Annotated in this window: 100 protein-coding genes, 1 tRNA gene and 2 pseudogenes (1 of these 103 only partly in view); 56 read left to right on the top strand and 47 right to left on the bottom strand. The window is 73.3% G+C overall.

Translation table 11 applies throughout. The annotated features are described in order from the left end of the window. A protein-coding gene (locus tag OH807_RS01875; RefSeq protein WP_406192964.1) for a DeoR/GlpR family DNA-binding transcription regulator crosses the window boundary here: on the bottom strand, positions 1-595 show its 5' portion. Its footprint begins 164 nt before the window's first position; 595 of the gene's 759 nt are visible here — the first part of the coding sequence; its start codon is at positions 593-595; the stop codon falls past the left edge of the window. Between the two features lie 49 nt (positions 596-644). Between OH807_RS01875 and OH807_RS01870 the strand changes: the two genes are divergently transcribed. Both OH807_RS01870 and OH807_RS01865 read left to right on the top strand, forming a co-directional pair. Further along, on the top strand, positions 645-1,028 hold the full coding sequence (locus OH807_RS01870; RefSeq protein WP_406192961.1) for a DUF4406 domain-containing protein: 384 nt from the start codon (positions 645-647) through the stop codon (positions 1,026-1,028). Next, entirely contained in the window at positions 1,025-1,702 is a 678-nt protein-coding gene (locus OH807_RS01865; RefSeq protein WP_406192958.1) for an NUDIX domain-containing protein, read from the top strand. Before OH807_RS01870 ends, OH807_RS01865 begins: the two co-directional genes overlap by 4 nt. A gap of 394 nt (positions 1,703-2,096) precedes the next feature. Here OH807_RS01865 and OH807_RS01860 read toward each other — a convergent pair whose 3' ends face one another. Next, the gene (locus OH807_RS01860; RefSeq protein WP_406192955.1) at positions 2,097-3,113 is read right to left on the bottom strand and encodes a helix-turn-helix domain-containing protein; all 1,017 of its coding nucleotides are present in this window, start codon (positions 3,111-3,113) and stop codon (positions 2,097-2,099) included. A gap of 267 nt (positions 3,114-3,380) precedes the next feature. Here OH807_RS01860 and OH807_RS01855 point away from each other — a divergent pair, with 267 nt between their 5' ends. Both OH807_RS01855 and OH807_RS01850 read left to right on the top strand, forming a co-directional pair. Beyond that, positions 3,381-3,602, top strand: coding sequence for a hypothetical protein (locus tag OH807_RS01855; RefSeq protein ID WP_406192952.1), 222 nt, complete (start codon positions 3,381-3,383; stop codon positions 3,600-3,602). A gap of 276 nt (positions 3,603-3,878) precedes the next feature. Then, on the top strand, positions 3,879-5,420 hold the full coding sequence (locus OH807_RS01850) for a TolB family protein (RefSeq protein WP_406192949.1): 1,542 nt from the start codon (positions 3,879-3,881) through the stop codon (positions 5,418-5,420). Positions 5,421-5,548: 128 nt separating this feature from the next. Here OH807_RS01850 and OH807_RS01845 read toward each other — a convergent pair whose 3' ends face one another. Continuing rightward, positions 5,549-5,953 carry a nuclear transport factor 2 family protein gene (locus OH807_RS01845; RefSeq protein ID WP_406192946.1) on the bottom strand — a complete coding sequence of 135 codons (405 nt, stop codon included), beginning with the start codon at positions 5,951-5,953 and terminating at the stop codon, positions 5,549-5,551. 120 nt (positions 5,954-6,073) lie between these two features. Here OH807_RS01845 and OH807_RS01840 point away from each other — a divergent pair, with 120 nt between their 5' ends. After that, entirely contained in the window at positions 6,074-6,529 is a 456-nt protein-coding gene (locus OH807_RS01840; RefSeq protein ID WP_406192943.1) for a MarR family winged helix-turn-helix transcriptional regulator, read from the top strand. 84 nt (positions 6,530-6,613) lie between these two features. Here OH807_RS01840 and OH807_RS01835 read toward each other — a convergent pair whose 3' ends face one another. From OH807_RS01835 to OH807_RS01825, 3 genes are all read right to left on the bottom strand, one after another. Next, positions 6,614-7,210 carry a choice-of-anchor C family protein gene (locus tag OH807_RS01835; protein WP_406192940.1) on the bottom strand — a complete coding sequence of 199 codons (597 nt, stop codon included), beginning with the start codon at positions 7,208-7,210 and terminating at the stop codon, positions 6,614-6,616. Between the two features lie 334 nt (positions 7,211-7,544). Further along, positions 7,545-8,150 (bottom strand): hypothetical protein, encoded by a 606-nt coding sequence (locus tag OH807_RS01830; RefSeq protein ID WP_406192937.1) that lies wholly within the window; start codon positions 8,148-8,150, stop codon positions 7,545-7,547. A gap of 227 nt (positions 8,151-8,377) precedes the next feature. Then, positions 8,378-8,998 carry an L-threonylcarbamoyladenylate synthase gene (locus OH807_RS01825; protein WP_406192934.1) on the bottom strand — a complete coding sequence of 207 codons (621 nt, stop codon included), beginning with the start codon at positions 8,996-8,998 and terminating at the stop codon, positions 8,378-8,380. Between the two features lie 279 nt (positions 8,999-9,277). Here OH807_RS01825 and OH807_RS01820 point away from each other — a divergent pair, with 279 nt between their 5' ends. From OH807_RS01820 to OH807_RS01785, 8 genes are all read left to right on the top strand, one after another. Further along, positions 9,278-9,562, top strand: a complete 285-nt coding sequence (locus OH807_RS01820) for a pyrimidine/purine nucleoside phosphorylase (RefSeq protein WP_406192931.1) — start codon at positions 9,278-9,280, stop codon at positions 9,560-9,562. A 160-nt stretch (positions 9,563-9,722) separates the two neighbouring features. Further along, positions 9,723-10,418 carry an alpha/beta fold hydrolase gene (locus OH807_RS01815; protein WP_406192928.1) on the top strand — a complete coding sequence of 232 codons (696 nt, stop codon included), beginning with the start codon at positions 9,723-9,725 and terminating at the stop codon, positions 10,416-10,418. 185 nt (positions 10,419-10,603) lie between these two features. Beyond that, on the top strand, positions 10,604-11,305 hold the full coding sequence (locus tag OH807_RS01810; RefSeq protein WP_406192925.1) for a 2-phosphosulfolactate phosphatase: 702 nt from the start codon (positions 10,604-10,606) through the stop codon (positions 11,303-11,305). Between the two features lie 211 nt (positions 11,306-11,516). Further along, positions 11,517-13,007 carry an APC family permease gene (locus OH807_RS01805; protein WP_406192922.1) on the top strand — a complete coding sequence of 497 codons (1,491 nt, stop codon included), beginning with the start codon at positions 11,517-11,519 and terminating at the stop codon, positions 13,005-13,007. Then, the gene (locus tag OH807_RS01800; RefSeq protein WP_406192919.1) at positions 13,004-13,441 is read left to right on the top strand and encodes a hypothetical protein; all 438 of its coding nucleotides are present in this window, start codon (positions 13,004-13,006) and stop codon (positions 13,439-13,441) included. The genes OH807_RS01805 and OH807_RS01800 overlap by 4 nt, the downstream gene beginning before the upstream one ends. Further along, positions 13,369-14,094: an MFS transporter gene (locus OH807_RS01795; RefSeq protein ID WP_406210630.1), complete on the top strand. Its 726-nt coding sequence runs from the start codon at positions 13,369-13,371 to the stop codon at positions 14,092-14,094. The genes OH807_RS01800 and OH807_RS01795 overlap by 73 nt, the downstream gene beginning before the upstream one ends. Before the next feature lie 408 nt (positions 14,095-14,502). Then, entirely contained in the window at positions 14,503-15,222 is a 720-nt protein-coding gene (locus OH807_RS01790) for a hypothetical protein (RefSeq protein ID WP_406192916.1), read from the top strand. 159 nt (positions 15,223-15,381) lie between these two features. Then, the gene (locus tag OH807_RS01785) at positions 15,382-15,837 is read left to right on the top strand and encodes a hypothetical protein (RefSeq protein WP_406192913.1); all 456 of its coding nucleotides are present in this window, start codon (positions 15,382-15,384) and stop codon (positions 15,835-15,837) included. A gap of 421 nt (positions 15,838-16,258) precedes the next feature. Here OH807_RS01785 and OH807_RS01780 read toward each other — a convergent pair whose 3' ends face one another. The 4 genes from OH807_RS01780 to OH807_RS01765 all read right to left on the bottom strand — a co-directional run bounded on the left by OH807_RS01780 (position 16,259) and on the right by OH807_RS01765 (position 26,747). Beyond that, a complete protein-coding gene (locus OH807_RS01780; RefSeq protein ID WP_406192910.1) occupies positions 16,259-16,672 on the bottom strand; it encodes a hypothetical protein in 414 nt (137 codons plus the stop codon). Between the two features lie 237 nt (positions 16,673-16,909). Beyond that, positions 16,910-19,711, bottom strand: coding sequence for an AAA family ATPase (locus tag OH807_RS01775; RefSeq protein ID WP_406192907.1), 2,802 nt, complete (start codon positions 19,709-19,711; stop codon positions 16,910-16,912). A 365-nt stretch (positions 19,712-20,076) separates the two neighbouring features. Then, positions 20,077-21,546 (bottom strand): hypothetical protein, encoded by a 1,470-nt coding sequence (locus OH807_RS01770; protein ID WP_406192904.1) that lies wholly within the window; start codon positions 21,544-21,546, stop codon positions 20,077-20,079. Next, entirely contained in the window at positions 21,543-26,747 is a 5,205-nt protein-coding gene (locus tag OH807_RS01765) for a hypothetical protein (protein ID WP_406192901.1), read from the bottom strand. The genes OH807_RS01770 and OH807_RS01765 overlap by 4 nt, the downstream gene beginning before the upstream one ends. A 331-nt stretch (positions 26,748-27,078) precedes the next feature. Between OH807_RS01765 and OH807_RS01760 the strand changes: the two genes are divergently transcribed. After that, complete coding sequence (locus tag OH807_RS01760) at positions 27,079-27,624, top strand: YciI family protein (RefSeq protein ID WP_406192898.1); 546 nt, start codon at positions 27,079-27,081, stop codon at positions 27,622-27,624. Positions 27,625-27,902: 278 nt separating this feature from the next. Then, positions 27,903-28,535 carry an RNA 2',3'-cyclic phosphodiesterase gene (gene thpR / locus OH807_RS01755; protein WP_406192895.1) on the top strand — a complete coding sequence of 211 codons (633 nt, stop codon included), beginning with the start codon at positions 27,903-27,905 and terminating at the stop codon, positions 28,533-28,535. A 123-nt stretch (positions 28,536-28,658) separates the two neighbouring features. Here the strand turns inward: thpR and OH807_RS01750 are convergent, their stop codons facing one another. Continuing rightward, positions 28,659-29,456 carry a hypothetical protein gene (locus tag OH807_RS01750; RefSeq protein WP_406192892.1) on the bottom strand — a complete coding sequence of 266 codons (798 nt, stop codon included), beginning with the start codon at positions 29,454-29,456 and terminating at the stop codon, positions 28,659-28,661. 43 nt (positions 29,457-29,499) lie between these two features. Then, complete coding sequence (locus OH807_RS01745) at positions 29,500-29,871, bottom strand: winged helix-turn-helix transcriptional regulator (RefSeq protein WP_406192889.1); 372 nt, start codon at positions 29,869-29,871, stop codon at positions 29,500-29,502. Positions 29,872-29,962: 91 nt separating this feature from the next. Between OH807_RS01745 and OH807_RS01740 the strand changes: the two genes are divergently transcribed. The 3 genes from OH807_RS01740 to OH807_RS01730 all read left to right on the top strand — a co-directional run bounded on the left by OH807_RS01740 (position 29,963) and on the right by OH807_RS01730 (position 32,920). Then, positions 29,963-30,802 carry an SDR family oxidoreductase gene (locus tag OH807_RS01740; RefSeq protein ID WP_406210628.1) on the top strand — a complete coding sequence of 280 codons (840 nt, stop codon included), beginning with the start codon at positions 29,963-29,965 and terminating at the stop codon, positions 30,800-30,802. 141 nt (positions 30,803-30,943) lie between these two features. Further along, entirely contained in the window at positions 30,944-31,909 is a 966-nt protein-coding gene (locus OH807_RS01735) for an SDR family NAD(P)-dependent oxidoreductase (protein WP_406192886.1), read from the top strand. Between the two features lie 384 nt (positions 31,910-32,293). Further along, complete coding sequence (locus OH807_RS01730; protein ID WP_406192883.1) at positions 32,294-32,920, top strand: hypothetical protein; 627 nt, start codon at positions 32,294-32,296, stop codon at positions 32,918-32,920. Positions 32,921-33,187: 267 nt separating this feature from the next. Here OH807_RS01730 and OH807_RS01725 read toward each other — a convergent pair whose 3' ends face one another. Then, positions 33,188-34,276 carry a HEAT repeat domain-containing protein gene (locus OH807_RS01725; RefSeq protein ID WP_406192880.1) on the bottom strand — a complete coding sequence of 363 codons (1,089 nt, stop codon included), beginning with the start codon at positions 34,274-34,276 and terminating at the stop codon, positions 33,188-33,190. A 290-nt stretch (positions 34,277-34,566) separates the two neighbouring features. Next, complete coding sequence (locus tag OH807_RS01720; RefSeq protein WP_406192877.1) at positions 34,567-35,418, bottom strand: class I SAM-dependent methyltransferase; 852 nt, start codon at positions 35,416-35,418, stop codon at positions 34,567-34,569. A gap of 259 nt (positions 35,419-35,677) precedes the next feature. Here OH807_RS01720 and OH807_RS01715 point away from each other — a divergent pair, with 259 nt between their 5' ends. Further along, positions 35,678-36,118 (top strand): ester cyclase, encoded by a 441-nt coding sequence (locus tag OH807_RS01715; RefSeq protein ID WP_406192874.1) that lies wholly within the window; start codon positions 35,678-35,680, stop codon positions 36,116-36,118. Positions 36,119-36,141: 23 nt separating this feature from the next. Next, positions 36,142-37,176: a LuxR C-terminal-related transcriptional regulator gene (locus tag OH807_RS01710; RefSeq protein ID WP_406192871.1), complete on the top strand. Its 1,035-nt coding sequence runs from the start codon at positions 36,142-36,144 to the stop codon at positions 37,174-37,176. 108 nt (positions 37,177-37,284) lie between these two features. Here the strand turns inward: OH807_RS01710 and OH807_RS01705 are convergent, their stop codons facing one another. Further along, the gene (locus tag OH807_RS01705; RefSeq protein ID WP_406192868.1) at positions 37,285-37,773 is read right to left on the bottom strand and encodes a hypothetical protein; all 489 of its coding nucleotides are present in this window, start codon (positions 37,771-37,773) and stop codon (positions 37,285-37,287) included. Positions 37,774-38,020: 247 nt separating this feature from the next. Between OH807_RS01705 and OH807_RS01700 the strand changes: the two genes are divergently transcribed. Then, positions 38,021-38,332 (top strand): hypothetical protein, encoded by a 312-nt coding sequence (locus OH807_RS01700; RefSeq protein ID WP_406192865.1) that lies wholly within the window; start codon positions 38,021-38,023, stop codon positions 38,330-38,332. 424 nt (positions 38,333-38,756) lie between these two features. After that, on the top strand, positions 38,757-40,079 hold the full coding sequence (locus OH807_RS01695) for a family 16 glycosylhydrolase (protein ID WP_406192862.1): 1,323 nt from the start codon (positions 38,757-38,759) through the stop codon (positions 40,077-40,079). Between the two features lie 293 nt (positions 40,080-40,372). Here the strand turns inward: OH807_RS01695 and OH807_RS01690 are convergent, their stop codons facing one another. Then, entirely contained in the window at positions 40,373-40,660 is a 288-nt protein-coding gene (locus OH807_RS01690) for a hypothetical protein (RefSeq protein WP_406192859.1), read from the bottom strand. Positions 40,661-40,881: 221 nt separating this feature from the next. On the opposite strand from OH807_RS01690, the gene OH807_RS01685 reads away from it, so the two are divergent. After that, positions 40,882-41,535, top strand: a complete 654-nt coding sequence (locus OH807_RS01685; RefSeq protein WP_406192856.1) for a PIG-L deacetylase family protein — start codon at positions 40,882-40,884, stop codon at positions 41,533-41,535. 147 nt (positions 41,536-41,682) lie between these two features. Beyond that, the gene (locus tag OH807_RS01680; protein WP_406192853.1) at positions 41,683-42,123 is read left to right on the top strand and encodes a VOC family protein; all 441 of its coding nucleotides are present in this window, start codon (positions 41,683-41,685) and stop codon (positions 42,121-42,123) included. Between the two features lie 184 nt (positions 42,124-42,307). On the opposite strand, the gene OH807_RS01675 is transcribed toward OH807_RS01680, so the two are convergent. The 11 genes from OH807_RS01675 to OH807_RS01625 all read right to left on the bottom strand — a co-directional run bounded on the left by OH807_RS01675 (position 42,308) and on the right by OH807_RS01625 (position 52,796). Beyond that, positions 42,308-42,664, bottom strand: a complete 357-nt coding sequence (locus OH807_RS01675) for a hypothetical protein (RefSeq protein ID WP_406192850.1) — start codon at positions 42,662-42,664, stop codon at positions 42,308-42,310. Between the two features lie 24 nt (positions 42,665-42,688). Next, positions 42,689-43,264, bottom strand: a complete 576-nt coding sequence (locus tag OH807_RS01670; RefSeq protein ID WP_406192847.1) for a hypothetical protein — start codon at positions 43,262-43,264, stop codon at positions 42,689-42,691. A 216-nt stretch (positions 43,265-43,480) separates the two neighbouring features. Beyond that, positions 43,481-43,981 carry an FUSC family protein gene (locus OH807_RS01665; RefSeq protein WP_406192844.1) on the bottom strand — a complete coding sequence of 167 codons (501 nt, stop codon included), beginning with the start codon at positions 43,979-43,981 and terminating at the stop codon, positions 43,481-43,483. A 220-nt stretch (positions 43,982-44,201) separates the two neighbouring features. After that, positions 44,202-45,242: an SDR family oxidoreductase gene (locus OH807_RS01660; protein WP_406192841.1), complete on the bottom strand. Its 1,041-nt coding sequence runs from the start codon at positions 45,240-45,242 to the stop codon at positions 44,202-44,204. 59 nt (positions 45,243-45,301) lie between these two features. Then, a complete protein-coding gene (locus OH807_RS01655) occupies positions 45,302-46,591 on the bottom strand; it encodes a beta-ketoacyl-[acyl-carrier-protein] synthase family protein (RefSeq protein WP_406192838.1) in 1,290 nt (429 codons plus the stop codon). Next, positions 46,588-46,842: an acyl carrier protein gene (locus tag OH807_RS01650; protein ID WP_406192835.1), complete on the bottom strand. Its 255-nt coding sequence runs from the start codon at positions 46,840-46,842 to the stop codon at positions 46,588-46,590. The genes OH807_RS01655 and OH807_RS01650 overlap by 4 nt, the downstream gene beginning before the upstream one ends. 110 nt (positions 46,843-46,952) lie before the next feature. Further along, a complete protein-coding gene (locus tag OH807_RS01645; RefSeq protein ID WP_406192832.1) occupies positions 46,953-48,299 on the bottom strand; it encodes an aspartate aminotransferase family protein in 1,347 nt (448 codons plus the stop codon). Beyond that, entirely contained in the window at positions 48,296-48,844 is a 549-nt protein-coding gene (locus OH807_RS01640; protein WP_406192829.1) for a type II toxin-antitoxin system RatA family toxin, read from the bottom strand. The genes OH807_RS01645 and OH807_RS01640 overlap by 4 nt, the downstream gene beginning before the upstream one ends. Positions 48,845-48,870: 26 nt before the next feature. Continuing rightward, positions 48,871-50,202, bottom strand: a complete 1,332-nt coding sequence (locus tag OH807_RS01635) for a GNAT family N-acetyltransferase (RefSeq protein WP_406192826.1) — start codon at positions 50,200-50,202, stop codon at positions 48,871-48,873. A gap of 92 nt (positions 50,203-50,294) precedes the next feature. After that, on the bottom strand, positions 50,295-51,425 hold the full coding sequence (locus OH807_RS01630; protein WP_406192823.1) for an acyl-CoA dehydrogenase family protein: 1,131 nt from the start codon (positions 51,423-51,425) through the stop codon (positions 50,295-50,297). 150 nt (positions 51,426-51,575) lie between these two features. Beyond that, positions 51,576-52,796 (bottom strand): cytochrome P450, encoded by a 1,221-nt coding sequence (locus OH807_RS01625; RefSeq protein ID WP_406192820.1) that lies wholly within the window; start codon positions 52,794-52,796, stop codon positions 51,576-51,578. 624 nt (positions 52,797-53,420) lie between these two features. Between OH807_RS01625 and OH807_RS01620 the strand changes: the two genes are divergently transcribed. Then, positions 53,421-54,824: a nucleobase:cation symporter-2 family protein gene (locus tag OH807_RS01620; protein ID WP_406192817.1), complete on the top strand. Its 1,404-nt coding sequence runs from the start codon at positions 53,421-53,423 to the stop codon at positions 54,822-54,824. A gap of 63 nt (positions 54,825-54,887) precedes the next feature. Here OH807_RS01620 and OH807_RS01615 read toward each other — a convergent pair whose 3' ends face one another. Both OH807_RS01615 and OH807_RS01610 read right to left on the bottom strand, forming a co-directional pair. Then, positions 54,888-55,853: an alpha/beta fold hydrolase gene (locus tag OH807_RS01615; protein WP_406192814.1), complete on the bottom strand. Its 966-nt coding sequence runs from the start codon at positions 55,851-55,853 to the stop codon at positions 54,888-54,890. 4 nt (positions 55,854-55,857) lie between these two features. Next, positions 55,858-56,502, bottom strand: a complete 645-nt coding sequence (locus tag OH807_RS01610) for a dihydrofolate reductase family protein (RefSeq protein WP_406192811.1) — start codon at positions 56,500-56,502, stop codon at positions 55,858-55,860. Positions 56,503-57,149: 647 nt separating this feature from the next. Between OH807_RS01610 and OH807_RS01605 the strand changes: the two genes are divergently transcribed. Next, positions 57,150-57,626, top strand: coding sequence for a hypothetical protein (locus OH807_RS01605; protein WP_406192808.1), 477 nt, complete (start codon positions 57,150-57,152; stop codon positions 57,624-57,626). A gap of 68 nt (positions 57,627-57,694) precedes the next feature. Here OH807_RS01605 and OH807_RS01600 read toward each other — a convergent pair whose 3' ends face one another. The 4 genes from OH807_RS01600 to OH807_RS01585 form a co-directional block, all read right to left on the bottom strand. After that, complete coding sequence (locus OH807_RS01600; RefSeq protein ID WP_406192804.1) at positions 57,695-58,027, bottom strand: hypothetical protein; 333 nt, start codon at positions 58,025-58,027, stop codon at positions 57,695-57,697. Positions 58,028-58,106: 79 nt separating this feature from the next. After that, positions 58,107-58,652 (bottom strand): hypothetical protein, encoded by a 546-nt coding sequence (locus tag OH807_RS01595; protein WP_406192801.1) that lies wholly within the window; start codon positions 58,650-58,652, stop codon positions 58,107-58,109. A gap of 255 nt (positions 58,653-58,907) precedes the next feature. Continuing rightward, entirely contained in the window at positions 58,908-60,302 is a 1,395-nt protein-coding gene (locus OH807_RS01590) for an amidase (RefSeq protein ID WP_406192798.1), read from the bottom strand. Positions 60,303-60,311: 9 nt separating this feature from the next. Continuing rightward, a complete protein-coding gene (locus OH807_RS01585) occupies positions 60,312-60,563 on the bottom strand; it encodes a hypothetical protein (RefSeq protein WP_406192795.1) in 252 nt (83 codons plus the stop codon). A gap of 249 nt (positions 60,564-60,812) precedes the next feature. Here OH807_RS01585 and OH807_RS01580 point away from each other — a divergent pair, with 249 nt between their 5' ends. Next, a complete protein-coding gene (locus OH807_RS01580; RefSeq protein WP_406192792.1) occupies positions 60,813-62,027 on the top strand; it encodes a saccharopine dehydrogenase family protein in 1,215 nt (404 codons plus the stop codon). A gap of 357 nt (positions 62,028-62,384) precedes the next feature. Beyond that, the gene (locus tag OH807_RS01575; protein ID WP_406192789.1) at positions 62,385-62,684 is read left to right on the top strand and encodes a hypothetical protein; all 300 of its coding nucleotides are present in this window, start codon (positions 62,385-62,387) and stop codon (positions 62,682-62,684) included. A 184-nt stretch (positions 62,685-62,868) separates the two neighbouring features. Here the strand turns inward: OH807_RS01575 and OH807_RS01570 are convergent. Next, positions 62,869-63,337: pseudogene (locus OH807_RS01570) on the bottom strand (ArsI/CadI family heavy metal resistance metalloenzyme). Positions 63,338-63,425: 88 nt separating this feature from the next. Here OH807_RS01570 and OH807_RS01565 point away from each other — a divergent pair. From OH807_RS01565 to OH807_RS01555, 3 genes are read left to right on the top strand one after another with little or no spacing between them, the layout of a single operon-like run. Then, positions 63,426-63,797: an ArsR/SmtB family transcription factor gene (locus tag OH807_RS01565; protein ID WP_406192786.1), complete on the top strand. Its 372-nt coding sequence runs from the start codon at positions 63,426-63,428 to the stop codon at positions 63,795-63,797. After that, the gene (locus OH807_RS01560) at positions 63,794-64,537 is read left to right on the top strand and encodes an aquaporin (RefSeq protein WP_406192783.1); all 744 of its coding nucleotides are present in this window, start codon (positions 63,794-63,796) and stop codon (positions 64,535-64,537) included. The genes OH807_RS01565 and OH807_RS01560 overlap by 4 nt, the downstream gene beginning before the upstream one ends. Before the next feature lie 45 nt (positions 64,538-64,582). Next, the gene (locus OH807_RS01555; protein WP_406192780.1) at positions 64,583-65,002 is read left to right on the top strand and encodes an arsenate reductase ArsC; all 420 of its coding nucleotides are present in this window, start codon (positions 64,583-64,585) and stop codon (positions 65,000-65,002) included. 152 nt (positions 65,003-65,154) lie between these two features. Here OH807_RS01555 and OH807_RS01550 read toward each other — a convergent pair whose 3' ends face one another. Beyond that, positions 65,155-66,018 carry a hypothetical protein gene (locus OH807_RS01550; RefSeq protein ID WP_406192777.1) on the bottom strand — a complete coding sequence of 288 codons (864 nt, stop codon included), beginning with the start codon at positions 66,016-66,018 and terminating at the stop codon, positions 65,155-65,157. A 318-nt stretch (positions 66,019-66,336) separates the two neighbouring features. On the opposite strand from OH807_RS01550, the gene OH807_RS01545 reads away from it, so the two are divergent. Beyond that, positions 66,337-67,518, top strand: a complete 1,182-nt coding sequence (locus OH807_RS01545) for a serine hydrolase domain-containing protein (protein WP_406192774.1) — start codon at positions 66,337-66,339, stop codon at positions 67,516-67,518. Between the two features lie 228 nt (positions 67,519-67,746). Further along, the gene (locus tag OH807_RS01540; RefSeq protein WP_406192771.1) at positions 67,747-68,907 is read left to right on the top strand and encodes a serine hydrolase domain-containing protein; all 1,161 of its coding nucleotides are present in this window, start codon (positions 67,747-67,749) and stop codon (positions 68,905-68,907) included. A 30-nt stretch (positions 68,908-68,937) separates the two neighbouring features. On the opposite strand, the gene OH807_RS01535 is transcribed toward OH807_RS01540, so the two are convergent. Beyond that, entirely contained in the window at positions 68,938-69,477 is a 540-nt protein-coding gene (locus OH807_RS01535; protein ID WP_406192768.1) for a GNAT family N-acetyltransferase, read from the bottom strand. A gap of 241 nt (positions 69,478-69,718) precedes the next feature. Between OH807_RS01535 and OH807_RS01530 the strand changes: the two genes are divergently transcribed. Together OH807_RS01530 and OH807_RS01525 are read left to right on the top strand one after the other, a co-directional pair. Next, on the top strand, positions 69,719-70,066 hold the full coding sequence (locus OH807_RS01530; RefSeq protein ID WP_406192765.1) for a DUF6191 domain-containing protein: 348 nt from the start codon (positions 69,719-69,721) through the stop codon (positions 70,064-70,066). A 107-nt stretch (positions 70,067-70,173) separates the two neighbouring features. Next, the gene (locus OH807_RS01525; protein WP_406192762.1) at positions 70,174-70,947 is read left to right on the top strand and encodes a class I SAM-dependent methyltransferase; all 774 of its coding nucleotides are present in this window, start codon (positions 70,174-70,176) and stop codon (positions 70,945-70,947) included. 112 nt (positions 70,948-71,059) lie between these two features. Here OH807_RS01525 and OH807_RS01520 read toward each other — a convergent pair whose 3' ends face one another. Beyond that, entirely contained in the window at positions 71,060-71,629 is a 570-nt protein-coding gene (locus OH807_RS01520) for an amidohydrolase family protein (RefSeq protein WP_406192759.1), read from the bottom strand. Positions 71,630-71,973: 344 nt separating this feature from the next. Beyond that, on the bottom strand, positions 71,974-72,972 hold the full coding sequence (locus OH807_RS01515) for an NADP-dependent oxidoreductase (protein WP_406192756.1): 999 nt from the start codon (positions 72,970-72,972) through the stop codon (positions 71,974-71,976). A 122-nt stretch (positions 72,973-73,094) separates the two neighbouring features. On the opposite strand from OH807_RS01515, the gene OH807_RS01510 reads away from it, so the two are divergent. Further along, positions 73,095-73,970, top strand: coding sequence for a LysR family transcriptional regulator (locus OH807_RS01510; protein ID WP_406192753.1), 876 nt, complete (start codon positions 73,095-73,097; stop codon positions 73,968-73,970). Between the two features lie 211 nt (positions 73,971-74,181). Here OH807_RS01510 and OH807_RS01505 read toward each other — a convergent pair whose 3' ends face one another. The 3 genes from OH807_RS01505 to OH807_RS01495 all read right to left on the bottom strand — a co-directional run bounded on the left by OH807_RS01505 (position 74,182) and on the right by OH807_RS01495 (position 76,754). Continuing rightward, the gene (locus OH807_RS01505) at positions 74,182-75,138 is read right to left on the bottom strand and encodes a hypothetical protein (protein WP_406192751.1); all 957 of its coding nucleotides are present in this window, start codon (positions 75,136-75,138) and stop codon (positions 74,182-74,184) included. Then, on the bottom strand, positions 75,135-75,467 hold the full coding sequence (locus OH807_RS01500) for a PadR family transcriptional regulator (protein WP_406192748.1): 333 nt from the start codon (positions 75,465-75,467) through the stop codon (positions 75,135-75,137). The genes OH807_RS01505 and OH807_RS01500 overlap by 4 nt, the downstream gene beginning before the upstream one ends. Positions 75,468-75,647: 180 nt before the next feature. Next, the gene (locus OH807_RS01495; protein WP_406192745.1) at positions 75,648-76,754 is read right to left on the bottom strand and encodes a mechanosensitive ion channel family protein; all 1,107 of its coding nucleotides are present in this window, start codon (positions 76,752-76,754) and stop codon (positions 75,648-75,650) included. 347 nt (positions 76,755-77,101) lie between these two features. Here OH807_RS01495 and OH807_RS01490 point away from each other — a divergent pair. From OH807_RS01490 to gndA, 3 genes are all read left to right on the top strand, one after another. Next, a tRNA-Met gene (locus tag OH807_RS01490) sits at positions 77,102-77,175 on the top strand. 242 nt (positions 77,176-77,417) lie between these two features. After that, positions 77,418-77,678 carry a co-chaperone GroES gene (locus OH807_RS01485; protein ID WP_406192742.1) on the top strand — a complete coding sequence of 87 codons (261 nt, stop codon included), beginning with the start codon at positions 77,418-77,420 and terminating at the stop codon, positions 77,676-77,678. Positions 77,679-77,687: 9 nt separating this feature from the next. Continuing rightward, positions 77,688-79,133: an NADP-dependent phosphogluconate dehydrogenase gene (gndA, locus tag OH807_RS01480; protein WP_406192739.1), complete on the top strand. Its 1,446-nt coding sequence runs from the start codon at positions 77,688-77,690 to the stop codon at positions 79,131-79,133. A gap of 75 nt (positions 79,134-79,208) precedes the next feature. Here gndA and OH807_RS01475 read toward each other — a convergent pair whose 3' ends face one another. Beyond that, a complete protein-coding gene (locus OH807_RS01475) occupies positions 79,209-80,231 on the bottom strand; it encodes an alcohol dehydrogenase (RefSeq protein ID WP_406192736.1) in 1,023 nt (340 codons plus the stop codon). Between the two features lie 317 nt (positions 80,232-80,548). On the opposite strand from OH807_RS01475, the pseudogene OH807_RS01470 reads away from it, so the two are divergent. The 3 genes and pseudogenes from OH807_RS01470 to OH807_RS01460 all read left to right on the top strand — a co-directional run. Continuing rightward, positions 80,549-80,924: pseudogene (locus OH807_RS01470) on the top strand (chlorophyllase); the annotation flags it as partial. 295 nt (positions 80,925-81,219) lie between these two features. Next, complete coding sequence (locus OH807_RS01465; RefSeq protein ID WP_406192733.1) at positions 81,220-82,404, top strand: polysaccharide lyase; 1,185 nt, start codon at positions 81,220-81,222, stop codon at positions 82,402-82,404. A gap of 2,042 nt (positions 82,405-84,446) precedes the next feature. Beyond that, the gene (locus OH807_RS01460) at positions 84,447-86,255 is read left to right on the top strand and encodes a sigma-70 family RNA polymerase sigma factor (RefSeq protein ID WP_406192730.1); all 1,809 of its coding nucleotides are present in this window, start codon (positions 84,447-84,449) and stop codon (positions 86,253-86,255) included. A 92-nt stretch (positions 86,256-86,347) separates the two neighbouring features. Here OH807_RS01460 and OH807_RS01455 read toward each other — a convergent pair whose 3' ends face one another. Together OH807_RS01455 and OH807_RS01450 are read right to left on the bottom strand one after the other, a co-directional pair. Next, positions 86,348-86,668, bottom strand: a complete 321-nt coding sequence (locus OH807_RS01455) for an NIPSNAP family protein (protein ID WP_406192727.1) — start codon at positions 86,666-86,668, stop codon at positions 86,348-86,350. Positions 86,669-86,742: 74 nt separating this feature from the next. Further along, positions 86,743-87,711 (bottom strand): NADP-dependent oxidoreductase, encoded by a 969-nt coding sequence (locus tag OH807_RS01450; RefSeq protein ID WP_406192724.1) that lies wholly within the window; start codon positions 87,709-87,711, stop codon positions 86,743-86,745. Positions 87,712-87,852: 141 nt separating this feature from the next. On the opposite strand from OH807_RS01450, the gene OH807_RS01445 reads away from it, so the two are divergent. Then, complete coding sequence (locus OH807_RS01445; protein ID WP_406192721.1) at positions 87,853-88,233, top strand: winged helix-turn-helix transcriptional regulator; 381 nt, start codon at positions 87,853-87,855, stop codon at positions 88,231-88,233. Positions 88,234-88,370: 137 nt separating this feature from the next. Then, positions 88,371-89,624 carry a hypothetical protein gene (locus OH807_RS01440; protein ID WP_406192718.1) on the top strand — a complete coding sequence of 418 codons (1,254 nt, stop codon included), beginning with the start codon at positions 88,371-88,373 and terminating at the stop codon, positions 89,622-89,624. A 134-nt stretch (positions 89,625-89,758) separates the two neighbouring features. On the opposite strand, the gene OH807_RS01435 is transcribed toward OH807_RS01440, so the two are convergent. Next, positions 89,759-92,632, bottom strand: coding sequence for a SpoIIE family protein phosphatase (locus tag OH807_RS01435; RefSeq protein WP_406192715.1), 2,874 nt, complete (start codon positions 92,630-92,632; stop codon positions 89,759-89,761). 382 nt (positions 92,633-93,014) lie between these two features. On the opposite strand from OH807_RS01435, the gene OH807_RS01430 reads away from it, so the two are divergent. The 5 genes from OH807_RS01430 to OH807_RS01410 all read left to right on the top strand — a co-directional run bounded on the left by OH807_RS01430 (position 93,015) and on the right by OH807_RS01410 (position 100,189). Beyond that, a complete protein-coding gene (locus OH807_RS01430) occupies positions 93,015-94,967 on the top strand; it encodes an RICIN domain-containing protein (RefSeq protein WP_406192712.1) in 1,953 nt (650 codons plus the stop codon). A gap of 62 nt (positions 94,968-95,029) precedes the next feature. After that, a complete protein-coding gene (locus OH807_RS01425; protein ID WP_406192709.1) occupies positions 95,030-96,019 on the top strand; it encodes a DUF916 domain-containing protein in 990 nt (329 codons plus the stop codon). 226 nt (positions 96,020-96,245) lie between these two features. After that, entirely contained in the window at positions 96,246-96,626 is a 381-nt protein-coding gene (locus tag OH807_RS01420) for a hypothetical protein (RefSeq protein WP_406192706.1), read from the top strand. Between the two features lie 74 nt (positions 96,627-96,700). Further along, positions 96,701-97,300: a DUF1349 domain-containing protein gene (locus OH807_RS01415; RefSeq protein ID WP_406192703.1), complete on the top strand. Its 600-nt coding sequence runs from the start codon at positions 96,701-96,703 to the stop codon at positions 97,298-97,300. A gap of 549 nt (positions 97,301-97,849) precedes the next feature. Next, positions 97,850-100,189 (top strand): M4 family metallopeptidase, encoded by a 2,340-nt coding sequence (locus tag OH807_RS01410; protein WP_406192700.1) that lies wholly within the window; start codon positions 97,850-97,852, stop codon positions 100,187-100,189. Positions 100,190-100,404: 215 nt separating this feature from the next. On the opposite strand, the gene OH807_RS01405 is transcribed toward OH807_RS01410, so the two are convergent. Continuing rightward, positions 100,405-101,250, bottom strand: coding sequence for an RNA polymerase sigma factor (locus tag OH807_RS01405; protein ID WP_406192697.1), 846 nt, complete (start codon positions 101,248-101,250; stop codon positions 100,405-100,407). Positions 101,251-103,326: 2,076 nt separating this feature from the next. After that, positions 103,327-104,031, bottom strand: a complete 705-nt coding sequence (locus OH807_RS01400) for a glycoside hydrolase family 20 zincin-like fold domain-containing protein (RefSeq protein ID WP_406192694.1) — start codon at positions 104,029-104,031, stop codon at positions 103,327-103,329. A gap of 269 nt (positions 104,032-104,300) precedes the next feature. Between OH807_RS01400 and OH807_RS01395 the strand changes: the two genes are divergently transcribed. From OH807_RS01395 to OH807_RS01365, 7 genes are all read left to right on the top strand, one after another. Next, positions 104,301-105,290, top strand: a complete 990-nt coding sequence (locus OH807_RS01395; protein WP_406192691.1) for an aldo/keto reductase — start codon at positions 104,301-104,303, stop codon at positions 105,288-105,290. Between the two features lie 562 nt (positions 105,291-105,852). Next, positions 105,853-106,827 (top strand): glycosyltransferase family 2 protein, encoded by a 975-nt coding sequence (locus OH807_RS01390; protein ID WP_406192688.1) that lies wholly within the window; start codon positions 105,853-105,855, stop codon positions 106,825-106,827. Then, complete coding sequence (locus tag OH807_RS01385; RefSeq protein WP_406192685.1) at positions 106,824-108,287, top strand: NAD(P)/FAD-dependent oxidoreductase; 1,464 nt, start codon at positions 106,824-106,826, stop codon at positions 108,285-108,287. The genes OH807_RS01390 and OH807_RS01385 overlap by 4 nt, the downstream gene beginning before the upstream one ends. Further along, positions 108,280-109,698 carry an aspartate aminotransferase family protein gene (locus OH807_RS01380; RefSeq protein WP_406192682.1) on the top strand — a complete coding sequence of 473 codons (1,419 nt, stop codon included), beginning with the start codon at positions 108,280-108,282 and terminating at the stop codon, positions 109,696-109,698. Before OH807_RS01385 ends, OH807_RS01380 begins: the two co-directional genes overlap by 8 nt. Then, complete coding sequence (locus OH807_RS01375; protein ID WP_406192679.1) at positions 109,698-110,129, top strand: hypothetical protein; 432 nt, start codon at positions 109,698-109,700, stop codon at positions 110,127-110,129. Before OH807_RS01380 ends, OH807_RS01375 begins: the two co-directional genes overlap by 1 nt. Next, positions 110,126-111,610: an FAD-dependent oxidoreductase gene (locus OH807_RS01370; RefSeq protein WP_406192677.1), complete on the top strand. Its 1,485-nt coding sequence runs from the start codon at positions 110,126-110,128 to the stop codon at positions 111,608-111,610. The genes OH807_RS01375 and OH807_RS01370 overlap by 4 nt, the downstream gene beginning before the upstream one ends. A 122-nt stretch (positions 111,611-111,732) precedes the next feature. After that, positions 111,733-112,956 (top strand): MFS transporter, encoded by a 1,224-nt coding sequence (locus OH807_RS01365; protein WP_406192674.1) that lies wholly within the window; start codon positions 111,733-111,735, stop codon positions 112,954-112,956. Positions 112,957-113,111 lie beyond the last annotated feature (155 nt).

Below are 113,111 nucleotides of genomic sequence, written 5' to 3'. Positions count from 1 at the left end.
CGGCCCGCGCGGCCAGGGCGCGCTTCATCGCGGCCTCCTCCGCGTCGCCGGTGGTGAGGCCCGCCTCGGGGTGCACGCCGGTGACGCCGATGAGGCAGAGGTCGGCGGAGACGTTCTGCGCGGCCTCGACCGCGGCCGCGCCGCAGGCGACCGCGGAGTGCTTGAAGACGCGGCCACCGAGCAGGAAGAGCTCGGCCTGCGGGTGGTCGAGCAGGGCGACGGCGACCGTCGGGCTGTGGGTGATCACGGTGCAGGCCAGATCCTGCGGGAGCGCGCGGGCGACGGCCAGGGCCGTGGTGCCGCCGTCGAGGATCACTGTGCCGCCCGGCCGCACCAGCGCGGCGGCCGCCGAGGCGACCTTCTGCTTGCCGTCGGGGGCGACGGCCTGCCGGGCGGCGTAGTCCGCCACGGCGGGGGAGGCGGGCAGTGCCCCGCCGTAGACCCGCTGGCACAGTCCCTCGGCCGCCAGGTCGCGCAGGTCGCGCCGCACGCTGTCCTCGGAGATCCCCAGTCCGGTGGCGACATCCTTGGCGACGATCTTGCCCTCGCGGGCGAGCAGATTCAGCAGGTGGTCGCGACGTTCAGCAGCCAGCATCCGTATTCTCTCCTGTTCTTGCACGTTTCTGCATGTATCGTAGCGCCCCATGACCGACAAGCCCATGCTCATCCTGATCGCCGGGCCCTACCGCTCCGGCACCGACGGCGACCCCCGGGCCATGGCCGCCAACCTCGCCCGTCTGGAAGCCGCGGCCTGGCCCGTCTTCGCCGCCGGCCACCTCCCCGTGATCGGGGAGTGGATCGCCCTGCCCGTCCTCCGGTCGGCCGGCGCGGGCCCCACCGACCCGCTCGCCGACCAGGTGCTCTACCCGACCGCCGACCGCCTCCTCGCCCACTGCGACGCCGTGTTGCGACTGCCCGGCGACTCCGCCGGAGCCGACCAGGACGTCGCGACCGCCCGCAGCCGCGGCCTGCCCGTCTACCACGACCCGGCAGAGGTCCCCCGCCGCACCCCGCAGGCGAGCGCGTGACGAACCGCCCCGGCATCGACACGCCCGACCATCGTGGCCGCACCGCCCTCGACCGGGCCGGACGCGACCTGGACCGCAACCCCGCCGTAGTGGTCCGCGACGTCGAACTCACCTCCCAGGGCTGGCACGTCCTGCGCCGCACCACCTTCGACTACCGCCGCCGCGACGGCCGCTGGGAGTCCCAGCAGCGCGAGACGTACGACCGCGGCAACGGCGCCGTCGTCCTGCCCTACGACACCGGACGCGGCACTGTCCTGCTCACCCGTCAGTTCCGCTACCCGGCCTACGTCAACGACCACCCCGACGGCATGCTCGTCGAAGCGGCCGCCGGACTGCTCGACGCGGACGACCCGCCGACCGCCGTCCGGCGCGAGAGCGCCGAGGAGCTCGGCGTCACCCTCGGTCCGCTCATCCACGTCCTCGACGCCTACATGAGCCCCGGCTCCGTCACCGAGCGCCTCCACTTCTTCGCCGCCCCGTACACCGCGGCCGACCGGACCGGGGCGGGCGGCGGACTGGAGGAGGACGGCGAGGACATCGAGGTCCTCGAACTGCCCTTCGCGGACGCCCTCGCCATGACCCGCGACGGGCGCATCGCCGACGGCAAGACCGTCCTGCTCCTCCAATGGGCAGCCCTGGACGGGCCCTTCGCCCGGGCAAGGGACGGCCGCTGACGGGCCTTCGTGGTTCGCCGCCCGGTCCGTGACCGGGTGGCTGCCGGTGCCGGCCGCGGTCTCCCGCGGGGCGGCCGGGGGCGGCCCGGCGTGCGGGGGGAGCAGCCCGCCGGGCGGTCCGGCACGCTCCCCCGTGGCGTGCCGGACCGCCCGGCCCGTCGCGACCCTCCGCGCCCGGCCGACCGGGTCGGCGCAAGGTGGGGGAGGCGTGGCGTTCGCGGCGGCGGCTCCCTGCCGAGAATGCCAGGACGACGTCCGGCCGTGTTGGCCCGGAGTCCACGGTTGCCCGGCTTTGCGTCCACTCGCCTGCTCGCCTGCTCGCCCGCGCGTCCACTCGCCTGCTCGCCTGCTCGCCCGCGCGTCCACTCGCCTGCTCGCCTGCTCGGCGGTTCGTCTACTCGCCCGTGCGTCCGGCCAGCGCCCGGTGCCGGTGCTCGACGGGGGAGAGGCCGTACGCCGTCCGGAAGGCGCGGCTGAAGCCGTCGGCGCGGGGGATGCCGCAGCGGGCCGCGACGGTGTGGATCGGCAGGGTGCGCAGCCGGGGGTCGGCCAGGTCACGGCGGGCCTTCGCCAGCCGGCGGCCGCGGATCGAGGCGGCGACCGTCTCGCCCTGCATCTGCTGGGTGTAGACGCGGTGCAGGTAGCTGACGGAGATGTGGTGCGCGGCGGCGACCACGGACGGCGAGAGCTCCGGATCGTGGAGGTTCCGGTCGATGAACGTCCGGATGCTCTCCACCAGGGCCCGCTGCCGGGCGTCCTCCGGCAGGGCGGCCTCGGCATCGAGCTCCCGGGCCAGCCAGGCGGCCACCAGGTCGACCACGATCGCACCCAGCCGGGGTGCCTCGGCGGGCCCCAGGGCTCCGGCCTGCCGGTCCAGGCCGAGGAGGAACTCCGCGAGCAGGGCGCACGAGCCCTCCCGCCCGGGGAAGCCCCGGCCCAGCAGAGTGCGCACCCGGTGGGGCGGGAGCGGCAGCAAGGACGTCGGGAAGTCCACGCCCACGGCCTGGACCTGACCCTCCTGCGGGCCCTCGGTGCGGGCGCCGAAGGCCCGCAGGTCGAACACGCGCGAGCTGTCGACCACATGCAGGTCGCCCGGTACGAACGTCCGCGTCGGGTCGGTGTCGTGCGTCAGCGCCAGGCCGCCGTCGAGGAGCAGCGTCAGGTGGTACACCCCCGGGTCCGAGCGCCGCACCATGTCCGCGGTCCGCCGGAACCGCGCGGACGGGAACGACGTCCGGAGGAAGGTTACCGGGCCCAGTTCCATCCGCCGCATCTCCGCCGTGAAGTCACCGGTCCGGGCGCAGGTCACCTCGCTGGCCCGCGACAGGGCGACCAACTCCCGCCAGTGGTCGAATCGTTCCTCCACCGGCAGGTCCTCGCTCCGGAACACACTTCCCGGTCCCGTGTCCACTCTCGTCGTCCCTTCTTCGCGTCCCGCGGGATCCCCCTCGACGGTCGGCCGAGGCGAGGCCGGCGGGGCCTGTCCCGTCCGACATCATCGGCCCTCGGGCAAACGACGGAAGCGGCGCCCCGGGGCGGCCGGCGCCGGGCGCCGTCGTCCGGATCCGCGCCTGATTCTCCCGGGCGGGGGAAGAAGGAGCGGGTCAGCTGTCGCTCCGGTCGGACGTTCCGGTGGGTCGTGTCCGGTCCGGTCCGGGAGCTGCGGCAGAGCGGTGGGATGAACGCGGAGGTGGCGACGATGGTCGGTCTGGTGCTGGTCGGCGTCCTGGTGCTGGTCGTCGCCGGGGGTGCGTGCGTGGTGTGGGCCGACCGCGGCGGGCCCCGTTGGGTCCGCGGTGTGGCGGCCGTGACGCTCGCCGCCGGTGAGCTGGTGCGCGGCTCGGAGAAGCGCCGCCGCCGGCGCCTGGACCGGAACCGGAACAGCGGCGACAGCGACTGACGTCCTGTGCCGTGGCCCGGGGAGGTGGAAGGGTGCGGAAGAAGGCGGGCTGGTTCGTCCCCGGCGGAGCCGTCTACGAGCGGACCGTCCCGCGCGTGCTCGGGTGACGGCACGGCCCTCCGCGCAGGTGACCTCCGCACGGGATACGTCTGTTGACGTATCTTCCGCCGGGATCACCCACGATGGTTGACCGTGGCGCGTCAGGGCGATTGGCTCTCCTGAGGCCCGTCGCCGGGAGGGAGCCCGGCCGGGCGATCTCTGGGGAGGACGGATTCCATGGCACGCACCACCCGTACCACCGGCGGCCGGTGGCCGGCCGGCGCCGGCAGCATTCTCGCGGTGGCCGCCGTGCTCGCGGCGACCGCGGGCCCCGCCCACGCGGGGCCCGCCCAGGCCGGCCCCGCACCGCGCGGCACCGTCCAGATCAGTGTCGGAGTGAACGGCGCGGTGCCGGACAGCCAGTCGTGGAGCAAGGGGATCAGCGCCGACGGACGCTACGCCCTGTTCACCTCCTGGGCCACGAACCTGGTGTCCCAGCCCGCGAAGAGCGCGCGCGACGCCTACGTCCGCGACCTGAGGAGCGGCCGCACCGAGCGGGTCAACCTGGCCGACGACGGCAGCGCGCTGGACGGCTTCACCGACTACGTCGCGATCAACGCCGACGGCCGTTACGTCGCCTTCGACAGCAACGCCGTGGGCGTGGTGCCCGGCGTGCAGGTCCAGGGGCGTGACGAGGTGTACGTCCGCGACCGGCGGACCGGCCGCACCGAGCTGGTCAGCGGCGCGGCGGCCAGTACCGACGCCGACCGGTTCCATTCCTCGTACGCCCCCTCGATCAGTGCGAACGGCCGCTACGTGGCCTTCGTGTCCAGCCGGACCGACCTCGTCCCGGGCCCCGAGGGTGATGAGCCCTCGCTGGCCAGGCCGTACACCTGGGACTACAACATCTACGTCACCGACCGGTGGACGGGGAAGACCCGCCTGGTGACCCGCGGGGTGGACGGCAAGCCGGGCGACAGCATGTCCCTCAATCCGACGATCAGTGCCGACGGCCGCACCGTCGGCTTCACCTCCTTCGCCGGCAACCTGCTGCCGGCCGAGCAGACCCCCGCGCCTGCCGCCAAGACTGCCGCGGGCGCCGATGTGGAGCCGGCCCCGGGTGCCGCCGCCGCCCTGCCGCGCAGCGCGCGGGAGAGTCTGTCCAGGCCGACGACCGGCGCGTACTACACGTACGACGTGGAGTCCGGCCGGATCTCCGCGGCGAGCCTGGACCTCGCCGGCAGTCTCGGCTACGCGAGCTTCGACGCGACGATCAGTCCGGACGGGCGGCGCGCGATCTACGCCCTGCCCGAGCCCGGCGGGTCGACGAACGGCCACCGCTACCACACCGTGCTGTACGTCCGGGACCTCAGGAAGGGCACCGTGACGAAGGTCAGCGGGGGCCTGCCCGGCACCGAATCGGTCGGCTCCTCCGACCACGGCCGGATCACCGCCGACAACCGCTGGGTCTACTTCTCCTCCGAGGCCGACAACCTGGTGGCGGGGCCGCAGCACCCGGGCTGGGACGTCTACCGCCACGACCTGCGCACCGGCCGCACGGAGCGGGTCGCCACCGCGCCGGACGGCTCGCTCGGCAACGGGTCCTCGATCGAGCCGGTCGTGGACGCCGACGGTGACACGGTGGTGTTCGGCTCGACCAGCGGCAACCTGGTCACCGGCGCCGGGACGGGCGGCCCGGCGGGCACCGACTACCAGGTCTTCGCCCGGACGGCCGGGCACCACGGTGACGGCAACGGCCGGGGCCACCACGACGACTGACGGGTGATGGGCCCGCCGGCCCCGGCCCCCTCCCGACCTCGGCCCCCTCCCGACCTCGGCCCCCTCCCGCCCCGGCCCTGCTGCCGCGCGGGCGGGGTGCGGGGCGGGGTCGGGCACGGGGCCGGTGTTCAGCGGGCGCTGCCGAGGTTGCGGTCGGCGGGGGTGCCTTCGAGCATGAGGGTGGTCTCCTCGATGCGGCGGAAGCGGCCGTCGGGGGCGTACTCGGCGAAGACGTAGACCTCGATGCGGACGGTGGAGCCGTCGGTCTTGACGATCTCCATGGTGTGGCGGTCGGCGTAGCGGTCGCCGTCGGTGAGTTCGTCGTGGACGTCGACGGAGCCGGTGGCGACGACGGTGCGCAGGTGGGCGATGTGGGCGAGGAACTCTGTGCGGTCGGCCCACTCGCCGTCGGTGCGCTGGCGGTAGTCGGGGGCGAAGTGCCGGTCGGCGGCCTCGGTGAGGTCGAGCCCGGGGGTGAGGAGCAGGTCGGTCAGGGCGGTGCGGATGTCGCTGCGAACGGCGTTGCGGTTCATGGGATGTCCTCCGGTTGCGTGCGGGAGTGACCCGCTGCGGACCCTGCTGTAGATGCGTGCCTTGAGCACGCTTCTGACGATAGCAGAGGAAGCGTGCGCCGCGCACGCTAATCTGGAGGGGTGAACGACTCGACAGGACACGACATCGCCTACGCCCTCGGACTGCTCCTGCGTCGGAGCACCCGCGAACGCCTCTACACCCGGCTGACCGAGGGGCTGGGCGAGGCGGTCGACGACCTCACCTACCCCGTCCTCAGCGGCCTGGCCCGGACCGGCCCGTGCAGCGCCGCCGACCTGGGGCGGGAGATCGGACTCGACCGCACCACCGTCACCCGCCGCGCCGACCGCCTGGAGACGGCGGGCCTCCTGCGGCGCCAGCCCGACCCGGCCGACGGCCGCGCCACCCTGCTCGCCCTCACCGGCGACGGCCAGGACATGGTGGCCCTCTCCCGGGAGCGGCTCGCCGCCGGCATCGAGGACTCGCTCAGCGGCTGGCCGCAGGCCGACGCCCAGGCCTTCGCGCGCCTGCTGCGCCGCTTCGTCGAGGAGGGCCCCTTCGGCGCCGACCGGGACTGACCCGGTCGGCGCCGGACCGCGCGGCCGCCGGGTGGCCCGGCCGGGCGGCGCTTTCCCGCGCGCCCGGCCGGCTCGGCGTGCCCGTCAGCCGTTGCCGCAGGGCGGGCACGGTGCGCAGGCCTGGATCCGGACGTCGTCGACGACCGGACCGTACGCGCTGTTGGGCGTCGTGCTGGTGAAGCCGATGGTGGTGGCCGTACCGGTGGCCCGGAAGGTGAACTGCCGGCCGACGTATCCCATGTTCGTGAACGTCTTGCCGGTGGTGTTGAAGGAGAAGTCCTGGAAGTCCTGACCGTCGATGAGGGCGCTGCCGGTCTTCAGGGCCGGGCCGCCGGGGTTTCCGGCCAGGGCGTAGCTGACGGTGTACGTCGTGCCGGGGACGGTGGTGAAGGTCTGGGCCACCGCGCCGGCGTTGGAGCCGTTGAGATCGACGGACTGGTCCCCCTCGGCCGCCTGCCAGAATCCGGCGCCGATCAGGTCGACGCTCCCCGCCGTCACCCGCCACGGCCCGATGGTCTGACCTGCGGGCAGGTCGATGAAGCTGTTGACCGTCGCCCTCGGGTTCTCGAAGCTCCCGTCGTCGAAGCGGCTGACGGTCTGCGCCGAGGCCGTGGCACCGGCGCCGATTCCGGTGAGCAGGGCAGAGGTGGCGGCGATGACACAGATGCGCTTGGCAAACATGGTTTCCCCTCCGGATTGGTGGCGTCGCACCGGAATGGTGCGGCCACGAATAAGATAGGGGGATTCGAGAGTCGGAAAAAGGCCTCGAAAGAAAGACATCTCATCGCATCTATTGCACTGCTCGTGCTCGCCCGGAATTCCCAACCTCCGTGCGGGCCACGGCCGAACGAGCTGCACGCGCCGACCGTTCCGGCCGGAGTCCCGGCCCGAGCTCCGAGACCGGTCCGACCGTCGCGCGAGGCGCCGGGCCCGTGAAGTCCGGGCCCGTGAAGTCCGGGCCTGTGAAGTCCGGGCCTGTGAAGTCGGGGCCGACGGTGCCGGCCCGCGACCGGGCTCAGTGGCCGCCCTTGGGTTCGGCGCAGCCGCCGTCCAGGTAGTAGCCGTGCGCCGCCACCGACAGCTGCCCGTTGCCGGGCCGGCCCTCGATGCACGGGCCGGCGCCGGGGACCTCCAGCACGAAACCGGCCGCCGGGCTGCCGTTCGCGGTCACCCGGAACGCCTCCTTCGCATAGCCGAGGGACTCCAGGGTCGTCTGCAGGTCGGTCGCAGCCCCGGCCTTCCGGGCGCCCAGGGCGGCGCGGATCCGGGCGGCGTGGGCGTCACCCCGGCACCGGGCGGGCGCGGTCAGCGGTACGGTCTGCTTGTAGGCGTGATTCTCGGCGTACTTGCCGGAGTCCGGGTCCGGCGGGACGGAGGCGGACGCGGACGGGCTCGGCGTCCCGGTGGCGGTGGCGCACCCCTTCCCGACCTCCGGGTAGCGCCGGTCGTGCTCCGCGAGGGCCTGCCGTGCCGACTCCTCGGCGGCCTGCCGGGCCTGATCCGCCTGCGAGGACCGGCTCGCCTCCGTGCTCGGGCCGGGGTCGGCGGTGTGCACGCTGCCGCAGCCGGCCGCGGTGGCCAGCAGGAGGGTGGCGGTAGCCGTAAGAAGGCCGCGCTTCATGGGGGGCTCCAGTGCTGTCGATGACTGATCGTCAGCAATCATCGCCCGCCGGATCCGGCCCTGTCCCGACGATCCGTACTCGCATACGAATTACCGGGCGGTGGTACCCGGCCGGACCGGCCCCCGGCCCCTGCGCGTGGCCACCGGACGACTCACGGGGAGACCGGGCGGACCGGTCACCCGGTCCGCCGTGGGCACTGCCCGGAGCCGGGCGGTGGGCCGAGTGGTCACTCGAAACGCGACGGGTCACCGGCCCCGCGTCGGACGATCTCCGCCGTGCCGCTGGAGAAGTCGACGACCGTCGTCGGCTCCGTCCCGCAGTCGCCGGAATCCACCACGGCGTCCAGCACGTGGTCGAGCCGCTCCTTGATCTCCCACCCCTGGGTCATCGGTTCGTCCTCGCCGGGGAGGAGCAGGGTGCTGGAGACGAGGGGCTCGCCGAGTTCGGCGAGCAGGGCCTGCGTCACGACGTGGTCGGGGATCCTGACCCCCACCGTCTTCTTCTTCGGGTGCATCAGACGCCGCGGCACCTCCTTGGTGGCGGGGAGGATGAAGGTGTAGTTGCCCGGCGTCGCCGCCTTGACGGCGCGGAAGACGGCGTTGTCGATGTGGACGAACTGCCCCAACTGGGAGAAGTTCTCGCACATCAGGGTGAAGTGGTGGCGGTCGTCGAGCCGCCGGATCGACCGGATCCGTTCGAGGCCCTCGTGGTTGCCGATCTGGCAGCCGAGGGCGAAACAGGAGTCGGTCGGGTACGCGATGAGGGCCCCGGAACGGAGGCTGTCCGCCACGGTGCCGATGGTGCGGGCCTGGGGGGTCTGCGGGTGCACGTCGAAGTACTTCGCCATTGGCCGACCCTACGGGATCCGCCCGGCCGACCGGGACCCGACCTGCGGGGGAGTCCGGCCTCCCCCGGAGGGGCCGGTCGGCCCGCCATGTGGACGAAGGCGCGCGCGTCGCGGGTGGCTGACTAGGGTGCCGTCCGGCTTCGAGGCCGAGGGAAGGCGCTCGACCGCCACGATCGGCCTGCCGGAAACGGCGGCCGTCACCGGCCGGCCTTCCCGCACTCGGGACCGGCCCGCGACCGGCGGGCCGCCCGTCCCTGCTCATCTCCCGGGAGGACGCCCATGTTCAAGGTCAACGAGTACTTCGACGGCACGGTCAAGTCGATTGCCTTCACCGCGGAGGACGGACCGGCGACGGTCGGCGTCATGGCACCGGGCGAGTACGAGTTCGGCACCGCCGAGCGGGAGATCATGCACGTGGTCTCCGGCGCCCTGACGGTCAGGCTGCCCGGCGCCGAGCAGTGGGAGACCTTCCGGGCCGGCGAGCGGTTCGACGTCCCCGCCGAGAGCAAGTTCCAGGTCAGGGCCACGGTCGAGACCGCCTACCTCTGCGAGTACCGGGGCTGATCCGGGGCGCCGGTCGTCGTCGGTGAGCCCGCACACGTCCTGACCTTGCCGCCTCGATTCTCCCGCGCGCGGTGTCGGTCGGCCGCGCCCGGCCCGGTGGGCGGGGAGAGGTCCTACTGTGCAAGGGCAAGGGGCGGTCGAGGGCGACGCGGAGGTGGCGATGAGGGTCGTGTTCGTGCATGGCGCGTGCGTGCGGGACGGGGCGTGGTGGTGGCACCGCACCGCCGGGTTGCTGAGCGGGCACGGGGTGCCGAGCGTGGCTCCGGCGCTGCCGAGCTGCGGCGAGGCGGGCCGGCCCGGCGGCGCCGGCGGGCCTGGGCTGCCCGAGGATGTCGCCGCCGTCCGGCAGGTGCTGCAGGCGGGCGACGAGCCGACCGTCGTGGTCGCCCACAGCTACGGCGGGATCGTCACCGCGGAGGCTGCTGCGGGGGTCGCGTCGGTGCGCCACCTGCTGCTGGTCTCCAGCTACCTGCCGGAGGTCGGGCAGAGCCTGTCGGAGTTCGGGAGCGGCAGCCCCGCCCCGTTCCTCGACGTCGATCCCGATGCCGGCACGTTCGGCGTCCGGCCGGAGCTGCTCGTGGACACGTTCCTGCAGGACTGCGACGCCGAGGTGCAGGCAGCGGCAGCGGACCACCTCGCCCGGCAGAGCGTGCAGGTGACCGGTCAGCCGGTCGGGGCGGCTGCATGGCAGCAGGTGCCCACGACGTACCTGGTCTGCGCCCGGGACCGGGGCACCCCGCCGCCTCTGCAGCGCGAATTCGCCCGCCGGGCCGGCCACGTCGTCGAGCTCGACGCCGGCCACCACCCCTTCCTGTCCCAACCCGCAGCGGTCCGGGACGTGTTGCTGAGCCTGTGACGGCTGCGGCAGCCCGAACCCGCCCGCGACGGCCGGCCGGGCCCCTGGCCCCCGGGTGCCCCGACGCCCGGACCCGACAGCGAATCCGCAGGCCCGGCACGCAGCTGTTCGGCGCGCGAAGGCGTCGATGTGATGCGCGTCACCGAACCGGGTGCGGCAGGGTGGGCATACGCGATCATGATCGGATGGACGCTCGATTCCTCAGTATCACTGATCTGGTCGACACCCCGTCCGTGGCGGTCGTGGTCGACGTCATGCGTGCTTACACGGTGGCTGCCTGGGCCTTCGGCCGGGGGGCGGAGAAGATCGTTCTCGCAGAGTCGCTGGACGAGGTCCTGGCGCTCAAGGCCCGCCATCCGGAGTGGGTGGCGCTCAAGGACGGTCCGCCCGCGCCGGGCTTCGACGCCGTCAACTCGCCGGCCCTGCTGCGGTCCGTCGACCTCGCCGGCCGGACCGTCGTGCAGAAGACCACGGCGGGGACGGTCGGCGCCCTTGCCGTCAAGGACGCGTCGCTGGTGCTGTGCGCCGGATTCGTGGTGGCGGAGGCGACGGCCGCGCTGCTGCGGGCCCGCGGGTGCGACAGCGTCACGTTCGTGGTCACCGGCGAGGACGGGCAGGCCGACGAGGATCTGGCGTGCGCCCAGTACATCGCCCGGCGGGCCACCGGGGCCGCGACGGATCCGGCCGGGTTCCTCCGTCGCGCCGGCGAGTCGCGCGCCGCCTCCGAGCTGGCGGAGGGGGTGCGGCAGGGGGCCCATCCCGATGACGTCGCCCTCTGCCTCGAACTCGACCGGTTCCCCTTCGCCATGGTGGCGACCTCGGAGGACTCGCTCATGGTCCTGCGTCCGTGTGAGGTGCCTCCGCGGGCCGGTGCGGCTTCGCTGTGAACGCCGCCGCAGTCCGGCCGTCGCCGGGCGGGCGGCCTTCTGCCGGGGCCCGCGTGTCTCGGCCGGCCGGGCCCGGGCCGGTTCCGCGCCGGTGCCCGGCACGGACACCCCGGGGCCGGACGGCGTAATCGGGCGTGCACCGGTTGCGCGTGGTGATGACGATGAGTCATGGCGTACTCGGAGCGGGTCGCCTTCACCGAGGAGGTGCCCGATGAGCGCTGGGGATGTGCCGGCGGACGATGCCGGCCGGCCGGCCAGGGCAGAACCGGCAGGCACGGCCCGGGTGGCCGCCGGGGCGCAGAAGATCACCTGGCTGACTCTGGCGCTGATGACGACCAGCTCCGTCGCCAGCCTCCGCGCCTCGCCCACCATGGCGGTGTACGGCCTCGCCTGCGTCTTCCTCTACCTGCTGCCGGCCGTCGTGTTCCTGCTGCCCACCGCTCTGGTGTCGGCGGAGCTGGCGTCGGGCTGGAGCGGCGGGGTCTACAACTGGGTCGCCCAGGGCCTGTCGAAGCCGCTGGCCTTCCTGGCCGTCTGGTGCCAGTTCGCCATGACGATCTTCTACTACCCCAGCCTGCTCGCCTTCGTGGCGAGCACGATCTCGTACGTGATCAACCCCGAGCTGGCCAGCAACGGCGTCTACACCGCGATCGTCATCGTGGTCCTGTACTGGTCCGGCGTGTGGGTGTCCTCTCGCGGGACGAACGCCGTCGCGGGCCTGGCCTCCGGCGGCCTGATCATCGGGACGCTGATCCCCGGCACGCTGCTGGTGCTCCTGGGATTCGTCTTCCTCGGGCAGGGCAACCCCTCCGCCGCCCCGATGGACGGCTCGCACCTCTTCCCCGAGTGGACCGGCATCGCCAGCCTGGTGCTGATCGTCAACAACTTCCTCAGCTACTCCGGCATGGAGATGAACGCCGTCCACGTCAACAAGCTGCGCAACCCGGCCAAGGAGTTCCCGAAGTCGATGTTCCTGGCCATGGGCATGGTGCTGCTGATCTTCATCCTGCCCGCCCTGGCCATCAGCTGGGTCATCCCGGCGGACCAGCTCAGCCTCACCGCCGGCGTCATGCAGGCCTTCGACGCCTTCTTCCAGTACTTCCACGTCGGCTGGCTGGTGCCGATCGTCGCGATCGCCCTGTGCGCGGCCTCCCTCGGCGGCATGCTCACCTGGCTGGCCGGCCCGTCCAAGGGGCTGCTGCTGATCTCCCGCCAGGAGGGCTACCTGCCCCCGTTCCTGCAGCGGCTCAACAAGCACGGCATCCAGCAGAACATCCTGGTCACCCAGGGCCTGTTCACCACCCTCATCGCCCTGCTGTACGCGCTGATCCCGAACGTGTCCAGCGTGTACTGGATCTTCTCGGTCATCACCACGCAGGTGTACCTGATCATGTACCTGTTGATGTTCGTGGCCGCCATCCAGCTCCGCCGCAAGCAGCCCGATCACGCGCGCGGCTACCGCGCCCCGCTGCTCACCGCGCTCTGCGTGGTCGGCTTCGTCGCCTCCGCCCTGGCCATGATCATCGGGTTCATCCCGTCGTCCCAGTTCGGTGGCGGCAGCTCCTGGGCCTACATCGGCATCGTCGGCGGCGGGCTCCTGCTGCTCGGCGTGGTCATCCCGTTCGCGTTCCTGAAGGCCCGCAAACCCAGCTGGCGGCAGGCCGATGCGGGTAACGCCCAGGTGGACGGAGGGGTGGCATGAGCCCCACCCGCATGTGGTCCCAGCACCGGTGGATCTACGTCGGCGCGATCGTGGTGCTGGTCGGCATGATGATCGCCGGACTGTTCACGTACACCCAGCAGAAGGCCACCAACGAGGCCCACCGGAAGGCGAACCGGCTGAACGACGCGCTCGTCGCGAACGGCTTCGCCTCGCGCAACACGAACAACATCGCCGACACCCTGGGAACGGACGGCGGCGCGGTCTGCACCGACCCCAACTCGGCGCTCAGGCGGAGCCTGTGGCTCGTCCAGCTCGCCAACGGCGCGGGCGGCCCCGGCATGCGTCCGGTCATCGTCGACCAGCGGATCCTGGAGGCCGGCGCCGAGGTGGTCAAGGTCTACTGCCCGGAGAAGCTGGACGCCTACCAGCAGAAGATCAGCGACCTCAAGACGGGGGACACCGTCACCGACTGAGCCGGCCGACGCACGCTCCGGCGGACCGCCAAGACCTGCGCTCCGGCGGTGGCTCCGGAGCCCGTGCGGCGGACTCGGGCTGCGTGGAGCGGCGGGTCGAGGCGCCGCTGGTGGACCTGCGGCTGCTGAAGAACCGGGTCCTGATCGGGGCGACGGTCGGGATCCTGCTGAGCGCGGGCGTGATCAACGGTCTGATGTACCTGGTCGGCCTCTACTTCCAGAACCCCGCCACGCTCGCACTGAGCGCCTGGCAGGCGGGCCTGGCCACGCTGCCCGCGACGGTCGGCCTGATCGCGGCCACACCGCTCGTACCCCGGATGGTCCAGCGGGTGGGCACCGGGGCCGCCATCGGCCCCGGCTTCGCCGCGGCGACCGCCGGGTGCGCGCTGCTGGTGTTCGTCCAGGGGGGTTGGACGTACTCGGCGTTCGTTCTGCCGCTGGTGCTGATGGCCGCCGGTCTGGGGCTCGTCAACGGTCCGGCGAGCTCGGCGTCCACCTCCACGGTGTCGGCCGACGACGTCGGAGCGGCGTCCGGAGCGGGCCTGCTGCTGTCCGTCCTGGTGGTAAGCGCCCGCCGCCGCCGTCCCGCACCCGGGGCGTACGGGGCCGCTGAGGCCTCGCACGCACACACCGTTCCCGTCGGAGACCGGTGACGCGCCGGTGGCGTCCGACCCGGCCGCTCCGTGGCGGGCCCCGGGGCAGTGCTGCTCTTCTCCGGTGAGCCGGCCCGGCCGCAGTCCGGGCCAGCTACGATGCGTGGCGTCGACGGGGCAGGGCAGGGTACGGCAGCGGGGGTGCGTGGCGTGAGCGGGTACGGCCAGGACGGGAGCGGGTACGGGGATCCGGCGGGCGGTGCGGGCGGTCGGCCGCCGGCGGGGTGGCCCGGTCAGAGCTCCCCGTATCCGTCGCAGGGCTACCCGCCACAGGGCTACCCGCCTCCGGCGGAGGGGTATCCGTACGCGGGGCACGTCCCGCCGCAGGGGTATCCGTACGGGCCGCCCGGCCCGCCGGGATCGCTACCTCCGGTCGAACCGTCGCGGGGCCGGAAGATCCTCCGCGGGGTGCGCAATCCGTTCTACGCCGCCCAGCGGGCCTTCCGTCCTTCGCGCCCCGGCGTCGTGGACGATCCGGCGGTCCGCAGGCTCCAGCTCTGGCGGACCGCACTCGGCCTCGTGGCCTGGGTGGGCCTGATGGTCACCTACAACTCCGTCGTCAGCGCCGAGGACGTCAAGTCCGTGGCCGACGAACGCCTCAACCAGAGCTGGTCCAGCGTCCTGGTGCTGGTCTGCACCTTCCCCGTCGTGGTCGGCGCCTTCATCGCTGCCGCGCGGGGCGGACTGCGGCGGGTCTACCTGCGACGGGCCCTGCGCCCGCTCGGCGCGGTGGTGGCGATCATGGCGTCGATGGGCACCGCGGCGCTCGCGATGGCGCCGGAGCTGGCGGGGCTCCGGGACGCCGTCGGGCTGCCGGGAACGATCGCCATCGGGGTACTCTGCGCGTGGTCGATCGGCTTCGCCCTCTACGGCATCGGCCTGTCACTCGTGCACGTCTTCCGTACTGCGGACATCCATGAGGTGATGCCGCCGGTCCTCGCCGGCGTCCTGGTGTGGGAGATGGCGCTCCTGGACGTGATCACGGGCGCCTACCCCCAAGTCCCGGCCGGTGCCCGGGCGGTCTTCATCCTCGGTGCCCCCGTGACCGTCACGGCCCTCTCCTGGTGGGAGATGCGCCGGCTCCGCCGCCACCACGGACTGAGTGTCCGTCACGCGCTGGGACGCTGATCGCTCGACCGGCGGACGAGGGACGGTTGAACTCGACCGGCTGCTGCTCCCGTTGCTACCGGTGAGGGCCTGTCGCGTGGGCGCCGGGTGGCTGCGGTCCGGGTGCCCCGGGTGTCCGGGCGGCTGAACGAAGCCCGTCCCGACCAGTCAGGAGCAGAGATGAACAAGATCAAGGCCGCCGTCGCGGCCGCCGGTGTCCTCGCCGGAATCGGGCTGAGCGCGGCCCCCGCGTCGGCGGGTGACATCGGCGGGACCCCCGCGCACTGCAGCAGCAAGCAGTTCGGCGGCACCTTTCTGTGCGGTGGCGAGTACGACGGGGGTGTGACCTCCTTCGCGTTCCGGGACGGCACCAGCGAGATCTTCGTGATCGGCACCGACCACGCCGTGTGGACGCGCTGGACGACCAACAGCTCCGGCAAGTTGAGCGCCTGGACCTCCATGGGCGGCTCCTTCACGACCAAGGTCGACATCACCCGCCAGACCCTCGGGGGCGCCTTCACCATCACGTCGCGCGGCAGCGACAACCGCATGTGGTCCCGCGACCGCGCCCAGAACGGAAACTGGAACTCCTGGTACACCTACGGGCCGCCGATCGCCGGTACCGGCAGGTCCTGATCGTGCCGGAGGGGTCCCGGAGGGTCGGTCGGCGACCCTCCGGGACCCCTCCTCGTCCGGCGTCGTCCGGCGTGCGATGTGGTGATGCCGCTGAGGGCGTCAACACCGCGTGGGCGGGCAGCCGCGACGGCGGCAGGGGCTCTCACCTTCGGCAGGAGCAACGTCTCGATGTCCAAGGGCAACGGGATGCTGGTCAGGAACAGCAACCTCCAAGTCCAGCAGGGGACGCTCTCCGTCTCCACCGGCAACCCGCCCAACGTCCGGGAGCTGTGAGGGACACGCGTCGACGCAGGACGGGCGCCGGCCGCCCGCCTCCGCGGCGACAGCGGCGGAGGCGGGCGGTGCACCGTTGGAGCGATCACCGGCCGGCCGGACACAGCGGATCAGCCGGTCGGCACCTCAAGGAGCGGGGAGAGACGCCTCAGAGCTCCTGGTGCTGGCGGTGGATCTCCTTGTCGGCCGCCTTGAACACCTCGGCCTCCTTCTCCTTGCCCTTGGCCTTGTCGGTCCGCGCGTTGTCCTGGCAGTCGCGGTCCGTCTGCCGCCACTGGTCGGTGGTCAGGTGGTGCGAGTTCCCGAAGTTCAGGACCGAGAGGTGCACCTGACGGTTTCGTACTTGTGCATTCTGGTTGGCGAGCCAGACCACCGAGTACGCGCCGGAGCCGAGCAGCGAGGTGCAGTAGTACCTCGCCGGCGTCTGGGGCGTGGGGGGCCGGCCCGGCTCGTCGCCGCCCGGACCGACGGCGGCGAACGCACTCCCGGCGGTCCCGAGCAACCCGGCGCCGGTGACGACCGCCGCCACCATCAGACGGGAGGCCTTCGTGCGAAGAGTCATGGAAAACCTTTCAGTGGATCGACAGAACCGGTCGACGGAGTCGGGACGCGGGCCCGCCCTCGTCGACGTGTCCGACGGTAGGCGCGGGCCCGGCCGTGCGGCTTGGGTCGAATGACTGCATCACGGCTGCACCGTCTTCCCCTGCGTCGTCCCCGCCCCGTCGTCCCCGCCCCATCGTCCCCGGCCCTGCGCGCCCGCCTCGGCGGGGACGGCCGGCCGCGGTCGGTGCTGCGGTCGTCAGGCCCGGCCGAGCGCGAGTGCGAGCTGGCTGCGGGAGCGGATGCCGAGCTTCGGGAACATCCGGTACAGGTGGGAGCCGACGGTGCGGTGCGAGAGGAACAGCCGCTCGCCGATCTCGCGGTTGGACAGCCCCTGCCCGGCGAGCCGGGCGATCTCCAGCTCCTGCGGCGACAACCGGGCCCAGGCGTCCGGCCGGTGGCGCTGGACGGTTTGTCCGGCGGCGCGCAGTTCGTCCGCGGTGCGGGCGCCCCAGGCGGGCGCGTCGAGGGCGTCGAAGACGCTCTGCGCGGACTGCAGGTGCTCGCGGGCGCGGGTGGTGCGGTGCCGGCGGCGCAGCCAGGAGCCGTGGGCGAGGTCGAGCCGGGCGCGGTACCAGGGCGAGGCGTCGGCGGTGTGCCGGTGTGCGGCAGCGAAGGCCTGCTCGGCCCGTTGGTCGTCGGCCAGCAGGGCGTCGGCGAGGGCCAGTGCCCGGCGCACTCCCGGGGCCGGGGTGCCTGCGGTGAGGTCCTCGATCCGCGCGAGTACCTCGCGGGCCTGCTGGTGGCGGCCGGTCAGGGCGGCGGCCTCGGCATAGTAGTCGAGGGCCCAGGTGCACTGCGGGCTCTGGTAGGCGCGGTCCGCGGGGTCGACCATCCGGGAGAGTTCGGCGAAGGCGGTGGCCGGGTCGCCCTGGCCGAGCGCGGCCAGGCCCCGGTTGAGCTGGATGCCGTTGACGACGGCGACGTTGCCGGTCGCCGCGGCGGCTTCGCGGACGTCCGCGATCAGCCGGGCGGCCAGGCGCTGGCGGCCGCGGACCGCGGCGAGGTTGGCCTTGCCGAGCTGTGCGCAGGCGGCCCAGGTCCGCTGGCCGGTCTCGGTGGCGTAGCGGTGGGCCTCGTCGGCGGCGGTGTAGCAGATCTGCCACTGGCCGAGGTAGAGGGCGGCGTAGCTGCGCAGCACCTGCACCTGGGCGAGGGCTGCCAGGCTGCCCTGCTCGCGCAGGGCGTCGGCGGCGAGGGCGGTGAGGCGGACGGTGTGGTCGAACGCGCCGGCCACGAAGGCGGCTTGGGCGAGCAGGCCGATGTCGACGGGGTCGCGTGGTTCGGGGCGGTCCAGCTCGGCGATGATGGCCGGCGCCCGGGTGAAGGGATCGACGAACGCGTCGATCAGCAGCATGCGGGCGTCTCCGGCGGGCAGGCCGGTGCGGTCCGCGGCGGTGCGCAGCGCGGGCGCGAGGTCCGGATCCCGGTAGGCGCCCCAGTAGGTGGCGCGGGCGGCCCGGATCAGCAGGTGCGAGGCGAGGGCCGGGTCGCCGCCCGCGGTGGCGTCGTCGGCGGCCCGGGTGAGCTCGCGGACCAGGGGTTGGCCGTCGGGGACGCCGTCGTCGAAGGCGCTCTCCAGGGCGGCCAGCCGGCCGGTGTCGACGCTGCCCGCGGGCAGGGCACGCAGCCGGCCGGTGAGCTGTCGGACCGTCCCGGGGTGCCCGAGTTCGAAGGCGTACTCGGCGGCGCGCAGCAGGCGGTGGGCGGCGGCGGCCGGTTCGGGTGACAGTCCGGCCGCGCGGTGCAGGCAGGCCAGGGCGAGCGCGGTGGCGCCGCGGGCGGCGGCGTGTGCGGCGGCGGTGTCCAGGTCGTCGGCGATGGCCCCGTCGGGTTCGGTCCGGGCGGCGGCGCGGTGCCAGACGGCCCGGTCGGGGTCGTCCAGGTGCGCGGCGAGGGCCAGGTGGGCGGCGGCCAGTTCTGCGGGTGCGGCGGCCCGGATGACGGCGGAGCGGACCAGCGGGTGCCGCAGCCGCAGCTGCCCGGCGGGTCCGTCGGTGCGGTCGGGTTCGGCGAGTGCGGTGTCGCGGGCCTGGGCCAGGGCGCGGCCGGCGGCCTCGGCGCCGAGCAGCCGGACGACCAGGGCGTGGGCCGGTGCGAGGTCGTCGGTGTCCTGGAGCGCGGCGAGCAGCAGCAGGGTGCGGGTGGGCGGGGCGCAGTCGTCGAGGCGGGCGGCGAAGGTCTGCTGGAGGCGGTCGGTGAGCGGCACCGGGGTGGTTGCCGTGGTGGTGGCGGTGCTCGGCTGGAGCAGGGCGCCGGCCTCGGCCGCGGCGGGCAGTGCGGTGGGCAGTTCGATCAGCGCCAGCGGGTTGCCCTGGGCGAGGTCGAGCACCAACCGGCGCTGGGGCCGTCCGAGGTGGGCGGCGTGGGTGGCGAGCAGGGTGGCGGCGTCGGCCTCGGCCAGCGGGCCGAGCGGCAGGGAGCGGGCGCGCTCACCCAGGACGCCGGGCCCGGGCCGGTCGGCCGCGGCGGTGGTGTCGTCGGTGCTGCGGGTGGCGGCGAGCAGCACCAGCGGCTCGGAGGCCAGCCGCCGCGCGACGAAGGCGATCACGTCCAGACTCGCCGCGTCCACCCACTGGAGGTCGTCGACGGCCACGAGCACCGGGGCGACGGCCGCGCTCTCGGCGAGCAGTTCGAGCGCGGCGAGCCCGACCCGGTAGCGGTCCGGCGGGTGCACGGCCCGGCCGGCGCCGAGGGCCTCCAGGAGAGCGTCGCGCTGGGCGGCCGGCAGCCGGTCGGCGTACGGGAGTACCGGGCGCAGCAGTTCGTGCAGGGCGGAGAAGGCGAGGCCGCGCACGGCCTCCACGCCGCGGGCCTCGACCACCGTCAGCCCGCGTCGCCGGGCCCTGGCCCGGGCGTCGGCGAGGACGGCGCTCTTGCCGATTCCGGCCGGCCCCGACAGGTGCAGGCACGCTCCGGCGCCCGGCAGTGCGGCCAGCGCCGCATCGATCACCGCGGTCTGCGCGGCGCGCCCCACCAGGTCCGCGACACCCTCCGACATGCCCACTGCCCCCGCCGATCCGTTCCCCGTCGGCTGCCGCAGCCGACCGCAAACCGGCGGCAGTCCGTCCCTGCATTCGAAGATCACATGGTAGGACAAGCTGTTGCCCGCAGGGATTCCCTCCGGCGTGCACCGACCGAGGCCGTCGGCACCACCCGGGCCGAACCGATGGGCAGGAGCCGGGCCCGCCCGCCGCAGCGGCCCGGTGGCCCGGAGCCCCTGGCGGGTCGTCCTGCGTCGACCCGGTCGGCGAGGCCCCACGAGGGCTTGTGAGGCCTTCCGGGTCCGTGCCGAGGGACGTTCGGACGTCCGGACGTCCGGATGTTCGGACACTCGGGCCGGGTGTCACCACGGCTGCCGGAGGTTCACGGGCTGAGCTTGGTGATCAGGTGGTCGAGGGTCTTCCCGGGGAGGTGCCGGCGGTGCGAGAGGCGGTTCCTCGCGTCGTGGAGGGTGACCAGGGTGGCGTTCTGAGCCATCGTGAAGGTGAGGTGCCTGTTGGTCTTCGCCTTGAGCAGCGGGCCGAGTTCGATGGCCTGCAGCCTGTCGTCGGTGCTGGTGTTCCCGGTCTCGGCGCGGTCGGAGCAGTACCAGTCGACCAGTTGCCGCGGTGGCTCGGTGGCCGTGGGCAGGACCTGGGCGACCAGGGCGTCGCGGGCGTCGTCGATGAGCGGGAGCAGGGTGCGACTCTGTGCGACCCAGAGGAGTTTGTCCAGTTCCGTGCCGCTGTCGGTGCTGCACAGCGCTGCCGGGTGGACGCGCAGGTGGCCGTCCCAGGCGTCGATCGTGCCGTTGTTCCAGCGTGCGCGGAGGGCGTCCGGGGGCTGGTGGGCGAGTGCGCCGGTGCGGTGCGCAGGGTTGCGCGGGGCAGGAACGCGGACGGGGTCGGTGCCGCAGACGGCGCTGAGGGCGGCGCGCAGGGTCTCGGGCTGTCCCTGCCAGCCGGCGGCGAGGGCGGCGGCGAACTCCAGGTAGGGGCCGCAGACCTCGACGATGGTGGCCTGGGTGACGGCTTCGCCGATGCGGGTGCGCCCGGTGTTGTCGTGGGTGGTGGTGCGGGCGGGCAGGGGTCGGTTGACGGCGGTGACGGAGGCGGTGTCGAGCCGGCCGAGCGCGCCCCACCACCAGTGGACGGCGATGTCCTCACGGGCCAGCTTGTCCAGTGCGTTGGCGGGAAGCCGGTCGGTGGTGGTGGTGACGAGGAGTCTGGGACGGCGCTCGGGGGGCAGACCGGCCGCCTTGGCGGTGGCGGGCAGGCGAAGGAGCAGACGGGCGAGCGCGACGGGGTCGTCGTCGCCGGTGGCGTCGAGGACGTAGGTGCAGCCGTCGGCGTGGTCGGTGGTCAGGCGCCGGTAGACGTCATCGGCCGGATCGCTGTCCGTGCCGCGTCGGGGCAGGAGGCTTTCGAGCCTGGCTTCGACGCCCTTGACGCGGTCGGGCGCGGCGCGGGGCCGGGGCAGCGGCAGCGCAGGGGATAACGCCGCGCCGGCGCCGAAGGCGGCGGTCATCGCATCGGCGAGGAAGGTGTCGTCGAGGTCGTCGAGGATCGGGGGCTGACCGGACCACAGCGGCTCGGGCACCTCCTCCTCGGGCTCCGTCGGCTGCGGCGCGTCGGGCTCGCCGGGCGGTGGGATGCGCTGCCACGGCGTGCGCTCGCCGAGCACGGCGCGCAGCAGGTGGTCGCCGTGGCCCGTCGCGTCGGTGGGCAGCACCAGGAGGCAGGTGTGGCCGGCGGCGAGGTCCTCGGCGATGCGCCGTGTCCAGTGGCGGACGCCGGGCAGGGCGGTCAGGTCGTGGGTGGCGGCGGATGCCGCCCGGGGGCCGGTGCTGGTCATGCACCGGCCGTGCGAGCGGCGAGGGCGCGGAAGGTGACGGGGTCGAGGGCGATGCCGTGATCGCTCTCGTCGATGACGCCGAGGTCGGTCAGCCGTACGACCAGGTCGAGGATCTGGTCCTCGGGGACGCCGATGATGTCGGCGATCCGTGCGGGGGTGTCGGGCTCGGGCTCGTCGAGGAGTTCGGTCCAGCCGGTGAGGAGCCGGGCGAGCTCGGGGTCGAGCCCGACGCGCTGCAGGTGGGTGCGGCCGAACTCCGGGGCCTCGGTCAGGGACCGGACCTTCGCCAGGGCGGCCTCCATGGTGATGCCGGTGCGGGTCACCTGGTGGACGGTCATCTCGACGAGGAAGGGCCACCCGCCGGTGGCCTCGACGAGCTGCCGGCGCCGGTGCGGGGTGTCGTAGGGACACTCCGGCCACGCGCGCAGGCTGTCCGCCGTCCAGCGTTCCGGCCTGATCGCGTTGCCGATCGCGTCGGCCCGGCCGCGCACGCCCGCGGGGTCGACCAGGAGCGCCGCCCGGAGGGCGGCCTCGGGCGGGCTGTCCGCACCGCCGGCGGTGCCCGCACCGAGGAGGGCGAGCGCGTTGCTCAGCTCGGCCTGGCTGCACCCGCGCAGGTCGACGACGGTGAGGTGGTCGGCCGGCTGCGGGGCGGTGAGGTGCTTCTTCAGACCGGGCCGGGTCGTGCGGGTCACGGTGATGCCCCGGGCCGCCGCGTAGGCCTGGACGGCGTTGACCAGGAGCGGGGGCTGGAAGGCCTCGTTCACGCACACGGCGGTGACGCCCTGCCCGGTGACGGTGAACAGCTGTTCCTCGGTGAGGGGGCTGTAGACCTGGACGCCCGACTTGGTCTGGCCGACCATCCGGCGCGAGAAGCGCGGGTTGTACTCGTAGGGCAGGTGGAACTCGGTCTCGGTGAGTTCGAGTTCGAGGGCCTCCGGGGTGCCGAGCATGCTGACCACGTTGGGGCTGCGCACCGCGTAGGCGGGGTCGGCGCCGGGCTGCCGGACGAGCAGGCCCAGGCCGACCATCTCCTCCAGGTAGATCTGCACCTGGGCGGCGGTCAGCTCGCGGAAACCCTCGGCCCAGCGCTCCCGCGCTTCCTGGAGCAGGTCGCTCGGGCCGTAGCTGCTGCGGTAGCCGTCCTCCAGGCTGCGCAGGGCGATCACGAGGGTGAGGACGCGGTAGCGGTCCTCCAGGTTGATCGTGATCCGCATCCGGTCCGCGATCTGCGCCCGGACGCGGGCGGAGGCGCTGACACTGCGCATGTCGGCCTCCGTCACCACGATGGGCCAGGCGGCGTCGGCGACGGGCGCGGTGCGCAGTGCGGAGACGAGTTGGTCGCAGAAGATCTGCACCAGGGACGCGTGGAAGTTCGTCGCCGCCAGGACCCGCCACACCAGTTCGGGGCGTTCGAAGACGAAGCCGAGGGCGGCCATCGGCTCGACCACCAGGCGCTGCGCCTCGGAGGGGCTGAGCGGGCCGACGAGGACGTCGGGGCCGCCGTGGGTGAGCGGCACGTTGGACAGGTGGCTGAACCGCTGGACCTGGTGGAGCCCGGCGAAGACGATCTTGAAGCGGCGGTCCTTGGCCTCCATCAGCCGCTTGAGGCGCAGGACGTTGGGGAACGTGACCTCCCCGCCGCGGCTGTGGACGGATCGCGAGTCGGCGGTGAGGAAGGCGTCGGATTCGTCGAGGAGGACGAGCAGTCGTCGTTCGCCGTCGGCGGCCAGCCAGTCCTCGATGCGGCCGACCACCGTGTCCGGCGAGTCGTCGTGGCTCCTGGTCCTGCCCAGGACGCCGATCCGGCGGAGTTCCGCGGCGAGCACGGACCAGATCTGCCCGGCGGGTTCGGCGTCGCCGATGCCGTGGGCCTTGAGATCCAGGTAGACGACCCGGTGGTGCTCGGTGGGGTAGGTCGTCTGGACGCGGCGCAGCAGCGCCGACTTGCCCAACTGGCGCCCGCCGTAGAGGAACAGGCCGCCGAGCGGGTCCACGACCTGGCTCATCTCGTCGCGGCGGCCGTAGAAGACCTCGGGCGGGACGAGGCCGGCCACGAACGGCGTGTAGGTGTTGAACGCCGTCCAGGGCAGCGTGACGCGCTGGGTGGCGCGGAAGCTGCGGGGGTACCGGGCGGCGATCCAGCCGATGACGGCCGGGTCGACGACCAGGGCCTGGCGCATGCCGGTGCGGGCGCGGGCGACCAGGGCGCGGCGCGCGGCCAGGCCCATGGGGTGGAGGTAGAGGATGACGGTGGCGGTGTTGTCGGTCTCGTCGAGCAGGTCGAGGACGCTGCGGCCGACCTGGCGGTCCGCGACGATGACGACGTTGTAGCGGCCCTGGGCACCCGAACCCAGCGAGGAGACGTAGCCCGGACGGGACTCGGTGACCCGGGCCCGCAAGGTGGAGAGGATCTGCCCGATCGCGCCGCCGGAGCGGGCGAGGGTGGCCGGCTCGACCTCCAGACCGAGAAGGCGCAGGACGCGCGGCAGGTGGCGCTGCCACTCCTGGTTGCGGATCGAGGAGTCGCACAGCGCATCCCACGCCTCCAGCGCGGGCTCGACGCCTTCGGGCAGGTCGTCGTGGCCGGCGTAGTGCCGTGCCCAGGGGCGGGCGCTGTAACCCTGCTGGAGGCGCCCGTCGTCGGCGGGCAGGTCCAGCCCGGTGGCGAAGGCGTCCAGATCGGCGCCCCAGTCCACCGTGCCCCAGTCCGGCAGCGGCTCGCCGTGCTTGATCAGCGCCAGGTACTCCTCGGCGGTGGCCGTGTCGTGCATCTCCAGCAGCTTCTCGACCTCGGCGCGGGTCGGCTCGTCGAGGTCGAGCGCGGCGAACTCCTCGCGGAGCTTGACCGCGTAGGCCCGCACCGCGGTGTGCATCCGCTCGGTGAGGGCGCGGATCTCCCCGATGGCCTGGCGGTAGGAGCCGGCCGGGCGGGGGTGCTCCAGGCGCTCCAGCTCACCGGTGAGCCCGCGCTCGGCCGCAGGGTCCAGGGTGCGCTGGATGCGCAGTTCGGCCAGCAGCCCGGACGCGGTGGCGTGGTCCGTACGCAGGCGGGCGCTCCAGTCGGCGTGGGCGGCGTCGATGGCCGCGGCCAACTCGGCCGCGGGCTCCCCGGCGCGCACGGCCGGTACGGCCGGTACGGCGTCGTGCGCCAGGGCCGCGGTCAGGGCCTCCGCGAGGTGGACGTCGCCGCGCGTGCAGTGGGCCAGGCCGGCGCGATGGGCGTCGGCCTCCGTGAGGAGGGGGAGCAGGGCGGCGGCGAAGCCGTCCGCGTCCGGGTCGGGGCTGCCGTCCGGGTGGCGCGGCATGTCGGTGAGGGCCAGCAGGGGCCGGCTGTCGGGCCGGTAGTCGCCGAGGTCCTCGGGGAAGTCGTCGGCCTGGCTGCCGGCCTGGTGCGCGCGCACGGGGGCGTCGCCGCGCAGCCAGCGGCACAGCAGGTCCAGCAGTGCGCCCTCCACGCCCGGCAGCGGCTGGGCGGCGGCGGCGCTGGCGAGCGCCGTGCGCAGGGTCGCCGCCACGTCGGGCCGGGTGTTGGCCTGGGACGCCGCGATGTTGCGCGCCTGGTCGAGGAGGTCGCTCACGCTGGTGATCGCCCGCAGCAGTGACCGGCGCGCCTTCGCCTCGATGGGCTCGCGGGTCTGCTTGGGGCCGCGTACGAGGGAGTCGGCGTCGGTGATGAGCCGGTCGGGGTCCTGCCAGGAAACGGACTCGGCGTCGGCGTCGAGGGCCTCGGGGGTGGCCGTGCCGTCCGCCCAGTCCGCGATCACCTGCAGCGTCTTGCCCAGCGGCTGGTCCGCCGCGGCCAGGCGGGCGAGCACCTGGGTGGCCCGCTCGTAGCTGGTCCGGCGCCGGGGCAGGTCGGCGATCAGCTCACGGGCCTGGACGCCGATCTGCTCCCGCGTCACCCCCGGGGTCGTGCGGACGAGCCAGCCGCGGGTGGGGTTGACCCGCTGGCAGTGCCGCACGGTGTGCACGGCGGCGTCGACGAACGCGGTCCAGTCCTCGGGGAGCCCGGCGGTGGGGTCGGGCTGGTTGAGGAGGTCGTTGGGCCAGCCCGCGACGAGTCCGGCCCGCAGCGAGGCCACCATGGCGGCGACCTGTGCGCCCCGGTCGTCGCGGAAGTCGCCCGCGGCGCGGTTGAACGCGGAGAGGACCGCGGTACCTGACGGTTCGTTGTGGCACGCGAAGGCCGCCTCGACGAACGCCAGGGTCTCGGCCCGCAGGCCCGTCTCGTCGGAGCCCCGGGTCAGCCAGTACGCCTCCGCGAGGCGCCCCTGCCGGATCAGGCTGGGCACCGGGCCGGGCCCGTCGTCGGTGCCCGACCACGGCAGGACGGCGGGCCGGCCCGAGGCGAGCGCGAAGTCCACCGGCTCGGGGACGGTCACGTCCTGCCCCGGGTGCGTGCCGGCCTGGACCGGCTCCGCGCCGGGGGCGGTGTCGAGGGCTTCCGGGGCGGCGGGGTCGGTGTCGGTGTCGGTGGCGGTGGGGCCGGCGTCGGTGCTCGGCGGCGAGTCCGGCTCGGCGGTGTCGGGCGCGGGGGCGGTGGCTGCTGCCGCAGGGGCGGACCCTGCGGGCGGGAGTTCGGGCTCCCGGCCCTGAACGGCCGGTGCGGGGGCGGTCGCCGAGCCCGTCCGCTCCCCGGGCGGTTCCGCGTCACCGGGTGCGTCGGCGGCCGCCTCCGCGGGGCCCGGTTCGGGCGCCTGACGGGGCAGCAGGTCCGGGCCCGGAACGGCCTCGGACGCCGTCTGCGGCGTGATCTGCTCCGGCAGGGATCCGATCGCGGCCAGTTGTGCGAGGTAGCTGTCGCGGACCATCGAGAGGGCGGCCCGGGCCTCCTCGTCGTCCTCCCCGGCCAGCAGCGAGTCGTACTTCGCGATGCGCCCGCGCAGGTCGTCGGCCCGCTTCCGGCGGCTCCGGGCTTCCTCCTCGGCCACCGCGACGGCGCCCCGCGCCCGGTCGAGATCGTCGAACGTCCACTCCTCGGACTCCGCGGCCGGACGCCGGGCGGCTGCGGCGAGCCGGTCCCCGAGCAGGCCCCGGGACGCGTTGTACGCCGTGATGGAGTCGCTCGGGTCGACCGTGACAGGCCTGCCGGAGTCCACCCGCTCCGCGGCGGCGCGCAGGGTGTCCGCGAGGCCGACGGCCGTCTGCCGGAGCGCTTCCAGGTCGGTGGCGAGGTCGTCGGCGGTTCGCACAGTCACTCTTCCGTTGCTCCCAGGAGTTGACGTCACATCAGTGGCTCGATCGAGAGGTGGCGGCCTCGGTCGGTTTCCCCGAGCCGCGTCCCCCGTGGGCGGGCGCGTCAGGCCGGTGCGCGCACGCTAGCAGGTCCCCGATGTCGACGTGCAGACCTTTCGGCAACGCGGGCAACGAGGGGCGTTCGGGGGCGCGTTGCAGCTGGGGCGGGTCGTCCCGGCATCAGCCGGGAGCCCGCACGCGGGCTCCGCACCGGCTCTGCCGGTGCAGCGCGCCGAGCAGCCGTGGCAGCGGAAACCCGCTCGACGCCGCCCCCGCTGCGAGAGATCCTGGGGCATGGAGTTTCTCAGTTTTCACCGTGACCGACCGGGCTCCCTGCCCCTGCGCGACGAGCTCCTGGAGGAGCACTGGTCCTACATGGACGGCTTCGCCGAGGAGATGATCGCCCGGGGCCCGACCCTTGCCGGCGACGTACCCACCGGAAGCGTGCACATCGTCGACCTGCCCGATGCCGCCGCGGCCCGCGCGTTCGCGTTCGACGAGCCGAACTATCAGGCCGGCGTCTACCGGGACGTGCTGCTGCGCCGGTGGCGCAACACCCTGGGCCGTACCATGTGGGACTTCCCCGGCGGCCGGACCGGTGGCAACCGGTACCTGGTGCTCGGCCTCGGCGCGGGGCCGGCCGCCGACCTCGCGCTGCCGCCCGACCAGGACGAGCTGATCGCCTACGGGCCGCTGCTCTCCGACGACGGCGCCGCCTGGCTGGGCACGGCGGCCCTGCTCCGGGCCCCGGACCGGGACACGGCACGCGCCGTCCTGACCCCGGACCAGTACGCCGACATCGAGGTGCACGACTGGCAGTTCGGCGGGCGGCCGTCATGACGTGAGGAAGCCGACGGCCGGGGGGCGTACCGGGGGCGAGGATCCCCACGAGGGCTTGCAGCACGCGACGCCCACCCGGCGGCCCTCTCAATTCCTGACGGTTCGTCAGTGCGCCGGTCCGTGCGGCCGCTGTGCGGACGTGGCGGATCAGCACGGTCCGGACGAACGGGTCGTCCTCGGCCACCAGGACGGTGGGCGCGTTCGGGCGGGTGGGGGTGCGGGCCGGTTCCGGGTGGGTGGCGTCGGCGGTCGTCGCGGCGGGGTGCTAGAAATCCCTGGTGAACGATCACTGCGAGCCTTCGACCCTGCGTGTCTTCGTGGCGCTGGCCCCGCCCGACGATGCCAAGGACGAGCTGGCCCGGGCCCTGCAGCCCGCCTACGCCGGGTACCCGCTGCTGCGGTGGAACCGGATCGAGGACTGGCACATCACCCTGGCCTTTCTCGGCGAAATTCCCTCCACGGCGGTGCCGTTGCTGCGCTCCGTGCTGGCCGGCCGGGCCGCGTCGCAGCCCGCCCTGCAACTGGGCCTGCGCGGGGGCGGCCACTTCGACGGGCGGCTGCTCTGGAGCGGCATCGACGGTGACCTGGAGGGGCTGCACCTGCTCGCCGCCGACGTCCGGGAACTGGTCAAGTCCTGCGGGACCGACTTCGTCGACCGCCCGCTGCGTCCTCATCTGACGCTGGCCCGGGCCCGTCGCGGCGACGCCGCCAGTGTGCCGCAGGCCGCGGCCGGGCTCACCGGGTTCGTGGGCCGGCGGTGGCAGGCCGGGCATCTCCACCTGGTGGGCAGCAACATCGGCCGCGGCCCCGGTCCGATCCACTACCGCGACATCGAGGCGTGGCGACTGGGGGCCGCGGCCGGGGCTCAGCCCGGTCGGGAGCGCAGCCGGGGCGGTGGCTGCGCCGAGTAGCGGGCGTGTCCGGCGTCGGAGCCGGACAGGTGGTGGACCGTGCCCTCGTACTCCGTCGCCGCGGCCGGCGCCCCGGTGCCCTCGACGACAGCGAGGTGCAGGAGCAGGTGCAGGTACCGGCGGTCAGGGCGCCCAGGGCAGTCGTACCGTCTCGATCTCCGGGTCGTTGAGCAGCGCTTCGACGAGGGCCGGCGGCCCGGCGACCTTGGTGGCCCAGAGGTCGTAGTCGGTGAACAGGACCCATGAGCGGTCGTGCGCCCAGAGGTTGGAGGGGCTGAAATCGGCCGCGGGGTTGTCGTAGAGGATCCCGGCGTCACCGAGGCGACCGGCCTGCACGTGGAGGTTGTCGAAGTCGGTGCCCCTGAGCATCAGGGGGTTGTAGTAGGCGAGACAGGCGGTGTCCGGGCCTGCGGGGCTGTGCTCGGTGAGGACGGTGATCAGCCGGTTCCAGGTCTCACGGTCCAGGCTCCCTTCGGTGGGCGGGACCATGCCGAGCGGCCAGCTGCCGTCCTTCGTGGCCGAGGGAAAGCAGTGACGGGAAGGCAGCAGCCCGTCCGGGACGACCGGGTCTCCCGTCCGCCGGGCGAGTTCTGCCCAGCGCAGCCGCCGCCAGCCGCGGCCGGGGTGCTCGGCACGGCCCAGGCCGCCTCCGGTGGCGACACCCACCTCAAGGTCGATGCCCGCGAAGGAGTGGGGCTGGATGCTTCCGTCCGCCAGACGCGCCCGGCGGTACTCGTGGTACGTCACCTCGGCCGGTCCTCGCTCGTGCTCGTACATGGCGTTGAGCACCCAGACGGCATCGGGCATCGGCGGTGGCATGAACCCGGTCACGCCGTCGCCGCACAGCTCCAGCAACCAGTCGGTCGTACTGGTCGGCGCGAGCGGCCACAGGCGGGTTGACAGGTGCGATTCCTCGGGCATGCGTGCATGATCCCAGCCGAACGGCCGCCCCTACGGCACGGGGCTATCCCGCGCCGGGCGGCGGCAGCCGTCGGGTGATCCGGTCGAAGAGGTCCTCCAGCGGCTCGCCGAGGTCCCGGCCGAACTCGGTCAGCCCGTAGGTGACCTGGGGCGGCGTCGTCGGCTCGACCTTCCGCCAGACCAGGCCGTCCTGGACGAGTGCGCGCAGGCTCTGGGCGAGCATCTTCTCGCTGATGCCCCGGATGCTCTCGCGCAGCTCGAAGAACCGGAGGTCGTTGCCCCGCAAGGCGATCAGCACCCAGATGCCCCACCTGCTGGTCACGTGGTCGACCACGTCGCGTGCGGCGCAGTCGGTGTGAAACACCTCATACCGCGGCCCGGCCTCGGCCTGCCTGTCCTGCGCACCTACCACCATGACCTGAGCTTACGTCAAGGTACGTCCTTACCAGGAGAAAGCCTCGGCTCCTAGCGTGACGGCCACAGAGACCTCGAACAAGGAGCAGATCATGATCGTGGTGACCGGGGCCACCGGGAACGTGGGCCGACCGCTGACGCAGGCGCTGGCCGAGGCGGGCCGGCCCGTGACGGCGGTGTCGCGGCACGCGGCGGCAGTGCCGGACGGTGTCCACCACGTGGTGGCCGACCTGACCGATCCGGCCGGCCTCGAACCCGTGCTGGCCGGCGCGGAGGCGCTCTTCCTGCTGCTGTCCGGCGACATGCACGCCGCCGGCGCCGGCCCAGCCGGCATCATCGGCCGAGCCGTGGCCAGCGGGGTGCGCCGGGTCGTCCTGATGTCGTCGCAGGGCGTGGCGACCAGGCCCTTCGGCCCGACGCGGATCGCCGTGCGCGCGGTGGAGGACGTGCTGCGCGGCTCCGGCCTCGACTGGAGCATCCTGCGGCCGGGCGGCTTCGCCTCCAACGCCCTGTGGTGGGCCGAGTCCGTCCGCGAACAGCGCGTCGTCGCCGCCCCGTTCGGCGACGTCGGGGTGCCGGTCGTCGACCCGGCGGACATCGCCGAGGTGGCGGCGGCCTGCCTGTCGGACGACCGGCACAGCGGCGCTGTGTACGAGCTGACCGGCCCGGCGGTGATCACGCCGCGCCGGCAGGCGGAGGCCATCGGCGCCGCACTGGGCGCACCGGTGCGGTTCCACGACCTCACCCGCGAGGAGGCCGGGGCCGCCATGGCCCGGAGCATGCCGGTGGAGCTCGCCGAGGACACCCTGGACATCCTCGGCTCCCCGAACCCGGCCGAGCTGCGCGTCAGCCCGGACGTCCAGCAGGTCCTGGGCCGCGCCGCGCGGCCCTTCGCCGACTGGGCCGCCCGCAACGTCGCCGCCTTCCGCTGACATCGGCCGGCGGTCCCTGACCGGTCCACGCGCGTGCTCCCGTGCTCCTGCTGCGGGAGGAGGGCGGCTCCTCCTACCGGCCGCGAGATCCGGCCGGAGGACGGAGCCGTGCGCCCGGGACGGGCTGCGAGTGTGCTCGTCATGAAGACGAATGCGGAGACGAACACGAGCAGCCACACGAACGCGAACCCCGCGGTCACGGGGCGGCGGGCCCTCCTCGGGGGTGCTGCCGCCCTGGGCCTGGCGGGCGCGGCGTTCGGCGGCACTGCCCACGCACTGGGCGGTGCCGAGTCCAAGTCCCGGAGCAGGGCCGGCCGCTTCCAGGGGAAGTCGGTGCTCGTCACCGGTGCCACCTCGGGGATCGGCAGGGCCGCGGCGAAGGCGTTCGCCGCGGAGGGTGCCCACGTCGGATTCTGCGGCAGGCGGGCCGACCTGGGGCGCCAGGTGGAACGGGAGATCCGGGACGCGGGCGGCGAGGCCACGTACATCCAGGCCGACGTCCGGGTGGCCGCCCAGGTGCAGAGCTTCGTGGACCGGGTCGCGAGTCGTTACGGCGGCATCGACGTGGCCTTCAACAACGCCGGCATCGGCGGCGGGAAGCTGCCCCACGAGATGAGCGTCGAGGAGTGGGACGACGTCCAGGCCACCAACGCCCGGGGCGTGTTCCTCGCGATCAAGTACGAGATCCCGTACATGCTCGGGGCGCAGCGCGGCGTCATCATCTGTACCTCGTCGTCGGCTGCCGAGCAGGCGCGGCCGAACAGTGCCGCCTACACCGCGAGCAAGCGGGCGGTGCAGGGCATCGTGAAGGCTGCGGCGCTCGCGTACGGCCCCCAGGGGATCCGGCTGAACGCCCTGCTGCCGGGCACCACCGACACCGCCTTCGTCCGCCCGCCGGGCATCCCGGACGCGGACTGGGCCACGTACAAGCAGGCCTGGGGGCCGCTCAACGTCGACGGCCTCGAACGGATGGCCGACGCCGAGGAGATCGCGCGTGCCGTGCTCGGGCTGGCGTCCGACGACTTCCCGTACATGACGGGTGCGTCGGTCGCCGTCGACGGCGGCAGCACCGCGGGCCGCAAGATGGTCCAGCCGCGCGGTAACTGAGCCTGGGCTCCCGACCGTTCCCTCCTTGTCGGAGGTTCAGCTCGTCGACCGGAGCGACCGGCGACGGAGTGGTCGCGCGTCCCGGTCCCCGCACCCGGGGGTTCCGGAACCGGTCGAGTGATCTGTGATCACGGTTCGGCGACCTTCTGCTGGTCGAGGCCCAAATCAATCGTCCTGACGTTCGAGCGGCGATAGATTGCGCAGGCACAGACTCTTGATCGTCACGGGGGATCCACCATTTCCACTCAGTCCACCGAGCTGCCCCACGGCGCCGGACCCACCGCGTCCACCGCGTCCACCGAGCCCGCCGCTGTCGCGGCTCCGGACCGGCCGGTCTACGGCGAGGGGCGGCTCGGCTGCCAGTACTGCGGCTCCGTCCCGGCCGTGGACGCGACCTTCCGCGGGCATCTCGGCCTCATCGTGATCCTGAAGTACCTGAAGCGCCGGGGCCCGTACTGCCGCAGCTGTGGCATCGCCACGCACCGCGAGATGACGTCCGACAGCCTCTGGCAGGGCTGGTGGGGCATCCCCTCGATGATCGTCAACCCCATCGTCATGCTGATCAACGTCCCGCAGCGCCTGAAGATCAACAAGCTGCCGGAGCCGCTGCCCGGAGCGCCCCGCGCGCCGATGAACCCCGGCAGGCCGGTGTACCTGCGGCCCACGATCCTCGGTGTGCTCATCCCGGTGGTCCTGGTCTCGCTGATCGTCCTGGTGGAGAAGGGCGACCCCGAGTTCGCCAAGGCCGGCGACTGCATCCACAACAGCAACCCGATCGTCGTGTCCGGCGCCATCGACAGCAACCCCGACGTCACAGTGGTCCCGTGTTCCGACCCGAGGGCCGAGGCCCGCGTCGTGGGCCGCAAGGAGAACACCGACGACGGCGAGACCGTGTGCCGCAACTCCTTCCCCGACGCCGACGGCTACTTCACCTACAGGCGGGGCAGCGACAAGTACACCCTCTGCCTGCACAGCCTGAAGCAGAAGCCGAGTACGGTCTTCCTCCCGTAGCGAGGCGGGCGGACGTTCGCGCTTGTTCTGGTCGCCCTTCCGCATCTCGGCGACCACGGCGGCGGCGCCCGTCCTGCCCCGGTCGTGGAGAGCCTGGCGCCCTGAGTCATGGACATCCCAACCCTCTGGGACGGAAGCGTTCCGGATCGTCCGAGCCGCCCTGCGGGCGCCCTCCCATCGAGGGCGCCCGCAGGTTCGGAGCGGGGGCCTCGGGCCTCCTGGGGAACGGTGATGCGCGCCGGTCACCCCGTCAGCGGTCGCGTGTGGTCACCGGGGCCGAGGGTCGGGTGGGGAGTGGGGTGGGGTGCTCGGCAGGTCGGTGGCGACGAGGTCGGCGGCGCGTGCGGGGTTGCCGTCCGCGCGGGCGAGCAGTGCCTCGATGTCGTAGCCCGATGACCCGAAGGCGGCGTGGACGCCGAGGGTGCGGCCCCAGCCGAAGCGATCCATCGAGACGGCGGCGTCCAGGTCGGGGCGGAGCCGGTGGAGGGTGGAGACGAGTTCCCAGGCCCAGGCGTCCAGGCGGGCCCGCCGTGTCGGGTTGCAGGCGTTGGCGGCGTCGGTGACCCAGTCCTCGCCGGGCTCGTACTCCAGGAGGGCAGGCAGCGGTTCAGGGGAACTCGTGATCTGCGCCGCGCTGAACGTGAGGAGGTGGGAGCCCTCGGGGTTGCCGAGGAGTTCGGCCAGGAGCGGGACGGCGCGGGGGTCGTGCCGGCAGGCCAGTCCGCGGATCGCCTCCGTACGGGTCTCGGTGTGCTCGTCGGCCGTCCGTTCCCAGAGCGCGGCACGGATCGCGGGGCTGTCCACCTCGGCCTGGACGCCGAGGGTGAACGTCGCCCAGTCGCGGACGTGCGGGTCCTGGTCCCGGCTCAGCGTGATGAGGGCGCGGATGTCCGGTCCGTCCGGCCGACCGGTGATGACCTCCGCGAACGAGCGGGCCACCTGCTCGCGGACCTCGGCGTCGGGATGCCCGGCGAGGGTGACGAGGACGGGGACGGCGCGCGGGTCGTACGTCTTCTCGATCGCGCGCGCCAGGGACCGCGGCACGCGGTCCTCGGTCTCCCGCTGTGCGAGGGCGACCAGGGCGGTGGCCGTCCCGGCGCGGGCTGCCTCGTGCCGAGTGCTGAGGTCGCACAGCAGGTCACAGCCTGCCCTGCGCTCGATCGGATCGGGCGAACCGATCAGCTCCAGACCGAGCGGCAGCGCCGCCGTCCCGTCGGCGGCCGCCTGCCACAGCAGTGGTGCGTACACGCTCCAGGCTTCGTGGTCGTCCGCGTCGTCCGCGCTGTCCGGGGCGGTGGCGGCGCGCAGGGCCGCCAGCGCCTTCGTGATCACTTCCGCCGCGCTGTCCGCCCTCATGCGGGCATTCTGGTGGACGAACCGCACGTGCGCGCGGGAATTTCCGGCCGACGGTGCTTCAAGTCCCCGGCCGTGGCGGTGCCGCCGGCCGTGATCGGCGCCGCGTTCGTTCCGTCGGGCTTCCAGGCCGCACCGGGGTCCTGATCGGTATTTGGCCTGTGGCACGGCAATTGACGCAGCATCAGTCAGAGCGGGGCCCTTCCTGCGCTGGCGGAGAGCGGTCCGGCCGAAGGCTCCTCCTCGGGCCCACCGGGGATCGATCACCGAGGGAACCGGTGGAGCCCTACCGGCTACCGGCGGACCGCCGAGATCAGTCCGCCGGGCCGCTCCTCGCGTTGCGGCGGGCTGCCGATCGGGCGGCCGTAGGCGGCAGCGCACTCGCGCAGGGTGTGGCTGTCGGCGTCCCAGCCGTGCCCGGCCAGCCAGCCCACCGGGTCGTCGGGCATCTCCGAGACCCACATGGACGCCGCCGATCCCGGCGCGGCGTCCGCGCCGAAGCGCTGGATCACGCCGCGCGAGCCCGAGGTCAGCCCCAACCGACTGCCTGCCGCCGACTGCGCGCCGATCCGCGCCAGCAGGTGCTCCACCGCGTCCTCGGGCAGATAGATCAGCAGCCCTTCGGCGATCCACGCGGTCGGTGCGGCCGGGTCGTGCCCTGCGGCAGCCAGCGCGCCCGGCCAGTCCTCCCGCAGATCCACCGCGACGGTGATCCGCTCGCAGCGAGCGACGGCCCGTTCCCGGCGCAGCACCGAAGCCTTGAAGTCCAGTGGTGCGGCGGTGTCGACCTCGAACAGCCGGGTGCCCTCGGGCCAGTCCGTCCGGAAGGCCCGGCTGTCCATGCCGGCGCCGAGCAGCACGACCTGCCGGACCCCGGACGCGGTGGCCTGCTGCAACAGGTCGTCGAGGAATTTCGTCCGGATGACGATGGAGAACGACACGGCCGTCCGACGGCGTCGCGCGGCCTCGTCGTCGGGCAGCGGCGGCGAGGACGGCCACAGGCCGCCGGCGGTGGCGAAGGCCTGTGCCAGCGGGTCGCGGAACAGCGCGTTCTCCCGCTCGGTCTCCAGCGCTCGTACCCTGGCCACCCCCACCGCCGTGGCCCACACTCCCGACGGCTGCGCCCACTCCTGCTCATCAGTCACCGCGTCAGCCTAGGCGGCCGGAGGGCGCGGATCGGCCCGAGGCGGTCGATGATCCGATCCCGCCGCCGACTTCGACACCCCGGAACGGCGGAGAATCCTGCCGTCGCTGCCGTCGCTGCCGTCGCTGCCGTCGCGCAGCGGGCAGGGTTCACGCGCGCGAGCGGGCGTGCGAGCGGGCGGGCGAGCGGGCGGGCGAGCGGGCGGGAAACCCCAGCTTTTTGGGGTACCCGGGGCCCGGGCGGTGTCGAAGACTGTGGCCATGGACGTCATCGAGAAGACCCGAATCGCAGAAAACCGGGAGATCGTGCGTGCCTTCATCGACGCGCTGTTCACCGAGGGTGACCTCGCAGCGGTCGACGAGTACCTCGCCGAGGACTTCCTCGACCACGACCCGCCCGTCGGCTCCGACAGCGGCCGGGAGGGCATGCGCGCGGCCGCCGCCCTGTTCCGCGGTGCTTTCCCCGACTGGCATTCCACGTGCGACTTCCTCGTCGCCGAGGACGACATGGTCGTGGAGCACTTCAGTGCCACCGGTACCCAATTCGGCGAGATCTTCGGCGCGCCGGCCACCGGCCGCACCGTCACGCTCCGCGGGATCAACATCTTCCGGATCAGGGAGGGCCGCATCGTCGAGCGCTGGGGCCGGCTCGACGAGCTGGGCCTGCTGCGCCGGCTCGGGCTCGTCCAGGGCCCCGGGTAGTGGGGGAGCGTAGGCTCGGGTACGTGGCAGGTGCGGCCGTGGAACGCCGGCTCGCCGACATCGAACGACGGTGCCGCAGCGGGCTGGACACCACCACGCTGGGCACGGAGATCGTGAGCCGTCTGCGCCGGGTGGTACCGGCGGAGGCGGCCTTCTCCGCGACCGTCGATCCGGTGACCCTGCTGTTCACCTCGGCGACCGCCGAGGACCCCCTCGGCCCCGCGACGGCGCAGTTCCTCGACAACGAGTTCGGGCGGGCGGACGTCAACAAGTTCGCCGGTCTCGCCCGGGCCGCCGATCCGGTCGGCTCGCTGGACCGGGCCACCGAGGGCAACCGGACGGACAGCGCCCGCCACCGGGAGATCATGGCCCCGCTCGGGCTCGGCGACGAACTGCGCGCCGCACTGGTCACCGGACACCGCTGCTGGGGAGTGCTCTGCCTGCACCGGGAGGCCTCCTCCCTGGGCTTCACCGACGAGGAAATCGCGCTGGTCCGGCGCATCGCTCCGGTGCTGGCGGCCGGTCTGCGCACGGCGGTGACCGCGGCACCGCGCCCGGGGGCCGCGGCCGGCCCGGAGGGGGTGGGTCTCATCCTGCTCGACTCCGGGCTCAGGACCGTGTCCATGAGCCCCGAGGCCGAGCAGTGGCTGACCGACTTCCCTGACGGCGACCGGCAGGATGCGGGCCGTCTCCCGGTCAGCGTGCTCGCGGCCGCCGCCGGCCCGGTGCCCTCGACCGTCCGCGTCCGAGGGCGCTCGGGCCGGTGGCTCGCCCTGCACACCAGCCGCCTGGGCCCGCAGATCGGCGTGGTGGTGGAGCCGGCCCGGCCGGCGGAGCTCGGAGCGGTCCTGCTCAGCGCCCACGGACTCACCGATGCCCAGACCCGGGTCGCGGCCCTGGTCATCCGGGGTCGGTCGACCCGCCAGCTGGTCGACGAGCTCCACATCTCCGCCAACACCGTGCAGGAGCACCTGACTGCCGTCTTCGACAAATTCGGTGTCCGAAGCCGCCGCGAGCTCGTCGCGGTGGTGCTGGCGGACCTTTCGGGGCTCGCCTAGGGAGCGGTTGCCCCGACCTGCGCGGACGGTCCGGCGCGTTCCTGTCCGGCGCCGCCGCATTCCGGTCCGGCTCCGGCCCGGGACAGGCCCGGCGCCGGGCCCGGCCGGCTACGTCGCCCGGCCGGTTCGGCCCGTGGCGGTGGCCGCTTCCATCGTCTCGGCGAGGGCGGGCAGCTCGCGCTCGGGGTCGCTCAGGACCGAGCCGGGCATCGCGGCGGCCACTGCGCACACCGCGGCCAGCGCGACCCGCTCGCAGGCGCTCAGCATCGGGAGTTCCACGCCGTGCGGGCTGCCGGTGACGACGCCGGCGGCCAGGGCGCGGCGCAGCTCCGCGTCCAGCTGCCCCGCCCCACCCGGGACGATCCCCGGGCCGCTCGCCTGTTCGATGGCGGCGGCGGCCCGCTCCAGCACCGCGCGGTGCCCGTCCTCCGCCTGCCGGGCGGCGAGCTCCCGCACCCAGCGGGCGGCCCGCCGCCCGGCGTCGGCCGCCACGGCGAGTTCCTCGTTCATCAGGCGCGGCTGGTCCCGCCGGCTCTGCTCGTGCTCCTGTGCCTCGGCGCTGCGTCCGCGCGCCGACCGGATCGTCATGTTCGTCATGACCGGTGAACCTCGCCACCACCGCCCGGGTCACGGCCTCCGTGGTGAAGCCGGTCCGTCCCGCCGGAATCCCCGAGGCGTGCCGCGTGCGCCGTGCCGCCCGCGAAGCCCTCGGTACGGGGCCGGGCGCGGACCCGTGGTTCGCCGGCCGTGGATGCGAAGCTTGAGTCTGTCCGGAGGTGTGCACGGTCTCCCGAGAACGGGGCAGACTCCCGGGGAAGCACCGGTTCGAGCGGGAGGTGGTCAGGTGGACGGCAGCGTGTTCTGGTGGGTGGCCGCGGGAGTCGTCGCGGCCAGTCTGGTGGTGGCGGCCGTTCTGGTGGTCAAGCTGGTCCGGGCGAGGAAGCTGCTGGTGGCCTCCGGCATCCCGATGTCGAACAAGGTGCTGTTCTGGGCGTCGATCGTCTACCTGGTCAGTCCCGTGGACCTTCTGCCCGACCCGATCCTGTTGGACGACATCGCGTTCCTCCTCGTGGCCCTGCGCTCGCTGACCAAGGCCGGCGCCAGGCTGGGCATCGGGCCCGCCGGGCACCGGGTGGGCGGGCCCGACACCCCGTAGCGGCAGGAGCACGTGTGCGGTACGGCCCGTCGTCCATGACGGGCCGTACCGCTTTCCCGGACCGTACGAGGTGGGCTTCCCCCGGTCCGCTCGCGCGGCGGGCCCGCTCACCCGGCCGGTCCGACGAACGGCCGGCCCGATGAGCGGACGGGCGGGCCGGCTGAGCGGACGCAGCCTGTGGCCCCGGTCACCTGTGCCGCACCTCACAACGGCGCTCGATCGCCGTCCCGGCACCTGGGCTGACCTGCTGGTTTGTCTGCGTACGGACCGCCGGCCGACCGGCGGTGGGGGCGCGGGCTGACGGTGTGCAGGTTGCGAACGGCATGCCGGTTCGCGCAGGCTCCCCCCTCGACGGCCTCTCCTCCGCCCTGCCGCGGACGGAGTCCGTCGGTCTTGAGGGGGGTAGGAAAGGTGCTCCCACGGCATGACAACCCTGCGCAACAACGCTCGACACCGCCGTACCAAGCCGGCGACCTGGAAGCTGCTCGCCGTCGCCGGACTCACGGCCACGGCCGTGACCGCCGGCACCGCGACCTGGGCGGTGCAGTCCGAGGCGGCCACCAGTCCGGTCACCGTCGACTCGCTCACCATCACGCCCGCCTCGCCCGCACCGAACTCGGCCGTCACCGCGACCGCCAAGGTGCACGCGAGCAAGCGGCTGAAGCTTCAGAGCCTCACCGTCGCCGTACGTTCGGCGAGTGGCGCGAACTTCGACTTCCCCGGCGCCGTCGCCACCACGCTGGGCACCCGGGCGACCACCTTCACGCCCCAGAGCCGGACCTTCCCGGCAGGCTCGTACACGTACTTCGTGGCCTACCAGGCCTCCGACGGCTGGCACAACCTGACGCCGGTCCGCGCGTTCACGTCGAGCGGCGGCACGGTGGCCCCGTCGCCCACCGCGACCCCGTCGCCGACGACCACCCCCAAGCCCACCGCGACCCCGTCGCCCACGGCCACCGCGACGCCGACCGCCACCCCGTCGCCCACGGCAACGGCAACGGCCACGCCCAAGCCGACGGCCACGCCCACCGCCACGCCCACCACGCCCGCCGGCAGCGGCACCGGCCCGCAGGGCATCGCGGGCAGCTGGCGCCCGGTCTTCGCGGACGAGTTCAACGGCAGCGGCGTCGACAGCGCCAAGTGGACACCCAACTGGTTCGGCTGCCAGACCTGCACCACCCAGCCGGTCAACCCGGACATCGAGCTGGCGGCCTACGCCCCGTCGCAGTCCACCGTCAGCGGCGGCTCGCTGCACCTGAACATCGCCCAGCAGCCGACCACCGTCAACGGCAAGACCTACCCGTACCGCTCGGGCATGCTCTCCTCCAACGGCAAGGCGGAGTTCACCTACGGCGCCTTCGAGGCGCGGATCTACCTGCCCGCCGACGGCTCCCAGGTCGCCAACTGGCCGGCGTTCTGGGCGGACGGCCACAACTGGCCGGCCGACGGTGAGATGGACATCATGGAGGGTCTGGGCGGCCAGGCCTGCTACCACTACCACTCGCCCTCGGGCGGTCCGGGCGGCTGCGCCACCGGCAACTACACCGGCTGGCACACCTACGGCGCCGAGTGGAAGGCGGGCTCGGTGACGTACTACTACGACGGCAAGCAGGTCGGCCAGATCACCGCGGGCGTGAGCTCCTCGCCGCAGTACCTGATCCTGAACAACGCCGTCTGGTCCGGCGGCGGCCCGTCGGCGACCCCGGCCGACATGCAGGTCGACTACGTGCGGGTCTGGCAGCACTGACCTTCACGGCGGAGGCGGTCGCCCGTCACGGCGCCGCGTCCGCCGGATGGCAGCGCACTCTCCTCGGCCGCCGGCCCGCACATCGGGCCGGCGGCCGCTCCGATTTCGACGGAGTGGCGCCGGGGCGGGCCGGAGGGCGACGCCCGGGGCCGGGGTGAGGGGCCGGCGGAGTACCGGCGAGCCGCCCCGTGCCCGCGAACCTGTCCGTCGCCCGCCGCGAAGGCTGTGGCGGTCGGGCCCGGCGGCCGGGGGGAGTCACCACGGCCTTCGGTGGTCCTGCGCCCGTGCTACGACTACCGGGCGGCGGACGCCTTGCGTTGATGCATCATCAGGCCGACGAAGCCCGACATGAATCCGCTGACCAGGCCCGAAACGGCGTGGTTGACGGCGTTGGCGGCCTCGCCGTCAGGAGTGCCGACTATCAGGTAGTTGGCGGCCGCGCTCATCACCGCGCCGATCACGCCGCCGGTGACACCACTGGTCACCGCGATGCGCACGGCGCCGGGCGCGCCGGGTGTGCCGGTCTTGTCGGCGTCGCCGGTGTCGGGGGTGGTGCCGGTGGTGGTACGGGGCGCGGTCATGTCGGCCTCCTGGCATGGTCGCTGAGCACGGGGCCCGTGGTGTTGGGCACATGTGAGGCACAGTCTGGCAGGAACCTCCGCGAGCGGAACCCCCTGTTCCATCCGGTGGGCACAGTCACGCCCGGCCGGACAGGCGGCCTTCGCTCCCACGTCCGGCACGGCAGCCTCCGGCCACCGCGGCGAGCGCCGCCCCGGCCGCTGCCGCCGGAGCACGGACGGCGGTGGTCACCGCCACGTGGGCGCCGGACACCCACCGGGCCGCCGAACTCGCCGAGGCCCTGCGGATCCTGGGCGCGGGCGAGCCGAGGATGCTCGGTCACGCCGACCACCGCCTCCCGCAGTCCGCGCCCGGTCGCCCGCGGCTGTGCGACGTGCCCCTCGACCAGGTCGTCGGGGGCATCGTCGGGCACATCCGCGCGGTGCGGCCCGACATCGTCCTGACTCACGACCCGTACGGCCAGCTCACCGGCCATCCGGACCACCGGCAGACCCACCGCGCCACTCTGCTGGCCGTCGCCGCCGCCGGGCTCGAACACCTCTACCCGGACGCCGGGGATCCCTGGCAGCCCGACGCCGTCCACCTGGCCACCCACCCGCACTCGGCGCTCGCCGACCTCGGACCGCTCCTGCGGCGCGTCGGGAAGACCACACTCAGCGTCCCGGACCACCTGGTCGACCTCACCTGCGACGTGCGCCCGTGGCTGGAGCAGAAGTGGGCCGCCATCGCGGCGCACCGCAGCGAAGCCGAGCGCGAGCGCCCCCTCCCCGGCATCCTGGCCCGTCTGCCCGAGGACGTCCGCCGCCGGATCCTCGGAACCGAGCACTACATGGTCTCCGCGTCGCACCCCCACCCGCGGGCGGCTCCACCGGCCTGACGGTGCAGGGCCTGACGGTACAGGGCCTGACGGTGCAGGGCGTGACGTCGCGAAGGTGACGGTGTCGCCGCTCGCGCCGGCAACTGGAAGAAGGAGTGACGGCCGGTCGGCCCGACGGTGTCGGGCGTGGCTCCTATCCTCGGGCGCATGACGATTCAGCGCATGGACAACGTCGGCATCGTCGTCGACGACCTCGACGCCGCCATCGCCTTCTTCACGGAACTGGGCATGGAGCTGGAAGGCAGGATGCCGATCGAAGGAAGCTGGGCGGGGAAGGTCGTCGGGCTGGAGGCGATGCGGAGCGAGATCGCGATGATGCGGATCCCGGACGCCCCGGGCCGGCTCGAACTGGCGAAGTACCACACCCCGCAGGCGATCACCCCCGAGCCCGAGACCGCCCCGGCGAACACACTGGGTCTGCACCGCGTCATGTTCGCCGTCGACGACCTCGCGGACACCCTCGCCCGCCTCCGGCCGCACGGCGCCGAACTCGTCGGCGAAGTGACGCGCTTCGAGGACAGCTACCTGCTCTGCTACCTCCGCGGGCCGAGCGGCATCATCCTCGCGCTGGCCGAGCAACTGGGCTGAGAAGGAACGGAGTCCGCTTGACGAACCGGCGGCTTCGGGTGAACGCCCTGGCCCCGCATCCCAGTCGGCCCCGCACGTAATTCCCCTCCTGCATACCGTCCTCGACGCCCTCGATGCTCGCCTTCTGCGGTCCCGCCGAGGTTCCGGCAGTAGGCCTCGCGTGCGGCCGTCGTCCCTCCACCGCTCAGTTGCCCTCCCGAGCTCCTGAACCGTGCTGCGGGCGCGGGCTCGCTCCGCCGAGGAGCCGGTCGGCCTCCTGCTGGTCGACGCCCTCGATGTCGACGGTGCCGTTCACGGTCAGGGCGAGATGGACGAACCGTGGTGCCAGCCGGGCCAGTTCGGCCAGCGGTTCGCCGTCCGCGCAGTCGGACCGCCCGATCCGCAGGCCGGGGACGGCGAGGGTTTCGAGCTGGGGGAGGACGGGGCTGTCCGCCAGTGCCGCGAGCAGCTGGAGCGAGGTCGCGTCGAACTCGGAGCCACCGAGATCGAGGTGCCGGAGCGCGGGGTACCCGGTGGCGGTGAGTTCGTCGAGCTGCTCCACGGGGCAGCAGGCGCCGAAGACGTCTCACTCCATCACCACGGCGAGTGACACGACGCCCGGGGTCCGTCCGAGGTCGAAGACGGCGCCGTCGGAGGTCGCGGGGCCACGGACCCGGAGGCGGGTCAGCCCCTGGTGGTCGACGGAGTCGAAGAGGAAGGCGCCTTCGAGGTCCAGGGTGCGCAGGCCCGGCAGCGCGTCCCACGGGGAGGTCCGGACCAGCGCGTGGCCGTGGTACTCCATGGGGTCGATCCGGCCTCCCGTCGACGTCGCGCTGTCCTCGTAGAGGTGCTCGAACCGGTAGCCGAAGCGCAGGTGCTCCAGCCGGGGGCGCGGCCGGGCGGCGAGCGAGCGGGCGGCGAGCTCGACCGAGTGTGCCCCCTCCCACTGTTCGGGGTCGGCGGCCGAGGCGTGCGGGTGCTCGGCCAGGAGCCTCTCGACCAGCGCCCGGCGGCCGGGCCGGGAGTCCGCGGCCGGTGCGAACCGGGCTTCGTCGAGGAACCCGTGGCGCCAGGTGAACGTCCAGGAGCCGTCCTGCCGGAGACCGTCGAGGAGGGGATCCTGCGGACCGGCCTGACCGTCCGTGACGGCGAACTGCTGCATACCCGTCTCCAAGTGCTGGTGGCGTTGCGGCGGCCGCGGGCAGGAGGAGCCACCCGAACTGGCGGCCGGTACCGGCACTCCAGAGGCAGCCGCCGACAGGTGACGCCCGCACCGGCGCCGGTCGGCCCGGCCAGCCGGGGAAGCGCGCGACGGCTCTCCCGGCCCGCGTCCAGTGGCCCGTCCGGCGGTGCCCGGCCCTACCGGTGGTTCCCGGCCCTACCGGCTGCGGCGCCGTCCCCACGCCCGGCGTACCCGGGTGGGGCGCCAATGACGGGGGCCCAGCAGGCACACGGTGAGCACGCCGACCGCGGTCTCCACCAGCCGTGCTCCGGGGTAGCCGGCGACGGGGACGGCGAAGACCATCAGGGCGGAGACGACGACCTGGTTGTTGGGCGCACCGTCGTGGCGGATCAGGAGGCTCCCGGCCCAGCCGAGTGCCAGGACGAGTGGCAGTGCGTAGGGCGTCTGGGGGACGATCCGCAGGACGGCCACACTCAGCCCCACGCCCGCCAGGACGCCGGCCATGCGCTGGACGGCGAGCCGGGGAGCGGCGTCGAGGCCGCTGGGCAGGATCAGGACGGCGGGCAGCGCGGCGGGTACGGGGTCGTCGCTGGTTCCCCAGAGGATGCAGAGGTACCAGGGGACGGTCGCGCACACCAGGATGCGGGCAGCCGTGGCCAGCTCCGTCCGGCTGGGTCGGCGGAGCTCGCGTGCCACGGCTGTGGTGAGCCGAGACCTGGGGGGCGGGGCTTCGGGCATCCCGCCCAGAATCCGACGCCGGAGCCGCGCGGGCAACTGGAAGGTGACGGTCGTCGGACCCGCACCTTCGGGGGCGGGCCGGACCGGAAGCGGCTGCGCGCCCGCCCCGCCGCCCCGCCCCCGGGCGTAGCGCCGGCGTAGCGCTTCCTGCGCCGGACGCGACCGCCCCGGCGGTTGCTCAGGCCGGGGCGGCGGCCAGCCGGGTCCACTGTTCGGGGCGGGCCAGGGCGAGCCGGGGCTTGCGGGCGGCCCAGTGGCGGACGGCGTCGGCCATCACCGGGGCGGGGTCCCGGACGGTCCAGGTGGGTTCGAAGGGTTCGGTCATGCTGGTGTAGCTCTGGAACATCGCGAGCAGCTTGACGGCCTGGGCCTGGAACGGGGAGAGGTGGCGGTCGGCGAGGGGCAGGAAGAAGCGGTCCCAGGAGTCACCGGAGACGATCCGCGGCCGGTCGATCGGGGGCACCCCGGCGGCCCGGCGGCACTCGTTGAGAGTCCCGCAGATGACGTCGAGCATCCTCTCCAGGGTCAGGCTGTCCCGGCCTGCGGCGATCACCTCGGTGCGCGGAGCGGCGGGTGGGGTGCCGAACACGGCGGCGGCGACGGCGCGCCCGACCTCGTCGACGGGGCTGATCTCGGCGTAGCCGCCGGGGTCGCCGACCACCACGGCGGCCAGCCCCGACACGAGGGCCTGCAGGAGTGTGTAGGGGCCGGAGAAGCGTGCGATCTCGCCGGAGCCACGGCGCCCGACGACCAGCGGGGGCCGCACCACGGTCAGGGCGCCGGGGTGCTCCTGCCGCGCGACCTCCTCGCAGACCGCCTTGGACCATTCGTAGCCGTTGCGGTAGCCCTCGAACTCCGCGCCGCGCAGGTCGGCGGGGTTGCGTTGCCCGCCGACGTAGGCGGTGGACAGGTGGACCAGGTGGGTGTCCCGGTCGGCCAGGGCGAGGACGGCCCGCAGCGGGGCGATGTTGGCCTCGTTCGCCTCGGCGCGTCCCAAGGTCCAGCGGGTGGTGGCCGCGGCGTGCACGATCACGTCCCAGTGCCGGGTGAGGGTGGCCGGGGGCGGTTCGGCGCCGATCCGCCAGCAGACCAGCCGGTCGTCGGTGGGGCGCCGTGCGACCCGGGTGAGGCGGGGGCCGTCCACCGGGCCGAGGGGCTGCAGTCGCTGCGCGAGCTCGCTGCCGACCACACCGGTCGCGCCGGTGAGCAGGATGTGCACGAGGTCCTCCGGGGGCGGGAACGAAAAGGAGCTTAAGAGAGACAGGAGCTGACGGTACGTCAGTCGACTGGGGCGAGCACCAGGCAGGCGTTCTGGCCGCCGAAGCCGAAGGAGTTGGAGAGCACCGGGGCCGGCGCCACGGTCCGCGGTGCCGTGACCACCAGGTCCACGAGGTCCGCCTCGGGGCTCGTCCGCAGGTTCGCGATCGGCGGCACCACGCCGCGCGCGGCGCAGAGCAGGGCCACTGCGGCCTCCAGGGCGCCGGAGCCGCCGATGAGATGGCCGGTGACACCCTTGACCGCCGTCACCGGCGGCCGCAGTCCCGCGAAGCAGCGTGCGATCGCCCGGGCCTCCGCCCGGTCGTTGAGCACCGTGGACGTCCCGTGGGCGCTGACGTGGCCGATGTCCGCAGGCGCGATCCCGGCATCGGAGATCGCCCGCCGCATGCAGCGGGCAGCCGCCGCGCCGTCCTCCAGCGGGGCCACGATGTGGGCGGCGTCGCAGGTTTCGGCGTAGCCGGCGACCTCGCCGTGGATGTGGGCACCGCGGGCCTGCGCGAGGTCCCAGCGTTCCAGGACCAGGACGGCCGCACCCTCCGCCATGACGAAGCCGTCGCGGTCGGCGTCGAAGGGGCGGCTGGCCAGCTCGGGGGCGGTGTTGCGGGTGGACAGCGCCCGCATGCGGGCAAAGGACCCCATCACGACCGTGGAGACCGCCGAGTCGACGCCGCCGGCCACCGCGACGTCCAGCTCGCCGTGGCGGATCCTGCGGGCGGCCTCGCCAAGCGCGGTGGCGCCGCTCGCGCACGCGCTGGAGTACGTGCTGCACGCGCCCTGGAAGCCGTAGCGGAGGGCCAGCCGGGTGGCGGGGGAGTTCGCCATCGTCCGGGGCACGGTGTGGACCGGCAACTGCGCGGGGCGCCCGGCGAATTCGAGGGTGACCTGCTCCATGCTCGGCAGGCCGCCGATCCCGGTGCCGATCTGCACGCCCACCCGGTCGGCGCTCACCCGGTCGGCGCTCACCCGGTCGGTGTCGGCGCTGCCGGGGCGGACGGCCGGCAGCCGGGCGTCGTCCAGCGCGTCGACCGCCGCGCACAGCAGCAGCCGGGCGGCGCGGTCGATCTGGCGGGACTCGCGGCGGCTGACGTACGCGTCCATGTCGAACGGCGGGACCAGGCATGCGAGGTGGACGGGAAGACCGTCGTCGATCAGCCGTTGGACGGTCACGGCCGTGGACCGGGCCTTGAGGACGGAGCTGAACACCTCCTCGATGTCGTTGCCCGCCGGGGACTTCACCCCGATCCCGGTGACGGCCACCCGCCACCCGCCCGAAGGGTGCCGGGCCGTCATGCCCGGCCCGCCGTACGGGCCGCGAGCAGGTCGATGGCGTGCCCCACGGTCTGTGCGGCGGTGAGGTCCTGCACCTCCAGGGGCAGAGCCAGCGCGCGTTCGAGACGGGCCCCGATCTCCATCAGCTCCAGGCTGTCGATGCCGTAGTCGGCCAGCAGGCTGGTCTGCTCGCGGATCTCGTCCGCGTCGGTGCCGAGCACCTCGGAGATCGTCGTCCTGACCGTCAGGGCCAGTTCCTCACGATGGGACATGTCCGTCCTTCCTTTCGTGCCCCCGGGAGCGTCCGGCGGGCCCGAGGGTGCTGCGTGTCCCGGGGCTCCTGGGATTCCGGAGGGTTCCGCACCGTCGGTGCGCGTGGTCGTCATGGGGCACCGGTGGCGTGCCGGGGGGCGGTACCCGCGCGTGCGGCACCCGCACCGGCGGTGTCCGTGCCGAGGGCGACCGCCGCGAGGGCGCCGTCGAGGAGCTCGACCCCGTGGGCGAGGTCCTCCTCGGTGCAGACGAGCGGCGGCAGCAGCCGTACGGTGGTCGGCCGGCTGAGACAAGGGGAGACCAGCAGGCCGGCCGCCGCGAGTTCGACCAGCACGGTGCCGGCGGCCCGGGCGGACACGAGGTCCACGCCGCGCAGCAGGCCCGTGCCGCGCACCGCACGCACCACTTGGGGGAAGCGCGCCGCGGACCGCTCCAGTGCCGCGTCCAGCAGGGCCGACAGCCGCCGTCCGTGCGGGGCGAGCTCCTCGATCGCCTCCAGTGCCGCAGGAAGCGCGGCGCAGCTGAGCGGGTGGCCGCCGAAGGTCGCCGAGTGGAGGAACGGGTCTGCCGCCAGCGGGGCGTAGAACCGCTCGGAGCAGACCAGCGCCGACAGCGGCACCACACCCCCGCCCAGCGGCTTGCCGAGCAGCACCGCGTCCACCGGCAGCCCGGCGGCGAGTGCGAGCGAGCGTTCTCCGCACCGGCGCAGTCCGCACTGGATCTCGTCCGCTACCACGAGAGCGCCGGCCGCCGCCGCGTCCGCGCACCAGGTGCGCAGCACGTCCGGGGGCAGCACCAGCGCGCCGTTCTCGCCCTGGACGGGCTCGAACACCAGGGCAGCCACGGGTGCGGCAGCGGTCTCGCGGCGGACGGCGTCGCCGTCCTGCGGGTCGAGGTGGACGACGTCGACGGTGCAGCCGCGCAGGCCCGCCCGGTAGAGCGGACTGTGGGTCAGGGCGAGGGCGCCCAGCGACTTGCCGTGGAAGGCGCCGTTCACCGCGAGCACCCGGTCGCGGCCGGTGGCGAGGCGGGCGAGCTTGACGGCGACCTCGACGACGTCGGCGCCGTTGAGCCCGAAGTAGACCTTCGGGAGCCGGTCGCCCAGGTAGCCGGCCAGGCAGGCCGCCGCCTGCGCGGCGACCGGATTGGCCAGCGAGCGGGTTGCGGCGGGCATGGTCTCCAACTGCTGCCGGACGGCCGCCACCACGGCGGGATGGCGGTGGCCGAGGAGGGTGACGGCGTAGGAGCCGAAGTCCAGGGCCGTACGGCCGTCCGAGAGCGTCACGCGGGGGCCCAGGGCGGCCGTCTCGACCGCGCCGCGCCCGGCGAAGCTGCCCGTCAGCGCCAGCTTCGGCGACAGGTGGCGGCGCAGCCGGTCGAAGACCTCCGCGGCGTCGGCCCCGGCGTGGGCGACCTCGGCGCGGGCGGGCGCGAACGGGGTGGGCAGCGCGTTCACCGTACGGCCTCCGCCGTGGCCGTGTTCGTGGCCGTGACTGCGTTCGTGACCGTTGCTCCGGCCGCGGCGCGTCGGTCGGGGGCGCCGGCCACCACGGGCGGGTCGGTCAGCTCGGGCGCCCCGGGTGCCAGTCGCCGCTCCAGCGCCGCCAGCATCTGCGCCGCGTTCTCCCGCAGGGCGTCCGCGGCGATCGGGTTGAGCATGTCGGCGAGCAGCGGAATGCCGATGTCGAAGTCGACGTGCAGGCTCACGGTGCTGTGCCCGCCGGGGGCCGGCCGCACCGACCAGCGCCCGGTGAACTCCTCCAGGTCCCCGCTGATCTGGTGGAAGTCGAAGCTGCGGTCCACGGGGTCGATCACCTCCTGTTGGGTCCAGCGCAGGACCGATTCCTCCAGGTGGACGGACCACCGCGTGGTGCGGTGCAGCGGGTCGGGGCGGTCGAGCGTCACGACCGATTCGACGCTGTCCATGCACGTCGGGTACAGCTCGACGTCCACCACCGCCGGCCAGGCGCGCTCCGGCGGGACGGCGATACACAGATCCACTTCGACGCGTGGCACGGGCGGGCCTCTCAGGGGGTGGTCGGGGTGGGCGGGTTCAGCCGGGCCGGTCCCGGCCGCGGGGTGGCGTGCGGGCCGAGCGCGGCGTCGCGGGCGGCGGTCAGCGCCGGTGGGAGCAGCCGCCGCAGGACGGCGCGCGGCAACGGGCGTACATGGGTCATCGCGTACCACTGCTCGACCAGTTCGCAGCCCATTTCGAGCTTCGGCCGGTAGGCGGTCTGGGCGAACCGGATGGTCCGGCAGCCGGAGGCGATGGCCAGCCTGATGGCCGCGTGGTGCACGGCGTGGTAGAGCCGGGCGTCGTGGGCGATGCGGTAGTCGAGGCCGATCCGGGCGCCGGTGGCGCCTCGGCCGGCGAAGAAGCAGAGTAGGAAGGCCACCAGCCGCTCGCCCTCGAAGCAGGCGACCAGGCGGCGGCGCGACCGGCCGTCGCCCGCCGGGGTGCCGCCGGGCGGCCGCTCCGGATTGCCGAGTCGCTGCCTCCCGGCGGGTGGCCGCGCCGGACCGCCGGGGTGCGGCGCCGGGTCGGCGTGGACGGCGGCCAGGAAGGCGGAGTCCAGGACGTCCAGCGTCTGGTCGGCCCGCAGCATGACCTGCCGGTACAGCGCGAGGACCTCCGGCAGCAGGTGGGCGAAGTCGTCCAGCACCTCGATCCGCAGGTCGGTGCGGGCCGCGAACGCACGGATCTTGCTGCGGGCGTTGCGCCGGGGCTTGGCCGGGAGCGCGGCCAGGTACTCCTCGAACGTCGGCTGGTCCAGGCGTAGTTCGGTGTCGGGCAGGCTGGGGACGAGGAAGAAGCCGGCGCGTCGGAGGGCGGGCCGCAGCGGCTGCAGACCGGCGGCGGTGAAGTCCTTGAAGACCACCGTGCCGAGCCGCTCGCGGCGTGCCAGGTCGAGGACGGCGTCCACCAGTACGTCGCCGAGCCCGGCCTCGGCCGGACCGTCGAGCAGGACGTGCCCCTGTCCGAGCAGGTGGCCGCAGAACAGCATCGGCACCCGCATCAGCCGGGGGAACAGTCGCGGGAGCAGGCGCTGCAGCGGTGCCAGCAGCCGCCGCTCGCGGGCCCCGACGACCTGGTCCAGCCGCAGGTCCCGGAAGAGGCAGACCGGGAGCACCGCCGCCACGGCGTCGTTCGCGCCGAGGTGGCGGACCACCAGGTAGGCGTAGCCGGCCGGCCCGAGTCGGGAGCGCTCCATCGCCGCGAACAGCGCGCGCGACCACATCGGGTCGTCGCCGGGCGCCAGCCGGTCCCAGAGCCCGGCGGGCAGCTCCTCGATGCCGGAGACGACCTCCACCCGGTACGGGGCGGGGGAGGCAGTGGGTGGTGGCTGCACGGGGTTCATCCGCTCACAGGGGAGGGTCGGCACAGGGTCGGCACATGGTGGAGTACCGCGGAGGGAAGGGGGACTGCGGGTGGTGCCGGGTGGGCGGACCGTCAGCCGATCCGCAGCGGGCGCCCGGCGAGGAAGTCGCGCAGCGGGCCGCCCATCCGCGCCCGGGACGGCGGGTGGAAGGTGAGCGCGGTGGCGGCCGAGGCCAGGTAGGTGCCGTCGGGCGAGCCGATGAAGGCCATGCCGCCGAGCACCGTCAGGCAGGTCCGGGTGGTGCGTGCGATGGCATCCTGGGCCGCGTACCGGGCGGTCAGTGCGCGGACCAGCAGTGTGTCGTCCCAGGGCTCGTCCTCCATGGCCCGGGCGACGCCCTCGACGGCGAGCACGGCGGCCTCGACGTCCACCAGGTAGGGCGCAGGGTCCTCGTCCCGGGCGGCGGGCCGCTCCAGGACCCGTTCGACCAGGGCGCTCGCCACCCCCAGGTAGCCGGCCGTCAGCAGGAGTTCGAACCAGAGGAACCCGGCCACGTTCAGCGCGTCGGGCACGGCGTCCGCGGTGACGTCGGTCAGCACCACCATCTGCGGGTCCAGCTCCACCTCGGTGAGCACGACCTGCTCGCTCTCGGCGCCGGCCAGGACGGGCGTGCGCCAGAACGGGCGCACCTCCAGGCCCGGGCTGTCGGCCGGGACGAGGGCGACGGCGAGCCGCTCCGTGCCGTCCTCGTCCCGCAGCGCCACCGAGGCGGTGAGCAGGTCCATGGAGCGCGCCAGGCTGCACGGCATCTTGCTGCCGTTCAGCACGATCCGTCCACCGCGGCGCTCGGCGGTGATGTGCGGGCGCAGGATGTTCTGGCCGGTGTTGCCCTCGGCGAAGCCGGAGGCGACCAGCAGGCGGTCGGCCGCCACCGACTCCAGCAGCGTGCCCTCAAGGCCGCTGCCGTACTTGGCCGCCTCGGCGAGGCCGGCGATGGAGAAGTGGTGCATGGTGGTGGCCACCGCCAGCGAGGGGCAGCGCGCGCCGACGGCCCGTTGCACCCGCACCGCCTGGAGCGGGGTGGCGCCCGCGCCGGTGTGCTGGGCGGGGACCAGCAGCCCGGGGCCGCCCGCGTCCCGGAACGCCTGGATCGCCGGGCTGGGCGCCCGCTCCAGTTCCGCGAGCGGATGGCGTGCGAGCGCGGCGTCCAGGCCGGGCATGAAGGCGTCGAGCGCGTCGCGTTCGCGGCGGAGGAAGTTCACGGGCGGGTCCTTTCGAGCGGCGGGGGAGTGGGCGGGTCCGCCCGCAGGTGCGGCTGCCGGTGGCGCCGGTGGGCCGTTGCCTCGTGCGCCGTGGCCAGGGGTGTCGCGGCCGGGGGGTCGCGGTGACCGCAGCGGTCGCCGCCGGCGTGGTCACCCGGTCGTGGCCAGCGGCAGCTCGTCGAACGTGCGCAGCGCGATCGCGTTCCGTCGTACCGGATCGCCGGCCGGCACCAGCCCGGGGAAGCGGCGGACGACCTGGCCGATCAGCTCCGCGCTCTCCAGCCGGGCCAGGGCGGCGCCCAGGCAGTAGTGCGGGCCCGCGCTGAAGCTGAGGACCGTCGAGTCGGTGCGTCGTACGTCGAACACGTGCGGGTTCGGGTGCCGGTCGGGGTCGCGGTTGGCCGCGCCGATCACCGTGGTCACGGAGCCGCCCGCTGGGACGGCGACCCCGCCGAGGTTGACGGGGCGTGCGGCGATCCGCTCCGTCATCAGCACCGGGCTGTCCCAGCGCAGCGCCTCCTGCACGGCGGCGGGCACGAGGTCCGGTTCGTTCCTGACCAGGGCCAGCTGGTCAGGGTGGGTGAGCAGCGCGAACACGGTCAGGCCGAGCAGTCCGGTGGTGGTTTCGAAGCCGGCCACGAACACCAGGAGCAGCAGGTCGACGAGTTCGTGCTCGGTCAGTGGAGGGTCGACCGCCGAGCGACTGGCGGACAGCTCCGACGCCAGGTCGCCGGCGGGTCGGGCGCGGCGCTCGCGCAGCAGCTCCCGGAAGTAGTCGCGCAGGGTCGTGACGGCGTGGTCGGCGCGCGCCCAGTCCTGCGGGGTGCGGTGCGGTTCCAGGACCCGGCTCGCCCCCCGGCCGAGTTCCAGGCAGACCGCCTGGTCCTCGCGCGGCACCCCGATCAGCTCGCCGACCACGGCGATCGGCAGCGGCGCGCTCACCATGGACTGGAAGTCGGCCGCACCCCCGGCCGCGGTCGCGTCGGCGAAACCGTCCAGCAGTTCCGTGGTGATCTTCTCCACCGTCGTGTGCAGGCCGGCCACCTGTCCGGCACCGAACGGTGCCACGACGGACCGCCGGAGCCGCTGGTGCGTGGCACCGTTGGTGCCCAGCAGTGAGGAGTAGAGGAAATCCGCCGCCGAGTGGTCGCGTCCACCGGGAATCTCCCGCGCGCACCATTCCGCGTCGGGGACCAGGAAATCCTGCCCCCCGAGCACCGTCCGGCAGTCGGCGAACCGGGTGGCGAAGGTTGTCCCGAACTCCTCGCTGTAGCAGATGGGTTGGTCCTTCTGCAGCTCGGCCAGTCGGGGATAGGGATCGTGCAGGCCTAACGGGGTGAAAATCGAGAGAATGATCGAATCCGTGTTCATCGATCCCCAGTCCCGTCGAGATGGAAGGGTGATTGCTCGCGCGGGGTCGAATATACACGAACTATTCGCCCGGTTCTGCTGCAATGGAAATGAGAATTCATATGGTGATATCGGATTCATGGCGGAGGAGTGGTGCCTGCGCGGTTGCCGTCCGGGGTTCGCGTTCCGACGCTCCGCCCCCTCGGGCCGGCCGCCGTCCGGCACCGCGGCCGTGCCCCTCGCCGCTGTCCCGTGTCGCTGTCCCTCGCGCGGCCGTGCCCCGCGCCGGCGTCCCTTGCGCCGTCGCGCCCGCGTCGGCGGCCCGGCGCGAGTCCTCCCCGTGGTGCGGGCAGCGTGCCGAAGGGGGCGGACCGCCTTGGAGGAAACCATGGATTCGGTCCGGCACTGCGTGGGTCGAGTCGGAGCTATTGACCGCCCCACCCATATTCTCTACATTCTGTTGAACCTCGTTGTGGAATCCGAGTTCCGCATGATGGATCCATTCATGGGTCGGACCTGTTCGCCGCGGGTTCCGGCAGGTGGGCAGCGGCATCGCCGTCCGCCAGGGTCGTCCCAACGCCACCGCGTCCCGCCACCGGTCGTCGTTCCCGGACCCGAAACCACCCTTGGATGTGGAGGACAGCAATGGGACGTCGGACGCCGCTCATGGAGCCCGCAACGCCGCCGCACCCCGTGGACGAACTGCTGCCGCCCGGCCGAATGGCCGTGGTCGCGCTCCAGCACGTCGCCAGCATGTACGCCGGCGTGGCCGCGCCGCCACTGATCATCGGTGCTGCGGTCGGCCTCACCGCCGCCCAGCTCACCACCCTGTTGGCCGCCAGCCTCTTCATCGCCGGGATCGCGACCCTGCTCCAGACGCTGGGCTTCTGGAGGATCGGCTCGCGGCTGCCGTTCGTCAACGGCGTCTCGTTCGCGACGGTCTCGCCCGTCCTGGCGGTGGTGGCGGCAAAGAAGGACGCCGCCCTGCCGCTGATCTTCGGCTCCACCATCGTGGCCGGGCTGTTCTGCTTCCTGATGGCGCCCGTCTTCTGCCGCCTGGTCAGATTCTTCCCACCGGTGGTCAGCGGCACGGTGATCACTCTGATCGGCATCTCTCTGCTGCCGGTGGCCGGGAACTGGGCCCAGGGCGGCAACGCCCGGGCGGCGGAGTACGGTTCGCCCGCCAGTCTCGGGCTGGCGGGGCTGACCCTGCTCGCGGTGCTGCTCTTCAACCGGTTCCTGCGCGGGTTCCTGCAGCGGATCTCGATCCTGCTCGGACTGCTGGTCGGCACCCTGGCGGCGGTCCCGCTCGGCAAGGTCGACCTGCACGCGCTCGCCAGCCTCCCCCTGTTCGAGCTGCCGCGGCCGTTCGCCTTCGGCGCGCCGCAGTTCGAGGTGGCCGCGATCATCTCGATGCTGGTCGTGATGGTGGTCTCGATGACCGAGTCCACCGCCGACATGATCGCGCTCGGTGAGGTGGCCGAGCGGCCGGCCGACGACCGCACGATCGCGGGCGGCCTGCGGGCGGACGGGCTGGCCACGGCCTTCGGCGGAGTGTTCAACGGCTTCATCTGCTCGGCCTTCGCGCAGAACATCGGGCTGGTGGCGCTGACCCGGATCCGCAGCCGGTTCGTGGTCGCCCTCGCGGGAGTCTTCCTCATCGTGATGGGCCTGGTGCCGGTGGTCGGCGCGCTGGTCTCGCTGGTGCCCCAACCCGTCCTCGGTGGGGCGGGCGTGGTGCTCTTCGGGTCGGTGGCGGTGGCCGGTATCCGCACGCTCGGCAAGGCCGATCTGGGCACCGGATCGAACGCGATCATCGTGGCGGTCAGCCTCGCGTTCGGGCTCTTCCCGATCGCGTTCCCGGACTTCTACCACGCCTTCCCGGAGCAGGTCGCGACCGTGCTGCAGTCGGGCATCTCGGTCGGCTGCCTCCTGGCGATCACGCTGAACCTGCTCTTCAACCACCTCGGGCGCGGCGCGGCCGTCCCGTCCGGATCCGCAGCGCCGGCGCAGCTCGCCGCCACCGCCCGGGTGGACGAGCCGGCGTGACCCCGCCCGATGGGCCCGGCCGGGCTGCTGCCGGCCGGGCCCACCGGCCGGGCCGGCAGCGACTCATTGCTTCGGCACCTGCTCCTCGGTCCGGTCGGCCGTTGCCTCCCCCGGCTCCCCGGATGCCGGTGCCGGTGCCGGTACCGCTCGCCCGGGAGACCGGGTCCGTCCGGCACCTGCCGCTCGCCCTCCGAGCGCGAGCATCGCCCCGGTGACCTCGTCGACCGCCGCGCCGGGGATCGCGGTGGCGGCTTCGTCGAGGACGAGCAGCCGTGCGCCGGGGATCTCGCGCGCGATCGCCTCGCCGTTGCCGACCGGGAAGAACAGGTTGCGGCGGCCGTGCACGACGAGTGCGGGGATCCCGAGCCCGGGCAGGCGCTCGCGCCAGCGGGGTGTGCAGTCCAGCACGGCGAACACGGTGCCCAGTTGGTTGGCCGTCTGGACCGGGGGTGCGGTGCCGGGGGTGCGGTCCCAGATGCGTTCGGCGGTGCTGCGTGCGGCGGCGGGGTCGTCGCCGAGGATCTCCGCGCCGGCGGCGGCGAACTCCGCGACCGCCGCGCGGTCGGTCCAGTCGGGCGCCGGACGGGCGAACAGCCGGGCCATCGTCGCCCGGTCGTGGTCGGGGAGGTCGCCGTCGGGCGGGCCGGGGGCGACCGGGCGGGTGCCGACCAGGGTGAGCGCGCAGAACGCGCCCGGATGGTCGAGTGCGGCCACCTGGGCGACCATCCCGCCGACCCCGATCCCGCCCAGGTGCGCGGGAGTCCCGCCGAGGGCGTCGGCGAGGGCCGCGGCGTCGGCGGCGAGGTCGCGCAGGGTGTAGGCGGGTGCCTGCGGATTCGTCGTCGTGGACGCGCCGCTGTCGCGCAGGTCGTAGCGCACCACCCGGCGCCCGCCGGCGGCGAGGCGCACGCAGAGCGCGTCGGGCCAGGAGAGCAGGGTGGGCCCGCCGGCGAGCAGGACGAGCGGTGCGTCCTGGTCACCGAACGACTCGATGCCCAGGGTGACTCCGTTGGCGTGGACGGTGGTCATCGGATCACCGGGAGCCGTCGCGCCCGAGACCGCGGTCGGGCGCGCTCATGTCGCCCGTCGCGGGCGTGCCGTCGGCGAGCCCGTAGCGCAGGTGGACGGTGCCCTCCGGACCGGCCACCGGCGGGTCGAGGAGCGTGAGGTTCGTGGGCACCGCGCCGCCGTCGAACACCTTCTTCCCGACGCCGAGCACGATCGGGTGGACCCAGAGGTCGAGGCGGTCGAAGAGCTTCTCGCGCAGCAGCGTCTGCACGAGGTCCAGGCTCCCGACGACCTTCACGTGCTCGTGCCGGTCACGGATCTCGCGCACCGCGGCGGCGAGGTCCGGACCGAGCCGGGTGGATCCGGCCCACGGGAGGTCGGGCGTGCCGCGGGAGGCCACGTACTTCGGGACGCGGTTGAAGAGCTCGGCGATCGTGTCGTCGTCCTTCTGGTGCGGCCAGTACGCGGCGAAGATGTCGTACGTCCGCCGGCCGAGCAGGAGGGCGTCCGTGCCCTCGTACGCGGCGAGGATCTGCGCCCTGGTGGCCTCGCTCAGCAGGGGCGCCTGCCAGCCGCCGTACGGGAACCCCACCGGGTCCTCGTCGGGGCCGCCGGGCGCCTGCCCGACGAGGTCGAGGGTCGCGAACAGTTCGATGTGGATGAGGCCCATGTCGTCACTCCCGATGAGATTGGTCGTTCCGGTCGAGATGTAGACCTTCCGGAGTCGGAAAACTCATCGGCGCGCCGGTGCCCGGTTTCGTTACCCGCCGAACGCCTCGCCCGGCACACCGCCGCCCGCACAGGTGCGGGGGAGCGGGGACGGTCACGGCCCGGCCGGCGGACGGGGAGCCTTCGCGGGTCGGATACATCGCCGCCATCCGAAATTCACAGGCCGGGGTCTACTCGCATAGACATCGTCGGGCCATCCTGGTGCCGCACCGTTCTTCCTCGTCGGCCCCCCGAATCCACCCCGCCACACCTGCCCGCCCGGCAGGAACCACCCCCGCCCCGGACCGGTCTGCCCCTGCTCCTGCTCCTGCTCCTGCCCCTGCTCCTGCCCGTGCCCTCTGCGCATGCGATCAGGGCCCGGGGGATCGGCGGTTGCCGCTTGCGGGGCCCGCGCGTCCGAGGGCCGCCGTACCACCGCACTGCCGTACCACCGCACTGCCGCACGGTACTTCGCACGACCCCCCGTCCGTTCGGCCCTGCCGCCGCGGTGCTCGACCGCCTCACCCGGCGGGTCGGGGCCGGGCGCGTCCGGCCGGTACGGACGGGGGCGCCCCAGTCCGAGGTCCACCGCCCTCACCGGGAGAGCAGATGAAGCCCCGCACCGCAGTCACCGTCGTCGCCCTGGCCATGGCCGGGCTCGCCGTCTCGGCGCCCACGGCCGACGCCAGTGGTACCAAGCTGTCGCAGTCGACGGCCGCCGCCCGGTTCTCGGGCGCCGGCATCACCTGGAGTTCCAGCGGCGGCTGCACCACCCGCTCCAACTCCACCTGCACGTCGTTCGAGCAGATCAACTCCGGCACGGTGAGTACGATCATCACCCTCAAGCAGTCCAGCGGCTGCGCCGTCAACATCACGGGCGGTACCGAGGTGGGCCACGCCTCGGGGACGTACAGCCACTACAACGGCTACAAGGTCGACATCTCCCGCAGCTCCTGCATCGACGGCTACATCCAGAACAGCTTCACCTACATCGGCTACCGGGGCGACGGCTACCCGCAGTGGAAGGCCGCCTCGGGCAACCTGTACTGCAACGAGGGCAGCCACTGGGACATCCTGGTCTACTGACACCGGCCTCCGGGCGTCGTCGCTCGACCGGGCCGGAAGGTCGGCCCCCCGGCCGGTGGGCACCCGGTTCAGGGGGCCCGGCGGCCGAGGGCCCACAGCGACAGCCCGGTCGAGACGGCCAGCAGGACGAGTGCGAAGCCGCCGTGCGTGGCGAACCAGACCGACCAGTAGTCGACGCCCACCCCCGTCAGCAGCGGCCGGACCCACCACAGCAGCACCGTGGACACGGCGGCGACGACGGTCTGGGCCACCGGATGCCGGGCGAGCTCGTGCAGGGCCCGTGGACCGGCCAGGGCGCCGAACAGGGCCGGGAAGCCGGGGAGGAAGCCGAAGAACCCGAGCAGGGTGACGTGCACGCCGCCCCCTGTCCAGGCGGAGCTCCCGTAGGCGGAGAGGTCCACCTGGTAGCGGACCAGGGCGCCCAGCTCGGGCGCCCGGGGCGGCCAGAGGGCCTGCAGCCGGTCTCCCTCCTGCGGCTCGTCACGGGTGGTCGCCCCGGTGGCGGTGGCCCGGCCGTCGGGGAGGTTCAGTACGAGGTCGGCCTCGTAGTGCGTGACGGTGCCGTCGGCACTCCCGGGGGTCGACGTGCGTCACCTGGGCGACCGTCACGACGGCCACCACGGCGCCGGCCGCCTTCAGTTCACGGATCGCCTCACCCCCGTCCACCTCCCGCAGCGCCCCCGGAAGCGCGGCCGCGAGCGGAAGCAGGCACCAGACGGCCGCTTGCCGGACGTACACCGCGGACGCCGCCACCACGCCCGTGGGCGTAGCCGGTCGTGCCGGCGAGGGAGCGGTGCCCTTGGCCAACCGCACCCCGGTGGTCCGGGCCCGGACCCGCCGGCGTGCGGCCCGGCCCGCCCAGAGGGTGGCTGCCCGCACCCGGAGCAGCCCCACCCCGGTCCACCCGAGCGCGAGCAGGTCGTCGGGCGGCTGCACGGCGCCGCCGCCCAGCCGGAACGCCCGCACCAGCGCGACGGTCAGCACCGCCCACGCGCCGACCGCGCAGGCACGGACCACCCAGGTCACCGCACGCCCCACCGGAACCCCCGAGATCGACCGAGCCGGCGAAGTCCGCCACGCCGCACCCTGACACCGGCCACGAGGGCGCCACCGGCCGGGGGCGCGTCCGCCCGGTCCCGCCGGCGCACCGCGGGGGTTCCGGTACCGCCGCACGGTGCCGAGCGGCACACGGGACGTGCGGCGCGGGGAAGGCCCGGAACCCGGAACTGCCTCCGCCCACGCCGTCGCCGCGTGGCGCGGGCAGCGGCCGTACCCGCCCGGCTACAGCGGGGCGAGCCGGGCCACGGGGCGGTGGGCAGCCTCGTAGGCCCCGCCGGCGCGGACGAGCAGGGCCTCGCTCAGCGGCCGTCCGATCAGCTGCATGCCGATCGGCAGTCCGTCCCCGTCGAAGCCGACGGGGATCGACAACGCGGGCAACCCGGTCAGGTTCGCGGGGGCCGACAGCCGCACGTAGGTGTCGGAGACCGACTCCTCCGTGCCGTCGGGCCAGTGCAGCACCGTCTGGCCGGCCCGCGCGGCCGTGGAGGTGACGGTCGGACCGGCGACGAGATCGACGCCGCGGAAGAGCTCCAGCCAGGCGCCGCGCATCAGCGTCCTGGTGCGCTGGGCCCTGATGTACGCCGTCGCGGGGACGAACTCGCCGGCCTCCAGCAGGAGCCGGACGTCCGGCGTGTACAGCTCGGGCGTGCTGCGCAGCGTCTCCTCGTGGTACGCGGTGGCCTCCGGGGCCACCAGGCCCCACAGGGCCGGCAGGACGTACGGCGCCATCGGGATCTCGACCGGGACGGCGGTCGCCCCCAGTGCGGTCAACGCGTCGACGGCGGTCCGGACGGCCTGCTCGACCTCGGGGCGGACCTGGTCGAAGTAGTGGTTGACCGGGACGCCGACCCGCAGTCCGTCGAGGTCGCGGCCGAGGTCCCGGGTGTAGTCCTCGCGGGGCCGGTCGAGGCTGGCGGTGTCGCGTGGGTCGTACCCGGCGAGTGCCCCGAGGACGAGGGCCGCGTCGTGCACGGTGCGGGTGATCGGTCCTACGTGGTCGAGCGACCAGGACAGCGGGGTGACGCCGTGCCGGGGCACCAGGCCGTAGGTGGGTTTGAGGCCGACGACCCCCGTCAGGGAGGCGGGGATCCGGATGGAGCCCCCGGTGTCGGTGCCCAGGGCGAAGGTGGCGGCGCCGGCGGCGACGGCGGCCGCCGATCCGCCGCTGGAGCCGCCGGGGGTCCGTGCGGTGTCCCAGGGGTTGCGGGTCTGCGGGGTGGTGGTGCCGTAGGCGAACTCGTGGGTGTGCGTCTTGCCGACGAGAACGGCCCCGGCGGCCCGCAGCCGGACGGTGACGGCGGCGTCGTGCTCGGGGACGTGGCCGGAGCGTTGCCGGGATCCGGCGCCGGTGGGGATGCCGGCGGTGTCGACGAGGTCCTTGAGCGCCATCGGGATGCCGTGCAGCGGCCCCCGGTACCGGCCGGCCGCGATCTCCCGTTCGGCCTCGGCGGCGGCGGCCGTCGCGTGCTCGGCGGTGACCGTCGCATAGGCGGTGATCGCCGGTTCGACGGCCGCGATGCGTTCCAGTACGGAGGCGGTGAGCTCGACGGGGGAGAGCGAGCGGCTCCCGACAGCGCACGCGGCCTCGGCGAGGGTCAGTTCGTAGGGGTGGGTCACGGTGGGCTCCTAGCCCTGACTGGCGTCGAACGCCGGCGCGGGCGTGGTCTCGCCGAACCGGATGCCCCGGAGGGTGTTGACGACCTGGTGGATCGCGTTCACGGTCGCGGTGACGTCCGGGAGGCGGGAGTCGGCGAGCGGGAGCCCGGAACGGGCGGCCAGCCGGGCGACGTCGTCGGTGGTCAGGCAGGTGGACAGGTCGGTGGTCGGGTTGACGGGCGGTTCGGTGGGGGGATCGGTGGGCAGGCCGGTTCTGGTCACGTGGAACTCCTTGCTGACGCTCGATCCAGACTTTAGGGACGCCCGGCGCCTGTGACGTGACGGCGCGCGCTGCGGGCGCCTACCGGCCGACGGCTCCCGGGACGGCTCCGGGGCGTCCCCGGGCTCCTCGCGTCCCCGGGCTCCTTCCCGGGTGAGTACCCCCTCGCGAGCGCGGAGCCGGGGTCGTTGACAGTGCGACGGCGGGTGCCTAGCGTGGCGCACCCGATTACCCGCGAGTAGGGACTGTTGATGGCCGCAGCGCGCCCGTACGACCTCGTCCTGTTCGGAGCCACCGGGTTCACCGGCAGGCTCACGGCGGAGTACCTGGCCAGGGCCGCTCCCGAGGGCTGCCGCTGGGCGCTCGCCGGGAGGGACGAGGCGCGGCTCACCGCCGTCCGCGCGGGGCTGGCGGCGATCGACCCGGGCTGCGCCGACCTCCCGCTGCTGGTCGTGGACGCCGCGGACCGCGAGAGGCTGCGCGACGTGGCCGCCTCGGCGCGGGTGGTGGTGTCCACGGTCGGCCCGTACCTGCGCCACGGCGAGCCGCTGGTGGCGGCCTGCGCGCAGAGCGGCACCGACTACGTGGACCTCACCGGCGAGCCGGAGTTCGTCGACCGGATGTACCTGCGGCACCACGAACGGGCGGTGGCCACCGGCGCGCGGCTGGTGCACGCCTGCGGCTTCGATTCGGTGCCGCACGACCTGGGCGTGCTGTTCACCGTCGAGGAGTTGCTGCGCCGCGGCGGCCCGCCGGCCCGGATCTCGGTGGAGGGGTTCGTCCGCGTCGCGGGCACCGTCTCGGGCGGCACCTTCGCCTCGGCGATGACGGCCTTCTCCCGGCCGCGGGCGATGGCGCGGGCCGCCCGGGCGCGCGGCGAGGCCGAGCCCGGGCCGAAGGGGCGGACGGTCCGGACTCCGGTCGGCCGCCCGCACCGGTCGCGGGTGGCCCGGGCCTGGGCGGTGCCGATGCCCGCGATCGACCCCCAGGTGGTGTCCCGCTCGGCCGCCGCACTGGACGAGTACGGCCCGGACTTCGGGTACACGCATTACGCGGCGGTACGCCGGCTGCCGATCGCCCTCGGTGGTGTCGCCGCCGTCGCGGTGCTCGCTCTCGCTGCTCAACTGCCGCTGCTGCGCGAGGCGCTGGGGCGGCTGCGCAAGCCCGGCCACGGGCCGGGCGCGGAGCAGCGGGCGCGGTCCTGGTTCGTCGTGCGGTTCGTGGCGCGGGCGCAGGGCGGGCCGACGGTGTTCACCGAGGTGTCCGGTGGTGATCCCGGCTACGAGGAGACCGCGAAGATGCTGGCGGAGTCGGCGCTCTGCCTGGCGTACGACGACCTGCCGCCGCTGGCCGGGCAGTTGACCACCGCGGTGGCGATGGGCCGGCCGCTGATCGACCGGTTGGTCGCGGCGGGCATCTCCTTCAGGGTGCTGGACGCCCCGCCGAGGACCGCCCCCGGCCGGTAGGGGCCCACGCCTCCGCGACACACGCCCGCCGACCGGCGGCGCCGTCCCGCGGCCCGGCCGGGACGGCCGGCCGGCGTTGCACCCCTCCCGGCCGGGTGCGCCCCGCCGGTTCGGCAGTCACGGGTGGGCCGTGGGCGTGGCCGGTCGTGAGGGCGAGGGCGCCGGCACGGGCGTGGAGAGGCTGGATGCGGCGGGCCGCGCTGCCCTGCCTGGCCGGTACGGGGTCGGGTCGCGGTGTGACGGAGGTGCTCCCTGCCGGTCGGGTGGTCCGGTCGGCCGTCACGGCGTGCGCGCGGTGACAGCCAAGGGTTGGCTGGTCAGGGCGGCTGCCTGGACGCCGAACAAGGAGGAGTGATCATGGCTGTGGTGATGTCGATGCTCTGGGCCGAGGCGACGCCGGAGCAGTACGACGCCGTGCGGGACGCCGTGGACTGGGAGCAGGTCCCCGGGGCCGGGGGACAGCTGCACGTGGCCTGGTTCGACGCCGGCGGCCTGCACGTGACCGATGTGTGGGAGAGCCAGGCGGCGTTCGAGGCGTTCATGGCCGAGCGTCTCGCCCCCGCGATCGCGAGGGCCGGGATCACCGGTACCCCGAAGGTGTCCTTCGCCCCGCTCCACCGCCGGTTCGTCGCGCCCGGGACGACCGGTGCCGCATAGCCGTGCCTGACCCGGCGGCCGGGCCGCCCTCGGGTGGCGCGGCTCGGATCCGGGGCAGTACCTCGGTGGCGATCCGCCGGGCGGGCGCCGGCCGGACCGGCAGCGGGAGCGGAAGCCTGGAGTTCCCTGCACGGGCCGATGTCCTCGCCCTCTCGTGGGGCGAGGCCGTCGGCGGTGGCGAGGGTCAGTTGCAAGCGCACCCGGCTGCTGAGGTGGCGGCTTCGGAGACCGGCGCGTCGTTGGTGCAGCAGGGGTGGCCTCCGTCGATGGCGTTCCTGCCGAGCCGGTCCGCGTCGGCCTTGACGACATAGACCTCCCAGGGCTCCTTGCCGGGGCCGTGGACCCAGACCTTGTCCTGGAGTGCGTAGCAGCAGGAGGTGTCGTTGTCCTCGAAGGTGGCCAGCCCGGCGTCCTTGAGGCGGGTGGTGGCAGCGGTGACCTGTTCGGTGCTCCCGACCTCGACGCCGAGGTGGTCGAGGCGGGTGCTCTCGCCGGCCGCGCCCTCGATGAGGACGAGCTTGAGCGGGGTCGGTGAGGGCGAAGTTCGCGTAGCCGGGCCGGCGCTTGGCGGGCTCGGTGTCGAAGAGCTTGGTGTAGAAGGCGATGGAGCCTTCGAGGTCGGCGACGCGCAGGGCGAGCTGAACGCGGGACATGGCGGTTTCTCCGGTCCGAGGTCCTGTTTCGACAGTTGTCGATATGGGCGACGTTGCCACTTGAATAGATGACTGTCAACATAGACGTATGTCGAATCCGGAACTGCAGATGCTCGACCAGGACGACGCGGCCGCGTGCTGCTCGCCAATGGTCCGCGAGCCCTTGGGCGAAGAGGCCGCCGTCGACCTGGCGAAGATGTTCAAGGCCCTGTCCGACCCGGTCCGGCTGCGGCTGCTGTCGCTGATCGCCTCGTACGAGGGCGGCGAGGCCTGTGTCTGCGATCTGACCGGCCCGTTCGACGTGTCCCAGCCGACGATCTCCCACCACCTCAAGGTGCTGCGCGAGGCCGGGCTGGTCGGGTCCGAGCGCCGGGGCACCTGGGTCTACTACTGGGTGCTGCCCGCCGCGCTGGACAAGCTCTCCGCCCTGCTCCGGGCCCCCGTCGGGGAGTCCGGATGACCGGGACGGCGCCGCTCGGCCGGAGGGCGGCCGTCGAGTTCGTCGGGACCGGCGCGCTGGTCGCCGTCGTGGTCGGCTCCGGCATCCAGGCCACCGAACTCTCCCCGGACGTCGGAGTCCAGCTGCTGGCCAACTCGCTCGCGACCGTGTTCGGTCTCGGCGTGCTGATCCTGCTGCTCGGTCCGGTCTCCGGCGCCCACTTCAACCCGGCCGTGACCCTCGCCGCCTGGTGGAGTGGCCGCCACGGGGACGGGCCGGGACTGCGGGAGGTCGCGGCCTATGTCCCGGCCCAGGTCGGCGGGGCGATCGGCGGGGCGGTGCTGGCGGACGCGATGTTCGCCGAGCCGCTCGTGGCCTGGTCGACGCATGACCGCTGGGCCCCGCATCTGTGGCTCGGTGAGGTCGTCGCGACCGTCGGCCTGATCCTGCTGATCTTCGGTCTGGCCCGGGTCGGACGCGCGCACTTCGCCCCGGTCGCGGTCGCCTCCTACATCGGCGCCGCGTACTGGTTCACGTCCTCGACGAGCTTCGCCAACCCCGCGGTGACGATCGGCCGCGCGTTCACCGACACCTTCGCCGGCATCGCCCCTGCCTCGGTGTTGCCGTTCATTGCCGCCCAGCTCGTCGGCCTGGTCGTCGGCATCGCGCTGGTCGTGGTGCTGTTCGGCCGCCCGACGCCCGCCGCCGAGGACGTCGTCGTCCTGCACGGCGACCACCACCCGGCCGCGGCCGCCCGCTGACTCCTGCTCCCTCCTGTCCGCCCCGAAGATCAAGGACCCGCCCTCGTGAGCACTCCCGCTGTCCCGTCCGTGCTGTTCGTCTGTGTGCACAACGCGGGCCGGTCCCAGATGGCCGCCGCTTTCCTCACCCGCCTCGGCGGCGACCAGGTGCAGGTCCGTTCCGCCGGCTCGGCCCCGGCCGGGGCCGTGAACCCGGCGGTGGTCGAAGCCCTGCGCGAGGTCGGGATCGACATCTCCGCCGAGATCCCGAAGGTCCTGACCGTCGAGGCGGTCCAGGCCTCCGACGTGGTGATCACCATGGGCTGCGGCGACGCCTGCCCGTTCTTCCCCGGCAAGCAGTACTTGGACTGGACGCTGGAGGACCCGGCCGGTCAGGGCGTCGAGGACGTGCGCCCGATCCGTGACCGGATCGAGCAGCGGATCCGCGGCCTGCTCGCCGACCTCGGCATCCCGGCCCGGGCATGACCGCGGGTGAGCGGGGGTTGTGCCGACCGTGCGCCATCCCTTGCGTGAGCAGGTCCTCGCGTACTTCTTGGGCTGTGCGCCCGTCGCTGTGGCCGGTCCTGCCGCTCCCCGCCGGGCCACCTGGACCGTCGGGAAGCGCAACGCCGAGCTACTCAGGCCGCCGCCCCCGCGGGGGAGTCGCCCGGTGATTCGTGCGCCGGGTCGAACCGGTTGTCCGCGCTCAGGACGTCGCCGGTCAGGGGTGATCCGGCTGCGCGTCGGAGCGCGCCGACCGCGGGGTCGGAGATGGAGACGGTGAGCCGGTAGGGCGGGTCGCCGATGATGGTGTTCGACGAGTCGCTCGGTGCCACGAGCATCCGTTGGAGGGCGAAGCCGTCGTATCCCGGGCACAGCGCCTGTGCGGGGAGCGCGACCACTGCCGACCCGCCGCCGTCCGGTGTGACGCGGATCCTGCCTTCCGGGGACCGGTCGCCGTCGTCGGAGAGCGTGACCGGCAGGCCGTACGCGCCGCCGACGATCCCTTCCGGCCCCTCGATCTCCACGGCCACGCCCTCCGGGCCGAGCGGGTCCGACAGTTCGAGTACTCGCGGCGTGCCGGGGCCCAGCAGCAGGCCGATGGTGAACTCTCCCTGGTCGTGAGCCCCGTTTCGCCCGAAGCCGTAGGAGCCGAGGACCAGCTGCGGGCCCGGTGTGCGGCGACCGTGCTGTCCGCCCCGGCCGCTGGGCTCGGGGGCGGGTGTGGCGGGCGGTGTGAAGCGGTGGAAGTTCTTGGCGCCGCACCGGCTTCCGATGAACGTGCCGCCGCCCGGCAGTGCCGCGTCCGCCGTCGGCCTCGGCGGGGTCGTGGGCAGGGCCGGGGCCGGAGGCCAGGCCGGGCGGGCGGGCCTGGCCGCAGCCGTCGGCCCGGGGGGCTCGGACCGGCTCGGGTCGAGCCACGGATTCCGGTAGGTGGCCAAGCCGCCGACCGCGGCCACGAGCACTACCCACGGGATGAGATTCCGCGTCTTTTCGTTCATGTACGCCCTCCCAGACAGCGGGTCACATGATCGGATTCCCGCGGTCCGATCAGTCGCCCGAAGCCGTTGGACCCTGCTCCGCACGACCGCCCGAGCCACTGCCCTCGTCTCCCTCTCGTCGTGATCGACAGCATCGTCGGGCAGGCCCGCGGCCACCTCCCCCGACGGGGGGAGGGTGATCTCCCTGTCGTCCGGGATGCGCGGGCGAACGCGCGGTGGCGATCATCGTCACCAGGCCGGCCCGGCGGGAGAGCGCCGGAGGCCGGCAGGTCGGGGCCAGGCCCCGTCACGCACCGGTCCAGCGACAGGAGACGCTCCGTGAACTCGTCCGCCCAGCACCGCCCCCGCTCGCCGCGCCGCCGGTCCGAGGCCGTCGCCGTGGCCCTCGTACTGGCCGGCAGCGTCCTCGCCGGCGCGCTCGCCTCGCCGGCCGCCGCCGCCCCGGCGACGCGCACCGCCCCGGCGACGCGCACCGGGCCGGATCTCCTGCAGCAGCGCCTCGACGAACTCGTGGGCTCGGCCGGTGTGCCCGGTGCGCTGGCCGCCGAACGGGACCGGTACGGACGCACCCGGACCTACACTGCCGGAGTCGGTGACCTGGCCACCGGCTCGAAGGTGCCCGACGACGGTCGGGTGCGCATCGGCAGCAACACCAAGGCCTTCACCGCCGTGGTCGTGCTGCAACTGGTCGGCGAGCACCGGCTCGCCCTCGACGACACGATCGGCGAGTACCTGCACGGCCTCGCCTTCAGCGACGGGACGGACGCGGGTGCCATCACGGTCGGCCAGCTCCTGCAGCAGACCAGCGGGCTGCCCAACTACTCGAACTACCTCGGCGACGACGTCCGCACCTACCGGCCCCGTGAACTCGTCGACCTGGCCCTCCAGCACAAGGAGGACTTCCGTCCCGGAGGGTGGGGGTACAGCAACACCAACTACGTGCTGGCCGGCCTGATCGTGGAGGAAGTCACCGGCCGTTCCATCGCCGCCGAGATCGACCGGCGCATCATCAAGCCCCTCGGGCTGCGCCACACCTACTTCCCGGCGCCCGGCGATGCGACCATCCGCGGGCCCCACCCGCACGGCTACATCCAGGAGTCGCCGGCCGCGCCGCTGACCGACGTCACCGAGACCGACCCCTCCTGGGCCTGGGCAGCAGGCCAGTTGGTCTCCACCAACTCCGACCTCAACACGTTCTACACCGCCCTGCTGAAGGGCGGGCTGCTCAGGAAGGCCCAGCTGGACGAGATGCGCACCACTGTCGCCACCACCGGCGACACCTTCCCGGCCGGAGCCCGTTACGGACTGGGCCTGGTGAGCACCCCGCTCTCGTGCGGCGGTGTCCGCTGGGGCCACGGCGGCAGCTACCCGGGCTACGAGACCCGCGGGGGAGTCACCGAGGACGGCCGGGCCGTCGACATCGCGGTGACCGTTCAGCCGAACGACGGGGCGGCGATGAAGAAGGTCGAGGCCGCCGTGGACGCGGCCTTGTGCCGGTAGGCCCCCGCCCGCAGCAGGTCGCGCGACCGCCTGGTGGTCCAGCAGCGTCGCCTCTGCTCCACTTTCCCCTGGTCATGATCGCCGGTGTCACCGCACCTGCGCCCGGGCAGCCCACCGCCGGCCTCCCCCGATCGGGGGAGCGATTTCTCCCGCCTTCGCGCGATGCGGTCACAGGGCCCCGGAAACCATGATCGTGCCCAGACCGAACTATTCCCCAGGAGTTGACTCATGAGTGCTCGGACTCGGCAGTGCCTTCGTTCCTCGACCCGCCGGCAGGGCGGTGGGCGGCGGCGAGCCGTGCCGGCCGCGCTGGCCATCGGCGTCATGACGCTGGGCGCCCTCGTCCCGACCGCCGCCTCCGGCTCCGCTGCCGCCGCCGCCAGGCCCGACCGCGTCCAGCAGGCCCTGAACACACTGGTGCGCGACGACGGGATGCCCGCCGCTCTGGCGAGCGTCCGGGACCGGAACGGCCGCACCCGCACCTACACCGCCGGCGTCGGAGACCTGACCACCGGTTCGAAGGTGCCCAGGGACGGGCAGGTGAGGATCGGCAGCAACACCAAGGCGTTCACGGCGGTCGTGGTCCTGCAACTGGTCGCGGAAGGGAAGATCGGCCTCGACACCTTCGTCGACACCTACCTGCCCGGCCTCGTGCGCGGGGAGGGGATCGACGGGAACCTCATCACCGTCCGCGAACTCCTCCAGCACACCAGTGGACTCCCCGACTACGGCATCCACCTCGACGACGACGAGATCAGGACCAGGCACTACGAGCCCCGCGAGCTGCTCGACATCGCCCTCCGCCACAAGGCCGACGCGGCTCCGGGGGAGACGTGGGGGTACAGCAACACCAACTACATCCTGGCCGGCCTGATCATCGAGAAGATCACCGGCCGCCCCCTCGCCGAGGAAATCGACCGGCGCATCATCAAGCCCCTCGGGCTGCGCCACACCTACTTCCCTTCGCCGGGCGACAGGACCGTCCGGGAGCCGCACCCCCAGGGCTACCACCGCAACCCGGCGGACGGGCCGCTGCGCGACTTCACGGAGATCGACCCGTCCGCCGGTTGGGCCGCAGGCCAGTTGATCTCCACCAACTCCGACCTCAACCGCTTCTTCGGCGCGCTCCTCGCCGGTCGGCTCCTCCCGGCGGCCCAGCTCGCCGAGATGCGCACCACCGTCCCCGCCGGGACCTCGGGCATGCGCTACGGGTTGGGGCTCACGAGCAGGCCGCTGTCGTGCGGCGGCGTCTACTGGGGCCACGGCGGAGACATGGCCGGCCCGGCAGTCCTGATCGTCCGGAAGGTCACCGACCACCACCCGGGCGAGCAGGCCCGCCCGGTCGGGCCGGCCCGGCTGCGCGCGCCGAAGCCGACGACCGATCGGTGACCTCATGGGTTCGCGCTGTCGGGCACAGCCTCAACCGAACAGGGTGACCGGCGACCGCACACCGAACCACTGCTCGGCGCCCCATGCCTCGAACCGCTCCAGCTCGGTGAACCCCAGCTTCGCCGCGAGGCGCATCGAGCCGGCGTTGGCGGTCTGGGTGTAGAGCACCACCGGCTCACCGGGCAACGCGCCGGCAAACCAGTCGAGTGCCCCTGTGCACGCCTCGGTGGCGTACCCGCGGCCCCACGCCTCCGGTAGGAACAAGTAGCCGAGCTCCGTCTCCCCGGCCTCCAGACGGTGGTTGCTCGGGGCGTGCGGTTTGAGCTGGATCGTGCCGATCATTGCTCCGTCGAGCTCGACCACGAACCAGCCACGGTGCTGCCCGGGCACCTCGGGCACCGTGCGTTCGAGCTCGGCGCGCGGCCGAGGGCCACCGAGGTAGGCGTTCACCTCCGGCGAGGCGTTCAGCTCGACGACTGCCGCGCGGTCCCGGGCCTCGGACGCACGGAGTACGAGCCGCTCGGTCCGTATCGGGGCAGGTGGCCAGACGACGAGTCCAAGATCAGTCATGTCCGGCAAGCTATCGCAAGCTCGCTGGGCAGGGGGCTCCAACGACCGTCGACCGGTGTAGTTCTGACGCATCGTGCCAATCTGGACGTCGGTGCCCACGGGCTGGGCGCATGGAGAAAGACCGTCCCTTCAACTCAACCGGACCCACCTGCCCGGTACATCCGCCCCCGTGGCTTCACGCTCACCAACCTGGCCCCGAGATTCGGGGAACGGCCGTCAGCGCCCTGGACGTTCCCCGAACATGCTGAGTCTGCTGCCCATCATGGGAAGCCTGCTGTTTCCCGCCGCCTTGGTCGTGCTGTTCTTCGCCGCGTCCGCCACGCGACAGGTCGTCCTGCGAACACTGAGGCTGCGGACGTTGGCCGACCGCCTGCAGCGGCGCCACCACGTCGGTGAACGGGGGACCGGCGCGATCGCAACGGAAGAGCTCCACGCCCTCCTCTACCCGAGCAAGCGAATCCAGCTGGAACAGCGCCGGATCGAACTCGTACTCCGGGACGACGAGAACGAGGGCGCGCCACCCAAGACCGGGATCGACCTCACCGCCGGCACCGCGACCATCCGCCGCCCGTCGGGTGGCGGCCGTTGAGGCCATGCCAGGCCACGGCACGACGGCACTGGCGTCCGCGAGGACGTTCGCGCCGATCACCGGGGTGACCGGCGCCTGCAGGGAATCCGGCCCGGTAATCTCGGATCATGACTGAGGCATCAGTGGCGCACTTCTATGACGAACTGGCCGACGACTACCACCTGATCTACTCGGACTGGGACGCGAGCATCCGTCGGCAGGGGGACGCCCTGGACGCGCTGATCGGCCAGGATCGTGCGGCGGTGCTCGACTGTTCCTGCGGCATCGGCACCCAGGCCATCGGCCTGGCGCTGCGCGGGCACCTGGTCACCGGGACCGACATCAGTCCCCGTGCCGCCGCCCGCGCTGCCCGGGAGGCCGCCCGCCGGAGCCTGAGCCTGCGTACGGCCGCCGCCGACATGCGGCGCCTCCCGTTCGCCGACGGCCAGTTCGACACCGTCGTCTGCGCCGACAACTCGCTGCCCCACCTGCTGACGGAGCAGGATGTGAACGCCGCCCTGGCAGAGATGCGCCGAGTCCTGCGCCCCGGCGGCCGGCTGCTGATCAGCACACGGCCCTACGACGACCTGCTGCGCGATCGCCCGTCCTCGACGCCTCCGCAGGTCCATGGGGTCGCCGAAGCCGAGGGCGGAGAACGAACCGTCACCTTCCAGCTCTGGCACTGGCACGACGACGGCGAGCGCTACGACTTGGAGCACTTCCAACTCCTCCCGGCGGGCGGAGAATGGCGCGTCCGGGTCCGCCGGACCACCTACTGGGCGCTCGGCGCGGACCGGCTGGCCGGCCTTGCTGCCGAGGCCGGGTTCGTCGACCCTCAGTGGCGGATGCCACGGGAGACTGGTTTCTTCCAGCCGCTGCTGGTGGCCCGCGCCGGCGAGTAGGTGATTCCCTTGCTCGGCGCGGGACGGCTGATGCCGGCCGGCCTCGGCTGCCGGCTCGGCCCGGGCTCGGGTGCACGCGATGGTGTTCCGGCCGGCCGCTTCAGGTGGTGCTTCAGGCCGTCGGGCGTTCGGCGCGGGCGGTGAGGCGTTCCCAGTTGCGGTGGCCGACGTCGGCCTTCTGCTCGTCGGTGAAGGGCGAGTTCTCGAGGAAGGCGCGGGCTGCACCTCTGCTGGTGTCGACGTAGGGGAAGCCGCCGGGGCGGAAGCCGTAGGTGAAGGGGTAGTCGGTGGAGTAGAGCATCCGGTCGGTTCCCATCACCTCGGCGGTCCAGCGCAGGTAGCGGCGGCTGTTGGTGCCACTGCCGGCAACCCAGAAGTTCTGCTCGAAGTAGTCCGCCAGGGGCTGCCGCAGACCGCCTGCCTCGGCGAAGAAGCCGGTGTGGTCGAGGTAGAACATCACGACCTCGCCCCAGTGTCCGGCGATCACCTGCAGGTCGGGGAACCGGTCGAAGACCCCCGAGAAGATCATGCGCAGGTACTGGACGCCGAGGAACCGGCTGTGGAGGAACCAGGGCCGGGCGGTGCTGCCCGCGCCCTCCACGCAGCACTGCCCGGCCAGAAGGTCCTCAGCCGGGCCGAGCAGCAACTTCTGGAGGAATGGCTCCAGCGACTGTCCGCACAACCGGCCCCGCACCCGCCGTCAAGTCCATCCACACCCTCGGCTCCGCCATGCTGAGCCGGGTCACGAGCCGGCTGGAGCGCACCCGAGCCGCGGCCCTCGCACTCCGTGGCACCGAGCCCGCCCGGCCCGTCGTGCGCCGTCGGTTCCGATCTTGATCCTCAACCTCGCACGGCGAGTGGGCCTGGAACGCGGGTTCGCGTTCGATGGTCCTGCCGATGCCGATGCCGATGCCGATGCCGATGCCGATGCCGTGGTGGGGTGGGGTGGGGTGCCGGGTTGCGGTTCTTCGGACCTGGTGGCCGTCCGGGGGCAGGCCCGGCGTCCGGCGGACGGGAGTCCGGCGATCACGAGGCCACCGTCAGCACGATCTTGCCCTGGAGGTGGCCCTGCGCGGCTCGGGTGTGTGCGTTGCCCGCCTCGGGCAGCGGGTAGGTGCTGTCCACCCCGACCTGGAGCTTGCCCTCGTCGAACAGGCGCCCGATCTCGGCGAGCTGGGGGCCGTTGGAACGCACCTGAAGGGTCGAGACCGTGATGCCCAGACTCGCCGTCTGCTCCGGGTCGTACTGGGCGAAGAACACCGGGAGCAGGGTGCCGCCGCGCTTGAGCACGGTCAGGAAGCGCGAGCTGTCCGGGCCGCCGACGGTGTCGATCACCAGGTCGACACCGCTGACCACGTCCGCGGCCTGCGTCCTGGTGTAGTCGATGAACTCATCGGCGCCGAGCTTGCGCAGGAACGCCTCGTGCCGGCCCGAGGCCACCGCCATGACGTGTGCCCCCTTCCATTTCGCCAGCTGCACCGCGAAGTGGCCCACTCCACCGGCGGCCCCGTTGACCAGCACGGTCATCCCTGGCGTGATCGGCACCGGCCGGTGCACCTGGCCGGTGAAAACGGACGGTACGTCATGGCCGAGATCAACCAGGTACTGCCAGGCCGTCAGCACGGCCATCGGCGCCCCGGCCGCCTGCACGTGGTCGATACCGGCCGGCTTGTGAGCCAGGTCCGAAGCCGGCGCGGCCACGTACTCGGCGTATGTCCGGCCGTCGAATCCGGGGAACCGCAGCATCCCGAAGACCTCGTCACCGACGGCGAACCCCAGCACGTCCGGAGCGACCGCCTGGACCACACCCGACATGTCCGTTCCGGGAGTCAGGGGGAACTCCAGTGCCGGCCTCATTTCGGCCGGCATGACCTTCATCCCCTCACGCAGGTACCAGTCCGGCGGGTTGACGCCCGCCGCGTGCACCCGGACGAGCACCTCGCCCGGGCCGATGTCGGGAACCGGCACCTCGTCGTACTGCAGAACCTCCGGGCCGCCCGCTTGGTGGAACTGGATCGCCTTCATCGCGCCTGTCGCTTTCTCGGGGAAACGTTGCTCCATCAGTCAAGGCCCGGGGCGGCATCGCCGTCCAAGACCGGTTCGGCAACCCGGCCATTCCGAAACGGCATGACGCGTACGCTGGAAGGGTGAACGATCCCGGACAGGACCTGGACCTGCGGCTGGTGCGCTACTTCACCGTGGTGGCGGCGCATCAGCACTTCGGCCGGGCCGCCGCCGACCTGCACGTGGCCCAGCCGGCGCTGAGCCGCCAGATCCAACGGCTCGAAAAGTATCTCGACACACGACTGCTGGACCGCACACCCCAGGGCGCCCTGCTCACTCCGGCCGGCCGGACGTTCCTCCCCCGGGCCCGGGCCCTGCTGCAGGCCGCCCGCCAGGCCGAGCTGGCCGTGCGTGAACAGGCCCGGACCGAGCGAATCGCCATCGGTTACGTCGAAGACCTGGTGATCACTGCCGTCGTGCGGGAACTGCGCCACCGTCACCCGGAGGCCGAGATCACCACCCGGCATCTGAGCTGCCGCGATGTCGGGGCGCTGGCCGACAAGCGCGTCGACGTCCTGATCGCGCGGGCCCCGCTGCCGCTCGCCGCCGACGACGTGTCCACCACCCCGCTGTACGAGGAGCCCCGGATGCTCGTGGTTCCGAGCGGCCATCCCTTGGCCGACCGCGCCTCGGTGACCGCGGAGGAGCTGGCCGGCGAGGAGGCGGCGCCGTGCGCATTCGAGACCGCGGTCTGGACCTCCTACCGGATCCTCGGGGCCGGCGTGCCGCCGATCGAGAGCTACGAGGACAAGCTCGAACTCGTCGCCAGTGGCAGGGCGATCGCCGTGCTACCGGTCGGCGATCGGCGTAGCTCGCTGCGGCCCGGCCTCGTCACCGTTCCGGTCGAGGGCGCTCCCCCCAGCCAGGTCGTCCTGGCCAGCCGCAAGGGCGACCCGAATCCGATGATCAGGAATCTCCGGCTGGCGGCCGAGGCCGTCCTGACCGCCCCGGCGGCCTGACCGGGACCAGCCGACCCGCTCGGCGCCGAACGCGCCGATCTTTGATCAGGCCTCGCGGGCCTGGGGCCCTCCAGGCATCGGCCCGGCGCCCGCGAGGCCACCGCGGAACCCACCACCGTGACAGCGCCGCTCTGCGAGAAGGCCCGACCGGCCCGACCGGCCCCCGGGGGCGTCGGGCCGGCGGCGGGCGTCGGTCAGGGCCGGGCGTCGGTCAGGGCCGGGAGAGGCCGGAGCGGCGGGAGAGCCGGTCGGTGAGCCGGACGACGCCGAAGGCGGTCACGAAGCCGACCGCGTACAGGACGGTCACCCGCTGGAGCAGCGGTGTCTGGAACGCGCCGGGGATCAGCAGGAAGGCGAGAAGCAGCGGTGCCGACAGGAAGGCGGTGGCCATTGCCGCCCGGCCCGCGGTGCGAGCGGTGCACGCGATGGCGACGCCGGTGGCGACCGGTGCGAGGAGGTCGAACCCGGTGAGGGAGTTCTCCGGCCCGAGGGGCGCAGTGAGAATCATGAGCGCGGTGGCGGCGACGACGGAGCCGGCGACCAGCCAGGGGGCGATGGATCGCGGGTGCGTGCGGTCCGGCGGCGCCGCCAGGAGCAGGACGGCGTTCAGGGCGATCAGGGCGAGGCTGCTGCGGTGCAGGGCGAAGGCGGCTTCGGGGCTGACCGACGTGCCGAGCAGATCGGGCCGGCCGAGGACGTGGACCAGCACGGTCGTCAGCACAGTGGCTGCCGCGAGGATCCTCGCGGCAGCCCAGCGGCCGAGGAGCGCCGCCGCCGCCATCAGTACCGGCGCCGCGACGAGCAGGGCCATCGCCACGATGGGGCCGGTCCAGTGGACGCCGGGGTCGGAGAGGGGGTCGGCGGCGAGCCGGACGGCCTGGTTGCCGAGGACCAGCGCGTGGGTCGCCGCCAGCACCGCGGCTAACGGGGCCGCGGTGGCGAGCGCCCGGCCCAGGGGGCGGTGGGACGTCAGGCCGAACCTGACGCGGGCCCCGTGACCCGCTACATCGGCCACCTCCCGCAGTCCGGCGAGCCGGCCCACGCGGGCGAGGTGGCGTTCGGCGTGCTCGGCGACCTCCGCCCGCGCCCCGGCCCCGTACGAGGCGGGGTAGAGGGCGAGGGCCCACCGCAGCGGGCGGCTGTTCGGCGAGTGATGGCCCGTGGTCATGCCGTACCTCCTGCGGGAATGGTCCAGGTGGTCGCCAGGCGCCGGTCCGCCTCGCGCAGGGTGGTGCGCATGCGCTCGCTCTCGGCCCTGAGCGCGTCGACACCGTGGGGAGTGAGGGCGAACACCCGCCGGGGGCGGCCGTTCACCGTCTCCTCCCGGTCGACCTGGATCAGCCCCTCGGCCAGGAGGCGGTCGAGTGTGCCGTACAGGGAGCCGGCGCCGAGCCGCACCCGGCCGCCGGAGATCGCGAAGACCTCGTCCCCGAGCATGTAGCCGTGCCGGGGTCGGTCGGCAAGTGCGGTGAGGAGGAGGAAGGTTGGCTCCTGCATGGAGCGTTTGTTCGTCACGCTCCTCACCATAGTACGGTCACCGTAGTGTCCGGCAAGAGATTGCTGAATATTCGTCAGTCCGCCTGGAAAACCGCTCGGTTGCCATGAAGTTTTCAAAGATTTCCAACAGGAAGGCATCACTCGTCGGACGACGCGGGGACGACTGCGCCCCCGCGCCGGCTACCCCCGGCGGTCCGTCAGCACCTCGGGCGCCGTGTGCCACTGGTGCGGCACCGGGAGGGACGGGGGTACGCCCGCCCCGTCCTGCTGGAGCGAGACGGTGCGCGTGGGCGCGGGGATCGAGATGCCCTCCGTCCGGTACCGCTGGTGCAGGCGCTTGATGAACTCGTGCTTGATCCGGTACTGGTCGCTGAACTCGCCGACGCCCAGGATCACGGTGAAGTTGATCCTGGAGTCCGCGAAGGTGTGGAAGCGGACGGCGGCCTCGTGGTCGGGCACGCCGCCGCTGATGTCGGCCATCACGCTGTCGACGACATCGAGGGTGACCCGCTCCACGTGCTCCAGGTCGCTGTCGTAGCCGACCCCGACCTGGACCAGGATCGACAGCTTCTGTTCGGGCTGGGAGTAGTTCGTCATGTTCGTCCGCGCCAGGCGGCCGTTGGGGATGATCACCAGGTTGTTCGACAGGTTGCGCACCACGCTGTTGCGCCAGTTGATGTCGACGACGTACCCCTCCTCCCCGCTGGTGAGCCGGATGTAGTCACCCGGCTGGACGGTCTTCGACGCGAGGATGTGCACACCCGCGAAGAGGTTGGCGAGGGTGTCCTGCAACGCCAGCGCCACCGCGAGACCGCCGACGCCGAGGGCGGTGACCAGCGGGGCGATGGACACCCCGAGGGTCTCCAGGGCCACGAGGACGCCCATCGACAGCACCACGATCCGGGTGATGTTGACGAAGATGGTCGCGGACGCCGCGACGCCCGTCCGGGACGCGGCCACCGACTGCACCAGCCCGGCCACCACCCGGGCCGCGCTGAGTGTCGCGATGACGATGAGTACGGCGGTCAGTGACTGATCGACCAGCCCCCCGACCCGCGCGGTGAGCGGCAGGGCCGAAGCGGCCACCGCAGCCCCGCCGATCACGGCCGCCCAGGGGACGATGGTGCGCAGTGCGTCGACGATGATGTCGTCCCCGCTCCACTTGGTCCTGCCCGCGTGCTTGCCCAGCCACTTCATCAGTGCCCGGAGCACCAGACCGGCCGCACAACCGGAGGCCAGCGCGATGCCGGCCACCACCCAGTCGTGCAGGAGCATGTCCCGGGTCACCGCCCCGCCCCCGCAGTGTGGAGCGCGGGGGAGCCGGCCGCCGCGGGCCGCCGTATGTGCTGTGTTGTCACTTTGTCGCCTGCCAGGTCGTTTTGTGCGCAGTCACGTCGGAGCGGATGTACGCATTCCGAACGGATGGCCATCCTGCCCCATGGCCCGGGCGCCACCACAGCGGGACCCGGCTCTCCGGCCCCTCGGCAACCGACGACGACCGCCGGGATCACCGGCGGGGTCGAGCCCGGATCGGCCGGCGGGCCTGCCGGCGGTCGCGGTGGCGTTCGGGGCCGCTCGGGTGCTCAATGGATTTCTCCTTCCTCGCCCTGATGGCGTACAGTCGGGTTCACCGACGCGGGGTGGAGCAGCTCGGTAGCTCGCTGGGCTCATAACCCAGAGGTCGCAGGTTCAAATCCTGTCCCCGCTACTTCGAAGGCCGGGCCGGCGCACTGTGTGCGCCGGCCCGGCCTTTTCTGTAGGGGCGGTCGGGAGCGGTCGGGGCCGGCCGGGTGGCTCCGGCTCCATGAGGCCGACAGCCGGTGGTCATACCGTGCAGGATCCGGGAACCCCGGCAGAATCGAAGGTGGACCGCGTCGTCCGCGCCTCCGTCGCCCGGTTCCACCGGTCCGCCTGCTCGCACCCGTACCGCCCAGTTCAGAGGAGCACCCCATGCCCGACTTCCACCCGGAGCACGATCGCCTGGTCGTCAGGCCGATCGGGGAACCCGCCGCGGACGCCGACACCCGTACGGGCGAGGTGGTGGCGGTGGGACCAGGCCGGCCCCTGGAGAGCGGCAAGCCGCACCCGGTGGACGTCAAGGTCGGCGACCGGATCGTCTTCGCCGCGTTCTCCGGCTCGGCCATCGAGGTCGAGGGGGAGACGTACCTGGAGGTCCCCGAGGACGAGGTCCTCTCGCTGTCCGCCGAGTAGGAGAGCCTCATGACCGAGCAGCCGAAGGCCCGGATCGGCGTCACCGGACTGGCCGTGATGGGCCGCAACCTGGCCAGGAACTTCGCCCGCCACGGCTACCGCGTCGCCGTGCACAACCGCACGCGGGCCAGGACCGACGCCCTGCTGGAGGAGTTCGGCCACGAGGGCGAGTTCGTTCCGGCCGCGTCGCCGGAGGCGTTCGTCGCGGCGATCGAACGCCCACGCATGATCGTCATCATGGTCAAGGCGGGTGAGCCGACCGACGCGGTCGTCGACGAGCTCGTCCCGCTGCTCGACGAGGGCGATGTGCTGGTCGACGGCGGGAACGCCCATTTCCTCGACACCCGACGGCGGGAGTCCGCCCTGCGCGAGCGCGGGCTGCACTTCGTCGGCAGCGGCATCTCCGGCGGTGAGCAGGGCGCGCTGGAGGGGCCCAGCATCATGCCGGGCGGCACGGCGGAGGCGTACCGGTTGCTGGGGCCGCTGCTGGAGGACATCGCGGCCCAGGTCGACGGCAGGCCCTGCTGCACGCACGTCGGACCGGACGGTGCCGGCCACTTCGTCAAGATGGTCCACAACGGCATCGAGTACGCGGACATGCAGCTGATCGCCGAGGCGTACGACCTGCTGCGCCACGCCGGGGGCATGCAGCCGGCGCAGATCGCCGAGGTGTTCCGGGCCTGGAACGGAGGGCGGCTGGAGTCCTACCTGATCGAGATCACCGCGGACATCCTCGCCCGTACCGACCCGGAGACCGGTCGGCCCTTCGTCGACGTCGTGCTGGACCGGGCCGAGCAGAAGGGCACCGGACGCTGGACGGTGCAGACCGCGCTGGAGCTCGGTGTCCCCGTCGGCGGCATCGCGGAGGCGGTCTTCGCCCGCTCGCTGTCCGGTGGCGTGCCGCTGCGCGAGGCGGGCCGCGGCCTGCCGGGTCCGACCGAGACCTGGCTCGACAGCGCCGCCTCCGACCGGTTCGCCGAGGACGTCGAGCAGGCCCTGTACGCCTCCAAGATGGTCGCGTACGCCCAGGGCTTCCACCAGATCCAGGCGGGCAGCGCCGAGTACTCCTGGCAGATCGACCCCGGCGCGATGGCCGCCATCTGGCGCGGCGGGTGCATCATCAGGGCCCGGTTCCTCGACCGGATCAAGGCCGCGTACGACGAGGACCGGGCGCTTCCCACCCTGCTGACCGACGCCCACTTCAGGGAGGCGCTCGGATCCGCGCAGGCGGCCTGGCGGCGGGTGGTCTCGACGGCGGCGCAGCTGGGCGTGCCGGCACCCGGCTTCGCCACCGCGCTCGCGTACTACGACAGCCTGCGGGCGGAGCGGCTGCCGGCCGCCCTGATCCAGGGGCAGCGGGACTTCTTCGGCGCGCACACCTACCGGCGGGTCGACCGCGACGGGGTCTTCCACACCCGCTGGGAGGAGGCGGACCGCCCGGAGGAACAGCGCTGACCGCCCGGGCCGCCCGACGCGTGCCACGGCCCCACCGGGGGGACCCGGTGGGGCCGTGGCACGCGGGCGCGCCGGTCAGCCGGTGGTGACGACCATCCGGAAGCGGGCGGCGCCGGCGAGCATCCGGTCGTAGGCCGCGGTGATCCCGTCGAGCGGTACCGTCTCCACCATCGGGCGGATGCCGTGCAGCAGGCTGAACTCCATGGTGTCCTGCACGTCCTGCGCGGTGCCCGAGGGGTGGCCGCGGATGATCCTGCCGCTCATGAGCAGCTGGTTCGGGCTGATCCCCAGCGGCGCGGCGTCCGCGCCGATCACCACCAGCTCGCCCCGGGGGGCCAGACCGTCCACGGTCGCCGTGATGGCGGCGGAGTTCGCGGCCGTCCCCAGGACCACCCGCGCTCCGCCGAGCGACTGCAGCGCCTCCCCGACGCCGGCGCCCGCCGTGCTGTCGACGTAGTGGTGCGCGCCGAGCTCCTTGGCGAAGTCCGCCTTGGCGGCCCCGCGGGCGATGGCCACGGTCTCGAAGCCCATGGCGACGGCGTACTGCACCGCCAGATGGCCGAGGCCGCCGATGCCCAGCACCGCGACCAGGTCGCCCGGCTCGGCGGAGCTGCGCCGCAGTCCGTTGAACGTCGTGACGCCCGCGCAGCCCAGCGGGGCCGCCTCGGCCGCCGACAGTCCGTCGGGAATCCGGGCCAGGGCGTCCACCGGCGCGATCACCGCGTCGGCGTACCCCCCGTCGTACGCCCAGCCGGGCACCTTCAGGGTCTCGCAGACGATGAAGTCGCCCTGTCGACAGCGCCGGCAGTGGCCGCAACTGCCGCCGAACCAGCCGACCGCGACCCGGTCGCCCACCTGCCAGCCGGAGTGGACGCTCTCGCCCACGGCCTCGATGCGCCCCGCGATCTCGTGGCCCGGCACCAGCGGGAACCGGACGCCCGGCAGGAGGGCATCCACGAAGGCGGTGTCGCTGTGGCAGATCCCGCACGCCTCCACCGCCACCCGCACGTGGCCCGGGCCCGGCCGGGGTACGTCACGCTCGACGATTTCGAAGCGACCGCCGGCGGCCGGTACTTGTGCGACGCGATAGGTACTCATCCGGATCTCTCCCAAGCACTCACTGGTACGACCGGGCACTGCTGCGGCATAGCCCGCAGAAGGCATTCCCGCGCCCAGGACATCAGTTCCGGCTCGATCGCGCGCGGCGGGCACTCCGTCCTCCGGCCGACGACCGGCGCCGTCGGCCGGTGCAATGACGGGGCGCGATGACCGTTGACGAAGCGGAACCTTGTTCCGTATCGCAAGTGGAACAAGGTTCCGCTTTCGGTCCGGCCGAAGCGGGCCACTCCTGCCCTGCTCGCCCGCCACCGACCGAACGGGCCGGTGGCAGAGGCCATCGAACGGAGACACGCATCATGAGTGAACCGACTCCCTCCGACCACGCCTTCCCCACTCCCGCTGCCGTCCTCCCGGTCAGTCCGGTGGTGCTGCCGGCCCGCGACCGGGCCGTGGACCTGGAGGTGCGGGTCTCCGCCCCCGTGACCGGGACGGACCTGCCGGTCGTCCTGCTCTCACGCGGTCAGGGCCACTCCCACCACCCACCACCTCTCCTCGCTGAACGGTTACGCCCCCCTCGCCCACTACTGGGCGGCGCACGGTTTCGTCGTGATCCAGCCGACCCACCTGAGCTCGGCCACGCTGAGCCTGGATCCCGACACCCCCGGGGCACCTATGTACTGGCGGTCGCGGGCCGAGGGCATGCGGCGCATCCTCGACCGACTCGAAGCCCTCGTCCGCAACCGGCTTGAGCGCCTGCGGTACCGGCCCGACACCCTCGGCGGCTTCATCGCCGGCACCGGCCTCACCCTCGCGGCCCCAACGTCACCCTGACGAGCCGAAGCCAGTAACACATTGACAACGGCGGGGGACGGGAAGGCGGTACGGCCCTCTGTTACTGGCAACCGGTTCCTGCCGAACCGGAGCTTGCCCGGCCGGTGTGTGCACGGGCTCCAGCGTTGGTTCCCAGCGCTGGTTCCGGGCCACCACGCCGCAGGGCCCCGTCATTCCTCAGCCTCAAGGATGGTTCATGTTCCACCGTCACAGCCGCAGTCGTCGGGCCGGTGCACTTCTGGGGGCGGTGTTGGTGGTGGGAGGCCTGTCCGTCGGCTCCCTCGCATCGGCGGACTCCACCACCATCCCTTTCAGCGACGGTTTCGAGTCCGGCGGTACCACCGTGTGGCCCCGCCAGGGCATCGACGGCGCGGGCACGGTGGACGTCGTGGCGGCACCCGGTGGACGCGCCGGCAAGGCCGCCAGGTTCACGATGCCCGACGAAGCGAATTCCTACCGCAGTGAGATAGCCACCAGCCGCCTGCCGTACGGCAGCTACCGCTACGCATTCTCCAACTACCTGCCGCAGAGCTGGATCTCCTACGAGGCACAGACGATCGTGTCCCAGTGGCACGGTGGGGAGGGCACCGATCCCGCCGTCCTCCTCGTCGTGAAGGCGGACCGGTGGATGATGATCGTCCACTGGATCGTGGGCTCGGAGCCGCTGAACGAGGTCAAGTACGACCTCGGTCCCGTACAGCTCGGGCGCTGGAACCAGTGGTCCTTCGACATCACCTGGTCCACCGCCACCACCCCCGGTACCGTCGCCGCCCGGCTCGACGGCACCCTGGTGGGCTCCCACCAGGGCCCGAACAGCTACAGCCAGACCACGAACGCGCCCCACCGCGACACCGTTCCGTATCACAAGATCGGCCTCTACCGGCCGAACTGGAAGACCTCGAAGGGACATGTGAACGCCGGAACTCCGTCCGTGGTCATCTACTACGACGACATCTCCATCAAGCCTGTCTCCCCCGCCCCCGCAGACCAGACGGCCGCGCCGTCCCCCGTAGGGCCGACCCCTGTAGTCCCGACCTCCGCACCATCCCCGAGGTCCGCGACGTCGTCCCCGTCAGCCCGGCCCTCCGCGTCGGAGACGCCGCACGAGTCGGCCTCGGCGAAGACCTCCGCCCCGGCCACCGCGACGGGGCCGGCGGCGCCCGGGTCCACGTCCGGACCCGTGGACGACACCCCGGTGGACAGGGACACGGACACGGACACGGACACCAACGGCCACCCCCTGACCGAGACCGGCACCGCCGGTCGCACACCGATCATGGTGGCCGTCAGTGGCGCACTGCTCACCGGCGGACTTCTCCTCCTCCACCTCCGCAGTCGCGCGAGGGCCGTCGCCCGCCGGGCTCACCGGAAGGCACCCTGAGCGGATCGTCCCGTCCGAGGCAGCGTCCGGAGCGTGATCGTGGGGGCTTGCGGGCGCCGATCCGGAGGAACCCAGCCGTTCGGGAGTGTTCGGGCGACTGCGGCGCACCGCGTCGACAATGGCACCGGCACCGCCTCGTGCCACAGAACGGCGGGGCCGGCCGGTTACGGTCGGGTGCCGCAGTCGGTGGCGGTGATCGCCGTCAGAAGCCGTCGATAACGCTTCGATAAAGCCCCGGGACGGTGGCGGGCTTCGGGGCTCCCTCACTGGTGGCCGGTGCATGCGGATCGTCGCATGCCGAGCCGCATTCGAGGGAGAACAGTGAGAGAGCATGCAGCGTCCTGGAGGACCTTCGTGCCCCGCAGCGGGGTACCGGGGCAGGGCGGTCGAGGAGCGGGCCCCGGTCCGGACCACGGTGGCGGCCCCGGTTCCACCGAGGACGTGCGTGCCACCGCTCGTGTCAGTGCGTGGGACCGGGGAGGTTCCGAGTCGCCACCCGCGAGGCGGTCGTCCGCAACTGCCGATGCGCACGCCAACGTCGTGCTGCCCGCGTGCCCGGTGGTTGCGGGGGAGGAGGCCGAGCCGTCGGCGGTGTACGACGTCATGGGCCGGCGGGCCGGGGAAGGAATGATGTCGCTGCCCGAGGCGTGTCGGCGGGAGATCCTGCGGGCCGTGGTGCGGGCTTCGGGACAGCGGGAGGTCCCGACCGCGGCCACCGGTCAGGACGACGCCCAGGATGTCCGGCGCGCCCGCGCCGCCGACGTCGCCGTCCGCACGTGCCGGTCGATGGCGGCACTGCGGGACTCCCGGGAGGGCGCTGCGGACGGTTCCGCGGACGGGCGGTCCCCGGCGGCCTGGCCGCCCGCGTCGTTCTGCACCTCCTGTTCCTCGGTGGCGCCGCCGGCGGAGCGTGGGACGTACCGGCCCGACGAGGAACCCACAGTGGTGATCCACCCCGTGGCCGAGGTCGTGCACGCCGCGCGGCCGCAATCATCGGCCCGGTCGGAGCGGGCCGGCCGGCAGTGGCGCTCCCGCCGCGTGCTGTGGTGGGGCCTGGCGGTGTCGGCCTCCGCGCTGGTGGGCGGCACCGCCGCCGCGCAGCACGGCGGCTGGGAGGGCGGCACGCCCCGGCCGGGATCCACCTCCGCCCCCGACGTCGTTCCCGCCTCCGATGCCACGCCCGGTCCGACGGCGCGTTCGGCCGCACCTGCGGTGGGCAGCACCGCGGGCACGGGCAAGAGGCCCGCCGGCGTCGCTCCGACCGCACCGTCGCGGGCGACGCCGGGGGCGTCGGGATCGGCCAGGCCGACCACCGCGGGCTCAGCGAGACCATCCTCCTCCGGGCAGGTACCGGGCACCCCGGGGCCGTCCACGGCCGCAGGGCCGCCGCCGTCCAGGCCCGGGGCGTCCGGCAGTTCGGTGCAAACCCGGGTGGGTGACGGGACACCGCCCCCGTCCGGTCCGGCCGAGACGCGCCGGCCGTCTCCGGAGCCGCAGCCCGAACGGCCGAGCGACTCCCCGACGGGCGGCTCGGTCGAACCGTCGTTCTCGCCGAGCCCCGACGGGCCCGGTCCGTCGGCTCCGGCGTCCCCGAGGGACACCCCGACGACGACGGACGGCTGATGGCCGGACGGGAGGTCCGGGGAGGAGGGAACGGGCGGACGGGTCGTCGGCACCCGGTCGTCCGGACACGATCGCCGCAGCGTCCGGCGCGTCGGCCGGGGCCGTGCCGAGGCCGGTCCTGCCGTGCTCGGGGAGCGTCAGGGACGCCCTTCCGCCCGATGGTCCGGTTACCACCGACGGTTCGGCCGGGACTTCGGGCGGCCCTCGGGCCTCCCGGTCGGGGGACCACTCCGGTCCTCCGTCCTGCCGGCTCCCGTGAGGCAGGCGCGTGCGCGCTTGCGAACCCGACGGCGCGGACGCGCGCCCGGGAACCGGATCAGACTCAGCGAACACTCTCTCCCGTCGCGGTGACCGCAGCCTTGGCAAGCGGCCGGGAGCGACAGATCCGGGGGCCACGTCCCCCGGCGTGAGGAACCACCATGCTCAATTCGAAGGAGCCCTTCATGCCGCGCGACCCGCGCCCGCTCTCCGGATCCGCCGACTCGCCCCCGACGCCCGAGGCCGACGGTTCGGCCCTGTGCGACGGTTCGGCCGTGCCCGGGGAGGAGGGGGCCGGCACGGAGGGCCCGGCCCCCGAGAGCGATGCGCGTCTGACCGCACGGCTGCGGAGCGGGGACGACCGGGTGGTCGCGGAGCTCTACGAGCGCCACCACAAGGCGGCCCTGAGCTACGCGCGGATCGTGACCGGCCGCGCCGACAGCGCGGAGGACCTGGCGAGCGAAGCCTTCGCCCGGACCCTGGCGGCGGTGCGGACAGGGTCGGGGCCCGACGAGAACTGGCGCCCGTACCTGCTGGCTGTCGTCCGCAACACGGCCATGGCCTGGTCGACGGCCGAGCGGCGCACCCTGCTCACCTCCGACTTCGGTGACTGGGCCGACCGGCAGGAGCGGGTCCTTGCGCCTGACGAGCTCTTCGCCGCCACGGCCGAACGGCACCTGGTCGCCGAGGCCTACCAGTCCTTGCCGGAGCGCTGGCGCACGGTGCTCTGGCACGCCGTCATCGAGCAGCGGGCGGCCGAGGAGATCGCTCCTCTGCTCGGTCTCACCCCGAGTGGTGTCTCCTCGTTGGCCTCCCGTGCTCGCGAGGGGTTGCGGGAGGCCTACCTCGTCGCCCACGTCCGTCGGGCGGCGTCCGCCGAGTGCGAGGCGTACGCCCCCGAGATCGCGGCGTCGGTCCACCGCCCGTCGAAGCGGATGACCAAGCGGCTGGCACGGCATCTCGACGAGTGCCGGGACTGCCGTTCGTGCCTGGAGGAGATGCGTGACGTCAACCGGCGCCTGCGGGCGGCCGGACTCGGCGCCCTCGTCCTGTGGGACGGCGGTCACTCGCCGGGGGCCGGCGCGGGCGGCGGCAGCCCGGTCGGCGCGGCGCACCGGTTCGGAGCGGGCCACGGTGCGAAGGCGGCGATCGGAGCCGCCGTGGCAGGGGTGGCCGCGACCGCGGTGCTGGTCACCCTCGCGACCGGTTCCGGTCCGGCCGGTCCCCGGTCGGACGGTCCGGACCCGGCCGCGCCCTCGGCACCCCAGGTGCGGATCGAGGCCGCCGCCGCGCCGACCAGGGCCACCGCTGCCACCACGGCCACCCTGTCGGCGCCGTCGACGGCCTCCGGCTCGCCCGGCCGTACCGCCCCGTCGGTCGGCCCCGCGCCCACCGCGTCGACGGCGGCCCCGGGCACGGCGAGTCCCAGTGCGGCCCGAACCTCCGCGGCGTCCGCCAAGTCGACGGCGGCGACGGGCAAGGGTGGGGCCGGGGGCCTCTCCGCCGGGGTCTACTCGGCTCCCGGCGGCCGGACCCCGGACCCGGGGGACCGGGTGGTGAGGCTCCGACTGGCGGCTCCGGGCACCTGTGTCGAGGCCGAGGACGTCGATACGGTCGACGAGGTCGCCCCGTACCTGAACGGTTGCAGCGGCGCGACCTTCCAGAGCTGGTACCTGCGGCCCGAAGCGTCGGGCACCGGCTACGCGGTGACCAGCGCCGGGAACGGCGGCTGCCTCGATTCGACCGGTGCTGCCTCCGCGGCGGTCGTGCAGCACCCCTGTCGCGGCAGCGCCGGTCAGGTCTGGCAGACCGTGAGCCTGCCGGGTGGCGGGACGGGCCTCCAGCACCGGCAGTCCGGTCAGCTTCTGGGCGCCCAAGGCACCGGGGCCGTCGACGAGACGCTGCGCCTCTTCCCCCAGGCGTGCGGTGGGGACGTCGGGTGCAGGGGGAAGGTCTCCTTCCAACTGTGAGCCCCGCCGTCGCTTCCCGGCAGGGCGGAAACCCGACGAGGGCCCGGTCGCGCCCGACCGGGCTCGACCGGGCCCTCGTCGGGCACGGTGGGTCAGCGCAGGAGCGACCGGGGCGTCGGCACGACGCGGGTGACCACGGACTCGTCGACGAACAGCAGGTCGTCCACGGCCGGGCCGAGTTCGTCGATCCAGCGCTCGCTCTCGTAGACCGCGGCGTACGCCGCGACCCGATGGGCCTCGTCCTCGAACCGCCGGATCCAGACGTAGCCGTCCGGATCCTCCTCGTCGACGAAGGAGGCGGTGATCACCATGCCCTTCGAGCTCTGGAAGGGGATGACGGTCCGGTCCATGAAGCGGAGCCATTCGTCCCGGCGACCGGGCTTGGTGAGGTAGTGGCGGATCTCGTAGAACATCGCAGGTCTCCGTGTGTGGGTGAAGTCGTCGACATCGAGGGGGAGGGCCGGTTACCGCGGGGAAGGGCCCGGGCTCAGGAGCTGAGGTCAAGGACGAGCTTGCCGCGGGTGCGGCCGGTCTCGCCGTGTGCGTGGGCCCGGCCGGCCTCCGCCAGGCCGAAGACCTCCTCGACCTCGACGGCCACCGCGCCGGAGTCGATGAGTTCGGCGAGCCGGGTCAGGGCGGCGCCGTCGGGCTCGACCAGGAAGGCACTGGCCCGCACGCCGAGCTTCTCCGCGGCGGTGAGGACCTCGGAGGAGACTCCGGAGGGGACGGCGACGAGCAGGCCGCCGGGGCGTAGCGTCTCCAGCGAGCGGGTGCTGGTGCGGTCGTGCTCGTCGCCGATCAGGTCGAGGACCACGTCGACGTCGGTGACGACGTCCTCGAACCGGGTGGTGGTGTAGTCGACGAGCCGGTCCGCCCCGAGCCCGGTCAGCCAGTCGTGCCGGCGGCTGCTGGCGGTGCCGATCACCTCGGCGCCCAGGTGCTTGGCGATCTGTACCGCGAAATGGCCGACCCCGCCGGCGGCGGCGTGGATCAGCACGCGCCGGCCGGCGCGGAGCCCGGCGGTGTCCACCAGGGCTTGCCACGCGGTGAGGGCCGCCAGTGGTACGGCCGCCGCCTGGACGTGGCTCAGGCTGGCGGGCTTGCGGGCGAACTGGCGGGCCGGCGCGGTGACGAACTCGGCGTAGCCGCCGGCTGCCCGGGGGAACCACGGCATTCCGAAGACCTCGTCACCGGGCCGCAGCGTGCTCACCCCGAAGCCGACCTCCTCCACCACCCCGGACACGTCCCAGCCGAGGACGAACGGTGGCTCGCCCAGCACGCCGGCCATCCCGCCGCCGGCGCGCGTCTTCCAGTCCACCGGGTTGATGCCGGCGGCCCGTACCCGGACGAGCACCTCCGTCGGCAGCGGGGCGGGGCGCGGCACCTGCGCGAGCTTCAGCACCTCAGGACCGCCGAAGCGGTCCTGAACCACCGCGCGCATCGAGTTCACAGACATGTCGACTCCCAAGGCAGAGAACGGCGGGAGGCTCTCGGTGGGCCTCCCCGCTGATGTCGTCGACCGTACCCAGGGGCATATAGTTACCCGCAAGGTCTACTACTTTCCCAAGGGAAGTAACCTGGTGAGGAGTGGTTCAACGTGTGGGAATGCGCAACCGGTCAGCACGACGAGCACAACGTCTATGCAGCCCAGTGCCCCTGCCGGGCCATGCTCGACCTGCTGGCCAACAAGTGGTCGGCGCTGGCGATCGGAGCGCTCGAAGCGGGGCCGCAGCGCTTCGGTGAGCTCCAGCGGCATCTGCAGGGGGTCAGCCCCAAGGTACTCACCCAGACCCTGCGCCGTCTGGAGGGTGCCGCGCTGCTGACCCGCACCGTCTATCCCGCGGTGCCCCTGCACGTGGAGTACGCCCTCACCGCGCTGGGGCGCAGTGCCGCCGTCCCGCTCGCCCGGCTGCGCGACTGGGTCGAGGAGAACATCGACGGGACGGACGTCGACCCGGGCCGGCTGTCGAACGCCTGATCACCGGGGGAGGGCGAGGGCTGCACGGGCCGGGAGATAACGAACCCGCATACCTGCGGGACGAGGGGGCCGCTCCTCGTCTCCCTCACGGCAGACACCGATGCGGTGTCGGGACTTCCTCCTCTGAAGGTGATCACGTGTCCACCCGCCGCAACCTGATTCTCGCCGGCACCACCACACTCGTCCTGTCCACGCTCACGGTGGGCGCGGCAGGCGCATCCTCACCCGGTGCGTCTCCGGCGAGCACGTCCCCGGCCGGTCCCTCGGCCTCCGCCCCCCGCCTGGACACCTCCCTGCAGCGGGGCCTGGAGCCGTCGTTGTCGGGTGTCCCGCGGGACTTCGAAGTGGGTGGTGCGGCCAAGGAGTTCAGCTACACCGTGGAGAATCCGTCAGAGCATGACTTTGTCGCCTTCCCCCTGTTGAAGTTCAAGAACACGACCGGCGACCTCCGTGTCGCCGACCTCAAGGTCGAGTACCAGCTGCCCGGGCGGACCGACTGGCTCAAGGGCTCCCTCGCGCCCGGCAGCGAGAGCGCGAACGACGGCGTCCTGATCGTGCTCGGCGGCACGGACGGTGGCAACGTCGCGGACGAGGCACTCGTGGCGGTGCGGAAGGGGAAGACCCTCGCTCTCAAGGTCCGCACCTCGTTCTCCGCCCAGGCGCCGGTCGGCAAGGGCGGAGTGGCCCCCGTGCTCTTCGCCGCGCGACTCGACGACCGGACCGGGTTGCCGGTGGACCAGGGCAGCTTCGGCTGCGCGTGCGGTGTGGGCTGCGCGGGCTTCAGGATCAAGGCCCCGACGCCCGTGGTGACGGCGACGCCCACCCGTGCGCCGGCCCCCGTGGTGACGACGACCGCCCCGGCCCCGGTCGTGAAGCCCACCACTCCGACGCCGGTGGTGACGACGACCGCCCCCGCGCCCGTGGTGACGACGACCGCCCCGGCCCCGGTGGTGAAGCCGACCGCTCCGGCGCCCACCGCGACGCCGGCCGCCCCGGCTCCCCTGCCGACGGCAACGCCCACGAGCGCGGGAAGCAGCCCGACGGGTTCGCCGAGCTCGCCGACGCGCGCAGCCTCGGCCGCGCCGGCCACCGCTCCTGCGACGGCCCACCCGGCCCCGTCGGCGCCGCCGTCGACCTCCGCCGATCCCGAAGGCGTCGACCAGCTGCCGCTGCCGATCCCGATCGACAACCCGACCATCGCACCGTTGAAGATCCAGCCGGCGGCGGTCGTCCAGGCGAAGACCACGGCGGATGCCAGGGAGCAGAGCCTGGCGCACACGGGGGGCGGCGGGCACGACGCGGCGATCGCCGGTGCCGGGGCCGCCGTGTTCGCGGTCGGCGCCGGCATGCTCGTGGTCGCGCGTCGCCGCCGGACGGCGCGCCACGGGTAGCACCCGAAGCCGTCGACGTCCGTGAGCATCCCCTCCGCAGGGGCGGGCCCGGTGTCCCGCACCGGGTCCGCCCGGCTCCCGGGACCTCGGCGCCGTCACGCGCGGGGTCGCGCGGGCCGGCGACGCCCAACCGGTCAGAGCTCGACGTCGTCCCACTGGTCGAGCAGGGCGTCCGCCGACGGCTCGTCCCCCGGCGTCGTGCCACTGCTGAGCGACTGGGAGGTCCAGATGGTCTTGCCGCGCGACGAGTACCTGGTGCCCCACCGCTGCGCGTACTGCGCGACCAGGAAGAGACCCCGGCCGCCCTCGTCGGTGTCCTTGGCACGGCGGATGTGCGGGGCGGTGCTGTTCCCGTCGGAGACCTCGCAGACCAGGGTGTCGGTGAGGAGCAGCCGGACGCGGATAGGCTGCGCGCCGTACCGGACGGCATTGGTGATCAGTTCGCTGAGGATGAGCTCGGTCCCGAAGCCGATCTGCTCCAGACCCCACTCCTCCAGCCGGCGGGCGCACGCCCTGCGCACCGGCCCGACCGCTGCCGGGTCGGAGGACACCTCCCACTCGGCGACCCGCTCCGGGGCGAGGAGCCCGGTCCGCGCCACCAGCAGGGCGACGTCGTCGTCGGGCCGGCAGGTCAGCAGCGACTCGACCACGGCGTCGCAGGTGGACTCCGGCGGGCGGACCGGTCCGGCGAGGGCCGCACCGAGCGATGCCAGCGCCACGTCCACGTCGCGGTCGCGGTCGCGGCAGGCGAGCAGGCCGTCGGTGTAGAGGACCAGCCGCGAGCCCTCGGGCACGATCAGCTCGGCGGTCTCCACGGGCAGGCCGGCGCCCAGGCCCAGCGGAGGGGAGACCGGGGGACGCAGGAACGTCACCGTCCCGTCGGGGTGGGCGACGGCCAGCGGAAGGTGTCCCGCGGTGGCCGCGGTGACCCGTCCGGACACGGCGTCGTAGATGGCGTAGAGGCAGGTGGCCCCGGTGATCGCCGGGGTGTGGTCCCCGGTGGTCCCGGAGTCCTCGCCCTCGTCCTGGTCGTCGATGCGTGCCACCAGGTCGTCCAGATGGCTCAGCAACTCGTCGGGCGGCAGGTCCAGGGTCGAGAAGTTGTGGATGGCGATGCGCAGCCGGCCCATGGTGGCAGCCGCGTGCAGGCCGTGGCCGACGACGTCGCCGACCACCAGGGCGACCCGTGCGCCGGGGAGCGGGATCACGTCGAACCAGTCGCCGCCGACCCCCGTCTGTGCGGGCAGGTAGCGGTGGGCCACCTCCAGGGCCTCCTGCTCCGGGAGCCCGCGCGGCATCAGGCTGCGCTGCAGGGCCACCGCCGTCCCGTGCTCGCGGGTGAAGCGCCGGGCGTTGTCGATGCACACCGCGGCCCTGCGCGCGAGCTCCTCGGCGAAGGCGAGGTCCTCGTCGTCGAAGGGCGGGGAGGCTTCCGTGCGCCAGAAGTTCACCAGGCCCAGCACCACGCCACGCGCCCGGAGCGGGACGACCATCAGGGAGCGGATCCCGTAGTCCAGGATCTGCCGGGCGCGCGCCGGGTCCTGGGAGCGCCAGCCGGTGGACTCGGTCAGGTGGGGCTCCACCACGGACCGGCCGTCGTTGACGCCGGCCGCCATCGGTGTGTCGGGCGCGAAGTCGATCAGCCTGCCGACGGGGTACAGCGGGTGGTCCTCCGCGAGTCCGGTGAGGGCGGTCCGGCGCAGCTCGGTGCTGCTGCCGCCCGGCTCGTCACCGCGCAGCACCGGGTCCTGGAGTTCGACGCTCACGATGTCGGCGAACCGGGGGACCACCGCCTCGGCCAGCTCCGCGGCGGTGTGCGCCACGTCCAGGGTGGAGCCGATCTGCGCACTGGCGTCGTAGAGCAGTCGCAGCCGCTCCCGGGCCACCTCCGCCCGGCCCGACAGCGCTCGCAGTTCGGTGGTGTCCCGCAGGGTGACCACGCTCGTGGGGTGCCCGCCGAAGGGGCGGGTGGACCTCTTGTTGAGGGACAGCAGCCGGTCGGCCGCCAGGTGGACCTCGTCGTCGGCGAGCCGGTCCGAGGCCAGCAGGCGGACGGTGCCGGGGTCGAGGCCCAGCGTGTCGATCGGGCGGCCCTCCGCGTCGGCCGGAAGGTCCAGCAGCCGCCGGGCCTCGTCGTTGGCCAGCAGCAGGCGGCCGTCGTCCTCCGTGATGAGCACGCCCTCCCGCACCGCGTGCAGGACGGCGTCGTGGTGCTCGTACATCCGGGTCATCTCGGCCGGGCCCAGACCGTGGGTCTGGCGCCTCAGCCGACGGCTCACCAGGGCCGCCGCACCTGCGGAGAGGGCGACGGCCGCGGCCGCGCTCGCCAGGATGACGGGGAATTGCCGGTCCACCGAGTTCTGTACGGCCTGGACGGTGACCGGGGCGGAGACGATGGCGACCACGTTGCCCGAGGCGTCCTTGACGGGGACGGCCGAGATCACGGAGGGGCCCAGCGCGCCCTTGAAGGTCTTGGTGAACGCCTTGCCCTCGGCGGCCTCGGCATAGGGACCGACGACGTGCTTGCCGAGCTGCGAGACGTCGCTGTGCGTGAGGGTGATGCCGTCGAGGTTGTACACGATGAGGGCGTCGATGCCGGACGCGATCCGGGCCTCCTCGGCCAGTGGCTGGAGCGTCGCGGTGGGGTCGGGGCCGTTCAGTGCCGCGAGGAGTCCGGGGGCGTGGGCGAAGGACTGGGCCGCCGCGACGGTGCGGTGCCGGGCATCGGCCATGGTGTCGCGCTGCGTCTGCAGCAGGAGCGCCACCACGGCGGCGGCGACGAGGAGGAGCACGATGACGAGTTGGAGGAGGAAGACCTCCCGGGCGAAACTGCGGGGCGCCGGCCGGCGTGCGCGCGGCGCTGCCCCGTCGGGTGGTGGGCCGTCCGGAGTCTCCGAGCGGGAGCCCCCCGGCTGCGGAGTGTCACCGTCGGACGGGGGCGGGCCAGCTCCGCCGGAGGCACGACCACCGGCCGTCCGGCTCTGCTGAACGCCCGGATTCAGGCTCATGTCCCCCATTTAGCCCGGTTTGACGCGGTGCTGGCAACCATCTGTCCGGCGGAGCACCCGGAATGGACGGAAAAGCTGCAGGGGGCAGAGTGATGGCCACTCTCCGTGACGTCGGCCGGGGTCCGGCGAGCGCGGGCCCACCGGCGTTGCCCCGGTGCCCCCGCTCCGGTGGGTCCGGCAGGTCACAGGTTGGTGGCTCGTATGTCACGGATGTTGCGAAGTGTTGACACGTGGGTTTCGGTCAGCGAGCCTATGGGCTCCCACCTGTTGATTCCCGCGTAAAAATGTTTGGTCCTGTTCGATGTGTTGGGATGGCGCTCTCGAGGCTGGTCCTCGACGGCCGGGACCGCGCGGATGGCATCAAGGAACCTGTATGCGAAGAATGGGATCCGTATTCGCCGGCCTGGTCGGCCTGCTCCTGGCCGTGCCGGCCGTGGCACCGACGGCCCAGGCCGCACCGGTCACCGCCGCCGCGGGCACCCAGTTCCCGGATACGGCCGGAGCCGGGGTGCAGGCGCACGGCGGCGGCGTGATCAAGGTCGACGACTACTACTACTGGTTCGGTGAGGACCGGGGCGAGGACAACAAGTTCCGCTACGTCTCGGCCTACCGTTCCAAGGACCTCAAGAGCTGGGAGCCGCGGGGGCACGTCCTCACCCAGGAGTCCGCTCCGGAGCTGAGCACCGCGTTGATCGAGCGGCCGAAGGTCCTCTACAACAGCAGGACCAAGCAGTTCGTGATGTGGATGCACAAGGAGGCCGACGACTCCTACGGAGAGGCCCGGGCGGCCGTGGCGGTCTCCTCCACGGTGGACGGCTCCTACCAGTGGAAGGGCTCGTTCCGTCCGAAGGACGCCTCCGGGGCCGAGTACATGTCGCGAGACATCACAGTGTTCGAGGACAAGGCCGCGGGCAAGGCCTACATGATCTCCTCGGCGAACAACAACGCCGATCTGATGATCTACGAACTCAGTGACGACTACACGCAGGTGAAGGACGTCGCGGCGAATCCCTGGCCGGGGCAGCACCGGGAGTCGCCCGCGCTGTTCAAGCGCGGGGACGTGTACTTCATGCTCACCTCCGGCACCAGCTACTGGGACCCGAACCAGCAGAAGTACGCCACCGCCCCGAGCCCCACCGGGCCGTGGACGGAGATGAAGGACGTCGGGAACCACGACGGCCACGACTCGCAGACGGCCTTCGTGCTGCCGGTCGAGGGCAGTGACACCACCTCCTACCTCTACATGGGCGACCGCTGGGCGGGCGTGGGGGCCGATCCGAAGCGGGTCAACGACTCCACCTACGTCTGGCTCCCGCTGCAGTTCCCGACCGCCACCACCATGACCCTGCCGTGGTACCCCGAGATCTCGATCGACACCGCGACGGGCCGGATCGCCGGTGCCGGTGGGGACCCCCTCAACACCATGGCCGCCAAGAGCAGCGGCCTGTGCGCGAGGGTCACCGACAGCCTCTCCGACAACAACGTGCCGGTGGTCCAGGGGGCCTGCGACGGTGGACTGAACACCGAGTGGCGGTTCACCGACAACAGTGGCGGCTACGTCCGGGTGCTGGCCCAGCACAGCGGCAAGTGCCTCGACGTGGCGGACAGGTCGACCGCGAACGGGGCCGAGGTCAAGCAGTACGACTGCGGCTCCGGCGACAACCAGCGCTGGCGCTTCGAGAACCTCGCGGACGGCAGCGTCCGCATCGTCGCCAAGCACAGCAACAAGTGCCTGGACGTCCAGAACGGGTCCACGGCGGCGGGCGCCGAGCTGGTCCAGTGGGACTGCAACGACAGTGCCGGCCAGGCGTGGAAGGTCGGGGCCGGCGCCGGTCCGACGGACCCGACCGACCCGACCGGCCCGACCGGCCCCGGTACTCCGGGGACGGTGGAGCAGCACATCGCCACCTCGGTCAACGCCGGCGTGCTCGCCATGACCTCCGACGCCGACGCCGTACAGCTCCCGCCGGTCGCCTTCGGGGCGGGCGGGACCTCGACCGGATCCCTGAACACCGTGACGGTGAAGGATTTCCGCGGCGGGACGGCCGGCTGGTCGCTCACCGGCAAGGTCACGGACTTCACCGGACCGCGCGGGACGATCGACGCGGACCGGTTGAGCTGGACGCCCACCTGCACCACCAAGGCCGACAGCCCGAGCGCCTGCCAGGCGGGCAGCCCCGGACCGATCGGCAAGGGCGGCGCGACCCTCGCGTCCGCCGGTGACGGCACCCTGACCGGCGGCGAGTTCGCCGCAGGGGCCGCCGTGTCGCTCGACATCGCGAAGTTCACCCCCGTCGGCAACTACTCCGGAACGCTCACCCTCACCCTCCTGTGACCGTGCTCGCGTGCCGGACGCACCTCGCGTCCGGCACGCGGCACACCGAAAGCCGGCCCATCATGCGCAGAGCACCCGTCGTCACCGCCCTCCTTCTCGGCCTGCTGGCCCTGTTCCCCACCCAGGCCCGTGCCGCCGACAACGGCGAGTGGTCGGTCAAGCCGGCGGACTCCGCGATCACGCCGCGCGCGGCCTTCCAGCTCTCGACGCTCCCCGGCGCGGCCCTCTCCGACCGCGCCGTCGTCACGAACACCACGGACGGGCCGCTCACCTTCCACCTGTACGTCGCGGACGCCTACAACACGGAGCGCGACGGCGGCCTGACGGTGCGCGGCCGCGACGAGGCCCAGCACGACGTCGGTGCCTGGGGCCGGCCGGAGCGGGAGGTCGTCACGGTGGCCGCCCACTCGTCGCTGACGGTCGGCCTCACCCTGACGATCCCCGCGGACGCCCCGCCCGGGGACCACGTGGGCGCGCTGGTGGCCGTCGACGACCGCGTGTCGACCGGGACCGGCTCCTACGTCGGCGTCCAGCGCGGTGTCGGAGCCCGGATCTACCTGCGCGTCGTCGGAGCGCAACGGCCGGCGCTCGCCGTCGAGGACGTGCGGTTCACGCCGCACAACCCGCGCATACCGTGGACCGGCAGCAGCGGCTCCACGCTGTCCTACACCCTGCACAACACGGGGAACGTCAAGCTCGACCCCCGCGCCTCCGTCCGACTCGACGGTGTGTTCGTGGGGGGCTCCGCAACCCGGCAACTGGCGAACGTGCCGGCCGAGTTGCTCCCGGGGCAGAAGGTGGACGTCACCGAGCACTGGTCCGGTGCGCCCACGGGTTGGGGCGACGTCACCGTCACGGTGGACGCGAACGGGATCCGGGCGACCGGCGCCGACGACTTCGCCTCGGTGCCGTGGGTCCTGGCCGGCGCCCTGGCCGTGTCCGCCGCCGCGCTCGCCGTCCTGCTCGTCGGGCGCCGCAGGCGTGCGGCCGCGCGCGCGGCGATCGGTGGCACCGGCGGCGCCGCTCCGTCCGCGGCGGAGCCGGGGCACTGACCTCCCCATTCGCGCCCGCCGTCCGTCGGACGGCGGCCGGGCGGGGCGGACGGCTCGGTCACGGCGGCCGGCCACTACCCATGACTACGCGGGGAAGTACCCACGGTTCGGCGCACTCGCAGGTTTCAGGGTGGCCGCGGTGCTGGGCCGTACCCCGTTCCCGATCTTCCTGGAAGCAGGAACACCATCCGCACGACGTGGGGGCGCCGTCTTGGGAGAAGAGATCATGAACAGACGCATTCGGTCGGTCGCGAGCCGCTCCACCGCCATCTACCTCCGCTGCTACCCGTACGACACGGGGTACCTGCTCGACTACTGGCGGGTCCTCGCCCACTACGCGATCGAGTCCGGGCTGGGCGAGGCGACGGTCTTCATGGACAACGGCCGGCGGTCGACCGAACCGCTGGCGGCACTGGAGGACCTGCTGCACGCCGTCGTGACCGGGATCTGCGACACCGTGCTGATCCCCGGTCCCTTCGTGTTCTCCCTGGACGACGCGGCGGCAGCGGCCGTCATCCGGAGGATGGAGGAGGCGGGGTGCCGGGTCGTCGAGATGCCGCGGCCCACCAGCGGGAGGTCCGCCGGGGACCTGATGGCCGTCCGTTGAGGGGCGAGCCGCGCCGCCCGCCCGGCACCCGCGTGCGGTCGTCCCTCCACCACCCCTGTCAGCGGGAGCCGGACGTGCAGTTCGACAGCCTCACGTTCCTGTCGCAGGCGCAATGGCTGGGAACGACGCCGGTGCACACCCTGAAGGACGGCACGCTGTCGGTCTTCGCGGAGGCGGACACCGACGTGCTCACCGACCCGCTCACCGGCGCCGTCCGGAACAACGCCGCCGTCGCCCTGGTGGATCCGCCGAGCGGTGACTGGCAGTTCTCCGCCCGTCTCCGCGTGGGGTTCCGGGCCCCGTGGGACGCCGGTGCGCTCTTCGTCCGCTCGGACCGGGACCACTGGGCGAAGGTCAACTTCGAGCAGGCGCCCGACGGTGCGCCGAGCGTCTACTCGGTGGTCACCCGAGGCCGCTCCGACGACGCCGTCGGCCGGCCGGTCGACGGCGGGGCGCTGTGGTTGCGGATCAGCCGGGTGGACGGAGCGTTCGCCTTCCACGCATCCTCCGACGGCACGACGTGGCGGCTGGTCCGGCAGTTCGACCTCGGTCCGGACCGTGAGGTCCGCGTGGGCATCGCGGCCCAGTCGCCCGTGGGGAAGGGGTGCCGCGTGGACTTCGACTCCATCCGCCTCACTCGGACGCGGCTGGCCCACCTGTTCGACGGGCGGTGAGCGCGCCGCTGCCGGGCCCGGGTGTGCCCCGGCTCCGGTCACCGGCGGTTGTGCGGTGGTGCGGGTTTCCGGCCGATGACGGTGGCCGCGACGGTCGGCGTCGAGCCTGGTCGCGTCACCGACCGGTGCCCGACCGCCGGCGGCGAGGTCGCCCAGCGGCGGATTCGCCGGAGAGCACCACCCACGGCAGGTGACTGAAATCCATCCGCAGAAAGACTCAGAAACGAGCACAGTCGAACACGTTCTCACGCTGCGAGGCTAAGCTCCCTTCACCGCCTTCCCGATGCGTTCAACGGCCAGGCGCGTTGCACCGGTCCGGCGGTCGCCCCGCCTCGCTCGACGATGACGACGATGCGCGCGGTGATGATTGTCAGGTCCCTGTCATATATCTCGGTGTGCCACCTCCCGCACCTCCCGCATTGCCCGGAGCCGCGGCGGCCCGGCCCCGGCGTCCTCGACGCCGCCCGCCGGACCGCTCACCTGCGCCGCACCTCGCGGCGCAGGTCCCGCACCCGGCCGTACCCACGGCCGACAGGCAGAGGAGTGCCCGTGTCCCGTCCCGCTCCCGTACGCAGTCTCGTCCTGCTCGCCGTCACCACCGCGCTGCTGGTGACCGGCGCGCAGGCCGCACCCGCCGTCCCGGCCGTGCCGGCTGCGCCCGCCGTCCCGGCGGTACCCGCCCCCGACCGGGCCGCTGCCCTGGCCGCCGCCGACCGGCAGGGCCCCGACCTCGCCCGGCGCCTGGGGCTCGCCGGCCAGGAGAGGATGGTCGCCAAGGACGTCGTCCGCGATGCGGACGGCACCCGGCACCTGCGCTACGAACGGACCTACGCCGGACTGCCCGTCCTCGGTGGCGACCTGGTGGTGCACCAGGGCCCCGACGGCACCCTGAAGGGCGTCGACCGGGCGTCCACCGTCCCGCTGGCCGGGCTCGCCACCTCGCCCGCGCTCGGTGCCGCAACGGCGCAGGCGGAGGCGCTCGACACCCGGCCGGGCGCCTCGGCCGACCGCCCGCCGCGGCTGGTGGTCTGGGCGGCGGAGGGCGTGCCTCGCCTCGCCTGGGAGACCGTCGTCGCCGGTACCGGCGCCGACGGCGGTCCGAGCAAGCTGCACGTGATCACCGACGCCGCCGAGGGTACGGTGATCCGCACCTTCGAGGGCGTGCAGACCGGTGGCGGCCACGGCGTCCACGTCGGTGAGGTGACGGTCGGCACCACCCCGACCGCGTCGGGGTACGAACTGCGGGACGGCGCCCGCGGCGGCACCTTCACCACGGACATGGGCAACCAACGCTCCGGCAACGGCTCCGTGTTCACCCGGTCCACCGACAGCTGGGGCGACGGTCTGCCGTCCAACCGCGAGTCGGCGGCGGTCGACGCCCACTTCGGCGTTGCGGCGACCTGGGACTACTACCACGACGCCTTCGGCCGCGCGGGCATCCGCGGTGACGGGGTCGGCGCCGTCAGCCGCGTGCACTACGGCAGCGGGTACGTCAACGCGTTCTGGGACGACTCCTGCTTCTGCATGACGTTCGGCGACGGCGAGGGCGACACCCACCCGTTGACCAGCATCGACGTCGCCGGCCACGAGATGACCCACGGCGTCACCGCGGCCACGGCGGGCCTCGTGTACGCCGGTGAGTCCGGCGGGCTGAACGAGGCCACCAGCGACATCCTCGGCACCATGGTGGAGTTCCACGCCGATCTGCCCGCCGACACCCCGGACTACCTGATCGGCGAGAAGCTCGACCTGAACGGCGACGGAACCCCCCTGCGGTCCATGGACAGGCCCTCCAAGGACGGCGCCTCGGCCGACTACTGGTACCGGGGCCTCGGCCGGTTGGACGTCCACTACTCCTCCGGTGTCGCCAACCACTTCTTCTACCTGCTCTCCGAGGGGAGCGGCGCGAAGGTGGTCAACGGTGTCGCCTACGACTCGCCGACCCGGGGCGGCATCACCGTCACCGGCATCGGCCGCGACAAGGCGGCCGCGATCTGGTACCGCGCGCTCACCGTCTACATGACCTCCACCACCGACTACGCCGGAGCCCGGGCCGCCACCCTCCGTGCGGCCGAGGACCTCTACGGCGGCGCGGACGGCGGCGAGTACGCCGCGGTCGGGGCCGCCTGGGCCGCCGTCAACGTGGGAACCCTCCCGCCCGCCATGCCCACCGTCACCCACCCGGGCGACCAGGTCACCGCTGTCGGGGCGTCGGCCGAGCTCCGGATCACGACCGCCGGCGGTGCCGGTGCGCCGACCTACTCGGCCGTCGGCCTGCCCGCCGGGCTGGCCATCGACGCCGCCACCGGCAGGATCACCGGCACGCCCACCGAGGCCGGATCCGCGGCCGTGACCGTGACCGCCACGTTCCCCTCGGGTACGACCGGCAGTACCGGGTTCGTCTGGGCCGTCACCGAGGGCACCGGCCCGTGCCCCTCCGTCCGGCTGCTCGGGAACGCCGGCTTCGAGAGCGGCGCGGCGGCGCCCTGGGCTGCCACCTCCGCGGTGGTCGACGCCGACCCGACCCAGCCCGCCCACGGCGGCGCGTGGAAGGCCTGGCTCAACGGGTACGGGTCCGCCCACACGGACACCCTCGTGCAGACGGTCACCGTCCCGGCGGCCTGCGGGGCCCGCCTCGTGTACTGGCTGCACATCGACTCGGACGAGACCACCGACTCCGTCAAGTACGACCGGCTCACCGTCACCGTCAACGACACCGAGCTGGCCGCCTACTCGAACCTCGACCGGGCCGACGGCTACACCCGGCGGACGGTCGACCTCTCGCCCTACGCCGGGAAGACCGTCACCCTGAAGTTCCGGGGCACCGAGGACAGCACCCTCAGGACCAGCTTCGTCCTCGACGACCTCGGCATCGAGATCGGCGGCTGAACCGCCGAACCGCCGAACCGCCGAACCGCCGAACCGCCGAGGCCGACGCGGCCGGCCGAACGCGCCGGGTGGGCCTGCCTCCGTGGTGGCGTCGCGGGTGTTCCGGACGGTGGGAAACGTCCGGAACACCCGCGCACCGGGCCGAGCGCGCGGGGGTCGACGGCGAGTTGGTGGGCGGGCGTCGACTGTCGGCCCCGGCAACCCCCGGTGGCCCCTCAACCGCCGGTGCCCGGGCGCGACCGGCCGTTCGACCCGGACCGGGCGATGCCGTTCGAGGCTGTCGTCCCCGCGTCGGCCGGGAAGGGTCCGGGTGTCGGACCGGTTGTGGCGGGCCCGGGAGCAGGTGCCGGGCCCGCCGTCGTGCTGTCCGGGGTTGCGGGTGTCGGTCCCAGGGTTGGTGTCCCTGCGAGCCGGAGGCTTCGATTGGTGTCGCGCATCTCCTCGTAGCGGTGCCGGCACGGTGCGCAGTCGTCGAGGTGACGGGTCAGCAGCCTGGACCTCCTTCGCGCGGGGTGGCGGGCGAGTGCCTTGAGCTGGTCGGTGTGGGCGAGGCACTCGGGGGAGTCCGGCCCTTGCAGGTGGGCCGCCAGATAGGCCCGGCGCAGTCCCTCGTGGGCGCGCGCGAGCAGTGAGGAGGCTCCACTGCCGGTGAGGCCGAGGAGTTCGGCGACCTCCTCCGTCGGTCGTTGTTCGACCACGGAGTGCCGCAGCGCCGTGCGCCAGCGCCCGGGCAGGGTGCGGTAGGCGGTGCGGACCAGATCGTGTTCGAGGGCCGACGCGAGGATCTGATCGGGGGACGGGGCGGAGGTGTGCCGGTCCGCCAACGGTTCGACGTCGGCGGTGAGAACGGTGCGACGGTCGGTGTTCGCCCATGCCATGGCGGTGTTGCGGACCACTGCCAGGAGGTAGGGGCGCCAGCTTCCGGCAGGACCACGGCCCGTCCGGACGGCTGCGAGGGTGCGGGTGAACGCCTCGCTGGCGAGATCCTCGGCGGTACCCGAGGTAGGGCCCAGCGAGCGGGCGTACGCGAGGACGGTCGGGTGGTGGCGGGCATACAGCACTGACGCGACACCGTCCTCCCCCGACCGTAGGCGCTCCGTCAGCTCGGCGTCGTCCGCCGGCTCCGCCCCTGGCCGAGGGGTGTCGCGCTCCTGTGCCGCCCGCTCGTCGCCGGTGCGTGGCGTGGGCAGGCGAACGGACCGGTCGGAGCTCCGGGGTGAACGATGGTGCATGGGTGGTCCTTTGACCGTGCGCGGTGATCCGACGAGTCGCGGTCCTTCGGCGAGGCGGCCGGCGCCGGAACCGGCTGCCGCCGAAACCGCTCTCGCCCCGTCGCATCCGCACATTGAACAACATCAACCAGAAAACAACATAGTAGAACATTGGCAGATCTCCTGGTCGATGCAGCTGAGGTAGCCGGCCGTGTGGCACCGGGAGCCGGCCCGGACGGCGAGGGACGGGGCCCCGCCGACGGCCCGGAGCCGGCCCGGACGGCGATCGGGTCAAGGCTGCCGAAGCCCGGACGCCGCCGCTGTCGGCCTCGGTTCAGCGGGCGAGGAAGTCTGCGCGGGGCCCGGGGAGGGCGAGGGCGGGACAGGTTCGGACGACGGGCCCGTCGTGGAGGCGCTCGGACGGCCGCTCGGTGCGTCCGGCGACGGCCGGCGCGTCTCGGAGGGGGTCGGTGCGGGCGATGGCCTGACCGTCACGGGGGGCTTGGCCGACCTGTTCGACAGGGGATCGAGCGAAGGTGTGTTGCGGGAAGGCTGCGGCCCGGTGGTCCCGGGCTGTGTCGGTGTCGGGCGCTGCTGGGCGGGTGAGGGCTCCGGCGTGTCGGGGACAGCCGGCAGCGCGGTGACCCGCGCCCCCTTCGTCCCTGGTGGTGGTGCGGTCGAAGTGGCGGCCGCGGTGGCGGGTCTGCCGCCCGTCTCCGCGTTGCCGGCTGCCGCGGGCGCGGGTGATCCGCCGGTCGGTCCGGGGGTGGCACCGGGGGCGGAGCTGACTCCCCCGGAGGGCGCCCCGTCCGCCGGACCCGCGTGGTGCAGGGCTGCGGTGGCGCCGACGAGCGTGGTCGCGGAGACCGCCAGGGCCCACCAGGTGACCCGGCGGTGACGCCGCCGCCGACCGGCGGGCTCCGGCAGGCCCGGCAGGGCCTGCGGCTCGGCGCGAACACCCAGGGACACGCGGTGGAGTGCGACCGGGGGTTCGTGGTCCGCCGGGTAGGGCGGGAGCTCGATCGTCGGGGCCTCGGAGGAGCACGAGGCGCAGAACGGTGCGAACGGGCCGGCCACGAAGGGCCCCCGGCCTGCTCGGTTGGAGTCGTACAGGGCGGCGACGTAGCGGCAGGTGCGGCGGGCGATGCCCTCGGCGCGGGCGCGCCAGGCATCGTCGGACTCCCCACGGTCGGTGGCTGCGGCGGACGCCGCCGAGGGCGGCGTCTCCTGCCGCCCGGCGGCCTGCGCCACGGCTCGCAGGATCTCCCGCCGGCACGCCTCGGGCAGGGACGGCAGGGCGTCGCCGGCGGCTCCGGCCGTGCTCCCGCGGGCCGCTGACGGCTCGACCGCACCCACCGCACCGGTCCGGCGCTCGGGCAGCCCGGTGCGGTCGTGCGCATCCGGCAGGGCGGGGTGGCACCCGGTGGGCGACTGCGGCGCGGGGGTCTCGCGGCCTTCTGCGCCGACGGCCCGGTGGCGGGTACCGGCCGCCGGTACGGTCCCGGAGGGGCGGGGGCGGCCGTCCCCGGTGCTCCGGCCGGGCCCGGCCGGCCGGTCGCGCTGCTGCGGCATCTCACTGCGGCGCGCGAACGAATGCCAGGACACCGACGGCTCTCTCATGGTTCCCCTTTGCGTGTGGTCGTGGGTGAGGGCCGCGGGGCGGTCTCGTGGAAGGGGAGGGCGGTGACCCGTCGCCGTCCCGAGGCGCCGTCGAAGAGTTACCGAAGCGTTGCCGGCGGCCGCCCGGGCCCGTCGCCCGCTCCGGCGCCCCCACCTCTCGGCCGGCCGGGGCCGGCCGAAGGGAGGACGACGAGGGGGCCGGTCCACGACCGCATCGCGTGCGGACGCCCCTCGGGACGGACGCCGCCGCCCCGGACGGACTGGCCCGTCCGGGGCGGCGGCGGGTGGTGACCCGTGGCGGGAGGGTCAGTCGATCGTCCACTGCTGCAGGGCGGAGCCGGTGTCGGGCTGCTGGGTTGCCGCGGCGCCGTTGGTGGTCGAGGCGGCCGTGGCGGCCGCCTCGTCGATGTAGCGCTTGACCTGGCCCACGGGGAAGAAGCGGCGGGCGACGTCCAGCATCACACCGCGGTACTCGTACCGGGGGGAGTCGGAGATCTTCGCGGGTGGGACGGTCCACGAACCGGACCGCTCGGTACGGGACTCGACCGCGGCGGGGAGTAGCTGGCGCAGGGTCTGCACGCCTCGGAAGAGGCCTTCGGCCCCGTGCGCCTTGACGACGACGCCGCCCTTGCCGGACGTCAGGGTGTATCCCTCGGCTCCCAGGCTCTTGGGGCCGTCGGGGTCCAGGACGATGGCGTTCCCGGGCGCGTTCCTGTCCTTGACGACGCGCAGGTCGTAGCCGGTCGCGGGAGCGAGCAGCCCGGAGAGGTACGTGCCGACGCCGATCGCCCGCGAGTCGTCGGAGAGGACGGATATCCGGGTCCGGGGGGTGAGGGTGAACCCCGGACCGTTGACCGCCTGCTGCGAGACCGGCAGCGGCACGAGGGCGTAGGGCGACGGGGCCGGAGCGCGAACGGGGGGAGCGGCCACGGCCTGGGTGACGGTGGCCGTGAGCGGGAGGGTGAGGGCGACGGCGGCGAGGCGTCGGCCTCGTCGGTGCAACCGGCTCATGGTTGACTCCTTCGGACGGAAGGGCACGGGACCGCACACCGGGGTGCACGGCCGGGAGGGTGCGCGATTCGCCCCGGCGGCTACGGTGACGCGCGGGGACCGGACCGCCGCGGAATCCGCTGTGCTGCGTGATCATCGGCCGGGTCGGGAAGGCCGCTCCGACGCAGCCGGACCCAGGTGCCCGCGGCTCCCCGGAGGGTATGACGACGGCGCCGCATTGTTTGTTTCTGTTTATTTACGTTCTGATTGGTAACTGGCAGGATGCCGGCATGAGCTACCTCGCCGCGGACGACCGCTACGCCTCGATGACCTACCGTCGCGCCGGAAGCAGCGGTGTGCAGTTGCCCGCCGTCTCGCTGGGCCTGTGGCACAACTTCGGTGACACCCAGCCGCTGGAGGTCCAGCGGGCCGTGCTGCGCCGGGCCTTCGACCGGGGTGTCACCCACTTCGACCTCGCGAACAACTACGGCCCGCCGTACGGCAGTGCGGAGCGCAACTTCGGTCACCTGTTCGCCCAGGACTTCCGCCCGTACCGGGACGAGCTGTTCATCGCCACCAAGGCGGGCTACGACATGTGGCCGGGCCCGTACGGGGACGGCGGCAGCCGCAAGTACCTGCTGGCCAGCCTCGACCAGTCGCTGGACCGGATGGGCCTGGACCACGTGGACGTCTTCTACTCGCACCGCCACGACCCGGACACTCCGCTGGAGGAGACGATGGGCGCGCTGGACTCGGCGGTGCGCTCGGGCAGGGCCCTGTACGCGGGCATCTCCAACTACCCGGCCCCGCAGCACCGGGAGGCGGCGGCGATCCTGCGCGAGCTGGGCACGCCGGTGCTGCTGAACCAGGCGCGCTACTCGATCCTCAACCGCGGCCCTGAGGGGGGCCTGCTGGACGCGGTGGGCGACACCCGGACCAGTCTGATCGCCTTCTCGCCGCTCGCCCAGGGCCTGCTGACGGATCGCTATCTCTCGGGCGGGGTGCCGGAGGGTTCGCGGATGTCGGTCGGCCACTTCCTCAAGGAGGAGGCGCTGACCGGTGCGAAGCTGGAGCAGCTGCGCGCGCTGGGCAAGGTGGCCGAGCGGCGCGGGCAGAGCCTGGCACAGCTGGCGCTCTCCTGGGTGCTGCGCGACGAGCGGGTGGTGTCGGTGATCATCGGCGCCAGCAGCGTGGCCCAGCTCGACCAGAACCTCGACGCGTTGGCCGGCGCCCCCCTGTCGGCGGAGGAACTGGCGGAGATCGACCTGCTCGGTCGCTGACGTCCGGGACACGGTCGTCCTCCGAGAACGCGCCGGCGGCCTCCTGGTGGTTCGGGGGCCGTCCATGCCGACGAGCCTTCGCCGAACGGCTTTCCGGATGCTCCGCCTGTTTCCCCGTGGGGTCGGTGGTGCTCGACGGCGACCGGGGGCCGTCCGGGAGCGTCGGCGGTTACCGGTCGGATCCTCGACCGTGGACGCTCCGCCGCGTGAACGCCGCTGTGGTCGTCGTCGGGGGCGATCGGGGGAGGTGGAACGGCCGAGGGCGTCGCGACGGCGGTGTCTCGACCGGGGGCAGGCCCGGTGCGGTGGTGGCCGGTTTCGGCTGTTCGATCCGCCCGCGGCGGAGATTGTCAAAGTTTTCCTGTTCGGATGCGTTGTTTTATGTCTAGTCTTGTGATGAACGGGCGTCAGATCGTTGGCCATCCGCCGCAGCGCCGCGGCGTGAATTCACTTCCCGCGCAGGTTCTCTGACTGCTGATCAGGGAGAGTGGGCATCCCGAGCCAGGTCGGCCCGCCGCCATTCGAGAGCTGATTCACACACATTCGAACAAAGGGGAGGCGCATGCCTGCCATCGAAGTTCTCCCACGCACGGCGACCACGGCGCTCGTGACGGTCGTCCTGCCCTGCTTCAACGAGGAGTCGGTCCTGCGGGAGACGCACTCCCGGTTGACCCGTGCCCTGCGGCCGGGGCGTCGGGTGGCCTACGAGATCCTCTACGTGGACGACGGCAGCACCGACGGGACGTGGTCCCTGATCGAGGAGTTCGCGAGCACCTCGGAGTCCGTCCGCGCGCTCAGGCTCAGTCGCAACTTCGGTCACCAGGCCGGCTGTCTGGCCGGCCTGAAGGAGGCCGCCGGGGACGCGACCGTGGTCATCGACGCCGATCTCCAGGATCCGCCCGAGCTCATTCCGGAGATGGTCGCCCGGTGGTGGGACGGCTGGTCCGTCGTCTCGGCCCGCCGCACGGGTCGACTGGGGGAGGGGGTCCTCAAGCGGGCCTCGGCCTTCGCCTACTACCGCGTGCTGAACGGGATCTCGGACCACCCGGTGGCGCTGGACACGGGCGACTTCCGGCTGCTCGACCGGTCGGTGGTCGACCTGCTCGCCGACATGGGCGACCACGAGCTCTTCCTGCGCGGGGCGATCAGCTGGGCGGGGCTGCCGGAGACCGTGGTGGAGTACCAGCGGGATCCGCGTGCCTCCGGCGAGTCGAAGTACACCGTGCGCAAGATGCTCGAACTCTCCCGCCGGGGGGTCATCTCCGGATCGGCCCTCCCGGTCAGGGCGACGACCGCCGTCGGACTGGCCTCGATGGCGAGCGCCGCCGGTCTCGGACTCGTCCGGCGTGACCCCGAGGCCGCCCGGACGGCCTGTGCGCTGGGCGTCCTGGCCGTCGCGATCGGGGTCCTCGGCGAGTACGTGAACGCCACCCTGCGGCACGTGCAGGGCCGCCCGCCGTTCGTGGTGAGGGAGCGCATCCACCCCCGGCAGCCGGCCGCCGCGCCGCGGGCGGTCCTCGCGGGGGCCGCCCGATGACCGCCGCACCCCGGCCGGCCACGCTGTCACCGGTCCTCCAGGCCGAGGCCCCGGTCGACGTCGTGATCGTCGGTGCCGGGTTCACCGGCCTCGCGGCCGCGCTCGAACTCGCCTCACGGGGCGTCGGCGTACGCGTTCTGGAGGCGGCGGGCGACGTCGGCGGCCTCGCGGCGTCGTTCGAGGTCGCCGGCCGTGACCTGGAGCGCTTCTACCACCACTGGTTCGACTCCGACACGGAGATCCTGCGCCTGTGCCAGGAGCTGGGGATCGCGGACGCGGTGGAGGCGCACCTCACCTGCACCGGCATGTACTACGCCAACACGATCTTCAAGTTGTCCAAGCCCCTCGACGTCCTGCGCTTCGCCCCGCTGGCGTTCACCGACCGGATCCGCCTCGGTCTGCTGGCGTTGCGCGCGGGGCGGGTGCGGAACTGGCGGGAGCTGGAGAACAGCACCGCCGAGGAATGGCTGGTCGCGCTGGGCGGCCGCCGGGTCTACGAGGTCGTGTGGCGGCCACTGCTGGAAGGCAAGTTCGGCTCGTACGCCGGGCAGGTCGGTGCCACCTGGATGTGGACCAAACTGCACCTGCGGGGTGGCAGCCGCACCAAGTCCGGCAGCGAGACGCTGTACTACCTGCGGGGCGGCAGCAAGGCGCTGGTGACGGCACTCGTCGAGCGGCTGACCGAACTCGGCGTGGACCTGCGGACGGGCTCGGCCGTACAGTCCTTGCGCGCCGACGAGCGCGGCCTGACCGCCGTGGTGGCGGGCGGGCGGCTCCATCCGGCGCGCCAGGTGCTGGTCACCACCGCCCCCGAGCAGGCCGCGCGGCTGCTGGACGGCCCCGGAGCGGCGCACCCCGCCGTGCCGGCGCTCGGCCGGCAGCTGCGGCAGGTGCGGTACCTGGCCAACGTGTGCCTGGTCCTGGAGAACAACCGCAGGCTCTCCGACACCTACTGGCTGAACGTCAACGATCCCTCGTTCCCCTACGTCGGTGTCATCGAGCACACCAACATGGACGACCCGGCGCGCTACGGCGGACGCCACATCGTCTACCTCTCCAAGTACCTGCCGGCCGACGCGGACCTCTACCGCATGACCGACCGGGAGGTCTTCGAGTACAGCCTCCCGCACCTGCGGCGCATGTTCCCCGGCTTCGACCGGAGCTGGGTGGACGGGTACCACGTCTGGCGCGCCGAGTACGCCCAGCCGGTCGTCACCCCGGGCTACACCCGCGCCATGCCGCCGCTGCACACCAAGGTCCCCGGGCTGTACCTCGCCGGCATGGCACAGGTCTTCCCCGAGGACCGGGGCACCAACTACGCGGTGCGGGGCGGCCGCCAGGCCGCCCGGATGATGGCCGAGCACCTGGGCCGGCCGCACCGGAACCACACGGAGCACGCCCGGACCGGGCCCGGTCGCCCGGTCGCCGGCGCGGAGAGGCGGGGAGGAGAGCATGTCTGACCTGATCACGTTCGACGACTGCCAGCACCTGGAGATCGGTCGGATCCACGAGCTGTACGGCAAGCACGTCAGCCGCAGCCAGGTCGCGCTGATCGGATCCTTCGGATTCGGACGCGACCTGGTGGACCACGCCGAGGGGGCCTGGATCCACCTGCGTGACGGCCGGAGGATCCTGGACTTCACCGGCGGCGTCGGGGTCCTGAACCACGGGCACAACCACCCGCGCATCCTCGCGGTCCGCGAGCGGTTCCAGCGCGAGCGCCGGATGGAGGTGCACAAGAACTACTTCTCCCCGTACGTGGCCGCGCTCGGCCACAACCTCGCCACCCTGCTCCCGGGCGACCTGAACGTGAGCTACTTCCCCAACTCCGGTGCGGAGGCCGTCGAAGGGGCCGTCAAACTCGCGTACAAGTACCACGGCGGCCGGCGCGGGACGATCCTGCACACGGACATCGCCTTCCACGGGAAGCTCCTGGGCGCGGGCAGCCTCACCGCCTCACCGGAGATCCACTTCCCCTTCCCCGGGATCCCCGGCACCGACTCCTTCGGCTACGGCGACCTCGACTCCTTCGCGGCGGCCCTCGACCGCCACCGGGGATCCGACGGCGGCTGCGACGTCTACGCCGTCGTCCTCGAACCCTTCAGCGCGTCCAGCCTGCGCGAGTGCTCCGGGCAGTTCCTGCGCGAGGTGCGCCGGATCTGCACGGAACAGGACATCGTGCTGGTCTTCGACGAGGTCTACACCGGCTGGGGCCGGACCGGCGAGCTGTTCGACTTCATGCGTCACCCGGGCCTGGTCCCCGACGTTCTGGCGATGTCGAAGTCCTTCGGCGGCGGCAAGGCCTCGATCTCCGGCTACGTGGCCCGGGAGCCGGTCTTCCGCAAGGCGTACGACAACCTCGCCGACGCCACCCTCCACAGCACCACCTACTACGGCTTCGGGGAGGAGACCGCCACCGCGCTGGAGGCCGTCGCCGTCGCGGTGGACGAGGACTTCCCGGGCCGGGCCACGGCCATCGGGAGCCGGCTGGGGGCGGGCCTGGCCGACCTGGCCGCCCGCCACCCCCGCCTGGTGGCCGAGGCCCGCGGCCGGGGCGCGCTGCACGGACTGTTCCTGCACGGCGGCCCGCAGCTCCCCGAGCGGATCCGGTCGGTGCTGCCCGGATCCTTCGCCAAGGACCCCCGGGCGGTGCCCAAACTGCTCACCGCGGCGGTGGTCGCCGCCCTCTACCGGGACCACGGCGTGCTGACGTACTTCGGCTCCAACCGCGAGATCGCCCTGATCGCCGCACCTCCTCTGGTGGCCGGCCCGGAGGAGGTCGACACCTTCCTGAGCGCCCTGGACCAGGTCCTCGGCCGGGGCGCGGCCCGCCTGCTGGCGGGCTTCGTCAAGGAGAAGGTGAGTTCCTGATGCGCCCCACCCCGGTGACACCGACGACACCCGCGATGCGGACGCCAGGGGCGGCGCCGGCGACACCCACCCGGCCCGGCGCCCGGCCCGACGCCCTGGACGCGAGCGGCCTGCCCGCCTACTGGGCACGTCGGTACGCCTGCCTGCGGGATCCCGTCGGGGCCGCGGCGGCCCGTGACCACGTCAGGCACACCGTCGCCCTCCTCCCACTGCCCTACCGGCTGGGCTACGCCGCCGTACTGCGGGCCGTTCCCGCCCTGTTCCGGTGCGCCAGCGGTCACGACCTGCGCCGGGCGCCCACGGCCGCCGACCGCACCGGGATGGCCCGCCTCGGCCGACTCCCCGGTGTGGCCGAGGTCATCCGCGCCAGCACCGGGCTCGCGCTCTACGGCGCCCTGGACGGACGGACCGAGCGGGCGGTGACCCGATGAGGGCGTGGTACCCGCACGTCGGCCGGGTCCCGACCGTCCGCGAGTGCGACGTCCTGGTGATCGGCTCGGGCGCGGGCGGCAGCACCGTCGCCCTGGACCTCGCCACGGCGGGGCGCCGGGTCACCGTGATCGAGGAGGGCCCCCGGGTCACCACGGCCGACCTGGCCGCCGCCACAGCGGCCGAGAACATGCGCCTGCTCTACCGGCAGGGCGGTCTCACCCCGGTCTTCGGCCGGCCGACCATCGCCTACGGCGAGGGCCGCTGCGTCGGCGGCACGACCGTGGTCAACGGCGGGCTCCTGTGGGATCCCCCGGAGGCGCTGTTGAACCGGTGGGCCGCGGTCAGCGGGATCGGCGGTTACCGTGCCGCGGACCTCGCCCCGCACCTGCGGCTCATCGCCGAGCGCCTCCGAGCCGGGCGGCAGCGACCGGAGGGCGGGAACCGCGACTCGGTCCTGCTCTCCGCCGGTGCCGACCGGCTCGGGTGGCGCTGGGAGTCCGCGAACCGGGCCGTTCGGGGATGTCTCCACCGCAACCGGTGCACCACCGGCTGCACCACGGGGGCGAAGCAGAGCATGGCCCTCACCTACCTGCCGCGGGCGGAGGCACTCGGGGCCGAGATCGTCCCCGACACCCGGGCCCTGCGGATCCGTCATGACGGGCGGGACGTTCACGAGGTCCTCACCGTCGACGGCGGCGGTCGCCGTACCAGCCTCCGTCCCCGGGCGGTGTTCCTCGCAGCAGGGCCGATCGGCACACCGGCCCTGCTGCAGCGCAGCGGGATCCACCCCGCCCTCGCCGGGCGCGCACTGGCCCTGCACGTCAACCTCCGGACCGTCGCCCGCTTCGACGAGCCCGTCGACGCCACCGACGGCACCATCTTCACCACCCAGGTCCAGGAGTTCACCGACCGCGGCACCCTCGTGATGCCGTCCAACCTGACCCCGGGGAGCCTCGCCGCGGCCCTCGCCGGGCACGCCCCCGACCTGGTCGAGCGGATTCTCGGCCGGATCGATCGGGCTGCCGTGTACACCACCCAGGTGCGGCTGCGAGGCACGGCACGGGTCCGCTCCACCCCGCTCGGCGGCGTTCTCCTGAGGCACGCCATGACAGCCGAGGACCACCACGCGCTGCGCCGGGCGTTCGGCGACACCGCGCGGCTGCTGCTGGCCGCCGGAGCCGTGGAACTCGTGGCGCCGGTCGCCGCCGCCCCACCCCTGTACACCGCGGCCGACGTCGAGGACTTCTGCGCCCGCGTCCGGCCGGACGACTGGCAGCTGGTCTCCGTCCACGGAATGGCCTCCTGCCGGATGGGCCTGCCGGACCGGGGCGGGGTCTGCGACGAGCTCGGCCGCCCGCACGGCTACCGCAACCTGTACGTCAGCGACGCCGGCGTCCTTCCGGGGGTGACCGGCATCAGCCCGCAGGGCACGATCATGGCCTTCGCCCACGAGATCGCCGCGCGCTTCGTCGGCACCTGAGGCACCCCCATGAGGTGACGCACCAGGACCACGTGACGCCACGACAACCCGAGCGGGGCCCGGACACCCCCGCGGCATCCGGGCCCCGCTCCCACCCCTCATCGGATCATCGGAGAATCCTCGTGCGCACCCTCATCGCCCGGCCGGGAAAGGCCGTTCGGTCCGACCGGTCGTTCAGCACCCCGGCGATCGTCGCCTCCTGCGTCGGTTTCGTCCTCATCGGAGCCCTGCAGTCGCTCTACGGGCCGGCCCTGCCCGCCCTGCGGCAGGACTTCGGGCTGTCCCCCTCCGGCGCGGGCCTCGCCCTGAGTGCCCACTTCGTCGGTGGCGTCACCGGAGTGCTCGCCTTCGACCGGGCCTTCGGGCGGATCGGCAACCGCGCCCTGCTCGGCACCTCCTACGCCCTGATGGCCCTCGGGAGCGTCGCGTTCGCCCTGTCGCCGAGCTGGCCCCCCGCCCTGCTGGGAGCCCTGGTCACCGGGTTCGGCTTCGGCGGCATCGACTACGGCCTGAACCAGCTGTTCGCCACCGGCTTCGGACGGCGCAGCCCGGCCATGCTCAACGTCCTCAACGCGCACTTCGGCATCGGGGCGATCGCCGGTCCCGCCCTGATCGGCCTGTTCGGCGCCGACCGCTACCCCTCGGTCTTCACCGCCTTCGCCGTCCTGGCCGCCCTGCTGTTGATCCCGCTCAGGGGCGTCCGGGACCGGACGCCCACCGCCACCGGCGGGGCTCCGGACGACTCCGACCCCGCGGTCCGGACCACCGGAGCCGCGCGCCGGACGGCCCCGCTGCTCGCGGTGTTCGTGGTGCTCTACGTGCTGCACGTGGCGGTGGAGGCAGGCGTCGGCGGCTGGGAGCCGACCCACCTGGAGGCCGTCGGGTACAGCACGACGCTCGCCGCCTCGGCGACGTCGGTCTACTGGTTGATGATGACGGTGGGGCGCTTCCTGGTGGCGCCGCTGACCCTGCGCCGGTCGGAGCCGGTCATCATCGCCGTCAGCTGCGCGGGCATGGCGGTGTGCCTGATCGCCGCCGCACTGCCGGGCGTCGCCCCGTACGCCTACGCGGGCGTCGGGCTGTTCATCGCGCCGATCTTCCCGACGGGGCTGCCGTGGCTCAAGCGCGCGGTGCCCGCGGCGCAGCGGGCCGGCGCACTGGTGATCGCCGCTTCCATGGTGGGCGGGGTGGCGGCCGGGCCCGTGTTGGGCAGGACCATCGAGCTCTTCGAGGTGCGCGCGGTGCCCGTCGTGCTGTTCGTGCTGGCCGCCGTCTGCCTGGCGGCCACCGGCTGGCTCGCACACGCCACCCGGGAACCGCAGGGCGGGTCACCCCGGACACCATGAGTGTCCCCGGCACCGGGCGCGCACCCGCCGCGGAGCGGTACGGGCGACGCCGCGCCCGGCGTCCCAGGGATCGCGCCCGTCGAGGGTCGGACGTGGTCGGCGGGGTCGAAGCCGTTCTCCTTCGTCCGCCGTACGGGGTGCTCCACGGTGGACCG

Origin of the sequence: Kitasatospora sp. NBC_01560, from assembly GCF_045208415.1 — a bacterium.
Classification (GTDB): domain Bacteria; phylum Actinomycetota; class Actinomycetes; order Streptomycetales; family Streptomycetaceae; genus Kitasatospora.
This window is presented reverse-complemented; position numbering and strand designations above follow the sequence as displayed.

What these genes read in the sequence shown, in the direction of transcription:
- OH807_RS01560 (WP_406192783.1), top strand. Translation starts at nt 63,794, where the DNA reads ATGACCGGGACGGCGCCGCTCGGCCGGAGGGCGGCCGTCGAGTTCGTC.
- OH807_RS01550 (WP_406192777.1), bottom strand. Translation starts at nt 66,018, where the DNA reads ATGAACGAAAAGACGCGGAATCTCATCCCGTGGGTAGTGCTCGTGGCC.
- OH807_RS01825 (WP_406192934.1), bottom strand. Translation starts at nt 8,998, where the DNA reads ATGGCGAAGTACTTCGACGTGCACCCGCAGACCCCCCAGGCCCGCACC.
- OH807_RS01505 (WP_406192751.1), bottom strand. Translation starts at nt 75,138, where the DNA reads ATGACCACGGGCCATCACTCGCCGAACAGCCGCCCGCTGCGGTGGGCC.
- OH807_RS01525 (WP_406192762.1), top strand. Translation starts at nt 70,174, where the DNA reads ATGACTGAGGCATCAGTGGCGCACTTCTATGACGAACTGGCCGACGAC.
- OH807_RS01425 (WP_406192709.1), top strand. Translation starts at nt 95,030, where the DNA reads ATGCGCAGAGCACCCGTCGTCACCGCCCTCCTTCTCGGCCTGCTGGCC.
- OH807_RS01725 (WP_406192880.1), bottom strand. Translation starts at nt 34,276, where the DNA reads ATGAGGGCGGACAGCGCGGCGGAAGTGATCACGAAGGCGCTGGCGGCC.
- OH807_RS01485 (WP_406192742.1), top strand. Translation starts at nt 77,418, where the DNA reads ATGCCCGACTTCCACCCGGAGCACGATCGCCTGGTCGTCAGGCCGATC.
- OH807_RS01650 (WP_406192835.1), bottom strand. Translation starts at nt 46,842, where the DNA reads ATGTCCCATCGTGAGGAACTGGCCCTGACGGTCAGGACGACGATCTCC.
- OH807_RS01455 (WP_406192727.1), bottom strand. Translation starts at nt 86,668, where the DNA reads ATGTTCTACGAGATCCGCCACTACCTCACCAAGCCCGGTCGCCGGGAC.
- OH807_RS01820 (WP_406192931.1), top strand. Translation starts at nt 9,278, where the DNA reads ATGTTCAAGGTCAACGAGTACTTCGACGGCACGGTCAAGTCGATTGCC.
- OH807_RS01815 (WP_406192928.1), top strand. Translation starts at nt 9,723, where the DNA reads ATGAGGGTCGTGTTCGTGCATGGCGCGTGCGTGCGGGACGGGGCGTGG.
- OH807_RS01810 (WP_406192925.1), top strand. Translation starts at nt 10,604, where the DNA reads ATGGACGCTCGATTCCTCAGTATCACTGATCTGGTCGACACCCCGTCC.
- OH807_RS01800 (WP_406192919.1), top strand. Translation starts at nt 13,004, where the DNA reads ATGAGCCCCACCCGCATGTGGTCCCAGCACCGGTGGATCTACGTCGGC.
- OH807_RS01435 (WP_406192715.1), bottom strand. Translation starts at nt 92,632, where the DNA reads ATGAGCCTGAATCCGGGCGTTCAGCAGAGCCGGACGGCCGGTGGTCGT.
- OH807_RS01375 (WP_406192679.1), top strand. Translation starts at nt 109,698, where the DNA reads ATGCGCCCCACCCCGGTGACACCGACGACACCCGCGATGCGGACGCCA.
- OH807_RS01635 (WP_406192826.1), bottom strand. Translation starts at nt 50,202, where the DNA reads ATGAACCCCGTGCAGCCACCACCCACTGCCTCCCCCGCCCCGTACCGG.
- OH807_RS01655 (WP_406192838.1), bottom strand. Translation starts at nt 46,591, where the DNA reads ATGACGGCCCGGCACCCTTCGGGCGGGTGGCGGGTGGCCGTCACCGGG.
- OH807_RS01705 (WP_406192868.1), bottom strand. Translation starts at nt 37,773, where the DNA reads ATGACGAACATGACGATCCGGTCGGCGCGCGGACGCAGCGCCGAGGCA.
- OH807_RS01770 (WP_406192904.1), bottom strand. Translation starts at nt 21,546, where the DNA reads ATGACCAGCACCGGCCCCCGGGCGGCATCCGCCGCCACCCACGACCTG.
- OH807_RS01835 (WP_406192940.1), bottom strand. Translation starts at nt 7,210, where the DNA reads ATGTTTGCCAAGCGCATCTGTGTCATCGCCGCCACCTCTGCCCTGCTC.
- OH807_RS01805 (WP_406192922.1), top strand. Translation starts at nt 11,517, where the DNA reads ATGAGCGCTGGGGATGTGCCGGCGGACGATGCCGGCCGGCCGGCCAGG.
- OH807_RS01695 (WP_406192862.1), top strand. Translation starts at nt 38,757, where the DNA reads ATGACAACCCTGCGCAACAACGCTCGACACCGCCGTACCAAGCCGGCG.
- OH807_RS01780 (WP_406192910.1), bottom strand. Translation starts at nt 16,672, where the DNA reads ATGACTCTTCGCACGAAGGCCTCCCGTCTGATGGTGGCGGCGGTCGTC.
- OH807_RS01850 (WP_406192949.1), top strand. Translation starts at nt 3,879, where the DNA reads ATGGCACGCACCACCCGTACCACCGGCGGCCGGTGGCCGGCCGGCGCC.
- OH807_RS01610 (WP_406192811.1), bottom strand. Translation starts at nt 56,502, where the DNA reads ATGGGCCTCATCCACATCGAACTGTTCGCGACCCTCGACCTCGTCGGG.
- OH807_RS01430 (WP_406192712.1), top strand. Translation starts at nt 93,015, where the DNA reads ATGGGATCCGTATTCGCCGGCCTGGTCGGCCTGCTCCTGGCCGTGCCG.
- OH807_RS01540 (WP_406192771.1), top strand. Translation starts at nt 67,747, where the DNA reads ATGAGTGCTCGGACTCGGCAGTGCCTTCGTTCCTCGACCCGCCGGCAG.
- OH807_RS01450 (WP_406192724.1), bottom strand. Translation starts at nt 87,711, where the DNA reads ATGTCTGTGAACTCGATGCGCGCGGTGGTTCAGGACCGCTTCGGCGGT.
- OH807_RS01670 (WP_406192847.1), bottom strand. Translation starts at nt 43,264, where the DNA reads ATGCAGCAGTTCGCCGTCACGGACGGTCAGGCCGGTCCGCAGGATCCC.
- OH807_RS01715 (WP_406192874.1), top strand. Translation starts at nt 35,678, where the DNA reads ATGGACGTCATCGAGAAGACCCGAATCGCAGAAAACCGGGAGATCGTG.
- OH807_RS01530 (WP_406192765.1), top strand. Translation starts at nt 69,719, where the DNA reads ATGCTGAGTCTGCTGCCCATCATGGGAAGCCTGCTGTTTCCCGCCGCC.
- OH807_RS01380 (WP_406192682.1), top strand. Translation starts at nt 108,280, where the DNA reads ATGTCTGACCTGATCACGTTCGACGACTGCCAGCACCTGGAGATCGGT.
- OH807_RS01760 (WP_406192898.1), top strand. Translation starts at nt 27,079, where the DNA reads ATGGAGTTTCTCAGTTTTCACCGTGACCGACCGGGCTCCCTGCCCCTG.
- OH807_RS01575 (WP_406192789.1), top strand. Translation starts at nt 62,385, where the DNA reads ATGGCTGTGGTGATGTCGATGCTCTGGGCCGAGGCGACGCCGGAGCAG.
- OH807_RS01615 (WP_406192814.1), bottom strand. Translation starts at nt 55,853, where the DNA reads ATGACCACCGTCCACGCCAACGGAGTCACCCTGGGCATCGAGTCGTTC.
- OH807_RS01420 (WP_406192706.1), top strand. Translation starts at nt 96,246, where the DNA reads ATGAACAGACGCATTCGGTCGGTCGCGAGCCGCTCCACCGCCATCTAC.
- OH807_RS01460 (WP_406192730.1), top strand. Translation starts at nt 84,447, where the DNA reads ATGCTCAATTCGAAGGAGCCCTTCATGCCGCGCGACCCGCGCCCGCTC.
- OH807_RS01680 (WP_406192853.1), top strand. Translation starts at nt 41,683, where the DNA reads ATGACGATTCAGCGCATGGACAACGTCGGCATCGTCGTCGACGACCTC.
- OH807_RS01830 (WP_406192937.1), bottom strand. Translation starts at nt 8,150, where the DNA reads ATGAAGCGCGGCCTTCTTACGGCTACCGCCACCCTCCTGCTGGCCACC.
- OH807_RS01750 (WP_406192892.1), bottom strand. Translation starts at nt 29,456, where the DNA reads ATGCCCGAGGAATCGCACCTGTCAACCCGCCTGTGGCCGCTCGCGCCG.
- OH807_RS01535 (WP_406192768.1), bottom strand. Translation starts at nt 69,477, where the DNA reads ATGACTGATCTTGGACTCGTCGTCTGGCCACCTGCCCCGATACGGACC.
- OH807_RS01390 (WP_406192688.1), top strand. Translation starts at nt 105,853, where the DNA reads ATGCCTGCCATCGAAGTTCTCCCACGCACGGCGACCACGGCGCTCGTG.
- OH807_RS01690 (WP_406192859.1), bottom strand. Translation starts at nt 40,660, where the DNA reads ATGACCGCGCCCCGTACCACCACCGGCACCACCCCCGACACCGGCGAC.
- OH807_RS01845 (WP_406192946.1), bottom strand. Translation starts at nt 5,953, where the DNA reads ATGAACCGCAACGCCGTTCGCAGCGACATCCGCACCGCCCTGACCGAC.
- OH807_RS01620 (WP_406192817.1), top strand. Translation starts at nt 53,421, where the DNA reads ATGGGACGTCGGACGCCGCTCATGGAGCCCGCAACGCCGCCGCACCCC.
- OH807_RS01515 (WP_406192756.1), bottom strand. Translation starts at nt 72,972, where the DNA reads ATGAAGGCGATCCAGTTCCACCAAGCGGGCGGCCCGGAGGTTCTGCAG.
- OH807_RS01735 (WP_406192886.1), top strand. Translation starts at nt 30,944, where the DNA reads ATGAAGACGAATGCGGAGACGAACACGAGCAGCCACACGAACGCGAAC.
- OH807_RS01580 (WP_406192792.1), top strand. Translation starts at nt 60,813, where the DNA reads ATGGCCGCAGCGCGCCCGTACGACCTCGTCCTGTTCGGAGCCACCGGG.
- OH807_RS01500 (WP_406192748.1), bottom strand. Translation starts at nt 75,467, where the DNA reads ATGCAGGAGCCAACCTTCCTCCTCCTCACCGCACTTGCCGACCGACCC.
- OH807_RS01625 (WP_406192820.1), bottom strand. Translation starts at nt 52,796, where the DNA reads ATGAACACGGATTCGATCATTCTCTCGATTTTCACCCCGTTAGGCCTG.
- OH807_RS01775 (WP_406192907.1), bottom strand. Translation starts at nt 19,711, where the DNA reads ATGTCGGAGGGTGTCGCGGACCTGGTGGGGCGCGCCGCGCAGACCGCG.
- OH807_RS01565 (WP_406192786.1), top strand. Translation starts at nt 63,426, where the DNA reads ATGTCGAATCCGGAACTGCAGATGCTCGACCAGGACGACGCGGCCGCG.
- OH807_RS01605 (WP_406192808.1), top strand. Translation starts at nt 57,150, where the DNA reads ATGAAGCCCCGCACCGCAGTCACCGTCGTCGCCCTGGCCATGGCCGGG.
- OH807_RS01400 (WP_406192694.1), bottom strand. Translation starts at nt 104,031, where the DNA reads ATGAGCCGGTTGCACCGACGAGGCCGACGCCTCGCCGCCGTCGCCCTC.
- OH807_RS01740 (WP_406210628.1), top strand. Translation starts at nt 29,963, where the DNA reads ATGATCGTGGTGACCGGGGCCACCGGGAACGTGGGCCGACCGCTGACG.
- OH807_RS01745 (WP_406192889.1), bottom strand. Translation starts at nt 29,871, where the DNA reads ATGGTGGTAGGTGCGCAGGACAGGCAGGCCGAGGCCGGGCCGCGGTAT.
- OH807_RS01370 (WP_406192677.1), top strand. Translation starts at nt 110,126, where the DNA reads ATGAGGGCGTGGTACCCGCACGTCGGCCGGGTCCCGACCGTCCGCGAG.
- OH807_RS01475 (WP_406192736.1), bottom strand. Translation starts at nt 80,231, where the DNA reads ATGAGTACCTATCGCGTCGCACAAGTACCGGCCGCCGGCGGTCGCTTC.
- OH807_RS01785 (WP_406192913.1), top strand. Translation starts at nt 15,382, where the DNA reads ATGAACAAGATCAAGGCCGCCGTCGCGGCCGCCGGTGTCCTCGCCGGA.
- gndA (WP_406192739.1), top strand. Translation starts at nt 77,688, where the DNA reads ATGACCGAGCAGCCGAAGGCCCGGATCGGCGTCACCGGACTGGCCGTG.
- OH807_RS01465 (WP_406192733.1), top strand. Translation starts at nt 81,220, where the DNA reads ATGTTCCACCGTCACAGCCGCAGTCGTCGGGCCGGTGCACTTCTGGGG.
- OH807_RS01870 (WP_406192961.1), top strand. Translation starts at nt 645, where the DNA reads ATGACCGACAAGCCCATGCTCATCCTGATCGCCGGGCCCTACCGCTCC.
- OH807_RS01855 (WP_406192952.1), top strand. Translation starts at nt 3,381, where the DNA reads ATGAACGCGGAGGTGGCGACGATGGTCGGTCTGGTGCTGGTCGGCGTC.
- OH807_RS01385 (WP_406192685.1), top strand. Translation starts at nt 106,824, where the DNA reads ATGACCGCCGCACCCCGGCCGGCCACGCTGTCACCGGTCCTCCAGGCC.
- OH807_RS01395 (WP_406192691.1), top strand. Translation starts at nt 104,301, where the DNA reads ATGAGCTACCTCGCCGCGGACGACCGCTACGCCTCGATGACCTACCGT.